The 114115-nt window shown below is 69.8% G+C and carries 95 protein-coding genes and 2 pseudogenes (2 of these 97 running past the window's edge); 42 read left to right on the forward strand and 55 right to left on the reverse strand.

What is annotated here, in order from left to right; all coding sequences use genetic code 11:
* Both ABVN73_RS08900 and ABVN73_RS08905 read right to left on the reverse strand, forming a co-directional pair.
* Positions 1–219, reverse strand: the 5' end (the start) of a protein-coding gene (locus ABVN73_RS08900) for a polysaccharide biosynthesis/export family protein (protein WP_114860736.1). 354 nt of this gene lie to the left of the window's left edge; only the first 219 of its 573 coding nucleotides appear in the window; its start codon is at positions 217–219; its stop codon lies off the left edge, out of view.
* 232 nt (positions 220–451) lie between these two features.
* The gene (locus tag ABVN73_RS08905; protein WP_353857675.1) at positions 452–1756 is read right to left on the reverse strand and encodes an outer membrane beta-barrel protein; all 1305 of its coding nucleotides are present in this window, start codon (positions 1754–1756) and stop codon (positions 452–454) included.
* 866 nt (positions 1757–2622) lie between these two features.
* Between ABVN73_RS08905 and ABVN73_RS08910 the strand changes: the two genes are divergently transcribed.
* The 5 genes from ABVN73_RS08910 (at position 2623) to ABVN73_RS08930 (ending at position 7910) form a co-directional block, all read left to right on the forward strand.
* Positions 2623–3063, forward strand: coding sequence for a MarR family transcriptional regulator (locus ABVN73_RS08910; RefSeq protein WP_353857676.1), 441 nt, complete (start codon positions 2623–2625; stop codon positions 3061–3063).
* Positions 3064–3221: 158 nt separating this feature from the next.
* Entirely contained in the window at positions 3222–4448 is a 1227-nt protein-coding gene (locus ABVN73_RS08915) for an ABC transporter substrate-binding protein (RefSeq protein ID WP_353857677.1), read from the forward strand.
* Positions 4449–4612: 164 nt separating this feature from the next.
* Positions 4613–6454, forward strand: a complete 1842-nt coding sequence (locus ABVN73_RS08920) for an ABC transporter permease (RefSeq protein WP_353857678.1) — start codon at positions 4613–4615, stop codon at positions 6452–6454.
* The gene (locus ABVN73_RS08925; RefSeq protein WP_353857679.1) at positions 6451–7197 is read left to right on the forward strand and encodes an ABC transporter ATP-binding protein; all 747 of its coding nucleotides are present in this window, start codon (positions 6451–6453) and stop codon (positions 7195–7197) included. The genes ABVN73_RS08920 and ABVN73_RS08925 overlap by 4 nt, the downstream gene beginning before the upstream one ends.
* A complete protein-coding gene (locus ABVN73_RS08930; RefSeq protein ID WP_353857680.1) occupies positions 7194–7910 on the forward strand; it encodes an ABC transporter ATP-binding protein in 717 nt (238 codons plus the stop codon). The genes ABVN73_RS08925 and ABVN73_RS08930 overlap by 4 nt, the downstream gene beginning before the upstream one ends.
* A 21-nt stretch (positions 7911–7931) precedes the next feature.
* On the opposite strand, the gene ABVN73_RS08935 is transcribed toward ABVN73_RS08930, so the two are convergent.
* Complete coding sequence (locus ABVN73_RS08935; RefSeq protein ID WP_353857681.1) at positions 7932–8177, reverse strand: hypothetical protein; 246 nt, start codon at positions 8175–8177, stop codon at positions 7932–7934.
* Between the two features lie 170 nt (positions 8178–8347).
* Here ABVN73_RS08935 and ABVN73_RS08940 point away from each other — a divergent pair.
* Positions 8348–9156, forward strand: a pseudogene (locus ABVN73_RS08940) (IS5 family transposase).
* Here the strand turns inward: ABVN73_RS08940 and otsB are convergent.
* Positions 9146–9991, reverse strand: a complete 846-nt coding sequence (gene otsB, locus ABVN73_RS08945; protein ID WP_353857682.1) for a trehalose-phosphatase — start codon at positions 9989–9991, stop codon at positions 9146–9148. The pseudogene ABVN73_RS08940 and the gene otsB sit on opposite strands and share 11 nt — an antisense overlap.
* A gap of 489 nt (positions 9992–10480) precedes the next feature.
* Here otsB and nagA point away from each other — a divergent pair, with 489 nt between their 5' ends.
* A complete protein-coding gene (gene nagA, locus ABVN73_RS08950; RefSeq protein ID WP_353857683.1) occupies positions 10481–11668 on the forward strand; it encodes an N-acetylglucosamine-6-phosphate deacetylase in 1188 nt (395 codons plus the stop codon).
* A 245-nt stretch (positions 11669–11913) separates the two neighbouring features.
* Here the strand turns inward: nagA and ABVN73_RS08955 are convergent, their stop codons facing one another.
* Together ABVN73_RS08955 and ABVN73_RS08960 are read right to left on the reverse strand one after the other, a co-directional pair.
* Positions 11914–12243 (reverse strand): hypothetical protein, encoded by a 330-nt coding sequence (locus ABVN73_RS08955; RefSeq protein ID WP_353857684.1) that lies wholly within the window; start codon positions 12241–12243, stop codon positions 11914–11916.
* A gap of 92 nt (positions 12244–12335) precedes the next feature.
* Positions 12336–13235, reverse strand: a complete 900-nt coding sequence (locus ABVN73_RS08960) for an ROK family protein (protein WP_353859473.1) — start codon at positions 13233–13235, stop codon at positions 12336–12338.
* Between the two features lie 219 nt (positions 13236–13454).
* Between ABVN73_RS08960 and ABVN73_RS08965 the strand changes: the two genes are divergently transcribed.
* On the forward strand, positions 13455–15914 hold the full coding sequence (locus ABVN73_RS08965; RefSeq protein WP_353857685.1) for an ankyrin repeat domain-containing protein: 2460 nt from the start codon (positions 13455–13457) through the stop codon (positions 15912–15914).
* 97 nt (positions 15915–16011) lie between these two features.
* Here ABVN73_RS08965 and ABVN73_RS08970 read toward each other — a convergent pair whose 3' ends face one another.
* The 17 genes from ABVN73_RS08970 to ABVN73_RS09050 form a co-directional block, all read right to left on the reverse strand.
* Positions 16012–17703, reverse strand: coding sequence for a methyl-accepting chemotaxis protein (locus ABVN73_RS08970; protein WP_353857686.1), 1692 nt, complete (start codon positions 17701–17703; stop codon positions 16012–16014).
* Between the two features lie 506 nt (positions 17704–18209).
* Positions 18210–19610: a dipeptidase gene (locus tag ABVN73_RS08975; RefSeq protein WP_353857687.1), complete on the reverse strand. Its 1401-nt coding sequence runs from the start codon at positions 19608–19610 to the stop codon at positions 18210–18212.
* Between the two features lie 196 nt (positions 19611–19806).
* Entirely contained in the window at positions 19807–20502 is a 696-nt protein-coding gene (urtE, locus tag ABVN73_RS08980; protein ID WP_353857688.1) for an urea ABC transporter ATP-binding subunit UrtE, read from the reverse strand.
* 174 nt (positions 20503–20676) lie between these two features.
* Complete coding sequence (urtD, locus tag ABVN73_RS08985; protein WP_035675131.1) at positions 20677–21423, reverse strand: urea ABC transporter ATP-binding protein UrtD; 747 nt, start codon at positions 21421–21423, stop codon at positions 20677–20679.
* A 6-nt stretch (positions 21424–21429) separates the two neighbouring features.
* Positions 21430–22569 carry an urea ABC transporter permease subunit UrtC gene (urtC, locus tag ABVN73_RS08990; protein WP_353857689.1) on the reverse strand — a complete coding sequence of 380 codons (1140 nt, stop codon included), beginning with the start codon at positions 22567–22569 and terminating at the stop codon, positions 21430–21432.
* Between the two features lie 4 nt (positions 22570–22573).
* Positions 22574–24178, reverse strand: coding sequence for an urea ABC transporter permease subunit UrtB (gene urtB, locus ABVN73_RS08995; RefSeq protein ID WP_353857690.1), 1605 nt, complete (start codon positions 24176–24178; stop codon positions 22574–22576).
* Between the two features lie 200 nt (positions 24179–24378).
* Positions 24379–25698: an urea ABC transporter substrate-binding protein gene (urtA, locus tag ABVN73_RS09000; RefSeq protein ID WP_353857691.1), complete on the reverse strand. Its 1320-nt coding sequence runs from the start codon at positions 25696–25698 to the stop codon at positions 24379–24381.
* Positions 25699–25911: 213 nt separating this feature from the next.
* Positions 25912–26790 (reverse strand): sugar phosphate isomerase/epimerase family protein, encoded by an 879-nt coding sequence (locus ABVN73_RS09005; protein WP_353857692.1) that lies wholly within the window; start codon positions 26788–26790, stop codon positions 25912–25914.
* Between the two features lie 162 nt (positions 26791–26952).
* Positions 26953–28125 carry a dihydrodipicolinate synthase family protein gene (locus ABVN73_RS09010; RefSeq protein WP_353857693.1) on the reverse strand — a complete coding sequence of 391 codons (1173 nt, stop codon included), beginning with the start codon at positions 28123–28125 and terminating at the stop codon, positions 26953–26955.
* Between the two features lie 15 nt (positions 28126–28140).
* The gene (locus ABVN73_RS09015) at positions 28141–29292 is read right to left on the reverse strand and encodes a Gfo/Idh/MocA family oxidoreductase (RefSeq protein ID WP_035675142.1); all 1152 of its coding nucleotides are present in this window, start codon (positions 29290–29292) and stop codon (positions 28141–28143) included.
* 20 nt (positions 29293–29312) lie between these two features.
* Positions 29313–30605, reverse strand: a complete 1293-nt coding sequence (locus ABVN73_RS09020; RefSeq protein WP_353857694.1) for a hypothetical protein — start codon at positions 30603–30605, stop codon at positions 29313–29315.
* Between the two features lie 195 nt (positions 30606–30800).
* Entirely contained in the window at positions 30801–31625 is an 825-nt protein-coding gene (locus ABVN73_RS09025) for an ABC transporter ATP-binding protein (RefSeq protein WP_353857695.1), read from the reverse strand.
* Positions 31626–31651: 26 nt separating this feature from the next.
* Positions 31652–32650, reverse strand: a complete 999-nt coding sequence (locus ABVN73_RS09030) for an ABC transporter substrate-binding protein (RefSeq protein ID WP_035675146.1) — start codon at positions 32648–32650, stop codon at positions 31652–31654.
* A 52-nt stretch (positions 32651–32702) separates the two neighbouring features.
* Entirely contained in the window at positions 32703–33575 is an 873-nt protein-coding gene (locus ABVN73_RS09035) for an ABC transporter permease (protein ID WP_353857696.1), read from the reverse strand.
* Positions 33576–33761: 186 nt separating this feature from the next.
* Positions 33762–34439 (reverse strand): TetR/AcrR family transcriptional regulator, encoded by a 678-nt coding sequence (locus ABVN73_RS09040; RefSeq protein WP_353857697.1) that lies wholly within the window; start codon positions 34437–34439, stop codon positions 33762–33764.
* A gap of 92 nt (positions 34440–34531) precedes the next feature.
* Positions 34532–36814: an SH3 domain-containing protein gene (locus tag ABVN73_RS09045; protein WP_353857698.1), complete on the reverse strand. Its 2283-nt coding sequence runs from the start codon at positions 36812–36814 to the stop codon at positions 34532–34534.
* A 242-nt stretch (positions 36815–37056) separates the two neighbouring features.
* On the reverse strand, positions 37057–39816 hold the full coding sequence (locus ABVN73_RS09050; RefSeq protein ID WP_353857699.1) for an SUMF1/EgtB/PvdO family nonheme iron enzyme: 2760 nt from the start codon (positions 39814–39816) through the stop codon (positions 37057–37059).
* 280 nt (positions 39817–40096) lie between these two features.
* Between ABVN73_RS09050 and ABVN73_RS09055 the strand changes: the two genes are divergently transcribed.
* Positions 40097–40357, forward strand: a complete 261-nt coding sequence (locus tag ABVN73_RS09055) for a DUF3126 family protein (RefSeq protein WP_353857700.1) — start codon at positions 40097–40099, stop codon at positions 40355–40357.
* A gap of 130 nt (positions 40358–40487) precedes the next feature.
* On the opposite strand, the gene ABVN73_RS09060 is transcribed toward ABVN73_RS09055, so the two are convergent.
* Positions 40488–41099 carry a hypothetical protein gene (locus tag ABVN73_RS09060; RefSeq protein ID WP_353857701.1) on the reverse strand — a complete coding sequence of 204 codons (612 nt, stop codon included), beginning with the start codon at positions 41097–41099 and terminating at the stop codon, positions 40488–40490.
* A 330-nt stretch (positions 41100–41429) separates the two neighbouring features.
* The gene (locus ABVN73_RS09065; RefSeq protein WP_353857702.1) at positions 41430–41849 is read right to left on the reverse strand and encodes a cupin domain-containing protein; all 420 of its coding nucleotides are present in this window, start codon (positions 41847–41849) and stop codon (positions 41430–41432) included.
* A gap of 175 nt (positions 41850–42024) precedes the next feature.
* On the opposite strand from ABVN73_RS09065, the gene ABVN73_RS09070 reads away from it, so the two are divergent.
* The 4 genes from ABVN73_RS09070 to ABVN73_RS09085 are packed head-to-tail and all read left to right on the forward strand — an operon-like array spanning position 42025 to position 50101.
* Positions 42025–47445, forward strand: coding sequence for an AMP-binding protein (locus ABVN73_RS09070; protein ID WP_353857703.1), 5421 nt, complete (start codon positions 42025–42027; stop codon positions 47443–47445).
* Positions 47442–48215 carry an ABC transporter ATP-binding protein gene (locus ABVN73_RS09075; protein ID WP_353857704.1) on the forward strand — a complete coding sequence of 258 codons (774 nt, stop codon included), beginning with the start codon at positions 47442–47444 and terminating at the stop codon, positions 48213–48215. The genes ABVN73_RS09070 and ABVN73_RS09075 overlap by 4 nt, the downstream gene beginning before the upstream one ends.
* Complete coding sequence (locus ABVN73_RS09080; RefSeq protein ID WP_353857705.1) at positions 48208–49047, forward strand: ABC transporter permease; 840 nt, start codon at positions 48208–48210, stop codon at positions 49045–49047. Before ABVN73_RS09075 ends, ABVN73_RS09080 begins: the two co-directional genes overlap by 8 nt.
* A gap of 31 nt (positions 49048–49078) precedes the next feature.
* Positions 49079–50101, forward strand: coding sequence for an ABC transporter substrate-binding protein (locus tag ABVN73_RS09085; RefSeq protein ID WP_183178029.1), 1023 nt, complete (start codon positions 49079–49081; stop codon positions 50099–50101).
* Positions 50102–50110: 9 nt separating this feature from the next.
* On the opposite strand, the gene ABVN73_RS09090 is transcribed toward ABVN73_RS09085, so the two are convergent.
* Both ABVN73_RS09090 and prfB read right to left on the reverse strand, forming a co-directional pair.
* On the reverse strand, positions 50111–50419 hold the full coding sequence (locus ABVN73_RS09090; RefSeq protein ID WP_035675189.1) for a peptidoglycan-binding domain-containing protein: 309 nt from the start codon (positions 50417–50419) through the stop codon (positions 50111–50113).
* 191 nt (positions 50420–50610) lie between these two features.
* Positions 50611–51733 (reverse strand): peptide chain release factor 2 gene (gene prfB, locus ABVN73_RS09095; protein WP_104675338.1). Its coding sequence is split into 2 segments (ribosomal slippage): positions 50611–51663 and positions 51665–51733, totalling 1122 coding nucleotides; the frame shifts between segments, so codons are not numbered across the junction.
* Positions 51734–52063: 330 nt separating this feature from the next.
* On the opposite strand from prfB, the gene ABVN73_RS09100 reads away from it, so the two are divergent.
* Both ABVN73_RS09100 and ABVN73_RS09105 read left to right on the forward strand, forming a co-directional pair.
* On the forward strand, positions 52064–53503 hold the full coding sequence (locus ABVN73_RS09100; protein WP_353857706.1) for an MBOAT family O-acyltransferase: 1440 nt from the start codon (positions 52064–52066) through the stop codon (positions 53501–53503).
* Between the two features lie 13 nt (positions 53504–53516).
* On the forward strand, positions 53517–54473 hold the full coding sequence (locus ABVN73_RS09105; protein ID WP_353857707.1) for a hypothetical protein: 957 nt from the start codon (positions 53517–53519) through the stop codon (positions 54471–54473).
* A 69-nt stretch (positions 54474–54542) separates the two neighbouring features.
* Here ABVN73_RS09105 and ABVN73_RS09110 read toward each other — a convergent pair whose 3' ends face one another.
* Both ABVN73_RS09110 and ABVN73_RS09115 read right to left on the reverse strand, forming a co-directional pair.
* Positions 54543–57050 carry a penicillin-binding protein 1A gene (locus tag ABVN73_RS09110; protein WP_353857708.1) on the reverse strand — a complete coding sequence of 836 codons (2508 nt, stop codon included), beginning with the start codon at positions 57048–57050 and terminating at the stop codon, positions 54543–54545.
* 240 nt (positions 57051–57290) lie between these two features.
* Positions 57291–58598, reverse strand: coding sequence for an N-acetylmuramoyl-L-alanine amidase (locus ABVN73_RS09115; RefSeq protein ID WP_353857709.1), 1308 nt, complete (start codon positions 58596–58598; stop codon positions 57291–57293).
* A 574-nt stretch (positions 58599–59172) separates the two neighbouring features.
* Between ABVN73_RS09115 and ABVN73_RS09120 the strand changes: the two genes are divergently transcribed.
* Complete coding sequence (locus ABVN73_RS09120; RefSeq protein ID WP_353857710.1) at positions 59173–62328, forward strand: ribonuclease E/G; 3156 nt, start codon at positions 59173–59175, stop codon at positions 62326–62328.
* A gap of 84 nt (positions 62329–62412) precedes the next feature.
* The gene (greB, locus tag ABVN73_RS09125; RefSeq protein ID WP_353857711.1) at positions 62413–62976 is read left to right on the forward strand and encodes a transcription elongation factor GreB; all 564 of its coding nucleotides are present in this window, start codon (positions 62413–62415) and stop codon (positions 62974–62976) included.
* An 11-nt stretch (positions 62977–62987) separates the two neighbouring features.
* On the opposite strand, the gene ABVN73_RS09130 is transcribed toward greB, so the two are convergent.
* From ABVN73_RS09130 to ABVN73_RS09140, 3 genes are all read right to left on the reverse strand, one after another.
* Entirely contained in the window at positions 62988–63599 is a 612-nt protein-coding gene (locus tag ABVN73_RS09130; protein ID WP_353857712.1) for an HAD family phosphatase, read from the reverse strand.
* Between the two features lie 20 nt (positions 63600–63619).
* Positions 63620–64375: a DsbA family protein gene (locus ABVN73_RS09135; RefSeq protein ID WP_353857713.1), complete on the reverse strand. Its 756-nt coding sequence runs from the start codon at positions 64373–64375 to the stop codon at positions 63620–63622.
* Between the two features lie 107 nt (positions 64376–64482).
* A complete protein-coding gene (locus tag ABVN73_RS09140; protein ID WP_353857714.1) occupies positions 64483–65835 on the reverse strand; it encodes a M48 family metalloprotease in 1353 nt (450 codons plus the stop codon).
* Here ABVN73_RS09140 and ABVN73_RS09145 point away from each other — a divergent pair.
* On the forward strand, positions 65804–67225 hold the full coding sequence (locus ABVN73_RS09145) for a gamma-glutamyltransferase (RefSeq protein WP_353857715.1): 1422 nt from the start codon (positions 65804–65806) through the stop codon (positions 67223–67225). The two genes, ABVN73_RS09140 and ABVN73_RS09145, sit on opposite strands and share 32 nt — an antisense overlap.
* 19 nt (positions 67226–67244) lie before the next feature.
* Positions 67245–68399, forward strand: coding sequence for a pyridoxal phosphate-dependent aminotransferase (locus ABVN73_RS09150; RefSeq protein WP_353857716.1), 1155 nt, complete (start codon positions 67245–67247; stop codon positions 68397–68399).
* A gap of 166 nt (positions 68400–68565) precedes the next feature.
* On the opposite strand, the gene ABVN73_RS09155 is transcribed toward ABVN73_RS09150, so the two are convergent.
* The gene (locus ABVN73_RS09155) at positions 68566–69930 is read right to left on the reverse strand and encodes a glutamate--cysteine ligase (RefSeq protein WP_353857717.1); all 1365 of its coding nucleotides are present in this window, start codon (positions 69928–69930) and stop codon (positions 68566–68568) included.
* An 81-nt stretch (positions 69931–70011) separates the two neighbouring features.
* Entirely contained in the window at positions 70012–70806 is a 795-nt protein-coding gene (locus tag ABVN73_RS09160; protein ID WP_353857718.1) for a 16S rRNA (uracil(1498)-N(3))-methyltransferase, read from the reverse strand.
* Positions 70807–70940: 134 nt separating this feature from the next.
* On the opposite strand from ABVN73_RS09160, the gene ubiA reads away from it, so the two are divergent.
* Positions 70941–71867: a 4-hydroxybenzoate octaprenyltransferase gene (gene ubiA / locus ABVN73_RS09165; RefSeq protein ID WP_353857719.1), complete on the forward strand. Its 927-nt coding sequence runs from the start codon at positions 70941–70943 to the stop codon at positions 71865–71867.
* Positions 71868–71903: 36 nt separating this feature from the next.
* On the opposite strand, the gene ABVN73_RS09170 is transcribed toward ubiA, so the two are convergent.
* Complete coding sequence (locus ABVN73_RS09170; RefSeq protein ID WP_353857720.1) at positions 71904–72740, reverse strand: CHAP domain-containing protein; 837 nt, start codon at positions 72738–72740, stop codon at positions 71904–71906.
* A 142-nt stretch (positions 72741–72882) separates the two neighbouring features.
* On the opposite strand from ABVN73_RS09170, the gene ABVN73_RS09175 reads away from it, so the two are divergent.
* The 6 genes from ABVN73_RS09175 to ABVN73_RS09200 all read left to right on the forward strand — a co-directional run bounded on the left by ABVN73_RS09175 (position 72883) and on the right by ABVN73_RS09200 (position 79202).
* Positions 72883–73542, forward strand: a complete 660-nt coding sequence (locus ABVN73_RS09175) for a 50S ribosomal protein L11 methyltransferase (protein ID WP_353857721.1) — start codon at positions 72883–72885, stop codon at positions 73540–73542.
* Between the two features lie 3 nt (positions 73543–73545).
* A complete protein-coding gene (locus tag ABVN73_RS09180; RefSeq protein ID WP_353857722.1) occupies positions 73546–74328 on the forward strand; it encodes a DNA alkylation repair protein in 783 nt (260 codons plus the stop codon).
* A gap of 108 nt (positions 74329–74436) precedes the next feature.
* The gene (locus ABVN73_RS09185) at positions 74437–75948 is read left to right on the forward strand and encodes a UbiD family decarboxylase (RefSeq protein WP_353857723.1); all 1512 of its coding nucleotides are present in this window, start codon (positions 74437–74439) and stop codon (positions 75946–75948) included.
* A 39-nt stretch (positions 75949–75987) separates the two neighbouring features.
* The gene (locus tag ABVN73_RS09190) at positions 75988–77100 is read left to right on the forward strand and encodes a DUF3616 domain-containing protein (RefSeq protein WP_353857724.1); all 1113 of its coding nucleotides are present in this window, start codon (positions 75988–75990) and stop codon (positions 77098–77100) included.
* Between the two features lie 133 nt (positions 77101–77233).
* Positions 77234–77683, forward strand: coding sequence for a DoxX family protein (locus tag ABVN73_RS09195; RefSeq protein WP_353857725.1), 450 nt, complete (start codon positions 77234–77236; stop codon positions 77681–77683).
* A 163-nt stretch (positions 77684–77846) separates the two neighbouring features.
* Entirely contained in the window at positions 77847–79202 is a 1356-nt protein-coding gene (locus ABVN73_RS09200; RefSeq protein WP_353857726.1) for a metallopeptidase TldD-related protein, read from the forward strand.
* 38 nt (positions 79203–79240) lie between these two features.
* On the opposite strand, the gene ABVN73_RS09205 is transcribed toward ABVN73_RS09200, so the two are convergent.
* From ABVN73_RS09205 to ABVN73_RS09215, 3 genes are all read right to left on the reverse strand, one after another.
* On the reverse strand, positions 79241–79729 hold the full coding sequence (locus tag ABVN73_RS09205; protein ID WP_353857727.1) for an anti-virulence regulator CigR family protein: 489 nt from the start codon (positions 79727–79729) through the stop codon (positions 79241–79243).
* Positions 79730–79853: 124 nt separating this feature from the next.
* On the reverse strand, positions 79854–81464 hold the full coding sequence (locus tag ABVN73_RS09210) for a hypothetical protein (RefSeq protein ID WP_353857728.1): 1611 nt from the start codon (positions 81462–81464) through the stop codon (positions 79854–79856).
* A 121-nt stretch (positions 81465–81585) separates the two neighbouring features.
* The gene (locus ABVN73_RS09215; protein ID WP_353857729.1) at positions 81586–82527 is read right to left on the reverse strand and encodes a diacylglycerol kinase family protein; all 942 of its coding nucleotides are present in this window, start codon (positions 82525–82527) and stop codon (positions 81586–81588) included.
* A 194-nt stretch (positions 82528–82721) separates the two neighbouring features.
* Between ABVN73_RS09215 and ABVN73_RS09220 the strand changes: the two genes are divergently transcribed.
* Positions 82722–83582: a UDP-2,3-diacylglucosamine diphosphatase gene (locus ABVN73_RS09220; protein ID WP_353857730.1), complete on the forward strand. Its 861-nt coding sequence runs from the start codon at positions 82722–82724 to the stop codon at positions 83580–83582.
* Complete coding sequence (locus tag ABVN73_RS09225; RefSeq protein ID WP_353857731.1) at positions 83579–84577, forward strand: glycosyltransferase family 1 protein; 999 nt, start codon at positions 83579–83581, stop codon at positions 84575–84577. The genes ABVN73_RS09220 and ABVN73_RS09225 overlap by 4 nt, the downstream gene beginning before the upstream one ends.
* A gap of 43 nt (positions 84578–84620) precedes the next feature.
* On the opposite strand, the gene ABVN73_RS09230 is transcribed toward ABVN73_RS09225, so the two are convergent.
* Positions 84621–85976 carry a globin-coupled sensor protein gene (locus tag ABVN73_RS09230; protein ID WP_353857732.1) on the reverse strand — a complete coding sequence of 452 codons (1356 nt, stop codon included), beginning with the start codon at positions 85974–85976 and terminating at the stop codon, positions 84621–84623.
* A gap of 285 nt (positions 85977–86261) precedes the next feature.
* Between ABVN73_RS09230 and ABVN73_RS09235 the strand changes: the two genes are divergently transcribed.
* The 8 genes from ABVN73_RS09235 (at position 86262) to ABVN73_RS09270 (ending at position 92162) form a co-directional block, all read left to right on the forward strand.
* Entirely contained in the window at positions 86262–87545 is a 1284-nt protein-coding gene (locus ABVN73_RS09235) for a 3-deoxy-D-manno-octulosonic acid transferase (RefSeq protein ID WP_353857733.1), read from the forward strand.
* The gene (lpxK, locus tag ABVN73_RS09240) at positions 87542–88552 is read left to right on the forward strand and encodes a tetraacyldisaccharide 4'-kinase (protein WP_353857734.1); all 1011 of its coding nucleotides are present in this window, start codon (positions 87542–87544) and stop codon (positions 88550–88552) included. Before ABVN73_RS09235 ends, lpxK begins: the two co-directional genes overlap by 4 nt.
* Positions 88545–89453 carry a lipid A biosynthesis lauroyl acyltransferase gene (locus tag ABVN73_RS09245; protein WP_353857735.1) on the forward strand — a complete coding sequence of 303 codons (909 nt, stop codon included), beginning with the start codon at positions 88545–88547 and terminating at the stop codon, positions 89451–89453. The genes lpxK and ABVN73_RS09245 overlap by 8 nt, the downstream gene beginning before the upstream one ends.
* A 13-nt stretch (positions 89454–89466) precedes the next feature.
* Positions 89467–90138: a LysE family transporter gene (locus tag ABVN73_RS09250; protein WP_353857736.1), complete on the forward strand. Its 672-nt coding sequence runs from the start codon at positions 89467–89469 to the stop codon at positions 90136–90138.
* Positions 90139–90267: 129 nt separating this feature from the next.
* Positions 90268–90660: an NADH:ubiquinone oxidoreductase subunit NDUFA12 gene (locus ABVN73_RS09255; protein WP_014241150.1), complete on the forward strand. Its 393-nt coding sequence runs from the start codon at positions 90268–90270 to the stop codon at positions 90658–90660.
* Positions 90661–90690: 30 nt separating this feature from the next.
* Entirely contained in the window at positions 90691–91176 is a 486-nt protein-coding gene (gene mlaD / locus ABVN73_RS09260; RefSeq protein ID WP_014241151.1) for an outer membrane lipid asymmetry maintenance protein MlaD, read from the forward strand.
* Between the two features lie 155 nt (positions 91177–91331).
* Positions 91332–91598, forward strand: coding sequence for a hypothetical protein (locus ABVN73_RS09265; RefSeq protein ID WP_353857737.1), 267 nt, complete (start codon positions 91332–91334; stop codon positions 91596–91598).
* 105 nt (positions 91599–91703) lie between these two features.
* The gene (locus tag ABVN73_RS09270; protein WP_353857738.1) at positions 91704–92162 is read left to right on the forward strand and encodes a DUF2155 domain-containing protein; all 459 of its coding nucleotides are present in this window, start codon (positions 91704–91706) and stop codon (positions 92160–92162) included.
* Positions 92163–92183: 21 nt separating this feature from the next.
* Here ABVN73_RS09270 and aat read toward each other — a convergent pair whose 3' ends face one another.
* Positions 92184–92825 carry a leucyl/phenylalanyl-tRNA--protein transferase gene (gene aat / locus ABVN73_RS09275; RefSeq protein ID WP_353857739.1) on the reverse strand — a complete coding sequence of 214 codons (642 nt, stop codon included), beginning with the start codon at positions 92823–92825 and terminating at the stop codon, positions 92184–92186.
* A 125-nt stretch (positions 92826–92950) separates the two neighbouring features.
* Here aat and ABVN73_RS09280 point away from each other — a divergent pair, with 125 nt between their 5' ends.
* Positions 92951–93604 carry a ribonuclease T2 gene (locus tag ABVN73_RS09280; protein WP_353857740.1) on the forward strand — a complete coding sequence of 218 codons (654 nt, stop codon included), beginning with the start codon at positions 92951–92953 and terminating at the stop codon, positions 93602–93604.
* Between the two features lie 240 nt (positions 93605–93844).
* Here ABVN73_RS09280 and accC read toward each other — a convergent pair whose 3' ends face one another.
* The 5 genes from accC to ABVN73_RS09305 all read right to left on the reverse strand — a co-directional run bounded on the left by accC (position 93845) and on the right by ABVN73_RS09305 (position 98550).
* Entirely contained in the window at positions 93845–95188 is a 1344-nt protein-coding gene (gene accC / locus ABVN73_RS09285) for an acetyl-CoA carboxylase biotin carboxylase subunit (RefSeq protein ID WP_353857741.1), read from the reverse strand.
* 20 nt (positions 95189–95208) lie between these two features.
* The gene (gene accB / locus ABVN73_RS09290; protein WP_137139073.1) at positions 95209–95658 is read right to left on the reverse strand and encodes an acetyl-CoA carboxylase biotin carboxyl carrier protein; all 450 of its coding nucleotides are present in this window, start codon (positions 95656–95658) and stop codon (positions 95209–95211) included.
* Between the two features lie 23 nt (positions 95659–95681).
* On the reverse strand, positions 95682–96131 hold the full coding sequence (aroQ, locus tag ABVN73_RS09295; RefSeq protein WP_014241158.1) for a type II 3-dehydroquinate dehydratase: 450 nt from the start codon (positions 96129–96131) through the stop codon (positions 95682–95684).
* A 125-nt stretch (positions 96132–96256) separates the two neighbouring features.
* Entirely contained in the window at positions 96257–97024 is a 768-nt protein-coding gene (locus tag ABVN73_RS09300) for a transporter substrate-binding domain-containing protein (protein WP_353857742.1), read from the reverse strand.
* A 62-nt stretch (positions 97025–97086) separates the two neighbouring features.
* Positions 97087–98550, reverse strand: coding sequence for a dynamin family protein (locus tag ABVN73_RS09305; protein WP_353857743.1), 1464 nt, complete (start codon positions 98548–98550; stop codon positions 97087–97089).
* 188 nt (positions 98551–98738) lie between these two features.
* Between ABVN73_RS09305 and ABVN73_RS09310 the strand changes: the two genes are divergently transcribed.
* Entirely contained in the window at positions 98739–99716 is a 978-nt protein-coding gene (locus ABVN73_RS09310) for a cation diffusion facilitator family transporter (RefSeq protein ID WP_353857744.1), read from the forward strand.
* An 81-nt stretch (positions 99717–99797) separates the two neighbouring features.
* Entirely contained in the window at positions 99798–100355 is a 558-nt protein-coding gene (locus ABVN73_RS09315; RefSeq protein WP_353857745.1) for a hypothetical protein, read from the forward strand.
* Between the two features lie 307 nt (positions 100356–100662).
* Here ABVN73_RS09315 and ABVN73_RS09320 read toward each other — a convergent pair whose 3' ends face one another.
* The gene (locus tag ABVN73_RS09320) at positions 100663–100992 is read right to left on the reverse strand and encodes a hypothetical protein (RefSeq protein ID WP_353857746.1); all 330 of its coding nucleotides are present in this window, start codon (positions 100990–100992) and stop codon (positions 100663–100665) included.
* A gap of 164 nt (positions 100993–101156) precedes the next feature.
* Positions 101157–103595: a methyl-accepting chemotaxis protein gene (locus ABVN73_RS09325; protein ID WP_353857747.1), complete on the reverse strand. Its 2439-nt coding sequence runs from the start codon at positions 103593–103595 to the stop codon at positions 101157–101159.
* Positions 103596–104080: 485 nt separating this feature from the next.
* On the opposite strand from ABVN73_RS09325, the pseudogene ABVN73_RS09330 reads away from it, so the two are divergent.
* Positions 104081–104332 (forward strand): annotated as a pseudogene (locus tag ABVN73_RS09330) (helix-turn-helix transcriptional regulator); the annotation flags it as partial.
* A gap of 591 nt (positions 104333–104923) precedes the next feature.
* On the opposite strand, the gene ABVN73_RS09335 reads toward ABVN73_RS09330, so the two are convergent.
* Complete coding sequence (locus tag ABVN73_RS09335) at positions 104924–106099, reverse strand: hypothetical protein (RefSeq protein WP_353857748.1); 1176 nt, start codon at positions 106097–106099, stop codon at positions 104924–104926.
* A 217-nt stretch (positions 106100–106316) separates the two neighbouring features.
* Positions 106317–106913 (reverse strand): DUF882 domain-containing protein, encoded by a 597-nt coding sequence (locus tag ABVN73_RS09340; RefSeq protein ID WP_353857749.1) that lies wholly within the window; start codon positions 106911–106913, stop codon positions 106317–106319.
* A 320-nt stretch (positions 106914–107233) separates the two neighbouring features.
* Between ABVN73_RS09340 and ABVN73_RS09345 the strand changes: the two genes are divergently transcribed.
* The gene (locus ABVN73_RS09345; RefSeq protein ID WP_353857750.1) at positions 107234–108460 is read left to right on the forward strand and encodes a L,D-transpeptidase family protein; all 1227 of its coding nucleotides are present in this window, start codon (positions 107234–107236) and stop codon (positions 108458–108460) included.
* Between the two features lie 57 nt (positions 108461–108517).
* Here ABVN73_RS09345 and ABVN73_RS09350 read toward each other — a convergent pair whose 3' ends face one another.
* Together ABVN73_RS09350 and ABVN73_RS09355 are read right to left on the reverse strand one after the other, a co-directional pair.
* Positions 108518–109102: an HPF/RaiA family ribosome-associated protein gene (locus tag ABVN73_RS09350; protein WP_353857751.1), complete on the reverse strand. Its 585-nt coding sequence runs from the start codon at positions 109100–109102 to the stop codon at positions 108518–108520.
* Positions 109103–109155: 53 nt separating this feature from the next.
* A complete protein-coding gene (locus ABVN73_RS09355; RefSeq protein ID WP_094302005.1) occupies positions 109156–109449 on the reverse strand; it encodes a DUF2934 domain-containing protein in 294 nt (97 codons plus the stop codon).
* Between the two features lie 213 nt (positions 109450–109662).
* On the opposite strand from ABVN73_RS09355, the gene ABVN73_RS09360 reads away from it, so the two are divergent.
* Complete coding sequence (locus ABVN73_RS09360; protein WP_353857752.1) at positions 109663–110967, forward strand: polysaccharide deacetylase family protein; 1305 nt, start codon at positions 109663–109665, stop codon at positions 110965–110967.
* 25 nt (positions 110968–110992) lie between these two features.
* Here the strand turns inward: ABVN73_RS09360 and ABVN73_RS09365 are convergent, their stop codons facing one another.
* From ABVN73_RS09365 to ABVN73_RS09380, 4 genes are all read right to left on the reverse strand, one after another.
* Positions 110993–111388, reverse strand: a complete 396-nt coding sequence (locus ABVN73_RS09365; protein WP_353857753.1) for a hypothetical protein — start codon at positions 111386–111388, stop codon at positions 110993–110995.
* A 72-nt stretch (positions 111389–111460) separates the two neighbouring features.
* Complete coding sequence (locus ABVN73_RS09370) at positions 111461–111682, reverse strand: hypothetical protein (RefSeq protein ID WP_353857754.1); 222 nt, start codon at positions 111680–111682, stop codon at positions 111461–111463.
* Between the two features lie 625 nt (positions 111683–112307).
* Complete coding sequence (locus tag ABVN73_RS09375) at positions 112308–113477, reverse strand: HAMP domain-containing sensor histidine kinase (protein WP_353857755.1); 1170 nt, start codon at positions 113475–113477, stop codon at positions 112308–112310.
* Positions 113478–113737: 260 nt separating this feature from the next.
* Positions 113738–114115, reverse strand: the 3' portion of a protein-coding gene (locus ABVN73_RS09380) for an amylo-alpha-1,6-glucosidase (RefSeq protein WP_353857756.1). The gene runs 1683 nt beyond the window's last position; only the last 378 of its 2061 coding nucleotides appear in the window; its start codon lies beyond the right edge, outside the window — the gene reads right to left on this strand; the stop codon is at positions 113738–113740.

Here is a 114115-nt window from a genome sequence, read left to right on the forward strand (position 1 = left end):
CATGGCGACCTTGCCCGAACCGTCGACGCGGAATTCACCGGAGAGCTGCTCCTCACCAAAGACGATGACGCGCAGCGCGTCGCCGGCCCCCAGGCGGTAGTCCGTCATCTGGGCGACGCCCGGCGGTTCGAGAGGGGCATCCTGGCCACCGGCGCAGCCGACCATCGCGGCGGCGACCACGGTCATTCCGAGCGCGCGGAACACGTTACGTCGATTCATCCCTTACCCTTCCATGGCTCGTGAGGACATCGGGTCCGGCCGCCCGCGGATGGAGCGGCCGAACCCTGAGCGGTCACGGAGGGAGACTAGCAACTCGCACGCGCTTGGGAAAAAGTGGAGAGGAAGTAACGCCAACGGAGGAAAAGGATTCGCGTCACCGTATAGGCGGAAATGCAAAAGGGGCGCCCATCGGAAGATGAGCGCCCCTCTGTGCCTGCTCCAGACGAACTGATTACATCTGGGCGCCGACGCGCAGATAGACCAGATTGTCGGAGTAATCGAAGCCACTGAGGTTCGAGTTACGCTTTTCGTAAGTATAACCGCCATTGAGGAAGACATAGCGGCTGAGCTGGTAGCTGGCGCCGGCCCCCAGCGTGTAGACGTCGTCGGTGCGGTCCACGCCGTTGAAGTCGTCCTGGCGCCACTGGACGCGGGCGTTCAGCAGCAGGGTGCGCAGAAGCTCGTGATCCACGCCGACGGCGGCGACGGTGCGGTTGTAGCTCGACGCGATCTGGCTGCCGCGGGCGTAGGTCGATTCGCGGACCTGGCGGCTGAGCGAGCCGGTGACGGAGGTGAGCTGGGTCACCGACCAATTCAGGCGCCCGCCCACGGCCAGACCGCCGAAATCCTTCAGCGTCGGATCGTCGTAGGTCCGGCTCAGATAGCCGGCATAGATCTCGCCGTTGATGAGGCCGGTCAGATCGGTGGAGAGACCGCCGACGACCTCGTAGCCGTCCGAGTCGCGGTTGACGCCGCCGAAATCCCGGCTCAGCCGGTAGCGGGTCCAGTTGTAGGAGCCCTGGACGAAGGCCTCGTAGCCCTGGATGAACTCGTAGCCGACGCGGGCCGCGCCCGTGTAGTTCCAGCGGTCGCGGTCCTCCTGCGACTCGGTCCGGCCGTTGGTCAGCTCGGCGTCCTGGTAGGAGGTGTACTGGGCGCCGCCGGTCAGGCGGACGCGCAGGCGGTTGAAGCGCTGGTTGAAGGACGCCTCGCCGCCATGGGTGAAGTAGTTCACCGGCTCCGCGAAGCGCGGCACCACGGTGCCGGTGCCCAGAGACACGTCGAAGTTCGGGTCGGACCGCCCCTCATGGTCGCGGCGGCTGAACAGCAGGCCGCTGACCGAGGAGTCGCGGGTGATGTCGTAGCGCCCGTCCACCTGCGCCCGGTAATCGGCGTAATTCTCCGACGAGTAGTCGAAGAAGCGGCCGATGTTGCCGGAGGCCGAGAAGTTCAGGGCGTGGTTGTTGAAATCCGAACGCACGTCGACGCGCGGCTGGGTGACCCAGATGAAGTCGTCGCGGGTGTCGTTCTCGGTCGCGAAGACGTTGCTTTCGTAGGTCAGGCCGGTCTCGATGCGCGGCAGGATACGGAACGATCCGGCGCGGATGCCGAGCTGTTCGACCTCCGGACGGCGGCGCTCCAGCACGGATTCACCGCGCTGCAGTTCCTGGGCGCTCACCGGCGTGGCCGCGGGCAGCGCCGTCAGCACGGTGGACGCGAGCGCGAGGGCGAGGAAGGGCAGGGAGCTGGGCTTCATGGGTCACCGCGCTAGGCTGAAATCAGTGGCTCGTATCGGGCGGCCGAATGGCCTCGGAATGTGCATTCGCCGCTCCGGCAGAAGCGGACAGTCGCTGCAAAGACAACTCATAGCGTGATGTCCGTGCAACAGTGAAGCCGTTCGGCCGTGGTTTTTGCCCGCGCCTGTGTTGTCGGCGCAACAAGACTTGCGTCAGACGGGCGCTCTATTGCCATACGCCCGCAACATTAGAGCAAAGGTCATACGACCGCACATCGACGCGTCCGCTTCCGCGGGAACCAGCCAGCGGCGACGGCCGTTCACCCAAGGCGGTCCAGAACCGCGTCAACGGGATTCATCAGGAAGCGCCGAGCATGACCAGACCCCTGACCACGCCCCCGCCGCCCAAGTCGCCCCGCCATCCCGGCGACGATGTCGTGATGCCGCCCTACACACCCGGGAGCGTTCCGCCACCGGACGGCGACCTTCCGAAATCCGACCGCGAAAAGACTCCGCCACCGAACACCTACCCGCCAAAGCAAAGGCCATAATCGAAATGCGGACAAGCGTCTGGTATGACCAAAACACACCCGCATATGCAGATTGCGACCCAGTCCCCCGGCAAGATTTCTGAAACGCGCGCCTCATCTTCGTTCGCGAGTGCTTTGCGTTTCAAATAGTGACAAGGCCTCGACTGTGGCCGTATGCCGCAGCGGCGAGCGTTGCCTATTGCGACATCCACCCCTAGGCTTCAAAGCGAAGCCTGCTGCATTTGGCGCAAGACCGGGAACATTCCCCGGTATGGCCGCCGACCCTGTCGCACGGTGTTTCGCCGACACCCGCCGCAACCGGAAACGGTCCGGCTCCGCAACGCTCGTGTGCGCCCCATGGATCAGATCGCCCATCCTCCGACCGACGATTACCTGCTGACCGGGCAGGTCCACTATCGCCTTCGCCGGGCCCACCAGCGCGCGTCCTCCATCTTCATGGACATGATCGGGGACTCCCAGCTCACCCCCACCCAATGGGGCGCGCTGGTCACGCTGCGGGCCGAAGGGTCGCTGTCGCAGAACCAGCTCGGCCGGCTGACCTTCATGGACCCGGCGACCACCCAGGGGGTGATCCTGCGCCTTGTGGAGCGCAATCTGGTGGAGCGCCAGCCGGACCCGCAGGACCGGCGCCGCACCAGCGTCAGCCTGACCCGCGCCGGGCAGTCGCTGGTCAACACCCTGCTGGAGAACGCCACCCGGGCGCACCACCGCACGCTGGATCCGCTGACCCCGGAGGAGCAGGCGACGTTCCTCCTGCTGCTCTCCCGCCTGATGTGAGGCCGGCGCGTCCGGCACCGGCCGGCGGAAAACCCGGTTGGTGCGGCGCAACGGAACGGTGACTTTTGCGGTGGGTTTGCTATGAACGCAGACATTGCGTTCACGCTGCCGTTCCATGGGTTCGGGCAGCCGCCAACCGCGCCGGGATACCGCCGACCATGAACCGCCGCCATCTCCTGCTCGCGCCGGGCGCTGCCGCCCTCGCCGCCGCCCTTTGCATCGCCGTGCCGTCGGAATCCCACGCCCAAGCGGGAAACCAGCCGATCCGCGTCGGCGAGATCAACAGCTACACGGGCCTGCCGGCCTTCACGATCCCCTACCGCCAGGGCTGGCAGCTCGCGGTGGAGGAGGTGAACGCGGCGGGCGGCCTGCTCGGCGGGCGCAAGCTGGAGGTCGTCTCCCGCGACGACGCCGGCAAGCCGGACGACGCCGTGCGCGTCGCGCAGGAGCTGCTGTCGAACGAGAAGGTGGAGCTGTTGGCCGGCACCTACTTCTCGCACGTCGGTCTGGCCGTGGCGGACTTCGCCGCGCGCAACAAGGTGCCCTTCGTGGCGGCGGAGCCGCTGACCGACGCCATCACTTGGACCAAGGGCAACCGCTACACCTTCCGCCTGCGTCCCAGCACCTACATGCAGGCGGCCATGCTGGTGGAGGAGGCGGCGAAGCTGCCGGCCAAGCGCTGGGCCACCGTCGCCCCCAACTACGAGTACGGCCAGTCGGCGGTGCAGTGGTTCCGCCAGCTCCTGTCGGAGAAGCGTCCGGACGTCGAGTTCGTCGCCGAGCAGTGGCCGGCCCAGGGCAAGCTGGAAGCCGGGCCGACCGTGCAGGCGCTGGCCGCGGCGAAGCCCGACGCCATCTTCAACGTCACCTTCGGCGCCGACCTCGCCAAGTTCGTGCGCGAGGGCGAGGGCCGCGGCCTGTTCCGCAACCGCACCGTCGTCAGCCTGCTGACCGGCGAGCCGGAATATCTCGATCCGATGAAGGACGAGGCGCCGGAGGGCTGGATCGTCACCGGCTACCCACAGGAGCAGATCGACACGCCGGAGCACAAGGCCTTCCGCGAGGCCTACGTGAAGCGCTTCAACGAGCCGCCGCGCCAGGGCTCGGTCGTCGGCTACGCCACCTTCAAGGCCATCGCCGCCGCCGTCGAGAAGGCCGGCTCCACCGATGCGGAGAAGGTCGTGGACGCGCTGTCCGGCCTGGCCCTGCCCAGCCCCTTCGGCCCGATCACCTTCCGCGCGCTCGACCATCAGGCGACCATGGGCGCCTATGTCGGCAAGACCACGGTGAAGGGCGGCCAGGGCGCGATGACCGGCTGGCGCTACGCCGACGGCGCGGACTATCTGCCGTCCGACGAGGCCGTCCGCAAGATGCGTCCGGAGTAAAGGGGCGGCGTTCTTGCCCCCACCCTTCCCACGGCTTCGCCGCGGGCCCCTTCCTTCCCCCGCTCCGCAGGAGAGGGAGACTGATCCTCTCCACCGCGCAGCGGGGGAGGGTTAGGGAGGGGGCAAAAAGGCCACTCCCCCGCCGACCCTGCCGAAAAGAGCCGATGTCCTTCTACCTCGTGCAATTCCTCAGCGGCCTCGCCACGGCGGCGACGCTGTTCCTGGTGTCGTCCGGGCTGACCATCGTGTTCGGCGTGACGCGGATCGTGAATTTCGCCCACGGCTCCTTCTACATGCTGGGCGCCTATCTCGGCTGGACGCTGGTGGAGCGCTGGGGCGGCACGCCGCTGGGCTTCTGGGGCGGCGTCGCCGCGGCCTCGCTGGCGGTCGGGCTGCTCGGCGCGCTGATGGAGATCGGGCTGCTGCGCCGCCTCTACCGCTCGCCGGAGCTGTTCCAGCTTCTCGCCACCTTCGGCGTGGTGCTGGTGGTGCAGGACGCCGCCTCCTGGATCTGGGGATCGGAAGACCTGCTCGGCCGGCGGGCGCCGGGCTTGCGCGGTTCCGTGGACATCCTCGACCAGCCCTTCCCGCTTTATGACCTCGTGCTGATCGGGCTGGGGCCGCTGGTGCTCGGCCTGCTCTGGCTGCTGTTCAACCGCACGCGCTGGGGCACGCTGGTCCGCGCGGCGACGCAGGACCGCGACATGGCCTCGGCGCTCGGCGTCGATCCGGCGCGTCTGTTCACCGGGGTGCTGTTCCTGGGCTCGGCGCTGGCCGGGCTGGGCGGCGCCCTCCAGGTCCCGCGCGAGGCGGTGAACCTGCACATGGACATGGCCATCGTCGTCGAGGCCTTCGTCGTCGTCGTGGTCGGCGGCATGGGCAGCCTGACCGGCGCCTTCGTCGCTTCGCTGCTGATCGGGCAATTGCAGGCCTTCGGCATCCTGGTCTTCCCGCAGATCACGCTCGTCCTGGTCTTCCTGTTCATGGCCGTGGTGCTGGTCATCCGCCCCTACGGGCTGCTCGGCCGGGCGGAGGACGCGCCGCCCACCGCCACCAGCCCCGGCCCGCCGCTGATCGCCACAACCGGCATGGCGCGCTGGGCGCCCGCCCTGCTGCTCGCCCTGCTGGCCGCGGTGCCGCTGGTCGCCGGCGACTACGCGCTGATCGTGCTGACCGAGGTGGTGATCCTGGCACTGCTGGCGGCCAGCCTGCATCTGCTGATCGGGCTGGGCGGACTCGTCTCCTTCGGGCACGCCGCCTATTTCGGGCTGGGCGCCTACGGCGCGGCCCTGCTGGTCAAGCATCTCGCCGCGCCGATGCCGCTGGCTCTGGCCGCCGCACCGCTGGTTGCCGGGCTGGGGGCGCTGGCCGCGGGCTGGTTCTGCGTGCGGCGGTCGGGCCTCTACTTCGCCATGCTCACCCTGGCCTTCGCGCAGATCGTCTGGTCGGTGACCTTCCAGTGGTACGGCGTCACCGGCGGCGACAACGGCATCCTCGGCGTCTGGCCGCCGGACTGGGCGGCGGGCAAGGCGGCCTATTACTGGCTGACCCTGGCGCTGGCCGGCGGCGCGCTGCTGCTGCTGCGCCGCGCCGCCTTCGCGCCCTTCGGCTACACGCTGCGCGCCGGACGCGATTCCGCTCTGCGCGCCGAATCGGTGGGCGTCGACGTGCGCCGCCACCAGTGGCTGAGCTTCGCCCTGGCCGGCTCCGCCGCCGGTCTGGCCGGCGGGCTCTACGCCTTTTCCAAGGGCAGCGTCTTTCCCACGCTGATGGCCGTGCCGGTGTCGGTCGATGCTTTGGTCATGGTGCTGATGGGCGGCATCCAGACGCTGAGCGGCCCGGTGGTGGGTGCTGCCCTGTTCCACCTGCTGGAGACCGAGGCGATGAGCCGGACCGACTGGTGGCGGCTGGTCCTGGGCGCCATCATCCTGGTGCTGGTTCTGGCCTTCCCCAAGGGCGTCGCCGGCTTCGTCCGCGACCTGTGGACCCGCGGGAGGGACTCATGAGCCGCCGCCTCGCCGTGGAGAACCTCCAGCGCGCCTTCGGCGGCGTGCAGGCCGTGCGCGGCGTGTCCTTCGCGCTGGACGCCGGGGAGGTGCTGGCGCTGATCGGGCCGAACGGCGCCGGCAAGACCACCTGCTTCAACCTGCTGAACGGCCAGCTGCGGCCCGACGCGGGGGCGGTGCGGCTCGACGGGGTGGACATCGTCGGCCTGCCGCCGCGCCGCATCTGGAGGCTGGGCGTCGGCCGCACCTTTCAGATCACCGCCACCTTCGCCTCGATGACGGTGCGCGAGAATGTGCAGATGGTCCTGCTGTCCGTCCACAGGCGTCTGTTCGGGCTGTGGACGCCGGCCGCCGCCGGGTTCCGCGACGAGGCGATGGCCCTGCTGGAGCGCGTCGGCATGGGCGCCCAGGCGGAGCGGCCCTGCGGCGTGCTGGCCTATGGCGACCTGAAGCGCGTCGAACTCGCCATGGCGCTGGCCGGAAACCCGAAAATCCTGCTGATGGACGAACCCACCGCCGGCATGGCCCCCGGCGAGCGCCAGGAGCTGATGGCGCTGACCTCCGCCCTCGTCCGCGAGCGCGGGCTCGCCGTTCTGTTCACGGAGCATGACATGGACGTCGTGTTCGGCCACGCCACCCGCATCATCGTCCTCGACCGCGGCCAGCTGATCGCCGAGGGCACCCCCGACGCCGTGCGCGCCGACCCGCGGGTGCAGGCCGTCTATCTGGGAGGTGCGACATGACCGGCCGTCCGCTGCTGAGCGTCCGCGGACTCCAAGCCTGGTACGGACGGGCGCACATCCTGACCGGAGTCGATCTGGCGGTGGAACGGGGCGAGGTCGTCGCCCTGATGGGCCGCAACGGCGCCGGCAAGACCACGACGATGAAGGCGGTCATGGGCCTGCTCGACCGGCGCGCCGGGTCGGTCGCCTTCGACGGGCGGGACGTCTCCGCCCTCCCGCCGCACCGCATCGCGCGGCTCGGCCTCGGCTATGTGCCGGAGGACCGCCGGGTCTTCACCGACCTGACGGTGGAGGAGAACCTGGAGGTCGGCCGCCAGCCGCCCCGCGACGGCGCCCCCCACTGGACGCCGGAGCGGCTCTACGCCCTCTTCCCCAACCTCGCCGAGATGCGGGGCCGCCGCGGCGGGCGGATGAGCGGCGGGGAACAGCAGATGCTGACGCTCGCCCGCACGCTGATGGGCAACCCGTCGCTGCTTCTGCTCGACGAACCGTCGGAGGGGCTGGCCCCGCGCATCGTTCAGCAGATGGCCGACGCCCTGCGCGCGCTGAAGGCGGAGGGGTTGTCGATCCTGGTGTCGGAGCAGAATCTCGCCTTCGCCGCCGCGGTCGCCGACCGGGCGAGCGTCATCGAAAAGGGGCAGATCCGCTTCGAAGGCCCGATGCGGACGCTGCTGGAGGACGAGGCGGTGCGCCGGGCCTATCTGGCGGTGTGAGGGCTGGCGGTATGAGAAGCCTCACACCAGCATGTCGAGGACGCGCTTGGTGTTCTCCTGCGCGGCCTGCATGACCTTGACGTTGGCGGCGAAGTCGGTCTGAGCGGAAGAGAGGCTGACCACCACCGCCGGGTCGAGATTGCCGGCGGCGAGCTGCGCGCCCGCCTCGTCGGCACGGGACTGGGCGCCTTGAAGCCCCGCCAGGGCGGAGGCCTGGGCGTCGGGCAGGGACGGCATCCGCGGTGCGCCGGGCGCGCCGATGTCCATGGTGGTGACCCTCGATTGACCTGCGGCCCACCCTACCCCTTTTTCGTCGGAAAAGCGATGGCGACCGGCCTTCGGGGAGCGGCCTTTGGGAAGCGCGGGAGTCGCTCAGCCTTCCGCTAGGTTCTGTTCTCAAAGGCTGTGAGGGTTTGGCTGTGCCCTGTTGAAGGGGGATGGCACGATCTGAACTGAGCGATGAGCAGCTTGAGCATTTGCTGAAGCTGCTTCCGCCGGAACGCCCGTGGACGGGCCGGCCGGCGCGGGACCTGGAGCGCACCGTGCGGGCGATCCTGTGGGTGAACCGCACCGGCTCGCCCTGGCGCGATCTTCCGGCCGAGTACGGTCCCTGGCAGACGGCGGCCAACCGCTTCTACCGCTGGCGCAAGGCCGGGGTATGGGAGCGCGTGTTGGAACTGGTCCAAGCCGAGGCGGATGAGGCCGGCAAGTTGGACTGGAGCCTGCACCAAGTCGACAGCACGGTGGTCCGCGCCCACCAGCACGCCGCCGGCGCAAAAGGGGGCAGCTGAACCAAGCGCTTGGCCGCTCGCGCGGCGGCTTCTCAACCAAGATCCACCTGCGCGCCGACCGCCACGGCCAACCGCTCGCCTTCGTGCTGAGCCCCGGTCAAGCCGCCGACCAGAGCGCGTTGACGGTGCTGATGGAGGCGGTCGCGGTGCGCCGAGTGGCAGGCGGACGACCGCGGCAAAGACCCGAGCGCGTGGTCGCTGACCGCGCCTACTCCAGCCAAGCCATCCGCCACTACCTGCGTCGGCGCGGGATCGGGGCGGTGATCCCACAGCCCTCCAGCCAGAAGCCCTGTGCTCTGGTGGATTGGGCCGCCTATCGCTCCCGCAACGCCATCGAGCGCCTGATCAACCGCCTCAAACAGTTCCGTCGCATCGCCACCCGATACGAGAAACTCGCCGCCAACTACCTCGCCATGGTCCACATCGCGGCTATCCGGCTATGGCTCAGGGTTTGAGAACAGGGCCTAGCCAGCCGGCCAGGCGGTCGAGGAAGGCGCCGGCCTCCGCCGGGTCCTTGAGGCTCCAGGCGGCGGCGCTGACGGCGGGCGGGTCCATGACGCGGATGCCGACCCCCTTTTCTTCACCCTGCCCCTCGCCGCGCGCCGCCAGGGCGCGGAAGGCGTCCTCGTCCGTCTCGTCGTCGCCGAGATAGAGCGGCAGCGTCTCCGGCCCCGCCAGCCCCAGCCTGTCGAGCAGCGAGAGCACCGCCTTGCCCTTGTCCCAGGGGACGTTGGGCCGCAACTCGTGGATCTCCTTGCCGCCGGTGACGCGCAGTGCCGGAAAGGCCGACGCGACCTCCCGCACCGCGTCGCCGACCGACGCCTTGCGCTCCGCGGCGACCCGCCGCGTGTGGATGGCGATGGCGAAGCGCTTGCGCTCGACCAGCGCGCCCTCCACGCCGCCAAGGCGCCGCAACAGGTCCGCCTCCGCGGCGTCGAGATCGCCCAGATACTCCTCGCCGACCTGGGTGCGCAGGCCGGGGCCGCGGATGTCGAAGCCGTGGCTGCCGGCGTAGATCAGGTCGTCGATCCCGACATGGCGGGCCACGTCGTCGAGGTCGCGCCCGCTGACCACCGCCACCGGGCACAGTCCGGCCAACCGCCGGATCACCGCGCGCACGGAGTCGTCGAGGATGGCCAGATCGGGCCGCTCCACGATGGGCGTCAGGGTCCCGTCATAGTCGAGGAAGACGGCGGGCCGCCGGTCGCCCAGCATCGCCGCGAAGGCGTCGAACCGGACGAGCGCCGACGGCTTGCCTTCGGTGGAAGCGGGGGACGGCTGGTCGGTCACGGGCGGCTCTCCTCATCGTCAGCGGGCATCGGCGGATGCGGTCGCACCGGCGCACGATCGGAACAACGGGAAAGCGCGCCTTAGGGTCCGGATGCGTCACCCAACACTGTTATCGCACCCGATACAATTGTGACTCTCCGGTCACAGCGACCCCGGAAAAAGCAACGGCCCCGCAAGGGGCCATTGCTTCAGGGTTTTCACCCACCTGAGATCTTTGTTAATTTTGCAGCGCAGCAAGAGATTGCTGCTTCGCCCTTCTTGGGCGTTTCCTCCCTAAACTCAGGCCGCTGTTCGTCAGCGGCCTTTTTTCTGCCAGAAACCTGTCCCTTCTGGCAATCCCTAACAAACACCATACCCCAACAATTCCAGCGGCATAATCCTCACGGAGCGAAGGGTTTTGTCCGCGCGACGCCCCCTTGCGCCGCAGGCCCCGCCGGGTTTTTCTGTCGGCCCACCGCCGCTCCCCGCCGCAGCCCATCGGGTGCCGACTTGAATCACGCACACAGCCCCGCCGCCGACCGGCCGCTCAAGGCGCTGGTCAACGCCACGCTCCACACCGGGGACTCGGTGCTGGCGGGCGCCGCCCTGCTGATCGACGGCCCGGCAATCGCCGCCATCATCACGCCCGAGTCGATCCCGCCGGAGGCCGCGGTGACGGATCTGGGCGGCGGCATCCTCGCTGCCGGCTTCATCGACCTCCAGGTGAATGGCGGCGGCGGCGCGCTGTTCAACGACACGCCCGACCTGCCGACGCTGCGCCGCATCGCCGAGGCGCACCGCCGTTTCGGCACCACCGGCCTGCTGCCCACCCTCATCACCGATTCGGCGGAAAAGCGCGCCGTCGCCGTCGCCACGGTGCGCGCCGCCATGGCGGAGGGAATGCCCGGGGTGCTCGGCATCCATCTGGAAGGCCCGCACATCGCGCCGGAGCGCCGCGGCGTCCACGACGCGCTCTTCATCGCGCCCCCCGACGCGGACGACCTCGCCCTGCTCGGCGGCCTCTCCGGCCTGCCGGCCCTGGTCACGCTGGCGCCGGAGGCGGTTCCGCCGGAGCCGATCCGCCGGCTCGCCGCCGCCGGGCTGCGCATCGCCGCCGGCCACAGCGCCGCCACCTGGGCACAGGCCAAGGCCGGCTTCGCCGCCGGCATCACCGGGGTGACCCACCTGTTCAACGCCATGAGTCCCCTCGGCTCGCGCGAGCCCGGCATGGTCGGGGCCGCGCTGGAGAACGACGCGGTGTGGTGCGGAATCATCGTCGACGGGCACCATGTCCACGACGCCTCCGTCCGGCTGGCCTGGAAAGCGAAGGCCCCCGGCCGCCTGTTCCTGGTGACCGACGCCATGCCTCCGGTCGGTGCGCTCGACACGCACCAGGCCGTCGGCTTCCAGCTCTACGGCGAGGACATCCGGGTGGAGGACGGGCGCTGCGTCACCGCCGACGGCACGCTGGCCGGTTCCGCCCTGGACATGGCGACGGCGGTGCGCAACGCCGTGGAGCGGGTCGGCATCCCGCTGGACGAGGCGTTGCGCATGGCCTCCGCCTATCCGGCCGACTTCATGGGCATGACGGGACGGCGTGGCCGCATCCGACCGGGTCTGGCCGCCGATCTCGTGCATCTCGACGAGCGGCTGCGGGTGCGGGCGACCTGGGTCGGCGGCAAAATGGCGCTTTCGTGAAACACCCCCTGCACGCGCGCGCAAAACTGTCGTATAGAGGCGCCAGAATTTCGACCCTCACACGCAGCTTCGAGGAGAGTTACCCATGGACATCGCCCTGATGGTTCTGGCCGTCCTGTTCTTCTTCTGGCAGACCGTTTCCGAGTGATCGGAGTTCGGGTCTCCGGACATGCGAAAGGGCGGCTCCCCGGCGGAGCCGCCCTTTCGCGTTCCGGACCCGCCCGTTCGGCTCCCCACCAATCCCGTCAGTCGGCCAGCGCGCCACCATGGATCTGCGGGTGCTCCAGCCGCGCGTGGGCGGAGGCGACCAGCCTCAACGTCTCCATGATCGTGCCGATCGCCTCGTTCAGGTCGGCCCGGCCGGCCGGCACAGGCATTCCCGACAGGACCGCCTCCAGGTCTTCGGCGGCGTCCTGAAGAAGAACACAGGCTTCCTCCAGCTGACGTTTGGCCAGTACGCCGTTCGCAGGGTGCGACGGCGCCGCCTTCTGCATAGTGCGATAGGCATTTTGATTTGCAGTTTGCAGCGAAGACCCGCGCCGCCCCTTCTGAAATCCCATGATGAAGCCGAACATGGGCCTTCTCCCTTCCGTGTCGGAGGGTATAGAGCAAAAGCTGCGCCATTTTAGAGACATTGCCCTTAGGCATCATGCCGCGGACCAGGGGTTCACCCCTTGGGCCAGAGCCACGCCGCCCCCCTCATACCGCTTTCGGCGCCATGGCGCGCCCGGAGGAAGCGGGTGCGCGGCGCCGGGCTCAGGGCCCAGCGACCCCACAGGGCCGGCACGGCCTCGTACAGCCCCGGCAGGTCCGACAGGCCGCCGCCGACCACCACCGCGTCGGGATCGAGCAGATTGACCACAGCGGCCAGCGCGCGGGCCAGCGCATCGGCATGACGGTCCACCGTCGCCCGGGCCGACGCGTCGCCGGCGCTGGCGCGGGCGGCGATCTCGGGCGGGGCCAGCGTCTCCCCCGTGCGCCAATGGTGCAGGCGGGCCAGCCCGGCGCCGCACAGCATCGTCTCGATGCAGCCCTCCCGCCCGCAGCCGCAGAGCAGCGGCGGGCCGTCCTCCGCCGTCCGCCAGGGCAGCGGGTTGTGCCCCCACTCCCCGGCCAGGGCGTTGGCGCCGGCCAGGATGCGGCGGTCCGCGACGATCCCGCCCCCGACCCCGGTGCCGAGGATGATGCCGAAGACCAGCGTCGCCCCCGCGGCCGCGCCGTCCACCGCCTCCGACAGGACGAAGGCGTTGGCGTCGTTGGCGATCCGCACCGGACGGTCCAGCGCCCGAGCCAAGTCCGCGGCGAAGGGCCGCCCGTCCAGCCAGGGCAGGTTGACCGCGCGCACGGTTCCCGCGGCGGCGTCGACGATTCCGGGCAGGCACAGCCCGACCGTGGCGCCCCGGCACTCCGCCTGTTCCTCCAGCGCGGCCACGGTGCCGGCCAGCGCCTGCAGCGTCTCCGCATAGCCGCGCGGCGTGTCGGCGCGGTGCCGCGCCCGCTCCGTCCCGTCGGGGGCCAGGAGGGTGGCGGCGATCTTGGTGCCGCCCAGATCGACGCCGATTCGCATCGGACCCATGCCCATGTCGGACTCCCAGCGCGGGTGGACAGTGAAGGGGGTGGAAAAGCAGTCCCCCCTATAGCGCAGCGTTCCGCCCGAATCAGCCATCCCGACGCGCGCCTCCTCCATAAGAGGTGGCGGTCCCGTCCCTTTGCACCGTCGCAGGACGGCGGCGGACCACTAGAGTCAGGAGTGTCACATCCCATCAATTGGATTGCGCGCGCCCCCATGGACCGTTCCGCTCCGAAAGCCACGCCATCCTCGAATCGCTCTGCGGCGAAGGCGAAGCCCCAACCCCAGGCCACCGGCCTGCGCCCCGACCAGACGGAGGTCTTCGACGGCCTTCTGCTGGCCCTGCTGGCGCGCAAACGGTTGCTGGTGCTGGTCGGCGAGGCCGGGTCCGGACGGGCCGCGGTCTTCCACCAGCTCGTCGAGCAGGTCGGCTCCGATGGGGCGCTCGTGCTTCCGGTCGCCGCCAGCGCCGGGGCGCAGGTGGAGGATCTGGTGTCCGCCGCCGGTGACGCCGCCCTGCCCTCCGACAGCGACGACCGCGACTTCGACACGCTGATCGAGGAGCTTGAGGAGCGGCTGGACCTCGCCGGGACCGGCCTGCTGGCGGTGGAGAACGCCGGCGTGCTGGCCGCCCCGACGCTCGCCGACCTGATCGACCTCACCCGCTCCGAGACGCCGAGCGGGCGCTTCCTCCAGGTCCTGCTCTGCGGCACGCCGGAGATGGAACGGACCCTGGCGCGCCCCGGGCTGGCCGAAGCGGTGCGCGAGCTTGGCGTGATCTACCGCATGACGCCCGGCGCCGGCCCGTCCGTCACCCCCACCGTCGCCATTCCGTCCGCCGGCCCTTCCGCCGCGCCGTCCGTCGGACCCGCCGCCGGGCCGGCGATCGCTCCGCCGCGCGCCGCTCCCCCGCCGCCGCGCCGGGCGGCGGAACGCGACGCCAACGACTGGCCGGCCAACGACTGGGACGCGCCGGACGGCTGGACGATCCCCGAGGCCGGCGCCCCGGTCGCCGATCTGCCGGTCAAGCGCCCGCGCCGCCGCGCCGCGCTGGCCGGAGCGGCGATCACCACCCTGATCCTGCTCGGCGCCGCCGGCGCCGGCGTGGCCCTGACCGTTCCCGGAGCCACCCCCGAACGGGCGCTCGACTACGCCCGGCAAGGCTGGCACGACCTCCGCGGCTTCGTGACGGAGCGGGTGAACATTCCGTTCGGGCCGTTCGCGGACGAGCCCGGCCTGGGCAGCCGCGGCCCCGACACGCTGGCGGTCGCCCGGCCGCAGAACCCGTACCTCGCGTCCCTCCCCGCCGAGGCGGGCGTGCCGGTCGCCGGCCCGTCGCCGACTCCGGCGCAAGCTCCGACCAGGGCCGACGCTCCGCCGCCCGCCGCTCGGACCGTGTCCACCCCGCCGGCCACGCCCCCTGTGTCGGCCACGCCCCCCACGCCGTCTCCGACCCCGGTCGTGGCGGCGAAGCCGGAGCAGCCGCCCGCCGCCCCGGCGGCCCAGGCGCCGAAGCCTCCGGCGGCCGATCCGCTGGCCGTGGAGAACACCGCGCCGCCCAAGCCGCGGGCGACGGAGTACCGCACGGAGCAGAGCGAAGGCCCCACCGGTTCCGCCACCCTGCCGCCGCTGGTCGACGAGCCGGCGCCGCAGATGGCCGCCCCGGCGATGCCGCAGCCCGCCACCCCCACGGCGTCCACGCCCTTCTCGGCGAGCGACAACGGCCTGAACCCGCGCGTCCGCACCCTGGTCGATCAGGCCCGCCGGCAGATCGCCGCCAAGCTGCTGACCACGCCGCCGAACAACAACGCCTATGAGACGGTGTCGCGGCTGCGCGAGATCGCCCCGGCGACGCCCGAGATCCAGGAACTCCTGACGACCATGGAGGAGACCTACCGCCGCTGGGCGTCGCTGGCCGAGCGCGACGGCAATTGGGACGAGGCCCGGCGCTTCTACGAGCGGGCGCTGATCGTCGCCCCCAACACCGGCGACCTGCGCGACCGCATCAAGGCGGCCGGCGAAGGGCGCGTGCTTCCCGCCGCAACCGCCTCCACGGGAGTCGCCGCGGCGTCCGGCACCCCGCCGGCCAAGGCGGAGGTCCGGCCCGGCCTGGACAGCCGCGACGGCGCCATCGCCCTGATGCAGCGCACCGACGAGCTGAAGCGCGCGCTGGACGGCGGCGCCGATCCGAACAAGCGGGTGGACAACGGCAAGACCCTGCTGATGCTGGCCTCCGAGCAGGGCCTGACCGACGCGGTGCGGCTGCTGATCGACCGCCGGGCCAAGACCGAGCTGCGCACCGCCGACGGCGCCACCGCGGTGATGTACGCCGCCTGGGGCGGGCACGAGGCGGTGATCCACGCGCTGGCCGCCGCCGGGGCCGAACTCGACGCCACCAACGACGACGGCAAGACCGCCCTGATGGCCGCCGCGGCCCGCGGCCATGAAGGGGTGGTGAAGATCCTGGTCGACCGCGGCGTGTCGGTGGACCGGGTGGCCAGCCACGGCTGGTCGGCCCTGATGTACGCGGCCAACAACGGCCACGACCGCGTGGCCCGGATGCTGGTGGAGCGCGGCGCCAACCCGTTCCGCATGGACACCGCCGGCAACTCCGCCCTCACGCTCGGCGCGCTGCAGGGCCACATGCAGGTGGTCGAGGCGCTGAAGCCGCACTGACCGGCGAGCCAAGCACGAAAACGGCGGGCGCCCCCGGGGACGCCCGCCGTTTTCGCATGTCGATCCCGCCGAGCCGCTTCCCCGAAGCGCTGCAGCGTCAGGCGGCTTTGATCTCCGCCAGAAAGCTCTCGATCTCCTTGCGCAGCGTTTCCGACTGGCGGGCCAGTTCGCCCGACGCGCTCATCACCTGACCGGCCGCCGCCCCCGTCTCTCCGGCGGCCATGGTGACCTCCGTGATGCTGCCCGAGACCTGATGGGTGCCCGCCGCGGCCTCCTGGACGTTGCGGGAAATCTCGTTGGTCGCCGCCCCCTGCTCCTCGATGGCGGCGGCGATGGCCGTGGAGATGTCGTTGATCTGTCCGATGATGCCGCCGATGGCCGAGATGTCGCGCACCGCGCCGTCGGTTGCGCTCTGGATGGCGGCGATCTGGGCGGCGATCTCGTCAGTGGCCTTGGCGGTCTGGGCGGCGAGATGCTTCACCTCGCCGGCCACGACGGCGAAGCCCTTGCCGGCCTCGCCCGCCCGCGCCGCCTCGATCGTCGCGTTCAAGGCCAGCAGGTTGGTCTGGCTGGCGATGTTGGTGATGAGGCTGACCACCTCGCCGATCTTCTGGGCGGCCTCGACCAGACCGCGCACGGTCTCGTTGGTGCGGGTCGCCTGCGCCACCGCCTCTCCGGCGATTTCCGAGGAGCGCGCCACCTGCGTCCCGATCTCGCGGATGGAGCTGGCCATCTCCTCGGTGGCGGAGGCGACGGTCTGGACGTTGGCGCTGGTCTGCTCCGCCGCCGCCTGGACGGCGGTGGCCTGGACGTTGGTGCGCTCGGCCATGGAGGTCATGCTGTGGGCGGTCGCGTCCAGCTCCGACGCGGCGGCGGCCACCGTGCGCAGGGACGCCGCCGAGGAGTCCCCGAAGCGGTTCACCAGCCGGTCCACGGCTTCGGCCCGGCGCTGCTTGGTCGCCTGCTCCGCCGCCTGGGCGACGGCCAGCCGGTCCGCCTCGATCAACCCGTCCTTGAAGACCTGGACGGCGCGGGCCATGGCGCCCAGCTCGTCCTTGCGCTCCGCGCCGTTCACGGCGACCGTCAGTTCGCGCCCCGCCAGCCGGTTCATCACCCCGGTGAGCTGCTGGATCGGCTTGGAGACGCCGGCGATGATCGCCAGCCCCATCACGGCGCCGAGGAGGGTCACGACGGCGATCGCGACGATGAGCAGGGTCTTGCTCGATCCGTAGGTCGCCTCGCCCTGGTCGGCGGCGATCCGGCCGTTGCGGACGTTGAACTGGATGAGATCGCGCATGAGCGCCTGGGCCTTGCGGAACTCGACGCGCGATTCGCCCTTGTAGAGCGCGGTCGCCTCGTCGTTGCGATTTTCCCGGGACAGCGGAAGTATCTTCCGCTGGCTGATTTCCTGGTAACGCTCCCAATGGCCCATGAGCTTCTGGAACGTCTCGGTCTCATAGCCGGGCGTCAGCATGGATTGATATTTGCGGGCGGCGTCCCGGAAGTTTTCAAGAGCCACCGCCATGGTCTTCTCCTCCTCCGCCTGCTGGGCCTGCTCAATGGTTAGGATGTGCACGGACTCCAGAATGCGGTAGAACTCGAAATAGTCGGTGAGCCGGGCAATCTCGCCAACGCTCGGCAGCCAGTTGTCGCGGATGTCCTTCCCCGCGTCATTCACCGTCGAAATGCGGTCGATGCTGAAAAGACCCAGGCCGATGATGAACAGGACAAGAATGGAAAACGAAGACACGATCTTCGTCTTTATCGTGATGTTCGACAGAAAAGACATGCGACCTTCCCTCCACGGATTCCAAAGCAATCCAGCGCGCCGCCTTGTGCAGCAGTTCTCTTTTCGTTGATTTTCCACGCGCCGCGGAGGGGCCGCCCGCGATGACACGCGCAATCCTGGCAGGATCGCGGGCCATACAGGAATTGCCTCAACGCGCGAGCACACAGGCCACACGCTCGATCTCGATAACGGCTGAACAGCGCCCCTTTATCCAGGCCACCGGAATCCTGGACATTTGGCGCAGCCTTACCGGCGCCCATCAGCACTGCATTCAGCGCTTCTTTTGTCTCACGGTATAAGTAAATCAGCCCTTAAAACTTAGGGAAAGCTACGATCTTTTTTATTTTTGTTTGTTATATTGGTGTTTTTGCAAAGTTGCTTATTTGAGAAATGTTTTTTCGCGGGAGGGTCGCAGATCTTCTGCCGGTGCCATGGGCACAAAAAAGCCGCGGCCGCGCAAAGCGCGGCCGCGGGCTGAACCACGAAGACGTGCGGATCGGAACGGCTCAGAGAGCCGCGAAGCGGGCCAGCATGGCGGCGTGGGAGCGGATGCCGTTGTGCAGGCACTTCACCTCGAACTTCTCGTTGGGCGAATGGATGCGGTCGTCTTCCAGCCCGAAGCCGACGAAGATCGAGTCGAAGCCCAGCGCCTGCCGGATGTAGCCGCCGACCGGGATCGAGCCGCCGCTGCCGACCAGCGCCGGCTTGTTGGCGAAGACGTCGCCCAGCCCCGCCATGGCGGCGCGCAGATAGGGGCTGTCGGTCGGCACCTGGACGCCCGGCGACTTGCCGAACACCTTGAACTCCCACCGCCCGTCCGCCGGCGTGCGCTCCTCCAGGAAGCTCTTGATCCCGGCCAGGATTTTCTGCGGGTCCTGGGCCGGCACGAGGCGGCAGGACAGCTTGGCCGAGGCCTTGGAGGCGATGACCGTCTTGGACCCCTCCCCGGTGTAGCCGCCCCAGATGCCGTTGATGTCGCAGGTCGGGCGCGACCACAGTCGTTCCAGCGCGCTGCGCCCGGCCTCCCCCGCCGGGGTCTTCAGCCCGACGCCGGCCAGGAAGGCGCTCTCGTCGAAGCCGAGGTCGCGCCACATCGCCTTCTCCTCGTCCGTGGGCTCGGCCACGTCGTCGTAGAAGCCGGGGAAGCGGACGCGCCCGTCCTCGTCGTGGATCTGGCCGAGGATGCGGGTCAGCGCGTTGATCGGGTTCAGCACCGCGCCGCCGAACATGCCGGAATGCAGGTCGTGGCTCGGCCCATGCAGCGTCGCCTCGACGTAGAGCAGGCCGCGCAGCCGGGTGGTGATGGCCGGGGTGTCGATGTTCCAGGCGTTGGTGTCGGTGATGACGCAGACGTCGGCCTTCAGCTCCTCCGCGTTGGCCTTCAGGAAGGGCAGCAGGTTGGGGCTGCCGGTCTCCTCCTCGCCCTCCAGCAGGACGGTCACGCGGATCGGCAAGGTGCCGTGCACGGCGTGCCAGGCGCGGAAGGCCTCGATGAAGGTCATCACCTGGCCCTTGTCGTCCACCGCGCCGCGGGCGACGATGCGGCGGCCATGCTCGGCCTCGACGATGGCCGGCTCGAAGGGCGGGCTGTTCCACAGCTCCAGCGGCTCCGCCGGCTGCACGTCGTAATGGCCGTAATAGAGGATGTGCGGCACATCCTGACCGCCCGGCCCCGGATGGTGGGCGACGACCGCGGGATGGCCCGGCGTCTCGCGCACGGAGGCGTCGAAGCCCAGCCCGCTCAGCTCGCGCGCCAGCCAGTCCGCGGCGCGGCGCACGTCGCCCTTGTAGGCCGGATCGGTGCTGACGCTGGGGATGCGCAGCAGGTCGCAGAGGCGGCCAAGGGACTCTTCGAAACTGCGGTCAACCTGCTGGAGAACGGGGTCGGCTGACAGGACGCTCGACATTCGGAACTGCCTTCGGTGTGAATGACTGGCACCGATGGTAGCGCATCGCGGTCCCGCGCCAAGCTCCACAAAGCGCAAGGGTGCCATCCTCGCGTGCCATCTTCGCGACAGCGGCGTTCCCGGTGCCCGCCACGGGAAGCACAGGATGGCGGAACCGCGGCTCCGCCCTCGCGAGGATGCCCCGGACGCAGGCGGGTCAGACGGTGAGATACCGCCGGACCTCGCTCTCCTCCAGCCCGTCGCGGCTGCCCGCCAGCATGACCTCGCCGCGCTCCATCACCGCCCAGTCGTCGGCCAGATCGCGGGCGAACTCGAAATACTGCTCGACCAGCAGGATCGCCATGGTGCCCTTGTCGCGCAGGTAGGAAATCGCCCGCCCGATGTCCTTGATGATGCTGGGCTGGATGCCCTCGGTCGGCTCGTCCAGCACCAGCAGCCGGGGCCGCGTCACTAGCGCCCGCCCGATGGCGAGCTGCTGCTGCTGCCCGCCCGACAGGTCGCCGCCACGGCGGTCCAGCATGGACTTCAGCACCGGGAACAGCTCGAACACCTCCTCGGGGATCGAGCGGTCGGCGCGCTTCAGCGGCGCGTAGCCGGTCAGCAGGTTCTCCCGCACCGTCAGCAGCGGGAAGATCTCGCGCCCCTGCGGGACATAGGCGATGCCGCGCCGCGCCCGCTCCGACGGGGCGAGCCTGGTGATGTCGCCGCCGTCCCAGGCGATGGTGCCGCCGGTCACCGGCTTCAGCCCGACGATGGCGCGCAGCAGCGAGGATTTGCCGACGCCGTTGCGCCCCAGCAGGCAGGTGACCTTCCCCACCTCCGCCGTCAGCGACACGCCGCGCAGAGCCTGCGCCGCACCGTAATGGAGATCGACAGACCGTACGTCGAGCATGCAACTTCCTCTGATACAAAACCCCTCTCCCGCCCCGGGAGAGGGAGGGACCCATGCGCAGCATGGGAGGGTGAGGGTGCCGGCAAGAAACAGTGCCTTGATCCTTGCACGACCCTCACCCGCCCGCTGCGCGGGCACCCTCTCCCGGGACGGGAGAGGGATTGTCGTTGGCGGTCACCGGCCCAGATAGACGTCGATGACCTGCTTGTTGGCGCTCACCGTGTCGAGCGAGCCTTCGGCCAGCACCGAGCCCTCGTGCAGCACCGTGACCTTCACGCCCAGCTCGCGGACGAACACCATGTCGTGCTCCACGACGATCACCGAATGCTTGCCGGCGATGTCCTTCAGCAGATGGGCGGTCTGTTCGGTCTCGGCGTCGGTCATGCCGGCCACCGGCTCGTCGACCAGCAGCAGCTTCGGGTCCTGGGCCAGCAGCATGCCGATCTCCAGCCACTGCTTCTCGCCGTGCGACAGGCTGCCCGCCGGGCGGTCGCGGCGCGGCGACAAGCGGGTGATGTCGAGGATCTCCTCGATCCGCGCCCGGTCCTCCCGCGTCGCCGAATAGGTCAGCGTCTTCAGCGGGCGGCGCGGCGCCTTCAGCGACAGTTCCAGATTGTCCCAGACCGTGTGCATCTCGAACACCGTGGGGCGCTGGAACTTGCGGCCAATCCCCAGATTGGCGATGGCCGGCTCGCGCAGGCTGGTCAGGTCGGTGCGGCCCTCGAACAGGATGGTGCCGGTGTCAGGGCGGGTCTTGCCGGTGATGACGTCCATCATGGTCGTCTTGCCGGCGCCGTTCGGGCCGATGATCGCCCGCATCTCGCCCGGCTCGATGACCAGCGACAGGCTGTTCAGCGCCCGGAACCCGTCGAAGCTGACCGACACGCCGTCCAGATACAGCAGGGTGTCTTCGGTGCTCATGTCGTCTCAGACTCCCTTCTGGTCCGCCGGCTTGGCGGTGACCGTGGCGCGCGCCGGCAACCGGTCGCGGAGCTGCGCCGCCAGACCGAGGATGCCCTTGGGCAGGAACAGGGTGACCAGGACGAACAGGCCGCCCAGAGCGAACAGCCACAGCTCCGGCAGCGCCGCCGTGAAGTAGCTCTTGCCGAAATTCACCAGCACCGCGCCCAGCACCGGCCCGGCCAGCGTGCCGCGCCCGCCGACGGCGACCCAGATCACCGCCTCGATGCTGCTGGCGGGGGAGAACTCCGACGGGTTGATGATGCCCACCTGCGGCACGTAGAGCGCGCCCGCCACGCCGGCCATGCAGGCCGACAGCGTCCAGGCGAACAGCTTGTAGCGGTCGGTCTCGTAGCCCAGGAAGCGCACCCGGCTCTCGGCGTCGCGCACGGCGATCAGCACCTTGCCCAGCTTGGACGCCACCACCGCGGAGGCGAGAATGTAGCCCGCCGCCAGCGCCACCACCGTCGCCACGAACAGCCCGACGCGGGTCGAGGCGGCCTGGATGTCGAAGCCCAGGATCTCCTTGAAGTCGGTCAGGCCGTTGTTGCCGCCGAAGCCCATGTCGTTGCGGAAGAAGGCCAGCATCAGCGCGAAGGTCAGCGCCTGCGTGATGATCGACAGATAGACGCCGGTGACCCGCGAGCGGAAGGCGAACCAGCCGAAGGCGAAGGCCAGCAGGCCCGGCACCAGCATCACCATGATCGCGGCGAACCAGAACTGGTCGAAGCCGTGCCAGTACCAGGGCAGCTCCGTCCAGTTCAGGAAGACCATGAAGTCCGGCAGGTCGGCGTTGCCGTACATGCCGCGCGAGCCGATCTGCCGCATCAGGTACATGCCCATGGCGTAGCCGCCGAGCGTGAAGAAGGCGGCGTGCCCCAGCGACAGGATGCCGACGAAGCCCCAGACGAGGTCGAGCGACAGCGCCAGCAAGGCGAAGCACAGATACTTGCCGAGCAGCGCCACCGTGTGGGTGGAGAGGTGCCAGGGCGAATCCGGGGCGGTGCCCAGCGCCATGACCGGCACCGCCACGGCCAGCACCGCCAGGACGGTCAGCAGAACGCCGGCCTTCTTGTCCAGGCCCATCAGGAAGAAACGGGTCAGCATCGGATCAGGCCTCCACCGCCCGGCCCTTCAGCGCGAACAGGCCGCGCGGACGCCGTTGGATGAACAGGATGATGAAGATCAGCACGAGGATCTTTCCCAGCACCGCGCCCGCGTAGGGCTCCAGGAACTTGTTGACGCCGCCAAGCGCCAGCGCGCCGACCAGCGTTCCCCACAGGTTGCCCACGCCGCCGAACACCACGACCATGAAGCTGTCGATGATGTAGCCCTGGCCCAGGTTGGGGCTGACGTTGTCGATCTGGCTCAGCGCCACGCCGGCCAGCCCGGCGATGCCGGAGCCGAGCCCGAAGGTCAGCGCGTCCACCCGCGCCGTGCGGATGCCCATGGCGTTGGCCATGCTGCGGTTCTGGGTGACGGCGCGGATGCTCAGCCCGAACCACGTCTTGCGCAGCGCCACCAGCAGCGCGCCGAAGACGAGGAAGGCGAAGACGACGATCCACAGCCGCCCGTAGGTGATGGTCAGGCCGCCCAGCTCGAAGGCGCCGGACATCCAGGAGGGGGCGCCGACCTCGCGGTTCGTCGGCCCGAAGATGGAGCGCACCGCCTGCTGGAGCGCCAGCGACAGGCCCCAGGTCGCCAGCAGCGTTTCCAGCGGACGCCCGTAGAGCCAGCGGATCACGCTGCGCTCGATGGCGACGCCGACCGCGCCGGAGACGAGGAAGGCGACGGGCAGCGCCACCAGGATGGAGAAGTCGAACAGGCCCGGCGCCCACTGGCGGAAGGCCTCCTGCACCAGGAAGGTGGCGTAGGCGCCGATCATCACCATCTCGCCGTGCGCCATGTTGATGACGCCCATGACGCCGAAGGTGACGGCCAGCCCGATCGCCGCCAGCAGCAGCACCGAGCCGAGCGACAGGCCGTACCACAGATTCTGGGCGGCCCCCCACAGGGCGAGCCGCTGCTCGACCGACGCGATGGCCTTCGTCGCGGCGTCCTTCACCGCGTCGCTTCCCGTGTTGGCGGCGCCGTTCAGCAGGGCCCGCGCGTCCTGGTCGCCGCGCTCCTGAAGCACCGCGACGGCCGCGATCTTGTCGGCGTCGGGCGCGTCCCCGGCCAGCAGGACGGAGGCCCGCGCCTGGGTCATCGCGCGGCGGACGCGCTCGTCGGTTTCCTTGGCCAGCGCCGTGTTCAGCGCGTCCAGCGCGTTGGCGTCGCGGCTCTTGAACACCGCCTCGGCGGCCTGCCGGCGCGTGTTGGCGTCGGGGCTCATCAGGGTGAGCGCGCCGAGCGTCGCGCTGATCGTGCGGCGCAGGGCGTTGTTGATGCGGATCTTCTCGACCGCGTTGCGGTCCGCCTCGCCCAGCGCGGCGCCGGTCAACGGGTCGGTCAGGGCGTAGCCGTTGCCGGCGCGCTTGGCGACGACCACGGCGCCGTCCGCCTTGCGGACGTGCAGGTCGCCGGCCTGGAGGGCCTCGATCACCGGCACGACGGCGGGATCGCCCGTCTCGGCCAGCCCGGCGATGGCCTTTTCGGTCTCGGCGTAGCTGCCGGCGCCCAGGCCGCGGACCAGCGGAGTCAGATCGGCGGCGAAGGAGGCAGGAGCGGCCAGCGCCAGAAACGCGGCCAGCAGCCAGCAGAATGCGCGGTGCATCGCGGTTCCTGTGATGTGTCGGAAGTCGTTTTTGGAAAAGGGCGTTGCCCCCACCCTTCCCACGGCTACGCCGCGAGCCCCTTCCCTCCCCCGCTGTCGCAGGAGAGGGAGCAATCCCCTCCCCTGCGAAGCGGGGGAGGGTTAGGGAGGGGGCATCACGCAGACAGTTACCAAGAGGCGTTCAGATGCTCAGGCGGTCCTCACGACCCCTTGCCGCCGCACTTGCCGGTCTTCACGTTGAAGTTGCCGCAGGACATCGGGGCGCGCCAATCGGAGATCAGGTCCTTGCTGTCCGGCAGGAAGTCCGACCACTCGTCGCCGGCCACGAGGCCCGGCGTCTTGGAGACGGTCTCGAACTGGCCGTTCTCCTGCACCTCGCCGATCAGCACCGGCTTGGTGATGTGGTGGTTCGGCAGCATGGCCGAATAGCCGCCGGTCAGGTTCGGCACGGCGACGCCGACGAGGCTGTCGATCACCGCGTTGCTGTCGATGGTGCCGGCCTTCTCGACCGCCTTCACCCACATATTGAAGCCGATGTAATGGGCCTCCATCGGGTCGTTGGTGACGCGCTTGTCGTTCTTGGTGAAGGCCTGCCACTTCTTGATAAAGTCGCTGTTCTCCGCCGTGTCCACCGACATGAAGTAGTTCCAGGCGGCGAGATGGCCGACCAGCGGCTTGGTGTCGATGCCGGCCAACTCCTCCTCACCCACGGAGAAGGCGACCACCGGAATGTCCTGCGCCTTGACGCCCTGGTTGCCCAGCTCCTTGTAGAAGGGGACGTTGGCGTCGCCGTTGATGGTCGAGACGACGGCGGTCTTCTTGCCGGCGGAGCCGAACTTCTTGATGTCGGCGACGATGTTCTGCCAGTCGGCGTGGCCGAACGGGGTGTAGTTGATCATGATGTCCTCGGACTTCACGCCCTTGGACTTCAGGTAGGTTTCCAGGATCTTGTTGGTCGTGCGCGGATAGACGTAGTCGGTGCCGGCCAGAACCCAGCGCTGCACGCCTTCCTTTTCCGCCAGATAGTCGACGGCGGGGATCGCCTGCTGGTTCGGGGCGGCGCCGGTGTAGAAGACGTTGCGCGAGGACTCCTCGCCCTCATACTGCACCGGGTAGAACAGGATGCTGTTCAGCTCCTCGAAGACCGGCAGGACGGACTTGCGGCTGACCGAGGTCCAGCAGCCGAACACCGCGGCCACCTTGTCCTTGCTGATCAGCTCGCGCGCCTTCTCGGCGAACAGGGGCCAGTTGGAGGCGGGATCGACGACGACCGGCTCCAGCTTCTTGCCGAGAACGCCGCCCTTCTTGTTCTGCTCTTCGATGAGCATCAACATGACGTCCTTCAGCGTGGTCTCGCTGATCGCCATGGTGCCCGACAGGGAATGGAGGATGCCGACCTTGATGGTGTCCTGGGCCGACGCCGGGGCGGCGAAGCCCGCCGCGAACGTGACGGCAAGGCCGGCGGCCGCCGCAAGGGTGCGACCGGTCTTGAAGCCCGACTGGAACCCCGTCTTGAACATTGTGAATACCCCCCGTTCTTTGGTCTGACGCCCGCCTCAGGCGTCACGGGGGTGTCCTTCGCAAATGTGATGCCACGACGTGCCGGCCAGCGGCCGGCTCAGGGATTCCGCGGCGCCTTGCGGCCCAGTATTCGCTTACGAATTATGCATGGCTCCGTTTAATGATCAAATTTTGCTCACTTGCGCCGGATTGACTGATTTTTAGGCGGCACTTCACACCGAAGACCGATGCCGTTCGGCACAGACACCCAGCACCTCATCCAAAGGTCGTGCCCACCACCGGCGCGAGAATATTTCGACCTCGGAATAGCCTTGGAATCCAGCGGCTTCCACCCAGCGGCGGATCATTGGTATGTCAATCATTCCATCGCCCATCATGCCGCGGTCCTCCAGCAAATCGGCGGTCGGCACCAGCCAATCGCACACATGGAAGGCACACAGGCGATCCCGGCCGGCCCGGCGGATTTGCGCCTCCAGCTCGGGGTCCCACCAGACATGGTAGACGTCCACCGCGACGCCCAGCGCGCCGGTGCCCTGCGGATCCAGCCGGTCGCAGAGGTCGAGCGCCTGGCCCATCGTGTTCACGCAGGCGCGGTCGGCGGCGTACATCGGGTGCAGCGGCTCGATGGCGAGCGGCATCCCCGCGCCGCGGGCGTGCTCCAGCAGTTCGGCGATGCCGTCCTCCACCTGGGCGCGGGCCAGCGCGATGTCCTTGGACGGCGGCGAGCCGGGGCGGGAGAACTGCGGCAGCCCGCCGACCACCAGCACGAGGCAGGGCGCGCCCAGCGCCACCGCCTCGTCCACCGCGCGGCGGTTGTCGTCGCGCACCTCGGCCCGGCGGTCGGGATCGGCGGGGAACATGCCGCCGCGGCAATAGCCGGACAGCTCCAGGCCCAGTTCCTTCACCACCCGCACGGCGCGGTCCAGCCCCACCGCGGCTACCTGATCCCGCCAGGGGGAGACGGCGCGGATGCCATGGCGGGCGCAGGCGTCGAGGATTTGCAGCAGGTCGCCCTGTTTGCGCACCGTGGCCGTGTTGATGGACAGCCAGCGATGATCGCCGGAGAAGTCGCGCATGATCGTGGTCCTCATTTCGAAATGCCCTCTCCCGCCCCGGGAGAGGGTGCCCGCGCAGCGGGCGGGTGAGGGTAGCGCGAGGATCGAGGCGCTGATCCTTGGCGGCACCCTCACCCTTCCCGCGCATCGCGCGGGCCCCTTCCCTCTCCCGAGACGGGAGAGGGAATTACCCTTACCTCACACCGCCTCGATGCCGCGGACGGCCAGGACGTCGGCCATGCGCCACACCGCCTCCTCCGGGTCGCGCAGCAGTCCGGCCTTGTCGGCCAGCCGGAAGATCTCGGCCAGATGCAGGGTGGAGCGCGTGCCCTCCTGCCCGCCGATCATCGTGAAATGGTCCTGGTGGCCGTTCAGGTAGGCCATGAAGACCACCCCGGTCTTGTAGAAGCGGGTCGGCGCCTTGAAGATGTGGCGGGACAGCGGGACGGTCGGCTCCAAAATCGCGTGGAAGCGCCCCTCCTCGCCCGCCGCCAGCTCGGCCAAGGCCGCCGCCGCCGCCGGGGCGATGGCGTCGAAGATGCCCAGAAGCGCGTCGGAATGGCCCTCCGCGTCGCCGGCGATCAGCTCCGCGTAGTTGAAGTCGTCGCCCGTGTACATGCGCACGCCGGGGGCCAGCCGGCGGCGCATGACGATCTCCTTGTCCTTGTCGAGCAGGGAGATCTTCACCCCGTCGACCTTGGCCGCGAAGTCGTTGATGATGCCGACCGCCGTGTCGAGCGCCACCGGGAATTCGTTGGTTCCCCAGTAACCGGCCAGCGCCGGGTCGAACATGTCGCCCAGCCAGTGGAGGATCACCGGCTGACGCACCTGGGAGAGGATGCGGGTGTAGACGCGGACATAATCGTCCGGCCCCCTGGCCACGCGGGCGAGCGCGCGCGACGCCATCAGGATCACCCGCCCGCCAAGGTCCTCTACCGCGGCGACCTGCGTCTCGTAGGCGCGGATCACGTCGTCGAGCGAGCGGGCGTCCTCCGGCGCCAGATGGTCGGTGCCCGCCCCGCAGGCGATCAGCGCGTTGCCGCGCGCCTTCGCCGCGGTCAGGGAGCGCCGGATCAGCTCCAGCGAGGCGTTCCAGTCCAGCCCCATGCCGCGCTGCGCGGTGTCCATCGACTCGGCCACGCCGAAGCCGAGGTCCCACAGATGCTCGCGGAAGGCTATGCTGCGGTCCCAGTCGATGGCCGGGGTCAGCCACGGGTCGTTGTCGGCCAGCGGGTCGGCCACCATGTGCGCGGCGGCGTAGGCCACGCGGTTCAGGGGCCGGTCGGTGCGGGCGGGGAAGCCCCGCGCCGGGGCGACCTCGTAGGCCTCCAACGACCGGTCGGCGCGCGGCAGCTTGATGGTCAATGCCATGGACGGAATCTCCGGTCAGGCGGTCAGGGAGGGAACGTCGACCCAGCGGCGCTCCTTCCAGCTCTTCAGCGCGGCCTCGACGAGCTGCACGCCCTTGGCGCCCTCGATCAGCCCGTGGTTGAAGGGGGCGTCCTCGACGACGTGGCGAATGAAGGATTCCCACTGCGTCTTGAAGCCGTTGTCGGTCGGCTGGTTGTCGGGCACCGGCTGCCACGTCGCGTAGAAGTCCATGGTCTGCTTCTGGTCCGGGTTCCACACCGGGCGCGGCGTGCCCTGGCGCGGCTGGATCACGCAGTCGCTCAGGCCCGCGACCGCCGAGCCGTGGGTGCCGTCCACCTGGAAGGTCACCAGATCGTCGCGGTACACCCGCGTCGCCCAGGAGGAGTTGATGTGGGCGATGACGCCGCCCTCCAGCTCGAAGGTGGCGTAGGCCGCGTCGTCGGCGGTGGCCTGATAGCGCTTGCCCTGCTCGTCCCAGCGTTCCGGGATGTGGATGGCGCCCAGGCAGGAGACGCTCTTCACCTGCCCGAACAGGTTGTCGAGCACGTAGCGCCAGTGGCAGACCATGTCGAGGATGATGCCGCCGCCGTCCTCCTCCCGGTAGTTCCAGGAGGGGCGCTGCGCCGGCTGCCAGTCGCCCTCGAACACCCAATAGCCGAACTCGCCGCGCACCGAGAGGATCTTCCCGAAGAAGCCGCTGTCGCGCAGCATCTTCAGCTTCTGCAGGCCGGGCAGGAACAGCTTGTCCTGCACGGTGCCGTTCTTCACCCCGGCTTCCTCGGCCAGCCGGACGACGCGCAGCGCCTCCTCCAGGTTGGTGGCGATGGGCTTCTCGCAATAGACGTGCTTGCCGGCGCGGATCGCCGCCTCCAGCAGCGTCGGGCGCATCTGCGTGGTGCCGGCGTCGAAGAAGATCGTGTCGTCGGGGTTCGCCAGGGCCGCGTCCAGATTGTCGGTCCAGCGCTCCACGCCGTGGCGCTGGGCCAGTTCGCGGATCTTCTCGGCGTTGCGCCCGACCAGGATGGGGTCCGGCATGACGCGGGACCCGTCGGACAGCGTGACGCCGCCTTGCGCCCGGATGGCGAGGATCGACCGGATCAGGTGCTGGTTCATGCCCATGCGGCCGGTCACGCCATGCATGATGATACCAAGGCGCTTCGTGCTCATGTCGGGGACTCCCTAGGGGATTATTCGTTTTGCAGAGGGGACAGGCGGTCCCACAAGGGCTGCGCCGCGCTGGCGAAGCCGGGGACGGCCAGGGTTTCGGTCGGCAGGCTGCCGCCCGCCGTGGCGAGGCGGACGGTGCCGTCTTGCCGGGTGTAGAAGCCGGGATGCGCGTCGAGGAAGGCGTCGGCCTCCGGCGCTCCGTCGAAGCCGTTTCCGTACTGGTGACCGTTGCGCTCCGCGTCGGCGATGCCGAGCAGCGCGACCAGCGCCGTGTCCTGCTGCACCGCCAGCCCGGCCTGACAGGTCAGGTCCTCCGCGGCGATGAAGTGCGGCGCCCCCCAGGCGGCGCAGCGCGCCCGGTTCAGGACGGCCTTGTAGAGCCCCTTGCAGGACTTGGACGACACGCCGCTATAGCCGGCGGCGCGGGCGCGCGGGAAGGCGTCGTAGCCGTCGTCGGACTCGTCGATGATGAAGGGGATGCGTTCCGCCACGGCGCCCAGCGGCGCCTCCAGCGCGCGCTCCCGCGCCACCGGCTGCTCAATGTAGAGCAGGCGCCCGCGGAACCCGGCCAGCGCCGGCTCGCGCTCCAGCCCGTCCACGAAGGCGGCGAGGGCCGCGACGTCCGCGTATTGCTCGTTGCCGTCCAGCGTGGCGCGGTAGTCGCCCGCCGCCGCGTCCAGCACACCGGCGATCTCGGTCAGCCGCGCGAGGTCGGCGGACGGATCGCCGCCCAGCTTGATCTTGAAGCGGACCAGCCGCTCCCGCGCCAGCAGGGCGCGCAGGGCCTCCGGATCGTCAAGCAGCCCGACGGTGTGGCGGAGCGCCACGGAGGTTCGCGGCTCCAGCCCGGCGAGGAAGCCGTCCAGGTCGAAGCCCGCCAGATCCGGCGTCAGCCGCGCGTCGATCCCGGCGCGGTTCGCCCGCATGCCGGTGAAGAAATCCGTGTTCAGAACCCGCAGCAGCCCGTCCAGCACCGCCTTGTCGATCAGCGCCGGCCCGTAGGCGGCGGTCAGGTCGGGCAGCCCGGCGGCGCGGCAGGCCGTCCGCTGCGTCCCGTAGGCCGCCGCGTGATGGCCGAAGGCGCTGTCCGCCCGGTCCGTCCCGTAGGCGTCGCGGGCGAGGCGCAGGGAGCGGCGCAGGCCGTCCACCGTCTCGTCCGGGCTGCGGTCCGGGCGTTTGTCGAACCATTTCGGCATCATCATCTCGGCGGTACCGCCCCACGCCTCGCCGACGCCGTCCACATGGACCAAGGCGCGGACGAAGGCCTGGGGAGCCGCCTCCACCGTCACGCTGCCGAAGCGGAAGGGCTTCACGAAGCGGACGGGGCGTTCATAGAGGTCGATGGCACGGATGGTGATGAGGGGGGCGGGGCCCCCACCCTTCCCACGGCTTTGCCGCGGGCCCCTTCCCTCCCCCGCTTCGCGGGAGAGGGTGTCAATCCCCTCCCTCGCCAAAGGCGGGGGAGGGTCAGGGAGGGGGCAAGGCTCATCCATCACCACACGTCCCCTTCAATCCAGATGCCCTTGGGCGTTGAAATGCGCCCGGATGCGCTGGGTCAACTCGATGAAGACCGGGTGCCCCATGACGTCCAGCGAGCGCGGGCGGGGCAGCGGCACCTCATAGGTCGCGGCGATGGCGCCGGGACGCTCCGACATCACCATCACCCGGTCGGCCAGGAACACCGCCTCGGGGATCGAGTGGGTGATCAGCAGCACCGTCTTGCCCGTCTCGTGCTGGATGCGCTGCAGCTCGACGTTCATCTTCTCCCGCGTCATGGCGTCGAGCGCGCCGAACGGCTCGTCCATCAGCAGGATCTTCGGGTCGTGGACCAGCGCCCGGCACAGCGAGGCGCGCTGCTGCATGCCGCCGGAGAGCTGCCAGGGGTACTTGTTCTCGAACCCCTCCAGCCCGGTCATGCGGATCAGCGCGCGGGCGCACTCCAGATATTTGTCGCGCGGCAGGCCGCGGACCTCCACCGGCATCATGATGTTGCGCAGCACCGTCCGCCAGGCGAGCAGCACCGGGCTCTGGAACACGATGCCCACGTCGTCGTGCGGCTCGGTCACCGTGGTGCCTTCGATGGTGATGGCGCCCTCGCTGACCGGCAGCAGGCCGGCGACCAGCTTCAGCAGCGTGGACTTGCCGCAGCCGGACGGGCCGACCACCACCAGGAACTCCCCGTCCCGCACGTCGAAGGTGATCGGGCGCAGGGACGGCACCTCCCCGTCGCGGGTGCGGTAGGTCTTGGTCACGCCGTCGATCTGGATCAGGGTCTTTTGCGACAGGCGGGCCGTTTCGGCCGAGCCGACGACTTTCAACTGGGGCTGAGCCATGTCCCTGCTCTCCTGTCCGTCCGGCCTCACTGGCCCGCCGCGGCGGGATCGGGGAGGAAGTCGCGGGTGTAGAAGGCCTTCGGGTTCTTCTTCGCCGCGGCGTCCAGGCCGCCGTACTCGACCAGCAGGTCCACGGTCTCGGCCATGTTGGCGTCGGTGACGCGGAAGGGCCGCTGCCCCTTGGTCTCCGCCGTGCGGTAGAGCGGCGTGGTCAGCTCGAAGCCCTCCAGCAGGGTGGCTTCCTGGCCGCCCTTGGGGTTGGCCTTGAGGATGGCGGCCACGGCTTCCTTCGGGTTCTTCTCCGCCCCTTCGACCGCCTTGGTCGTGGCGGCCATGAAGCGCTTCACGAGGTCGGGCTTGTCCTTCAGCGTCTCGGTGTGGGCGATGATGCCGGAGGAGACCATGTTGACGCCGTAGTCGGCGAAGCGGATCGGCGTCACCGACTTGCCGGTGGCGTCCTTGATCTTCATGCTCTGGTCCATGACGTAGCCCAGCAGCAGGTCGGCCTGCCCGTTGATGACGGCGTTCAGCTTGGTCTGGGCGTCGCCGGACACGACGCGGAAGTCGCTGTCCTTCAGGCCGGTCTTCTTCAGGAACAGCGGCCAGATCTGGGACATGCTGTCGCCCGGCGTCATGGCGACGGTCTTGCCCTTGATGTCCTCGGGCTTGCGGATGTTCTTGTCGGTGAAGCCCATGGCCGACATCGGGCTGGTCTGGAGCAGCACGCCGGGTGAGGTCACCGGGGCGCCCTTCACCGCCGCCTTCATCATGGTCGGCACGTCGACGTAGCCGAAATCGACGGTCTTCGCGGCCACCGCTTGGGTCGTCACCGCCGACCCGCGGCCCTCCTGGATCTCCAGGTCGATGCCCTCGGCCTCGTACAGGCCCTTGTCCTTGCCGTAGTAGAAGGGGGCGTGCTCGCCATACACGTACCAGTTCAGCATCAGCACGACCTTGTCCGCGGCCTGGGCCGGAAGCGTCGTGGCGGTGAGGGCGCAGAGCGCCGCGAAGAGCGTCCGTTTCATCTCGTCTCCTCCCGAAAGGTGTCCGGCGTCGCTGTTGGTTTTGTGGTCGGCGTTACGACGTCGGGATGTAGTTGTGGCGTTGGCTCGCGTGCCAGGGGATGGCGAGCCGCTCGATCACGTCGATGACCCAGAAAAGCACCACCCCGATCAGCGCCAGCACCACCAGGGCGGCGAACATCAGGGGAAGTTCGAAATTGCCGATCGAGCGCTGCAGGACGAAGCCGATGCCGGAATTCGCCCCGACGAACTCGCCCACCACGGCGCCCACCACGGCCAGCGTGATCGACACCTTCAGGCCGGCGAAGATGGCCGGCAGGGCGTGCGGCAGGCTGACCATGCGGAAGGTCTGAAGGCGCGTCGCCTTCATGGATTTGGCGAGGTCCATCATGTCGCCGTCCACCGACTTGAAGCCCTGCACCGCCGACACGACGATGGGGAAGAAAGCCAGCAGGAAGGCGGAAATCACCTTGGGCAGCAGCCCGAAGCCGAACCACACCACGAACAGCGGCGCGATGGCGACCTTGGGGATCGACTGCGAGAAGACCAGCAGCGGGTAGACGTAGGATTCCACCGTCTTCGACCCGGCGATCAGCATGGCGATGGGAATGCCGAACAGCACCGACAGGGCGAAGCCGCCCAAGGTCGCCAGCGTGGTCGGCACCGACGCCGCCAGAAGCTGGTCCCAGTCCGCGGCCAGCGCCAAGGCCACGTCGCCCGGTTTCGGTATCAGATAGGGCGGGATCGCGAAGATCCGCACCGACAGGTCCCACAGGACGGTCAGGACCACCAGGAACAGCACCGGCCGGAACCAGCCGGAATTGAGCAGACGCAGCAGCGTGGCACCCGCCCCGCCCCGTCGCGCCGCCGTTCCCGAAGCGGAACCGCCACGGGACGCAGTCCCGTGAGCCGCCGCATCGACAGCCATCGCTCCTCCTCCCCCGGTCGTTGCGGCGCCGACGCGAGGCGCTCTTTTAACCGGCTGGTTAAAAGTAAGCCCGGCACGGCAAAGCGGTCAACCCTGCCAAATGGGTAGGACGGATGGTCAGGTATGCGGATTATTCATGATGAAACCACCGGCCCGGAACGGCCGGCATGGAAGCCGCCAGCGGGCTCACGCCCGAAGCGACGACAGGATCAGCTCCACCATATGGTCCAGCCGCTCCGCCTTGGCCTCCTCGGCCAGCAGGTCGCGGCCGAAGATGACCGACAGCGTGTGAACGTTGGACAGGTAGAAATAGGACTGCCCGGCGATGGAGATGTAGAGCTGCACCGGGTCCACCCCCGCCCGGAAGATCCCGGTGGCGACACCGCGTTCCAGCACGTCGGCGATCATCTGCACGAAGGGCGAATGCATGGCGTGCACCTTGTCGGAGGTCTTCAGCAGCTCCGCCCGGTGCAGGTTCTCGATGTTCAGCAGCGCCATGAACTCGGGATGGTCGAGGAAATACTGCCAGGTGAAGTGGATCAGCCGGGCGATGGCGGCGGGCGGGTCCAGCGTCTCCAGGCTCAGCGTGCGTTCGGTGGCGCGGATGTGCTCGTAGGCGCCCTCCAGCACCGTCAGATACAGGCTCTCCTTGTTGCCGACATGGTAGTAGAGCATGCGCTTGTTGGTGCCGGCGACCTCGGCGATCCGCTCCACGCGGGCGCCGCCCAGCCCATGGCGCGCGAACTCCTCCGTCGCGGCGGCAAGGATGCGCGCGCGGGTGCCCTCCGGGTCGCGGGTGACCTTCGCGGGCTTGGCCGGCTTGGAGGTGGAAAGGCTCTTCTTCGGGTCGGTCAGCGTGTCCATCCAGGCCGGTCCTCGCATGGCGCGGCCGGAGGGCAAGCCGCAATCCGTTCCAATGTGGAGCATATCAGCCGAAACGGAAAGACGAAGCGGCGTTACCGGCTCAAGAGCGTCGCGCCGCGCCAGATGCCGGGCTGCATGGCACCGGCGGCGTCGATGGCCGCCCCCGGACCGTCCTGGATGCCGCCGCGGAACTGCCCGACATGGCGGGTGCCGCCGCGCATCGACAGCTCGCCCGGCCCCGCCGGGAGCCGGTCCACCACCACGCCGTTGAACCGCTCGCCGTTGGTGAAGGCCAGCTCGCCATGGCCGTCCACCCGGCCCTGGCGGACCTCGCCCGTGTAGGAATCGCCGTTGGCGAAGCGGTAGACGCCCGGCCCGTTCGGCACGGCGTTCACGAAGGTCCCCTCGAAGCGGTCGCCGGACGGGAAGCCCAGGACGCCGTAGCCGGACATCTGGTCGTCCTTCCACTCCCCCTCATAGACCTGCCCGTTGGCGAAGCGGTAGACGCCGACGCCGTTGCGGCTGATCGTGCCCTGAAGGGAGAAGTTGCCCAGCCCGCGGTTCCAAGCCCCCTCGTAGACGTCGCCGTTGGGGAAGCGGTGCACCCCGTAGCCCGACTCCCCGCCGCGGGCCTGACCGGCGGCGCGGCGGGCGGCGGCCTGGGCCTCGCGCGCCTTCGCCTCCGCCCCGCGCCCGGCGGTGGCGGAGCGCGCGGCACGGGCGGCGGCGTTGCGGCCCGCCTGCACGGCATCGCGGTACGGTTCGGCCAGCCCGGCGACGACCGGGTCCGCGCCGGTCGTCGAGCGCCCGGCGGCGCTGTCCCCGCCACCATCGGGAAGGGCGGCCAGCCGCGTCGGGCCGGTCGTGCCGGACAGCGCGCCGGCCGCCGGGTCGACATCGTTGCGAACCACCGTGGGCGGCGGGTAGGCGTTGGGCGCCGCACCGCCCATGGACACCGCTTCGCCCGACCGGCCCGCCAATGTCCCGGTGGTGACGTAGCCCTCCTGCCCCGACGAATCCCGCACCAGCACCCAGCCGGAGTCGGGCGCCGCCTGGAGCAGCGTCACCCGTTGCCCCTGCTCCAGGTCGCGCAGGCTGCGGGCGCCCAGCACCGGGCGGGCGAACAGGTTGGCGTCGCGCGCCACCGTGTAGACGCCGGGAGCCAGCATCGCCGGCTGGGGCGGTTGCTGGGGCGTCGTGGGTTGGGCGGAGGCGACCGGCACCTCCTCCGGCCTGGCGAGGTTGCTGGAGAAGGCGAAGCCGGTCTTGCCGTCCTGCTCGACGCGCAGCCAGCCGCCGTTGCGCCGGGTCCGCCCGGTGACCGTGACCTCGCTGTCGTGGCGCAGCGTGCCGACGACCGCCGCCTTGGTGTCGGGACCGGCGCGCAGGTTGGTGTCGCGCGTCACCACCCGCTTCTCGTTCAGCGGGTCCACCTCGACCTCGGCGACTGCCGGGGCGGCGGGCTTTTCCTCCGCCTTCTGCGGCAGCGGCTTGGGTTCGATTGCCTTGGGTTCAGGAGTCGTCGCCGCCACGGCGGATGGCGCCTCCTCCGTCCGGGCGACGGCGGGGGCGGACGGCGCGCGCGGGCCGGGCACCAGCACGAGGTCCGCGCCCAGCCGGTCCTGGAGCCAGGGATGCTGCGTCCCCCGCGTGCGTCCGACGACGGTGCGGGCGACCTCGGCCAGCGCGTCGCGCAGCGGCACGCCCGGCTTGACCATCTCCTGCGCCAGGGCGGTTGAGAAGGCGTCCGCCCCCTTGCCGGCCGCCGTCGCGGGCGGCGTGCCGGGCCGGTGCGAGTAGACGACGAACAGGTTGTCGAGCGCCGCCGGGGCCGCCAGCGCCGGCTTGACCGACCGCCCCTCCTCGCCCATCGCCGATGCCAGCCGGTCGGCCAGCGGGTGGGCGGGCACCGGGTCGAACACGGCGACGGCCTTGCGCCCGCTGCGCTGGATCTCCTTCAGCGCGTAATCCAGCTCGATGGTGTCGAAGATCACGTCGTATTCGGAGCCGGGCTTGGCGTCCACCGGCACCAGGAAGCCCTTGGCCGACAGGCTCAGCGCCACGCCGGAGTAGTAGAGGAAGCCCAGGTCGGCCTGCCCCAGCGCGTCCTGGAACCGGCTCAGCGCCGCGACCATGCCGCGGTGGTCGAGGTTCTCGGCGGCGGTGACGGTGAAGCCGGCGCGGCGCAGCGCGTCGGCGACGACCGCGGCGTTGGCGCCCACCCCGGCGGCCGGGCCGCCCTCCTGGTACTGCGCGTTGCCGATCACCAGCGCCACGCGCTTGTCGTCGGCGAGCGCCTGGGGGGCAAAGGCGGTGTTCGCCGTCACCAGGACCAGCGCAACGGTCCAAACGGCGCTCCGGGGCCAGCGCAACACGTCGATACCCTCCACTTCAAACCTTCTTTGACCACCCCTTTAGGGAGTCACGGGCCGCGGCGGCTGTAACGAATTTGGTCGAAGCCGCCAGCGGCCTCCTGTTTTCGGGCCGTCCGCTCCGCAGATCGCCATGCCTTGAACGGCCAAGTCTAGCGCATTGGCCCAACACCGATTTCTGCAATTTCGGGGGCGCCGGGGTCCCATCCGCAGACGGTGCGTCCCACCAACGAACGCGCGCGGAGTCAGTTGAGGTCGCGGGCCACCCGCAACCCGTCGGCGAAGTAGCGCACGTCGGCGTCGTAGCCGATGCGGGCGGTGACGGCGATGGCGTCCTGCCCGTCCCGCCAGGAGCCGCCGCGCAGCACCCGCTTGCGGCAATCCCCCTCCGTCCAGGCGCTGCCGTCCGTCGGGGCGCCCTTGTAGCCGGGGTTCCAGCAGTCGGCGACCCATTCCGCCACGCCGCCGCTGGTGTCGTAGAGGCCGAAGGCGTTGGGCTGGAAGCTGCCGACCGGCGCCGGCAGGGCGCGGTCGGCGGCCCCGCCGCAGTCGCGGCAGTTGGCCAGCCGCGCCCCCGGCGTCAGGCTGTCCCCCCAGGCGAAACGCGCGGCGCTGCCGCCGCGCGCCGCATACTCCCACTCGGCCTCGCTGGGCAGGCGGTAGCGCTGCCCGGTCTTGCGGCTGAGCCACTCGGTGTAGGCCAGCGCGTCCTCGACGTGGATGTTGTGGACCGGCGTGTCGTCGGAGGGGTTGCGCATCCGCGGCATGGCGGCGCAGCCACCGCCCTCCACGCAGGCCCGCCAGTTGGCGACCGTCACCTCGTAGACCCCGATGGCGAAGGGACGGGCGAAGGTGACGCGGTGGGGCGGGCGCTGGCTGGCGTCGCCGCGCTCGCTGCCCATGACGAAGCTGCCGGCGGGGATGCGCATCATCGGCGGGCAGGCGGGGCAGTCCTGGAAGCTGCTGCCGTTGCCCTGCGCCCGCCCCTGCGACCCTCCCGGCTGGGCCGGCGCGGCGAGCGCGAGCCGCTGGCGGTCCTCCGGCCCGGCGGGGCGCAGCGCGGGGCCGCGGACGAAGCCCTGCACGCCGCCCTGGGTGCCGTCATCCAGGGCCACCCGGTACCAGTCGGCGTCGGCCACCCGGCCCAGCACCCGCACCGCGCCGTCCTTGGCGAGGGCGCCGACCCGCTCCGACCGCGCGTCCGGCCCGGCGCGCAGCTCCGCGTCGGCGACGGCCACGTACACCCCCTCCCCGGTGGTGTCGAGCTGGAGTTCCGGCGGCGGCGTGGCCTTGCCGCCGGGCGCCCCGCTGCCCGCGCCGTTGCCGGCACCATTGCCGGAGGGCCCGCTGCTCCCCGCCCCGCCCGCCGCGGTGGCTGCGGCGACCTTGGCCGATTCGGCGCGCAGCCGGTTCAGCCGGTCCCGCGCCGGGGCGGCGAAGGGGCCGGTGCCGAAGAGCCGCAGGAAGGCGTCCAGCGCGTCGGCGTCGCGGCTGTCGCGCACGCGGCGCCACAGCGACTCCTCCAGATCGGCCTGCGGCGGCGCGGCGCCGGCCTCCTCCACCTCCAGCAGTGCGCTCATCGTCGTGCGCCCGCCGCGCCCGTCCTCGACCAGCACGCTGAACACCCCGGCGCGGCCCGCCGGCGCCCGTTCCGGGTCGAAGGTCAGGGCGGTCAGCCGCTCCGGCGCCAGCTTGTCGCCGGGCTTCAGCGTTGTGGTGCCGTCGTGGACCTTGCCGCGCTCCGGCACGGCGCTGACGGTGAAGGTCAGCGGATCGCCGTCCGGGTCGGTCGGCACCTCCAGCCGCAGGCTGTTGACGACGGCGCGCACGCTGCGCTCGGCGACGGCGACCGGCGGGCGGTTGCTCGGTTTGATGAGGATCGGCACGGCGCCCCGCGCCACCCCGCCGCGCCCGTCCATCACCGCGAACTCGAAGCTGCCGGCGTCGCCGAGGTGGGTGGCGTCGGCCCGGAAGGTCGCGGCGGTGAGCTGGTCCAGCGTCAGGTAGTCGCCGATCAGCACCACCCGGTCGCCGATGCGCACCCCGCCGCCGCGCGGCAGGCCGGTGACCTGGGCGAAGAGCTGGTCGTTGTCGGGATCGCTGGGCCGCGCGATGCCGAGCCCCTCCGTCCCGCCGCGGTCGAACACCTCCAGCGTCTTGAAGGCGGCGAGCTGCGGCGGCCGGTTCTCGGGCAGCGGGTTGAAGTAGAAGGGGGCGGCGCCGAGCGAGCCATAGAGGAAGGGCTCCTGCCGGCCCTGGGTGATCTGCATGACGTCGTCGCGCACGCGGCGGAAGAACAGGCTCAGCTCCAGCCCCGGCACGTCGAAGTTCTTCAACAGCGACGCGGTGTAGGGGCTGTGGTCGCCCTGCCCGTCCTCGGCCACCGCGTCGGCGCGGGTGGCCATGGCGACCAGCGTGTCGGTCGGCGTGTCGTCGACGCGGGCGAAGCCGGAATGCACCTCCGTCTTCTTGGTGCCGGACCGCACCAGACGGTCGGCGAAGGGGTTGTTGCGGCAGGCGTCCAGGATCAAGATGCCCAGCTTGCGCGCCTGGGCCAGCTCGCCCATCGGCAGGTTCAGCGGCAGCGCCTCGTAGACCAGATCGCGCTCGCGCTCCAGCCGGGCGTCGGCGGGGATCAGGAAATTGGTGCCGCCCACCTGCATGCCGTGGCCGGCGAAATAGAGCAGCGCCACGTCGGCCTGGGCCGCCTGGATGCCGAAGCCGCGCAACGCCTCGGCCATGCCGCGGTTGTCGAGGTCGTAGCGCTCCTCCACCGCGAAGCCCAGCTTGCGCAAGGCCGCCGCCATGGCGCGGGCGTCGTTGCGCGGGTTGGGCAGTTCGGTGGCGTGACGGTAGGCGCCGACACCGATGACCAGGGCGATGCGCTGCTCCGGCGCGGTGGCCGCCGGAGCGGGCACGGTCCACGCCGCCACGGCCAGCAGAAGGCCGGCGGTCAGCGCCAGCAGGAGGCGGCACGAGACGAAACGGTGAAGGCGCGCAGCCATGGTCACCCCATGCCATGGGTCACCGGACGGTGGGGCGGCAACGCCCCGCGTTCCGATCCATCCAGTATTCGACCGCACCCCGCGGAACCAGAGCACAAAACCGGCGAAGGCCTCTCCACAGGCGGGGGCATGGCCACCCGCAAGAAAGACGGGGGCCGGCGGCGGACGGCGCGGCGAATGCGCGGTCCGCCGCATTCCGGGGCGATCCAGGGCGAGGTTGTGCTTTCCCTTTGCCCGAAAGGTTTCTATATGACCCCTTCGACAACACAGGGATCATGCCATGCCGCCCGCCAAGCCGACGGTCGCCAAGATGACCGAAACCGAAATCGCCCGTGTGCAGACCTATCTGCGCAAGACTCTCGGCAACGACAAGATCATCATCCAGCCGCCCGAGAAGGCCGGCCAGTCCGCGGAGGTCATGCTGGGCGACGAGTTCGTCGGCACCCTGCACCGCGACGTGGACGAGGGTGAGGTCTCCTACGCCCTGCACGTCGTCATTCTGGAAGAAGACCTGCCGGCCGCCCCGACAACCCGTCGCTGAGCCTGCCTTTTCCAGCGCGGTCCTCTCCCGCCGCCCGGCGGGAGGGGCGCTTGCCCGCGGGCCAATCAAACCCGGGCCATATAGACTCTGGGCGCATAAAATTCAGGCCCGATGAAACTCGGGCCCGATGTCAGCTTGGCCGGCTGTGGCGGCGCAGTTCGGCGGCCAGCCCGGCCATCAGCGTCTCACCGCCCGACAGAGTAAGGCCGCGCACCAGGATAAGCGCCGGCAGATGGTTCCGGCGCAGAAGAAGCAGCCGGTAGCCGGCACGCGGACGCCGTCCCCTTCCCGGCTTCTCCTCCTCCATGTCCACGTCGCCGCCGGCCAGCGCCAGCTCCCGTTCGTGCTGCTGCGGGGTCATCGTCTGGATGCGCGCCACGAACAGCGGGCGCTTGCCCTGCGGCGGGTAGAGCGCCACGCCGCGGATGGTGTTGTGCGGGATCAGCTGCCCATGGGCGGTCAGCCCATCCGGCGCCACCACGAGCCGCACGGCGCTGCGCCTTGCCGCCCGCAGCAGCGTGATCACCCACATCAGCAGAAGCGGGATCGCGCACAGGATGCCCAGCCAGCGCAGCATCGAGGCTGTCGGCTCCAGCGTCAGTTCGGCGACCACGACGAAGCCGGCGAGCAACAGGGCGGCGTAGAGCAGATGGGCGTAGCGCTGGGGCGGCACGCTGGACGGCGACGCCTCGAACACCGCCGCCTGCCCCGTGTCCTCGCGGGAGATCTCGACCTCGGGCATCCCGTCCGCATCCTCATCACGCCGCCGTACGCCGTCCTAATACCTCCGGCGCGCGCAACTTGCCAGCGGGGCGGCGTCCGGCATTCCAGGCACCTGTCCGGACATCCGGACAGCCGGGGCGCGGGGAGGCTCCGCAAAACCGCGGAAATCCGCCGCTCCGCGCCCCGGCCAAGCTCTGGCACGGGCATTGCTTTCCTTTGCAACGAAGCGTCCCGTGGCCGCGTCGTTCCCTGTGGCCATGGCGGCGATTCCTCCAAAGCATCTGGCCGGCCGCACCGTCGCTTTCCGCGTCGGGTGCGACCGGCACTTTTTTCGGAGGAAACGGGGATGTCAGTTCCCGGCGGGGGGCTCGGCCCCTTCGGTCGGGAAATCGGCGGGAAGCGTGATCTCCAGCATCTCCAGATCGTCGGAATGCGCGATCTCGACGTGCCGGATGCCCGGCGGCTGGTGCACGCAGGACCCGGCCTGCAGGTGCACCTCCCCCACGCCTTCGTAGGCGAACTTCACCCAGCCCTTCAGCACATAGACCATCTGGAAATCCAGCGCGTGGCGGTGCCAGCCACCGTGCGACGCCTCGCCGGGGCGGGCGCGGATGACGTGGGCGTTCGCCTTGCCCGCCGTGGCGGCGCGGATGCCCAGGTCCCGGTACTCGAAGAAGGGCCGCAGACCGTCGCGTTTGAAATCCGCCGGATCGGCATGGCTGACCGCGAAGGTCACCGAATCGTTCGCAGGCGCGTCGTTCTGGGACATGCCGTTTCCTCCCGTCGTCATTGATTGCACCGAGTATGACCGAAAGCCGCGTATACGGCATACCCCCGCCGCGCACGGCGCCATTGCGGCGGATGCAGCGCGCCGCGCTATAGTGATGCCCGCCGCGCAGAACACGCGGCCACCAATGAAAAAGAGCCCGACCGGGAGGAAACCCATGGACCACGCCGTCGCGGAGTCCGCCGGACAGCCGCCGCTGCCGCAGGACGTCGCCGTCAATCCCATCCGCTCCGCCGCGGATTGGCAGAGCCAACGCGCCGCCTGCGCGGCCGATCCCGGCGCCTTCCACGGCGCCATCGCCGCGGAGACGATCCACTGGTTCGACGGCGCGCACTGGCTGATGCGCGACGCCGACGGTGTGTGGCGCGGTTGGAACGCCGCCACGGGCGAACCGGCGGACCAGGCCACGGCACGCGCGGACTGGACGCCCTGGACGCAGGCCTTCGACGGATCGGAGGCGCCCTTCTACCGCTGGTTCGCGGGCGGGCTGACCAACGCCGCCTTCAACGAGGTGGACCGCCACGTCCTGTCCGGCCATGGCTCGGAGCCGGCCTACTGGTACGAGGGCGACCGCTGGGACGCCGCGGCCAACGGCGGGCGCGGCGGCCCGGTCCATCACGTCACGCTGACCCGGCGCGAGCTGCTGATCCGCTCGGCGCTCGCCGCGCTGGCGCTGCGCGGGCTGGGGTTGAGACAAGGCGACCGCATCGCGCTGAACATGCCCAACATCCTCGACCAGATCGTCTGGACGGAGGGGGCGAAGCGCCTCGGCATCATCTACACCGCCGTCTTCGGCGGCTTCTCCGACAAGACCCTGTCCGACCGCATCGAGAACGCCGGCGCCCGCGTCGTCATCACCGCCGACGGCGCCAGCCGCAACGCCGAGATGGCTCCCTTCAAGGAAGCCTACAGCGACCCGGCGCTCGACCGCTTCGTCGCCCTGCCCACGGCGCTGCGCATCACCGAGGAGGTCCTGCGCGCCAAGCTGGGCGACACCGCCCTGATGGAGCCGGTGCGCCGCGGGCTGGAGGGCGAGATCACCGTCGCCCCCGCCGACGTGATGCGCGAACTGGGCCGGGCGCTGGACCGCGCCGGGACGCTCGACGCCGCCACCGTGGCCGACCTGCGCGCCAGCGTCGCCGAGGCGCTGACCGCTGCCCCGCCGCGCGTCGAGGCGGTGATCGTCGTCCGCCACGCCGGTCTGCCCGACATCCCCTGGACCGAGGGCCGCGACGTCTGGGCGCACGACCTGCTGGCGAAGGCCGAGGCGGAGCTGTGCGCCGCCGCTGGTTTGGCCGGCATGGAGGCGTTGCGCGCGCTGGACGACCGGGCGCTCTACGCCGCCGTGGCGAAGGCGGTTCCCTGCGTTCCGGTGGACGCGGAGTATCCGCTGTTCATCATCTACACCTCCGGCTCCACCGGAAAGCCGAAGGGGGTGGTGCATGTCCATGGCGGCTACGTCGCCGGGCTCGCCCACACCATGAAGGTCAGCTTCGACGCCCTGCCGGGCCGCGACGTCATCTACGTCGTCGCCGATCCCGGCTGGATCACCGGGCAGAGCTACCTTATCACCGCCAGCCTCGCCGCCCGCATCCCCGGCATCGTGACGGAGGGAGCGCCGGTCTTCCCCAACGCCGGCCGCTTCGCCTCCATCATCGAGCGGCACAAGGTGACCATCTTCAAGGCGGGCGTAACCTTCCTGAAGACGGTCATGACCCATCCGGAGAACCGCGCCGACGTCGAGCGCTACGACCGCGGCAGCCTGCGCGTCGCCACCTTCTGCGCCGAGCCGACCAGCCCCGCCGTCCAGGCCTTCGGGATGGCGGTGATGACTCCGCAATACATCAACAGCTATTGGGCGACGGAGCATGGCGGCATCGTCTGGACTCATCCCTACGGCAACCCCGACCAGCCGCTGCGCGCCGACGCCCACACCTATCCCCTGCCCTGGGTTCTCGGCGACGTCTGGGTCCCCGAGAGCGAGCCGGACGCCGCCGGCCGCGTCGCCTTCCGCCCCGCCGAACCGGAGGAGAAGGGCGAGATCGTCGTCACCGCCCCCTATCCCTATCTGACCCGCACCATCTGGGGCGACGCGGAGAATGTCGGGAAGCCGGGCTGGAAGGGCGACTTCGACCGTTTCGTGACGACCTATTTCGGGCGCTTCCGCGACGCCGACGGCAAGCCGGTCTGGGCCTACCTGCAGGGCGACTTCGCGCGGCGCTACGAGGACGGCAGCTTCAGCCTGCACGGGAGGTCCGACGACGTCATCAACGTGTCCGGCCACCGCATGGGGACGGAGGAGATCGAGGGGGCGATCCTGCGCGACAAGCAGATCAACCCCGACAGCCCGGTCGGCAACGTCATCGTGGTCGGCGCCCCCCACCGCGAGAAGGGCCTGACCCCCGTCGCCTTCGTCCTGCCCGCCAAGGGCCGCGACATCACCGCCGACGACGAGCGCCGGCTGAAGGATCTGGTGCGGCAGGAGAAGGGCGCGGTCGCCGTCCCCTCCGACATCCTCGCCGTCCCGGCCTTTCCCGAGACGCGCTCCGGCAAGTACATGCGCCGCTTCCTGACGGCGATGATGAACGGGGAGCCGCTGGGCGACACCTCCACCCTGCGCAACCCGGAATGCCTGACCGACCTTGAGGCGCGCATCGCCGCCTGGAAACGCGGCCAGCAGCGGGCGGAGGAACAGACCCTCATCGAACGGCAGCGCTTCCTGTCCGTCCAGTACGACCGTCTGGCCGACGGCGTGCGCCTGGCGACGGTGACCATCGACAACCCGCCGGTCAACGCGCTCTCCGACCGCCTGCTCGACGAGCTGGACACGCTGGTCGCCCATCTCGCCCGGCGGGCGGACGTGCGGGCCGTGGTGATCACCGGCACGGGCCGGACCTTCGTGGCCGGCGCCGACATCCGCCAGCTTCTCGACGAGGTGCGGGACGAGGGCGAGGCCCGCGCCCTGCCCGCCAAGGCCCACGCCGTCTTCCGCGCCATCGCGGCGCTGGACAAGCCGGTGTTCGCCGCGATCCGCGGCGTGGCGCTGGGCGGCGGCTGCGAGCTGGCGATGGCCTGCCATGTCCGGGTGGCCGATCCCCGCGCCCGATTGGGCCAGCCGGAGATCAACCTGTTCCTGCCGCCGGGCTATGGCGGCACGCAGCGCCTGCCGCGCCTGCTGCTTCGGAAAGACCCGGAGCGGGGGTACGGGCGAGCGCTGGAGATCCTGCTGTCCGGGCGCCAGATCGACGCCGGGACGGCGCTGGAGTATGGGCTGGTGGATGTGGTGGCGCGGGGGGCGGACGATGCGCTGACGCTGGCGAAGACAATGGCGCGGGAGGCCGCACTTGCCCCCTCCACTTCTCATGCCCCCTCCCCAGCCCTCCCCCGCTTCGCGGGAGAGGGGGCCTGTTCCCCTCCACCGCCAAAGGCGGGGGAGGGTGCCCGCGAAGCGGGCGGGAGGGGGCCGGAGGTGATGCGCCTCCTCCGCCAAGCCCACAGCGTCGGCCGCGGTCCGGTCGCCGACACCATCGTCCAGCTCGTCGACACCGGCCTGCGCGACGGCTTCGAGGCCGGCTCAGCCGCCGAGATCGATGCCTTCGCCCGCTTCCTCCTCGACGCCGAGAACGGCGCCAAGAAGGGCATCGCCCTGTTCCTGGAGAAGAAATCGCCGCCCCTGCCCGCCCGTCCGCGGCGCGGCAGCCGCGACGGCGTGCTGCCCATCGGGAGCCCCTTCATCCCCGGCGCCACGCCCCTGCCCCGCTGGCAGCTCGCCCAGGCCGTCGTGCGCGACCTGGAAACGGGAGCGGCCGTCCATGGCGACCCGGCGCGGGCCGAGACGGAGGTCGTCATCCCCGTCCCCGAGCCCGGCCCCAACCAGGCGCTCGTCTACGTCCTCGCCTCCGAGGTCAACTACAACGACGTCTGGGCGCTGACCGGCATCCCCATCTCGCTGTTCGACGAGCATGACGAAGACGTGCACGTCACCGGCTCCGGCGGCGTCGGCATGGTCGTGCGGATGGGCGAGGCGTTGCAGGCGCAGGGGCGCCTGGCCGTCGGCGATCTGGTCGCCGTCTATTCCGGAGTCTCCGACCTGCTGGACCCGGAGGCCGGGGCCGACCCGATGTTCACCGACTTCCACATCCAGGGCTACCAGTCGCCGGACGGCAGCCACCAGCAATTCATGCTGGCCGACGGGCCGCAGCTCTTCCCCCTGCCGCCCGGCCTCGCGCTGGAGGAGGCGGGGAGCTACATGCTCGCCGCCGGCACCGGCTACCGCGCGCTGTTCACGGCCCTCGACGTCCAGCCCGGCAAGCGCCTGCTGGTGGAAGGCGCGGCGGGCGGCACCGGCGCCTGGACGGTCGAACTGGCGCTGGCCCGGCGCATGAGGGTGACCGGCATGGTGTCGTCGGAACGCCGCGCCGCCGCGATCCGCGCCCGCGGGGCGGAGGCGGTGGACCGCTCCGTCGCCGAGGCCGCCTTCACCCGCATCCCCGCCGACCCGGCACGGTGGGCCGCGTGGGAGGAGGCCGGACGCCCCTACCTCGACGCACTGCGCGCCGCCAACGGCGGCCAGCTCGTCGACTACGCGGTCAGCCACGCCGGCGAGACGACCTTCCCGCGCACCTTCCAATCGCTGGCCGAGGGCGGCGCGCTGACCTTCTTCGGCGCGTCCAGCGGCTACCACATGACCTTCCTCGGCAAGCCCGGCGCCGCCGAGCCGGCCACGATGCTGCGCCGCGCCCGCCTGCGCCCCGGCGAGGCCGTGCTGGTCTTCTACGGCGCCGGGGCGGTGGGTCTGCGCGACGACATGGCGCTGTCGGCCATCGAGGCGGCGCGCGAGTCCGGCGCCCGCGTCTGCGTCGTCACCGACCGGGATTCCGAGCGCGACTTCGTGCTGTCGCTGGGCTATGGCGAGGCGCTGGCCGGCGCCGTATCGCTGGCCGAGATCAAGCGCCGCGTGCCGCATTTCGACTGGCCCGACACCATGCCGGACCTGCCCGACCCGCAGCGCGAGACGGCCGCCTTCAAGGAGGCCGTGCGCCTGTTCACCGAGGACACCTTCAAGCCGCTGGGCCAAGCGGTGGGCCGCATCCTGCGCGCCGCCGACAACCCGCGCGGCATGCCGGACGTGGTGGTGGAGCGGGCGCGGCGCGACACGCTGGCCGTCTCCACCATGCTGGTGAAGCCGCACACGGGGCGCGTCGTCTATTGCGGCGACATGGCCCCCGACGGTAGTGGTCGGCGCTACAGCTTTTACGCGCCCCAGGTGTGGATGCGCCAGCGCCGCATCCTGATGCCATCCGCGACCATCGTCGGCACGCATCTTTCGAACGCTGCGGAAATCGCAGGGCTGAACCGCGTCATTGCGTCGGGGGCGGTCCGTGTGCCAACGACATACCTCGGTAACTGGGACGAGCTGCCCACGCTCCATCAGGCCATGTGGGAGAACCGCCTGCCGGAAGCGACCGGCGGCGCCGCCAAGGCCGTCGTGAACCACGCGCTGCCGGAAGCGGGCCTGACCTCGCGGGACGAACTGCTGATCGCCTGGGCGGGGTCGGCAACAGGAAAGGGACAATGAGGCTTATCATCAAGGACCTGTGCCACCGCTACGACGACCTCGTCGTGCTGGACGGCATCGACCTGACGGTGCAGGAGGGCGAGGTTCTGGCCGTCATCGGCCCGTCGGGCTGCGGCAAGTCCACCCTGCTCGGCATCGCCGGCGGCATCGTGGCCCCCACCTCCGGCACCATCGCGGTGGCGGGCGAGGTGCCGGACGGCTGCCTGAACCCGATCACCTTCATCTTCCAGGACTTCGCCCTGCTGCCCTGGCGCAGCGTCGAGGACAACCTGTCGCTCGTTCTCGAACACCATCCGCTGTCGGCGGCGGAGCGGCGGGAGCGCATCGAGTCCGGCCTGCGCCGCATGGGGCTGTGGGACTTCCGCCAGGCGCTGCCCAAGCAATTGTCGGGCGGCATGCGCCAGCGCGTCGGCATCGCCCGCGCGCTGGCGGTGCGCCCGGCCATGCTGCTGCTGGACGAGCCGCTGTCGGCGCTCGACGCCCAGACGCGCGAGCTGCTGATGGAGGACTTCCTGTCGCTCTGGCAGCGCGAGCGGACGACCGCCCTCTACGTCACCCACAATCTGGACGAGGCGCTGCGGCTGGCCGACCGGGTCGTCGTGCTCAGCCGCCGTCCGGGCCGGCTGCGCGAGATCGTGACCATCGAGGAGCCGCGCGACCAGCGGCTGGAGCCCTCCGCCCAGGCCCATCTGGCGGAGGTGCGCAACCGGCTGTGGCACCTGATCCGGGCCGAGGCCCAACTGGCCGACCGTGAGATCGCCGATGCCTGACACCCCTTTGACCAGCAACAGTCTCCCCATCACCGAACGCTCCGCCGCTCCGTCGCAACCCGTCCGCTTCCGCGGCGGCGGCTTCACGGTCAAGGCGCACCGCTGGGCGGCGCTGCTCGCCTTCGTGGTCCTGATCGCGGTGTGGGAGTCCACCAACCGCTTCGGCCTCGTCAGCGAGCTGTTCCTGCCGCCGCCGAGCGCGGTCGCCTCGGCGCTGGCCGCCATGGCGCAGGACGGGTCGCTGTGGCAGCACCTGAAGGCGTCGCTGATGCGCATCGGCGTCGGCTGGGTCATGGGCACGGTGGCCGGCATGGCCGTGGGCTTCGCCATGGGCATCGGCTCGGTCGCGCGGGCGGTCGGCGTGCCGCTGGTCTCGGCCTTCTTCCCGATCCCGAAGATCGCGCTGCTGCCGCTGTTCATCCTGTGGTTCGGCATCGGCGAACCGTCGAAGTTCGCCACCATCGGCTTCGGCGTCTTCTTCCCCACCGTGATCGCCACCTACAGCGCCATCGATTCGGTGCCGCGCAACCTGATCCGCATGGCGCAGAGCTTCGGCCTGCCCTGGGCGTCGATCCTGCGCAAGATCGTGCTTCCCGGCGCCCTGCCCGGCATCCTCGCCGGTTTCCGCATCACCGCCTCCATCGCGCTGATCCTGGTGGTCGCTGCGGAGATGATCGGGGCGGAATACGGCATCGGCGCCTTCGTCCTGACCGCCGGCAACCTGATGCTGACCGACCAGCTCCTGGCCGGCGTGCTGGTTCTGTCGCTGCTCGGCCTGAGCATCGGGACCGTGCTGTCCATCCTGGAACGCCGCCTGCTGAAATGGCGGTGAGACAATGAATATCGAGAAAGGGAGACTGAGAATGACCGTCGTGCGTTGGAGCCGCCGTTTGGTTCTGGGTGCAATGGGTGCTGCGGCCCTGGCGCTGGCCGGGACGCCCGCCGCCGAGGCGCAGGGATTGGAGAAGACCTCCATCGGCGTGCTGGCGCTGGCCTCCTCCGGCCCGATCTTCATCGCCAAGTCCAAGGGCTATTTCGAGAAGGAGGGGCTGGACGTCGATCTGAAGATGTTCACCTCGGCCCAGCAGGTGCCGGTGGCGGTGGCCTCCGGCGACGTGGATTTCGGCGTCACGGGCCTGACCGCGGGCTTCTACAACCTCGCCGCCAAGGGCGCCGTCACCATGATCGCGGCGCAGAGCCGCGACGAGCCGGGATTCCAGCTCAGCGCCTATGTGGCGACCAAGGCGGCGCATGACGCCGGGCTGACCAAGCCGGCCGACCTCAAGGGCAAGCGCATCGCCATCACCACGGTCGGCTCGACCTTCCATTACATGGTCGGCCTGCTCGGCCAGAAGCACGGCTTCACGGTCAAGGACGTGACCATGGTGGCGATGCAGGACGTGCCGAAGATGGTCGCCGCCTTCAAGGGCGGTCAGGTGGACGCGGTGATCGCCCCGGTGACGGTCGCCCGCCAGCTCGCCGCCGAAGGCTCCGGCACCATCCTGGGCTGGGTCGGCGACGAGACGCCGTGGCAGCTCGGCGCCCTGTTCACCAGCCCGAAGACCGTCGCCCAGCGCCGCCCGCTGGCCGAGAAGTTCGTCAGCGCCTACCTGACCGCGCTGGCCGAGTACCACGCCGCCTTCAACGCCAAGGACGCGTCGGGCGCCGTGGTCAAGGGTCCGGGCTACGACGAGCTTCTGGCGATCATCGCCGAGGCGACCAAGCAGAAGCCCGAGGTCGTCGCCGCCGGCCTGCCCTATGTCGAGCCGAAGGGCAAGCTGCTGGTCGACGACGTGGTCAATCAGGTAAAGTTCTGGCAGTCCGAAGGCCAAGTGGACAAGGCGCTGGACGCCAAGTCCGTCATGGACCTGACCTTCGTGAAGTAAAGGCGGATTTTACCGCTTGCCCGGCCCGTAGACCTTCGGCTGGGAGAAGTTGATGTGGTCGAGAAGCTCCTGCGTCGGACAGCCGTCCACCGGGAGCTTCGCGGCCTTCTGGTAGGCGCGGATGGCGGAGCGGGTGTTGGGACCGATCTTCCCGTCGATCACGCCGGGACGGAAGCCCTGCTCGGTCAGGGTCTTCTGGATGCCTTCCACATAGGCGAAGTACATGTCCGGCGTCATGCTGTCCGTCGGACAGGCGGCGTAGGCCGGGGACGCGAAGGCCGTGGCGGCCAGGAAGGCGGCGAACAGGCTGCGGTTCATGGTCTCTCTCCGTTTCTTGTTGCGGAGATCAACAACGCAGAGGCCGCGTTTCTTCCCAAGGGATAAAAATGGGAGGACACCTTGCCCCCTCCCCGGCCCTCCCCCGCTGTCGCGGGGGAGGGAGGATCCAGTCCCCTCCCCTGCGCCAGCGGGGGAGGGTTAGGGTGGGGGCAAGGATCTACCCCCCGCACTCACGCAGCCGCGTCGTCGCTCTGCCCCTTGAGCCGCGCGGCCAGAGCGGCTTCCAGGAACATGTCCAGGTCGCCGTCCAGCACCGCCTGGCTCTGCGAGGTCTCCACCTCGGTCCGCAGGTCCTTCACCATCTGGTAGGGGTGCAGGACGTAGGAGCGGATTTGGTGGCCCCAGCCGATGTCGCTCTTGGTGGCCTCGAGCGCGGCGGCGGCGTCCTCGCGGATCTTCAACTCCCGCTCGTACAGGCGGGCGCGCAGCATGTCCCACGCCTTGGCGCGGTTCTTGTGCTGCGAGCGCTCCTGCTGGCAGGCCACCACGATGCCCGTGGGCAGGTGGGTGATGCGGATCGCCGAGTCCGTCTTGTTGACGTGCTGGCCACCGGCGCCCGACGCCCGGAAGGTGTCGATGCGGCAGTCCTTCTCGTTGATCTCGATGTTGATCTTGTCGTCGATCACCGGAGACACCGAGACGGCGGCGAAGCTGGTCTGGCGGCGCGCCTGGCTGTCGAACGGGCTGATGCGCACCAGACGGTGCACGCCGGCCTCGGTCTTCAGCCAGCCATAGGCGTTGTGGCCGCTGATCTGCGCGGTGGCGGATTTGATGCCGGCCTCTTCGCCGGGGCTTTCCTCAAGCCACTGCGTCTTGTAGCCGTGCTGTTCCGCCCAGCGGAGGTACATGCGCATCAGCATCAGCGCCCAGTCCTGGGCCTCCGTGCCGCCGGCGCCGGCGTTCACCTCGATGAAGCAGTCGTTGGCGTCCGCCTCGCCCGAGAGCAGGCTCTCGATCTGGAGCTTGGCGGCGCGGTCGCGCAGGGCGTAGAGCTGGGCCTCGGCATCGGCGACCACGGTCGCGTCGCCCTCGGCCTCGCCCATCTCGATCAGTTCCAGGCTGTCGGACAGGTCGCGCTCAAGGGCGCGGTAGCCGTTCACCGAGGTTTCGAGCTGGGTGCGCTCGCGCATGATGGTCTGCGCGCGGGACGGGTCGTCCCACAGCTTGGGGTCTTCGGCGTGGGCGTTCAGTTCGTCGAGACGACGCAGCGCGTTATCCCAGTCAAAGATGCCTCCTCAGCAGCGCCAGCGATTCTCTAATCTCGCCGGCGGCCGCTTCGATCTCGGCCCGCATCGCAGTGCCTCCTCGTCAGCCAGAGTTGAACCAGTGTCTTGGCCCTTATGTAGCGGGTTGGGAGCGGCGTTGCACCCTCTTATTCCACAGCCCCACCGGCTTCCGCGACGCTGGACCAGACCGGAACGGTAACCCGCCGGAGCGTCGCCCCGTCACCGGGGAAACCGGACAACCCACTCGGATGAAACCGTTTTTGCACCGCAAAACCACTTTCGCGGCGCGAATAGGTGGCAGTTCCCCATGATAGCGTCACCAACGATCGTGCCCGTCGTCCGGCGGGCGCGGGCTGTCGGCGCCCCCGTTTTCCAACAACAAGAGCGTGGCCCCCCGATGAACTTCACCAGCCTGGGGTTCCTGCTGTTCATCACGGCCTTCACGGCGGGCTTCATGATGCTCGCCAGGACGCGGCTGTTCACGCCGCTGCTGCTGGTGTCCAGCTACATCTTCTACGGCTTCTGGGATTACCGCTTCTGTCTGCTGCTCGCCGGCACGACGCTGCTCGACTTCTATTGCGGCCTGCGCATCGCCGACGCGCCGAACCGGGCCACCGCGCGCATCTTCATGCAGCTCAGCCTCGCCACCAACCTGGCGATCCTGTTCTTTTTCAAATACTTCAACTTCTTCATCGACAGCGCGCAGGTGGCGCTGGCCTCGCTCGGCCTCGACGTCGGGCACCGCACGCTGTCCATCATCCTGCCGGTCGGCATTTCCTTCTACACCTTCCAGAATCTCAGCTACACGCTGGACCTCTATCTCGGCCATCTGGAGAAGCCGGAACGGTCCCTGCTGCGCTACGCGACCTTCGTCGCCTTCTTCCCGCAGCTCGTCGCCGGGCCGATCGTCCGGGCGCGCGACCTGCTGCCCCAGATCCAGAACGGCCCGCGCCACGACGTCAGCTTCGCCGTCCGCTTCGCCGGGCTGGAGAAGATCATCTGGGGCTATTTCCTCAAGCTCGGTCTGGCCGACAACGCCGCCGCCGTGGTCGACGCGCGCTTCGCCCAGCCGGAGTTCTTCAACGCGCTGAACCACGTCATCGGGCTGATCTGCTTCTCGCTCCAGATCTATGGCGACTTCGCCGGCTACTCGCTGATCGCCATCGGTCTGGCGCAGATCTTCGGCTACACGCTTTGCCAGAACTTCGCCCGCCCCTACTTCGCGATGGGCATGAAGGACTTCTGGCGGCGCTGGCACATCTCGCTGTCCACATGGTTCCGCGACTACGTCTACATCCCGATGGGCGGGGGGCGCACCCACTGGCTGCGCATCCGCAACCTGACCATCGTGATGCTGGTGTCCGGCCTGTGGCACGGCGCCGCCTGGACCTTCGTCCTGTGGGGCGCCATGCACGCCACCCTGATGGCGGCGGAGGATGGCGTGCGCTGGCTGGCCAGGCGCAGCCCGCTGCGGCTGAGCGGCGCGCCGCTGGTCGTGGGCAAGCTGCTGACGGTCGGGCTGGTCTTCCTTCTGATCACCCTGACCTGGCTGCCCTTCCGCGCCGACGACATGCACACGGTGCGGACCATCCTGGGCATCATCGCCGAGGGCGACTTCAGCCTGCCGCGCGGGATGCAGCAGATGAGCTACCTGGTCCGCGTCGCCCTGTTCGGCCTCGTGGTCCTGATGATCGACGCGATGATCGAGTTCGGGGCCGGGCGCCGCTACGCCGGGGTCAACGTCGTGGTCCGCTCCGCCGGCTGCGCCACGCTGATCCTGATGCTGCTGCTCTTCGGCAACTTCGCCAACCGATCCTTCATCTATTTCCAGTTCTGAGGGAGCCCGAACCATGATCCGCCTTTTGGCCGCCGTCGGACTGATCCTGGGCATGGTGGTCGCCATGGACCGCGCGGTGGCGTCCTGGATGGGCGACACGCTCCTCCAGTCGTCGGACCGCTTCATGACCGTCTACCGCAAGGGACCGCCCGCCGACGTGGTGATCCTGGGCAACTCCCGCGCCGACAACCACTTCCCGGTGGAGGAGGTGCAGGCGCTGACCTGCGGCCGGGTGCTGAACCTGGGCATGGGCGGCGCCCCCACCACGGTCGGCGACCTGCTGTGGGAGGATTATCTGGACCGGCACGGCGCCCCCCGCCTGCTGCTGGTCGAGCCGACGAGCGTGGTCGACGATCCCAAGGCGCTCGCCGACCTGCCGCTGCTGGCCTACTACTCGGAGCGGGTGGACGGCTTCATCCGGCAGGTCGACGCCACCATGTGGGCCTCCAACAAGCTGTTCAACACGCTGATCTTCAACAACAACCAGACGATCCGGCTGGCCTTCGACGGGCTGCACCCGACCGGCGACCGGACGCTGAGCGGCACCATGTCGCCCTTCCTCAAGGCCCAGCTCGAAAAGGCCCCGGCGGAGCGGATGGAGGGCTTCCAGCCGAACTGGGACGCGCTGGACCGCATCATCGGAACGGCGCGCGAGAAGGGCACGCGGGTCGCCGTGGTCATCACGCCCTTCTTCCCCGGCTACATCGAGAAGGTGACCAACTTCGACGCCTTCTTCGAGGATCTGAAGGCCCGCCTGCCGCCCGACGTGCCGGTGATCGACACCCGCCGCGAGGTCGAGGACGAGGCCCATTTCGTGGACGCCCTGCACATCAACCAGGACGGCGTCCGCGTGATGCTGGCGCGGATGGAGGACCGGCTGCGCCCGCTCGCCGACTGCCCCGCCGACACGGCCCCGGCCGAGGCCATCGCCCAGATCCGCACGGACACCCACACCGCCGCGCGGCCCTGAAACCCCGCATAAAGAAAAGCCCCGCCTCCCGAACCGGGAAGCGGGGCTTTTTCTTGGTCGAAGGCCCGGTCAGTAGAGGCCGCCGGTGCCCACCGTCGCCGCCGAGGGCGGTGCCGCCGGGGCGCCCCAGCCGCCCGGCTGCTGGGCCGCCGGATCGCCGCCGGGCACTCCGCCGGTCCAGCCGCCGTCCGCGGCGTGGGCCGAGCCGTCCAGCACCATCTGCGGCTGGTCGGGGTTCGGCTCGGTGCCGGGGATGAAGGCCTCCCAGATCGCCTTGCGCTCGCCGGGCTGGGCAAGGCGCCCGTTCTCCGGGTTGACGCGGACGAGGCGCAGGCCGCGCGGCACGCGGAACGGCGTGGCCGGCTGGTCCTTCAGCGCCACCTCCATCACGTCCTTGAACACCGGCACCGCCGCCGAGCCGCCGGTCTCGCGGGCGCCCAGCGAGCGCGGCTGGTCGAAGCCGATGTAGGTGCCGACGACGAGGTCGGGCGAGAAGCCCATGAACCACGCGTCGTGGCTGTCGTTGGTCGTGCCGGTCTTGCCGGCCAGCGGCTTGCCCAGCGACAGCAGCTTCGTCGCCGTGCCGCGCTGCACGACGCCCTCCAGCATGGAGACCATCTGGTAGACCGTGCGCGGGTCGTTCACCTGCTCCCGCGTGTCGGCGACGGCGGGAACGGCCAGCCCGTCGCTCCAGGCCACCTGGTTGCAGGAAGCGCAGGGGCGCGTGTCGTGGCGGAAGATGGTCTTGCCGTTGCGGTCCTGCACCCGGTCGATGAAGGTCGGGCCGACCCGCTTGCCGCCGTTGGCCAGCATGGCGTAGGCGGTGGCGAGGCGCAGCACCGTCGTCTCGCCCGCGCCGAGCGACATCGGCAGATAGGGCTGGAGGTTGTCGGTGATGCCAAAATTCTCGGCCACCGCCTTCACCTTGTCCATGCCGACGGCCTGGGCCAGACGGACGGTCATGACGTTCCGCGACTTCTCGATGCCGGCGCGCAGCGGCGTCGGGCCATAGAACTCGTGGCTGTAGTTCTCCGGCCGCCAGATCGGCTGGCCATGGCCGGGGTCGTATTCGAACGGCGCGTCCATCACCAGCGAGGACGGGGTGAAGCCCTGGTTCAGCGCCGCCAGATAGACGAAGGGCTTGAAGGAGGAGCCCGGCTGCCGCATCGCCTGGGTGGCGCGGTTGAAGGAACTCATGTGCGGGGAGAATCCGCCGACCATGGCGAGCACGCGGCCGGTGTGCGGGTCGAGCGCGACCAGACCGCCCTGCACCGCCGGGACCTGCCGCAGCGCGTAGGTGCCGGCGGGCGGCTCCTTGCCCTTCTCGTCCTTGCCGGCGGCCTCGACCAGGATCAGGTCGCCCAGCTTGGCGACGTCGGAGGGGCGGCGGATCTCCGGGCCCAGCCGGTTGTCGTCGCGCTGCGCCCGCGCCCAGCGCAGCTCGGCCAGCGGCACCCGGCCGCGCGAGCCGTCTGGCAGGCCGATGTCGAGCGCCCCCGCCTCGTCGTCCTTCAGCACGACCGCCAGATGCCAGCCCTCGGAACCGGGAGGCGGCGCCATGGAGGCGAGCTTCTTCGCCCAGTTGTCGAAATTCTCCATCTTGCCGACCGGACCGCGGTAGCCGTGGCGGCGGTCGTACTGGATCAGCCCGGTGCGCAGCGCCTTGGTCGCCGCCTGCTGGAGCACCGGGTCCATGGAGGCGCGGACCGACAGGCCGCCCTCATAGAGCGCCTGCTCGCCATAGAGTTTCACCAGCTCGCGCCGGACCTCCTCGGCGAAATACTCCGACGTCACATACTCCTGCTCGTCGCGCTTGCGCACGACCAGGGGCTTGGACTGGGCGATCTTGGCTTCCTCGGGGGTGATGTGCCCGTCCTCGGCCATGCGCCCGATCACCCAGTTGCGCCGCGCCATGGCGGCGTCGCGCTGGCGCTCCGGGTGGTAGTTGCTGGGCGCCTTGGGCAGGGCCGCCAGATAGGCCGCCTCCTCGATGTCCAGCTCGTCCAGCGCCTTGTTGAAGTAGTTCAGCGCCGCCGCCGCCACGCCGTAGGAGCGGTAGCCCAGGAAGATCTCGTTCAGGTACAGCTCAAGGATGCGGTCCTTGCTGAAGGCCCGCTCGATGCGGACCGCCAGGATCGCCTCCTTGATCTTGCGCGAGAAGGACACCTCGTTGGTCAGCAGCATGTTCTTGGCGACTTGCTGCGTGATCGTCGAGGCGCCCATCGGCCGGCGGTCGCGGCCGAGATTCTCCACGTTGGTCAGGATGGCGCGGGCGATGCCGACGGGATCGATGCCCTTGTGGTCGTAGAAGTTCTTGTCCTCGGCGGACAGGAAGGCGTTGGTCACGCGCTTCGGCATGGCGTCGATGGGGACGAACACGCGCTTTTCCGACGCGAACTCCGCCAGCAGGCGTCCGTCGCCCGCATGGACGCGGGTGGTCACCGGCGGTTCGTAGTTGGCGAGCTTGGTGTAGTCCGGCAGTTCGTGATCGTAATGGTCCAGCATGTAGACCAGCCCTCCCGCCCCGGCCAGGGCGAGGATCACGACGGCCATCAGGGCGGACAGAATAAAGCGCATGACGGTTCCCAGACAGGCATGGCGGCGGTCCCGCCGACTTCGTCCGGGACAGAGACCGGGAAGACGCGGAACCATCCGATGGGCGGCATCCTACACCGCGAGGGGCGGCAGTCCGACTCCCTCGCAGCCATGTCAGGAAAATGTGACGGCCACAAGGCGCATGCAAGAAAGTGGTGAACGGGTAAGGCGTATGCCCGCCCGCCTCCGGCCGCATGGCTGCGGTTTAGATTCGACCGGGTCTCAGCTCTTCTGCGCGCCGGTCAGCCATTTGAAATAGGCGTCGATGGTGCGGACCATGCCGCGGCCCAGCTTCTCGCGGTGCGCCGACTTGCTCAGCAGGCTGACGTCCTGGGGGCTCGACAGATAGCCCATCTCGACCAGCGCGGACGGCATGTCCGGCGCGGTCAGCACGGCGAAGCCGGCCTGACGGTGCGGCTTGTTGGGGATCAGCTTGACCTCGCGGCCAAGATGCTCCAGCGCCATGTTGGCGAACCGCTTGGAGTGGTTCATCGTGTCGCGCTGGGCGAGGTCGATCAGGATCGAGGCCACCAGATCGTTCTCGGAGGACAGGTCCATGCCGGCCAGGGCGTCGGCCCGGTTCTCCTTGGCGGCCAGCATCTCCGCCTCGCGGTCGGACGCCCGGTCGGACAGGGTGTAGATGGACAGGCCGCGCATGTTGGCGGACCCGATGCTGTCGGCGTGCAGCGACAGGAACAGGTCGGCGTTGGACTCCCGCGCGATGGCGACGCGGTCGCGCAGGCGGATGAACACGTCCTTGTCGCGGGTCAGCCGCACCCGGTAGCGGCCGCTTCCTTCGAGCTGGCGCTTCAGCTCGCGCGCCATCGCCAGCGTGATGTCCTTCTCGTACACCCCGCCGACGCCGACCGCGCCGGGATCGACGCCGCCATGGCCGGGATCGACGACGATCATCGGCTTCTCCGGCACCGGCGCCGCCCGCGGCGGGACCGGCGGCGGCAGGGCCGCGGCAACCGGCACGATGGGGTCCCGCTTGGCCGGCGGGCGCGCCGCCTCGCGGCTCACCGACGCGGTGCTGGTGGTGGCGGCGACCGGGGCGGAGGCGGCGAACTGCGCCGGGGTGGTGCGGGCGATGTCGAGGACGAAGCGCGGCTTGAAGCCGTCGCGCGGCGGGATGAGGTAGGACTCGACCACCCGCGCCGGCCCGTCGGTCTCCACCACGAGGCGGGAGGCGCCGCCGTCGCGCCCCTCGAAGCGGTAGCGGGCGACCAGCCCCTTGCCCGCCATCACCGTGTTGCCGCCCGGCCAGCTCACGTCGGGCAGATCGACCACGACGCGGTAGGGCGAGCCGTGCACCGACACGGTGAAGGGCACCGAGTCGGTGAGTTCCAGAACCAGCCGCGTCTTGTCGGGATGCAGGCCCAGCCGCGCGTTCAGTACGGACACCCGCTCCTGCACCGGCGGCGGAAAGGGCAGCGCCGCGGTGGTCTGGGCCCGCGCCGGAGCGCACGGCAGGGCGACCGCCCCCAGAAGGGCGCCCAGCGCAGCGACAATCGCGAGCAATCGGGGCATCCGTTCCACCAAAAACCACAAACCGGCAAAGCCAGCGCCCAGCTATAGCGCAGCGAAATCAAGGCGCTCAACCGTGGTGTCCGGGCGCGTGGCGGAATTGTCGGCGAGGGTGCCGTTCGTGCAACAGTGCCCCGCTCCGCCCCCACCCCGGCGGAATGCCGCCGAACCGGATGCGGCGGACCGCAACTTTCGCCGAATTCCACGTTGTGCATGGTTTCGTGCTTGTCTATGGTAGCTCTGCGACATACCGCGACCCACCAGCCCACTCTTCCGAGAGGTTTCTCTTTGGAGTGGCTGTGGGCGTCGCCCGCGGACCCCCACGGCCGAAATTTACATCATCGGGCGCGGTCCGGGGCGTGACGCTTATGGGTTGCCGGTGGATTGGGACGAAACCTCGAAGCTGGTGCCGGCCGCAAGGCCGTAACCCGGAGGCCGAAGCCCGACCCGTCCTGGCTGCTTCGTCAGCGCCGTTCGACGGGTTAGGGGCCGGTTCCGCAGGCTTCGCTCACAACGATGACGCGCCCTGGCGGCTTGTCCGTCGCGCGGGCGGCCTGGGGCGTCATGGGGATCTTGTATGGCCAAGCGCATGCTGGTGGACGCCACGCACCCGGAGGAAACCCGGGTCGCCGTGGTCAATGGGAACAGACTCGAAGACCTCGACTTCGAAATCGCCACCCGGAAGCAACTCAAGGGCAACATCTACCTTGCCAAGGTGACCCGGGTCGAGCCGTCGCTGCAGGCGGCCTTCGTGGAATATGGCGGGAACCGCCACGGCTTCCTCGCCTTCTCGGAAATCCATCCCGACTATTACCGCATCCCGATCGCCGACCGTGAGGCCCTGCTGGCCGAGGAGCGCCGGCTGGAGGAGCAGGCCGAGGCCCGCGCCGAGGCCGCCGCCGACGGCGCCGTGATGGCCGAGCCGATCCGCCCGGACGTGGTGGTCGAGGAAAACTCCCCGATGCCCGGCTCCTACGCCGAGGCCGAGGGCGACGGCTTCGAGGGCGATGTCCCGGCCTTCGCCACGGACGCCGGTTCGGACGGTGGTTCGGACGAGGCCGCGGACTCGGACGAGGCTCCGGAAGGCGCCGCTCCGGCCGAAAGCCCGGACGTCATCGGCGGGGACGAGGTCGAGGAGGCCCACCGCCGCCGCGCCCGCCCGCTGCGCAGCTACAAGATCCAGGAGGTCATCAAGCGCCGGCAGGTCATGCTGGTCCAGGTGACCAAGGAGGAGCGCGGCAACAAGGGCGCGGCTCTGACCACCTACCTGTCGCTGCCCGGCCGCTACTGCGTGCTGATGCCCAACACGGGCCGCGGCGGCGGGATTTCCCGCAAGATCACCAACCCGGCCGACCGCAAGCGCCTGAAGGAGATCCTGTCCGATCTCGACATTCCGGAAGGCATGGCGGTCATCCTGCGCACCGCGGGGCTGGAGCGCTCCAAGCAGGAAATCAAGCGCGATCTCGAATATCTGCTGCGCCTGTGGGACGACATCCGCGTCCAGACGCTGAAGTCCTCCGCGCCCTGCCTCATCTATGAGGAGGCGAACCTCATCAAGCGCTCGATCCGCGATCTCTACACCGACGACATCGACGAGATCTGGGTGGAGGGCAGCGCCGGCTTCAACACCGCGCGCGACTTCATGCGCATGATGATGCCGAGCCACAGCAAGCGCGTCATGCAGTACCAGGACGACACGATCCCGCTGTTCCACCGCTATCAGGTGGAAACGCAGATCGACGCGATCCACAGCCCGGTCGTGCAGCTCCGCTCCGGCGGCTACATCGTCATCAACCCGACCGAGGCGCTGGTCTCCATCGACGTCAACTCGGGCAAGTCGACGCGCGAGCGCAACATCGAGGAAACGGCCTACAAGACCAACCTCGAAGCCGCCGACGAGGTGGCGCGCCAGCTCCGCCTGCGCGACCTCGCGGGCCTCATCGTGATCGATTTCATCGACATGGAGGAGCCCCGCAACAACGCCGCGGTGGAGCGCCGCCTGAAGGAGGCGATGAAGAACGACCGGGCGCGCATCCAGCTCGGCCGCATCTCCGCCTTCGGCCTGCTCGAGCTGTCGCGCCAGCGCCTGCGCCCGTCGCTGCTGGAGACCAACTTCGAACGCTGCCCGCACTGCTCCGGCACCGGCGTCATCCGCTCGGTGGAGTCCGCCTCGCTGCACGTTCTGCGCGCCATCGAGGAGGAGGGCATCCGCAAGCGGTCGTCGGAGATCACCGTCTTCGTGCCGACCCGCATCGCGCTCTACATCCTCAACCAGAAGCGCGGCGAGCTGACCAAGATCGAGGACCGCTACCGGTTCCGCGTCATGGTCCAGGCCGACGACACGCTAATCGCGCCGGACCTGCGGCTTGAGCGCGTCAAGGCCCGCACGCCGGAAGACGACGTGCCGCTGGTCAGCGCCGAGCGCGTCCTGGCCGAGACCGACCGCTTCCTGGCCGCCGAGGCCGAGGAGGCCGAGGAGGAGGCGTCCGTCGCCGAGGCCGTCGAGGCCGCCGGCGCCGCCGGGGCCGAGGTTGCGGACCGCGCCGACGCCGCCGGGGAGAGCGAGGGCGACCGCCGCCGCCGCCGCCGCCGCCGCCGTGGCCGCGGGCGCGACCGCGAGGATGGCCGCGCGCCGTTCGGCGAGTCCGCCGAAGCCTCCGACGAGGCGACCGAGGGTGACGAGATCGAAGCCGAGGCCGCCGCCGACGCCGACATCGATGAGACGGCGGTCGACGAGGAAGCGATCGAGCGCGCCCAGATCGACGCGCCGGAATTCGTCATCAACGACGTCGATGTCGGTCCCGCCCACCTCGAGGACGACGAGGACGAGGACACCGATCTGGCCGCCTCCGAGGCGGAAGACGGCGCCGATGCCTTCGAGGCCAACGGTGACGGGAATGGCGAGCGCAAGAAGCGCCGCCGCGGCAAGCGCGGTGGTCGCCGGCGGTCCCGCCAGCGCGAGGGCCTGGAGGCCGGCGAGGGTCTGCCCGCCGACGGCGCCGAAGGCGAGGCGGAAGGCGAGTCCTTCCCGACCGCCGTCGAGGCCGGCCGCGCCGTCAATCCGCCGGAACTGCCGGCGGACATGGAGCCGGTCGAGTTCGACTGGGTGCTGACCAGCGCGGTGGCCGCCGAGGACGCTCCGGAAACCACGGCGGACACCGCCGCGGAACCGGCCGTCGAGGAGGCCGTCCCGGTGGCGGAGGAGGCTCCGGCCCGCAAGCCGCGCCGTGGCCGCGCCAAGGCGACCGCCGCCGAGGCTGCCGAAGCGGTGACGGCGGAGCCGGAAGCGGCCCCCGCCAAGCCGAAGCGCGCCGCGAAGGGCGCCGCCAAGGGTGGCAAGGCCGCTCCCAAGGCCGCCGCTCCGGAGGAAACCGCTCCGCCGCCGGCCAAGCCGTCGCGCAGCCGCAAGGCGAAGACCGTGGCCGCCGAGGCCGCCCCTGCCCCGGCGCCGGTTGCGGCCCCGGTCGCCGAGGAGGCGAAGAAGCGCCCGGCGCGCAAGCGCAAGACCGCGGCGGACGCTCCCGCCGAGGCCGCGCCCGCTCCGGCCCCGGTTGCGGCTCCGGTCGCCGAGGAGGCGAAGAAGCGTCCGGCGCGCAAGCGCAAGACCGCGGCGGACGCTCCCGCCGAGGCCGCGCCCGCTCCGGCGGTCAGCGAGACGCCGGCGACCCCGGCCGACGAGCCGGCCGGCGCCGCTCCGGAGGCCAAGCCGCGCCGGGGTTGGTGGAGCCGCTAAAAGCGCGCTTCATCACCGTAAAGACTGGAAAAGGCGCCTCGCGGCGCCTTTTCCTTTTCCTGAGAACCGCGAAGGGTCCCGACCATGAGCAAGGCCTTCACCCGGGAGAACGACTCCGCCGGCGACGACGACGAGGCCGACGATCCCAAACCCTTGCCCAAGGGTGTGAAGAACTACATGACGCCCGAAGGCTTCCAGCGCATGCAGGAGGAGCTGCGCTCGCTGCTGCGCGTCGAACGCCCGAAGGTGGTCGAGGTGGTGTCCTGGGCGGCCGGCAACGGCGACCGCTCGGAAAACGGCGACTACATCTACGGCAAGAAGCGCCTGCGCGAGATCGACCGGCGCATCCGCTTCCTGACCAAGCGTCTGGAATCGGCGGAGGTGGTCGATCCCACCCTCCAGAAGAACCGCGACCGCGTGTTCTTCGGCGCCACCGTCACCTACGCGCGGGAGGACGGGACGGAGAACACCATCACCATCGTCGGCGCCGACGAGGTGGACATGGACCGCGCCCATGTGAGCTGGATTTCGCCCATCGCCCGCGCCCTGCTGAAGGCGCAGGAGGGCGACGTGGTGGATCTGCGCACCCCCGCCGGGCTGGAGCAGATCGAGGTCATCGCCATCCGCTATCCGGGCGACGGGGAGTAAAAAAGCTGGGGCTAGAGAAGCCCCAGCTCCTCCAGTTCGGCGCGCAGTCCGGCGGCGCCGGAGAAACGGTGCGCCGTCATGCCGATGGTGCGGGCAGCCTCGACGTTGGCGGGGCTGTCGTCGATGAAGACGCAGTCCGCGGCCCGCAGGCCGTAGCGATCCAGCAGGAGCTGGAAGATCGCCGGGTCCGGCTTCACCAGCCGCTCGTCGCCGGACACGACGATCCCGTCGAAGACGTTCAGGAAATCGAAGCGCCTGCGGGTCAGCGCCAGCTTCTCCGACGAGAAGTTGGTGATGGAGTAGAGCGGCGTCCCGCGCTGCTTCAGCTCCATCAGGATCTCCGGAGTCCCGGCCATCGGGCCGGGCACCATCTCCTCCCACCGCTCGTGATAGGCGCGGATCAGCTCGCGGCAGTCGGGAAACTCGGCGGTCAGGAGGGCGACCGCCTCGTCCCACGGGCGGCCGCGATCCTGTTCCAGGTTCCAGGCGGGGGTGCAGACATTGTCGAGGAAGTCCTCCATCAGGTCCTCGTACCCGTCGAACAGCTCGCGGTAGAGATGCCGCGGGTCCCATTCGATGAGCACCTGACCGATGTCGAAGACGACGGTGGTCGGCTTGGTCATCGTCAATTCCCGTCCCGGCCTCAGCCCTTGCGGGCCGCGGCGACAAGGTCCTTCATCTGGTCCAGCTTGATGGCGCCGGGGACCAGCTCGTCGCCGATGATGAAGGCCGGGGTGCCGCGTATGCCCAGCTCCTCGGCCAGCGCCTGGTTGGCAGCGATGACCTTCAGCACCTCGGGGCTGTTCATGTCCTTCTTCAGCCTGTCGGTGTCCAGCCCGACCGACTTGGCCAGCCGCTGGATCACGTCGTCGTCGAGCTGGCCGCGGTGGGCCATCAGCGCGTTGTGGAATTCCAGATACTTGCCCTGCCCGCGCGACGCCAGGGCCGCCTTGGCCGCGGTCAGCGAGGCCGGGCTGAGGATCGGGAACTCCTTGAAGACGAAGCGCAGCTTGCCGTCGTCCTTGATCAGGCGCTCGGTGTCGGCCTGCACGGCCTTGCAATAGCCGCACTGGTAGTCGAAGAACTCGACCACCGTCACGTCGCCCTTGGGGTTGCCGGCGACCGGATCGGCGGGGTTCTGGAACAGCGCCGCCTTGTTCTCGGCCAGCGCCGTCTTGGCCTTCTGCTCCTCGGCCATCTTCTGGCGCTTCTGGAGCGAATCCACGGCCTCCAGGATGATCTCGGGGTTCTTCAGGATGTAATCGCGCACGACCTCCTCGACGGCCTTGCGCTGCGCGTCGTCCATCGGGCTCTGGGCCTGGAGGGCGGGGGCCAGCAGACCCGTCGGAAGGGCCAGCGCGGCGGCGAGCGCCAGGGCGGCGGGGCGGAAGCGGGTCATGTCGAACTCTCTCGTGGGGAGCCAATACGGCGCGAATCGGGGCGATACTGTGGACCGGGACGGCGGGGTCAGGCAAGACGGCTGTGCGCCGCCCAAAGGGAGGAGCCTCACTTGCCGCCCGCCTGGCCGCGGATGTCCTGGGCGCGCAGCCAGCCGGGGGAGCCGGCGGGCAGCAGCTTCTCCGCCCGCTCCGCCTGGAAGCGGGCCATCGGCTTGTCGCCGCGGGCGAAGGCCTCCTCGGCGGTGGCGTAGGCGACCATGCCGGCGTTGCCCTTCATGCTCCAGGCCTGGGCCATCAGCCGCCACAGGAAGGCGGACTGCGCCTGCGTCTTGGAGGCCACCTGAAGGTTGCGCAGCGCCTCGTCGGCCAGCCGGCTGTCGTTCTGCTCCATCAGCGAATGGGCCAGCGAGACGCGGATGCTGCCGGCGTCCGGCTCCAGCTCGATCGCCTTGCGGTAGGGGGCGGCGGCGTCCACCGCCCGCCCGTTCTGAAGCATCAGGTCGCCCTTCATCTCGTAGAGGAAGGCGTTCTTCGGCTCCTGGGCGATCAGACCGTCGACCAACGGCAGGGCCTGCCGGACCTCGCCGCGCCGGAAATAGGCGTAGGCCCGGCCGTAGCGCGCGACGAAGGACGGATCGTCCGCCTTGTAGCGGCGCAGCGCCCCGTTGGGGTCCAGATAGGCGTAGAGCTTGGCCTGGATGCGGTGGAACTCCTCGTTCCACTGCGCCGGAACCGGCTTCTTGCCGGCGCGCGACCGCTCCACGAAATTGCGCACCGTCTCGATGCGCTCGCGGGTCAGCGGGTGGGTGCGGCGGTAGCCGGCGTCGCGGTCCACCAGCAGCGGATCGTCGGCGGCGCCCAGCTTCTCCAGGAAGGTGACCAGACCCTCCGCCGAGATGCCGGACTGCTCCATGTAGGACAGGCCGGCCTGGTCGGCCGAGGATTCCTGGCTGCGCGAGAAGGACAGGAAGTTACGCTCCGCCAGATGCTGACCCAGCATGACGCCCGCCGCACCGGCCCCGGCGTTGCCCGCGGCGATGCCGCCGACGATGCCGATGCCCATGCCGATCAGCGAGGAGAGGAAGGCGTTCTCCATCGCCTCCGACCCGCGGACCAGATGGCCGCCGGCGATGTGGCCGGTTTCGTGGGCGATCACGCCGATGAGCTGCCCGGCGTCCTCCAGCCCCAGCAGCAGGCCGGTGTGCAGGAAGATGTTCTGCCCGCCGGCGACGAAGGCGTTCATGGTGTTGTCGTTGACCAGGACGATGTTCACCGCGTCCGGATCGATGCCGGCGGCCTGGAAGATTGGCCGCGCCATGTCGCGGATGATATGTTCCGTCTCGGCGTCGCTCAGGAATTGCATCTCCTGGCGCCGCTGCGCGCCCGCGGGCGGCGACCACGACAGAACCATCACGGCAACCATGGCGATGACCGAAACCAGCCTGCTGGGCTTGCGCACCGTTTCTTCCTCCGCACACCGGGGCACCGGGCAGCCGGTCAAGATGCCGGTCCGGGCGCCCCATTCCACCCGCCGAATCTGGCAAGGGTTGGGCGCGATTGCCATAGCCGCATCGCTGGTGGGCGGCTGCGTCAACACGAAATACCGCACCGGGGCCCCCGCCCAGAACTACATCGCGGCGGACGAGCCGCGCGCGGCGGAGATCGGGCGCGACATCATCGCCCAGGGCGGCAAGGCCGGCGACGCCGCCGCCGCCATGGCGATGGCGATGACGGTCACCCTGCCGTCGCGCGTCGGGATGACCGGCGGCGGGGTCTGCGTGGTGTTCGACGCCGCGAAGAAGGAAACCCGCACGCTCGACTTCCTGCCCCGCCCGGCAAACTCCACCGCCGGCGCCGGCGGGGCCGCCCTGCCCGGCTTCCTGCGCGGCGTCTACGCGCTCCAGGCCTCCACCGGGGCGATGCGCTGGGAGCAGGCGGTGGTCCCGGCCGAACAGCTCGCCCGCTCCACCCCGGTCAGCCGGGCGCTGGCCCGCGACCTCGCCGACTCCGCGTCCCGCCTGTCCGCGGATCCGGAGGCGCGCCGCGTCTTCCTGCCCACCGGCGCGCCGCTGGCCGAAGGCGCGCCGCTGAGCCAGCCGGAGCTGGCTGCCAGCCTGTCGCAGGTGCGGCGCAGCGGCATCGCCGCCATGTATGGCGGGCCGCTGGGTGGCGCGGTGGCACAGGCCGCCGCCATCGACCCCGCCGCGGTCCGCGGGTTCCAGCCGCGCTGGACCGGCACCGCGGCGATTCCGCTTGGCATCGTCTCCATGCATTTCGCCCAGCTTCCCGAGACCGGCAACGGCGCGGCCCTGACCGCCGCCTGGAACGACGCCGCCGACCTGCCGTCCGACCAGCGCGCCGCCCGCGTGGCCCAGGCGCTGGGCGCCACGGGCAGCGGCGCTTCCGCTCCCGGCGCCGGCCTCGTCGTGATCGACCATGAGGAGAACGGGGTCGCCTGCTCCTTCACCATGGGCGCGCCCTTCGGCAGCGGCCGCATGGTGCCGGGCACCGGCCTGCTGGCCGCCCGCGCGGTGGACGGCGCCGGCTTCGGCGCGCCCGCCCTGCTGACCAACGCCATCGTCGGGCGCACCCAGTTCGCCGGGGCGGCCAGCGCCGCCGGCAACGACGGCCCCGCCGCCGCGCCCGCCGCCCTGCTGACCGCCGCCCTGCCCGCCGCGCTCGACAAAGAGCCGGGAGCCGCCATCCGCGTCAGCCGCGCCGCGAACGGCCCGGGCCGCGCCACCTTCGTCACCTGCCAGACCTCCATGGAGAGCGGCTGGAAGGAATGCCAGATCGCCGCCGACCCGCGCGCCCACGCCCTGGGCATGCTGGTCGAAACCGAGCGTTGATGTTCAAAAGTCTGGAATCATGAGCAAAGCACCCAAAGTCTCCAAACGGGGCGCCATCCCGCCCTTCTTCGTCATGGAAGTGATGCGCGCCGCCGCCGAGCGCGAAGCCGCCGGCCTGGAAGTCCTGCACATGGAGGTTGGGCAGCCCTCGACCGGCGCGCCGAAGGGCGTGCTGGAGGCCGCCCACCGCATGCTCGACGCCGACGTGCTGGGCTACACCGGGGCGCTGGGCATCCCGGCGCTGCGCGCGGCCATCGCCGGCTGGTACCGCGACCGCTACGGGATCGACGTGCCGGAGCGGCGCGTGGTGGTCACCACCGGCTCCTCGGGCGCCTTCCAGCTCGGCTTCCTGGCGGCCTTCGATCCGGGCGACCGGGTGGCCATGGCCTCGCCCAGCTACCCGGCCTACCGCCACACGCTGACCGCCATCGGGGTCGAGCCGGTGGAGCTGCCGACCGGGCCGGAGCACCGCTTCCAGCCGACCATCGAGCTTCTGGAACAGCTTGACCCGCCCATCCAGGGGTTGATCGTCGCCAGCCCGGCCAACCCGACCGGCACGATGCTGAGCCGCGAGGAGCTGACCGCGCTCGCCGCCTGGTGCGACGCCAAGGGCGTGCGCCTTGTCTCCGACGAGATCTACCACGGCCTGACCTACGGGCCGGAGGCCGTCACCGCCGCCGAGGTCAGCGAGAGCGCGCTGGTGGTGAACAGCTTCTCCAAGTACTTCTCGATGACCGGCTGGCGACTCGGCTGGATGATCGTTCCGGACGACCTGATCCGCTCGGTCGAATGCCTCGCTCAGAACCTGTTCATCTCGGCCCCCAGCCTGTCGCAGGCCGCCGCGGTCGCCGCCTTCAGCTGCACCGAGGAGCTGGACGGCCATGTCGCCCGCTACGCCCACAACCGCGAGCTTCTGCTGAGGGAGCTGCCGAAGGCCGGGTTCGACAAGCTGGCTCCGGCGGACGGCGCCTTCTACATCTACGCCGACGTGACGGAGATGACCGACGACAGCGAAGCCTTCTGCAAGCGCATCCTGGCCGAGACGGGCATCGCCTGCACCCCCGGCGTCGACTTCGATCCGGCCCGCGGCCACCGCTTCGTGCGCTTCAGCTTCGCGGGCTCGGAGGCGACCATCGCCGAGGCGGCGCGGCGGCTGATCGCCTGGAAGAGGTAGGATAGCCCTTCGGCTCTCGCGCCGACCGCCACCCCGACCCTCCCCCGCTGCGCAAGGGAGGGCGCCTTCTGCGATGCGGCGTCCGTCCCCTCCCCTGCGAAAGCGGGGGAGGGTTAGGTGGGGGGCTCTACGCGACCACTTTGTTAAGCAGCCACCAGGGCGGAACTCAGTAGGCGTATTCCTTGAACACCGGATCGACGCTGCCGCCCCAGGCACCGTTGAACTTCGCCAGAAGCTCGTCGGCGGGCGTCTGGCCGGACTCGGCGATGTCGAGGAGGGTGTTCAGGAAATGCGCCTCGTCGTCGCCCCAGTTGTCGTTGCGGGCGCGGCGGGCCAGACCGCCGCGGGCGATCTCCAGCACCTCAAGCGCGACCTCCCGCACCGTGCGGCCGCGGAAGGAGGTGCGCAGTGCGTGGCGCGGCACCTCGGCGCGCAGGTGGGCGCGTTCCTCCGTCGTCCAGCCCTTCACGAGGTCCCAGGCGGCGTCGAGCGCCTGGGTGTCGTAGAGCAGCCCGACCCACAGGGCCGGCAGGGCGCACAGGCGGCGCCACGGGCCGCCGTCGGCGCCGCGCATCTCCAGATACTTCTTCAGACGCACCTCGGGGAAGGAGGTGGTCATGTGGTCGGCCCAGTCGGTGATCAGCGGGACCTCGCCCGGCAACGCCGGCAGGCGGCCCTGCATGAAGTCGCGGAAGGACTGGCCGGAAGCGTCGATGTAGGTGCCGTCGCGGTAGACGAAGTACATCGGCACGTCGAGCAGATAGTCCACGTACCGCTCGAACCCGAAGCCGTCCTCGAACACGAAGGGCAGGTCGCCGGTGCGGTCGGGATCGGTGTCGGTCCAGATGTGGCTGCGGAAGCTCTGGAAGCCGTTCGGCTTGCCCTCGGTGAAGGGCGAGTTGGCGAACAGCGCCGTGGCGATGGGCTGAAGCGCCAGGCTGACCCGGAACTTCTTCACCATGTCGGCTTCCGACGCGAAGTCCAGGTTCACCTGCACGGTGCAGGTGCGCGTCATCATGTCGACGCCGAGGTTGCCGCGCTTGGGCATGTAGTCGCCCATGATCTTGTAGCGGCCCTTGGGCATCCAGGGGATCTCGTCGCGCCGCCATTTCGGCTGGAAGCCCAGGCCCATCATGGCGATGCCCAGCTCGCCCCCGATCTCCTTCACCTGATCGAGGTGGCGGTGCACCTCGGCGCAGGTCTGGTGCAGGGTCTCCAGCGGGGCGCCGGACAGCTCCACCTGCCCGCCCGGCTCCAGCGTGATGTTCGCCATGCCCTGGGTCAGGGCGATCAGGTTGCCCTTCTCCTCCACCGGCTCCCAGCCGAAGCGCTGCAGGCGGGTCAGCAGTTCGCCGATCCCGTCCGGCCCCTCGTAGGGCAGCGGCCGGTGGTCGGAGACGCGGTAGGCGAATTTCTCGTGTTCGGTCCCGATGCGCCACTGGTCGGCCGGCTTGTTGCCGGATTCCAGATAGGCCGCCAGTTGGCGGCGGTCGGTGATCGGTTCACCACGCGTCTGCGGAGGTGCGGACATGGAAGCTCCCGCTTTCAAAAAGTCTAAACTGGCCAACGAGTCAAACGGCCCGCCTCGGAACAGCGGCGCGTCGAGCGGCCCTTACTCCCCGACGGTGGGGTCGGCCGGCGCGCGGAAGGGCGGTCGGGTGTCGCCGCCGTCCGCCGTCCAGTCCCCCGCAAGGGCCTGCCAGCAGGCGAGCGCTGCGACCACCGCCGTGTCGGCCCGGAGAATGCGGGGCCCCAGACCGACGGGAACAACAAAGGGGAGTTTGCAAATTTCGTCAAGTTCGGACTGCGCAAAGCCGCCCTCCGGTCCGATCAGGAAGGCGGCGGGGCCGCGCGGACGGTCGCGGACGGCCTCCGCGATGGGGCGTACGTTCCCGGCTTCGGCGCACAGGTACAGCGTACGTTCCACCGGCCAGCCGGCCAGCGCCTTGTCCAGCGGCAGCGGGTCGGCCATCTCCGGCACGGTCAGCCGCTCCGACTGCTCGGCGGCCTCGATGGCGTTGGCGCGCAGCCGGTCGGTGTTGACTCGGTTGGGGTCGGTGCGGCGGGTGAAGACCGGCCACAGGCGCGACACGCCCAGCTCGCTGGCCTTCTCCGCGACGAAGTCGATGCGCCCGCGCTTGATCGGGGCGAACAGCAGCCAGAGGTCCGGCCCGGCCGCCTGGAGACGCCGCTGCGCCGTCACGGTGAGCGAGCACCAGCCCTTGCCGAAGCCGTCGATGGCGGCCAACCATTCGCCGTCCCGCCCGTTGAAGACGGCCACGACGTCGCCCTTGTCGAGCCGCAGGACATGGCGCAGGAAATGCGCCCGCTCGGGGTCGAGCCCCACCGCCTGCCCCTCGCCGAGGGGGCTGTCCACATAGAGGCGGGTCTTCGGTTGGTTTGCCATGGCGCGAGGTCTCCGGTGTGCGGCGCCGACTATAGCGATAACGCTCGGGGGCGGAAACGGCCCAGCCTTGCGGGGACCCACCCCCGCCGCTACCTTGCCCCCGGCTTCCTCCACTTCCTTTCCCCGAGTCCGCCATGACCAGCCCCGCCTCCCCCGCCCCCGGCGACTTCACCGACATCCGGCGCGGCGACTGGATCGACCGCTTCGCCCCGGCGGCGGTCCGTCCCTATCTGCGGCTGGCGCGTCTGGACCGGCCCATCGGCACTTGGCTGCTGCTGTTCCCCGGCTGGTGGAGCATCGCGCTGGCCGGCTCCGGGCCGCTGCCCGACCTCTGGCTGATGGCTTTGTTCGCGGTCGGCGCCGTGGTGATGCGCGGGGCCGGCTGCACGGTGAACGACATCCTCGACCGCGACTTCGACGCGATGGTCGAGCGCACGCGGACGCGCCCGATCCCCTCCGGGCAGGTGTCGGTCAAACAGGCGCTGGCCTTCCTCGTCCTCCAGCTTCTGGTCGGGCTGGCGGTGCTGGTGCAGTTCAATCCGCTGACCATCGGGCTGGGGGTTCTGTCGCTGGTCCTGGTCTTCACCTACCCGCTGATGAAGCGCATCACCTGGTGGCCGCAGGCCTTCCTGGGGCTGACCTTCAACTGGGGCGCCCTGATGGGCTGGACCGCGGTGCGCGGCGAGCTGGAATGGCCGGCGCTGGCGCTGTACGCCGCGGGCATCGTCTGGACGCTGGGCTACGACACCATCTACGCCCACCAGGACAAGGAGGATGACGCGCGAATCGGCGTGAAGTCCACCGCCCTGCGGCTGGGCGACCAGAGCAAGATCTGGATCTACGGCTTCTACACGCTGACCTTCGTGGGGATCGGCATCGCCGGGCGTCTGGCCGGATTGGGTGGGCTGTTCCTGCCGCTGCTCTCGCTGGCCGCGCTGCAGCTGTCCTGGCAGGTCGCGACCTGGAACCCCGACGATCAGACGGACTGCCTGAAGACGTTCAAGTCGAACCGCTGGTTCGGCTGGCTGGTGCTGGTGGCCTTCCTGGCCGGGAAGATCTGAGGCGGCCGAGGGGCTTGGAGGGGACTTGCAGGGGGCTTAGCGCGTCAGCTCGGCGACGGTGCTGTCGCCGGAGCCCGGCTTGCGCGCCGGCAGGACCGCGCGGACGCCCTCGGTGGAGGCCACCATCTCGACGCCGTTCCGGGAGGCCGGCAGGGTCGGCTTGCGCGCCGGCAGCACGGCGACCGTCATCACCGGCTGCGCCGTCTTCGCGGCCGTTCCCTTCCCGGAGAGGGTGAGCGAGGCGGTCAGCACCTGCGGCTTGCGCCCCGGAACGGCGACGGCGTGGCCCTTCACGGAGGCTTCCATCAGGCGCGGCCCGGCGGCCGGCTTGGGCGTGGAGCGGCCCTGCGGGGCGACGGCGAAGGTGCTGCCGATGCCGGCGCCGCGGGAATCGGCCTGACGGACATCCGCCTCCTCGCCCTCCGGCAGGATGAAGCCGTAGGTGGTGTAGACGCGCAGGCCGAGCTGGTCCGACGGCTCGTGCCAGACGCGGACGGCCGACCAGTCGTTGCGCGGCGAGACGTCGACCACGCGCATGTTGCGGCGCAGGCCGCGGCCGTCGAGCCAGGAGTGGTCCACCTCGATGGTGCGGCGGTCGATGATGTGGCTGACCAGGGAGACGTGGCCGCGGCCCAGCCGCTGCGACCGCTTGAAGACGAGGACGGAGCCGAGCGCCGGGCGCTGGTCGCGCTCATATTGGCTGGCGGCGGTGTTCCACCACGTCCAGGCGTCGCCCCGGATCTCGAAATCCGATATGGAACGCAGCGTGCGGACGCAATCCCCGTCCTGGGCCTGGGCTTGGGATATGGTGAACGGGCAGAGAGTGATGAACGCCGCGAACGATGCGCAGAGTGCAATCCCTTTCGACCTCATATCAGCCCCATGCCCTTTGTTTTTCTCCTTTCGAACGGGTAACACGGGACAGCAGGTGTGTCTACTCCGTTTGAATTATGTAACCAAAACCGGTTGTGGATAGATCATCCACGCCCGCGCAGCCCCCGCCGGGAGTCCAGTTATGAGCAACTTTACTCAAATCGACTTCATCCGCGCCAACACGGTCGTAACTCGGACTCCTTTGCTGCCTGAGATTGCCTTGCATCTGGCGACGGAAATCACGCCGCTGTGGGAAGCCACCGAGGATTCTTTGAAGGAGTCCAATGTACCGCCGCCCTATTGGGCCTTTGCTTGGCCGGGCGGTCAGGCGGTGGCGCGGCTCGTCCTCGACCGGCCGGAGCTGGTGGCGGGCAAGTCGGTGCTGGATTTCGCCGCCGGCACCGGGCTGGTCGGCATCGCCGCGATGATGGCCGGGGCGGCGCGCGTGCAGTCCTGCGACATCGACCGCTTCGCCCTGGCCGCCATCGCCCTGAACGCCGAATCCAACGGGGTCGACGTGAAGGCGGTCAGCGCCGATCTGGTGGACCGTCCCCTGCCCGGCATCGACGTCGTTCTGGCGGGCGACGTCTGCTACGAGAAGCCGATGGCCGACCGGGTGACCGCCTGGCTGCGCGCAATCGCCGCAACCGGCACGCTGGTCCTGCTGGGCGATCCGGGCCGCGCCTATGTCCCGCTCAGCGGAATCGAGCGGGTCGCGCAGTACAGCGTCCCGACCTCCCTGGAGCTGGAGGACCGCGAGATGCGCGAAACGACGATCTGGCGCCTGCTGCCGGAGGCCTGAGCCATGACCGTCGCGACGACCGCCCCGCGCAAGGGCGCGACCCGGATGGCCGACATCCCGCCGGAGGTGCTGGCCGACCTGAACGCGGGCCGGCGCGAGACCGCCACTCTGGCCGAATCGCTCGCCATCGACTTCGCCGCGCTGCTGGCCGCCGCCGTTCCGGAGGCCGCGGGCGCCGTGTCTTTCGACCCGAAGGAGGGCGTCACCCGGCGCATGGCGGCGGCGGGACGCGCGGTGGTCGAGCGCCTCGGTCCGGGTGCCGTGGAGCGGCTGGCCGCCCACCCCTCGGACACGGTGCGCGGCTGGGCCTGCTACGCGTTGGCGGCGGCCCCCGGCCTGACTCTGGCGGAACGGCTGGAGCGCGTCCGCCCGCTGGCCGACGATCCGCATTTCGGCGTGCGCGAATGGGCGTGGCTGGCGCTGCGCCCCCACATCGCCGCCGCCATCGACGAGGCGCTGATGCTCCTCACGCCCTGGACCGCCGAGCCGTCGGAGCGGCTGCGCCGCTTCGCCAGCGAGGCCACCCGCCCCCGCGGCGTCTGGTGCGGCCACATCGGCGCGCTGAAGACCGACCCGGCCCGCGGCTTGCCGGTGCTCGACCCGCTGCGGGCGGACGGCGCGCGCTACGTCCAGGATTCGGTCGCCAACTGGCTGAACGACGCGGCGAAGAGCCGGCCCGGCTGGGTGCAGGCCCTCTGCGCCCGCTGGGAGGTTGACAGCCCCGACCCGGACGCCACCCGCCGCATCGTCCGCCGCGCCCTGCGCAGCGTGCCCTGCGCAGTGTGAAGGAACCCGCGTGAGGCGGCACCTCACCCCTTGACGCGGCGCCCTCCAGGCCGATGCTAAGCGCCCTCTCCTGACCCGACCCCATCGCACCCGAACGGACCTTCGACCATGCCCTACACCTCGTTGCGCGACTTCATCGACCGGCTGGAGAAGGCCGGACGGCTGGTGGTGGTCCGGGAGCCGGTGTCCACGGCGCTGGAGATGACCGAGATCCAGACCCGCCTGCTTGCCGAAGGCGGCCCGGCGGTGCTGTTCGAGAACGTCATCAAGGCCGACGGCACGCGCTCGGAGATGCCGGTGCTGGTCAACCTGTTCGGCACGGTGGAGCGCGTCGCCTGGGGCATGGACCGCGAGCCGCACGAGCTGCGCGGCGTCGGCGAGACGCTGGCCTTCCTCAAGCAGCCGGAGCCGCCGGGCGGCTTCCGCGAGGCGATGGAACTGATCCCGCTGGCCAAGACCGTGCTGTCGATGAAGCCGAAGACGGTCGGTTCCGCCCCCTGCCAGGAGGTGGTTCTGACCGGCGACCAGATCGACCTCGGCCGCCTGCCGGTGCAGAGCTGCTGGCCGGGCGAGCCGGCGCCGCTGATCACCTGGCCGCTGGTCGTCACCAAGGGACCGACCGGCAAGCGCGAGGACGACTTCAACCTCGGCATCTACCGGATGCAGGTGCTGGGGAAGAACAAGACGATCATGCGCTGGCTGAAGCACCGCGGCGGCGCGCAGCACCATCACCGCTGGGCCTCCAGCGGCAAGCGCGAGCCGCTGCCCTGCGCGGTGGTCCTCGGCGCCGATCCCGGCACCATCCTGGCCGCCGTCACGCCGGTGCCGGACACGCTGTCGGAATACCAGTTCGCCGGGCTGCTGCGGGGCAAGAAGGTCGAGCTGGTGGACTGCAAGACCGTGCCGCTGAAGGTGCCCGCCCAGGCCGAGATCATCCTGGAAGGCCATGTCAGCCTGGACGAATACGCCGACGAGGGCCCCTACGGCGACCACACCGGCTATTACAACTCGGTCGAGCCCTTCCCGGTCTTCACCGTCACGGCGATGACCATGCGGCGCAACCCGATCTATCTGTCCACCTTCACCGGCCGCCCGCCTGACGAGCCGTCGGTGCTGGGCGAGGCGCTGAACGAGGTCTTCATCCCCCTGCTGATCCAGCAGTTCCCGGAGATCGTCGATTTCTGGCTGCCGCCGGAAGGCTGCTCCTACCGGATCGCCGTGGTCAGCATGAAGAAGGCCTATCCCGGCCACGCCAAGCGCGTGATGATGGGCGTCTGGTCCTTCCTGCGCCAGTTCATGTACACGAAATGGGTGATCGTCGTGGACGACGACATCGACGCGCGGAACTGGAAGGACGTGATGTGGGCGATGAGCACCCGCATGGACCCGGCCCGCGACATCACGGTGATCGAGGGCACCCCCATCGACTATCTGGACTTCGCCAGCCCCGAGTCGGGACTGGGCGGCAAGGTCGGGCTGGACGCCACCAACAAGTGGCCGCCGGAGACCAAGCGCGAGTGGGGCCAGAAGATCCGCATGGACCAGGGCGTGGTCGACGAGGTGTCGCGCAAATGGGCGTCCTACGGACTTCCGGGCAGCGGGACCCCGATCTGGAAGTGAGGCGTTAAGGGACGTCCCGCCTCTGCCAAGGAGTCCGTCATGCCCAACGACATCGCCCATCCAATCGCCACCGTCCCCCTGCACTTCCGCGACGGCGGCGAGACCGCCGGAGACCTCTCGGTGGCGGAGCGGTCGGGAGACACCCTGTTCGTGGCGTCGGACGAGGGGGCGCGGGTCGTCCGCATGATGGCCGGGGAGGGCGGCACCCTCTACCGGCAGGACGCCGTCTTTCCCCTGGCGGACTTCTTCACCCTGCCGGTGACGGAACCGGGCGAGGACGAGGCGGACATCGAGGGCATGGCCATCGCCGGCGGCTGGCTGTGGGTCACCGGCTCGCACGCGCTGGCCCGCAAGAAGCCGGAGCGCGAGGAGAACGGCACCGAGACGGCGCTGGAACGGCTGACCGAGGTGCGCTGCGATCCCAACCGCTTCCTGCTCGGCCGCATCCCGCTGGTTACCGAGGCGGACGGGCGCCTGACCCCGGTCCGCCGCGACGGGGCGCGGGCGGCCGCCTGCCTGAAGTTCCGCAAGGGCGGCAACGCGCTGACCAGGGCGCTGGCGGAGGACGAGCATCTGGCCCGCTTCGTCGCGGTGCCCGCCAAGGAGAACGGCTTCGACGTGGAGGGCATGGCCGCCCACGGCGACCGGGTGTGGCTGGGGCTGCGCGGCCCGGTGCTGCGCGGCTGGGCCTGCATCCTGGAACTGGCGGTGGAGGATCACCCGGACGTCGCTGAGCGCCTGCGGTTGCGCCCGATCGGGCCGAACGGCGAGAAGTACCGCAAGCATTTCGTCGATCTCGACGGGCTCGGCATCCGCGAACTGACCTTCGACGGGGAGGATCTGGTGATCCTGGCCGGGCCGACCATGGACCTCGACGGTCCGGTCACGCTGTGGCGCTGGACCGACGCCCTGTCGGTCACCCACGAGACCGTCATCCCGCGCGACCGGCTGGTTCCTCTGCTGAACCTCCCCTACGGCAAGGGCGACGACCACGCGGAGGGCATCGCCTGCGTCCGCCGCGACGGCGCTCCGCCCGCCGTCCTCGTGGTCTATGACAGCCCGTCCAAGGCCCGCCGCCACGGCGCCGGCACCACCGCCGACCTGTTCGCCCTGCCCTCCCGCTACGATCCGGCCAACGCCTTCCGGGCCTGAGGATTCGTTCTCGCCAAAGCAACAATCAGTGCATGAAATAGCGGATTATCCCGCTGATGGACGTCGCTATTCTTGGCCTCAGACGACAACAGCCCCGAGGCGGGGCACCACGCTGAGACAAGGAGACCACGCCATGAACGCCAACACCGCCGCCGTCGACACCCGCACCGCCCCTTACGCCGCCTTCCTGCTGCGCGTCAGCCTGGGCCTTCTCTTCATCGCCCACGGCCTGATCCTGAAGGTCTTCACCTTCGGCATCGCCGGCACGGTCGGCTATTTCGAGAGCCTCGGCTACCCCGGCCTCTTCGCCTATCTGGTCATCCTCGGCGAGATCGGCGGCGGCCTGCTGCTGGTGGCCGGCGTCTTCACCCGGTGGATTTCGCTGGCCCTGCTGCCGATCCTGATCGGCGCGACGCTCCAGCACACCGGCAACGGCTGGGTCTTCTCGGCCCAGGGCGGCGGCTGGGAATTCCCGGTGCTCTGGACGGTGCTGCTCGGCGTGCAGGCCCTGCTCGGCGACGGCGCCTTCGCCCTGAAGCTGCCGACCGCCGGCCGCGACGCCCTGCAGAGCCGGCTGGCCTGACGCCGGGACCGAGCATCGGGAAGCGGCGCGCGGACGGGCATCAGCCCCCCGCGCGCCGCCGCGTTCGCACCGGGACCGCGCCCGACCTGAGGCGATATGCCCCTTCCTCTTCTTCTCCGCGCTCCCATTTGCTAGACAAGCCGGAGACCTAGCGGAGACCGTAATGCCCGTTTCGACCACCTCGCAATCCGACGTGCTGACCCTGCTGGACGACCTGATCCGCAAGGCGAAGGGCGCCGGGGCCGACTCCGCCGACGCCGTGCTGTTCGACAGCGCTTCCCTGTCGCTGAGCCAGCGCTTCGGCAAGACGGAGAAGCTGGAGCGGTCCGAGTCGGGCGATCTGGGGCTGCGCGTCTTCATCGGCAAGCGGCAGGCCATCGTCTCCTCCACCGACCGCAGCGCCAAGGCGCTGGACGAGCTGGTGGAGCGCGCCGTCGCCATGGCCCGCGTGGTGCCGGAGGACCCCTTCTGCGGCCTCGCCGACCCGGAGCAGATCTACACCACCCTCCCCGACCTCGACGTGTGCGACCCGTCGGAGCCGTCGGCGGAGCAGCTGATCGAGCGCGCCCGCATCGCCGAGGAGGCCGCGCTGGCCGTCGAGGGCGTCACCAACTCCGAAGGCGCCGACGCCGGCTGGAGCCGCTCCACCATCGCCATCGCCGCGTCCAACGGCTTCACCGGCCGCTACGGCGTGTCGCGGCAGTCGCTGTCGGCCTCGGTGCTCGCCGGGACGGGCACGGGGATGGAGCGCGACTACGATTACGACAGCAAGGTCTACGGCTCCGATCTCCGCGATCCGGCGTCGATCGGGCGCGAGGCCGGCGAGCGGGCCGTCCGCCGCCTGAACCCGCGCCGGGTCAAGAGCTGCAAGGTGCCGGTGGTGTTCGACCCGCGCGTCTCCCGCGGGCTGCTCGGCCATCTGACCGGCTCGATCAGCGGGCCGAGCATCGCGCGCGGCACCAGCTTCCTCAAGGACAAGATGGGCCAGCGCATCTTCGCCGCCGGCATCACCATCGTCGACGACCCGCATGTGAAGCGCGGCCTGCGCTCCCGCCCCTTCGACGCGGAGGGCATCGCCACCACCCGCCGCAACCTGATCGAGGACGGGCATCTGACCACCTGGCTGCTCGACCTGCGCTCGGCCCGCCAGCTCGGCCTGTCGACGACCGGCCACGCGGCGCGCGGCACCTCCGGCCCGCCGGGTCCGGCCCCGGCCAACGTCTACATGGCCCCGGGCGCCAAGAGCCGCGACGAGCTGCTGGCCGAGATCCCCGACGGCTTCTACGTGACGGAGCTGATGGGAACGGGCGTCAACGGGGTGACCGGCGACTACAGCCGGGGCGCGGCCGGCTACTGGATCGAGAACGGGCGGATCGCCTACCCGGTCACCGAGCTGACCATCGCCGGCAACCTGAAGGAGATGTTCCTGAACCTGGAGCCGGCCAGCGACCTGGAACTGCGCTTCGGCATGGACGCCCCGACCGTCCGCATCGACGGCCTGACCATCGCCGGCCTCTGACCGCAACGGGAGGCGCCGCAAGGCGCCTCCACTCCCCGTCAGCGGACCACGCCGCGGACGATGTCGGCGATGGTGCCGTGCACCGCATCCAGGATCAGCATGTCCGCGCCGGCCAGGATGCACTCCCAGCCGTTCATGCACACCGGCACCCTCTGGCGCAACGCGACGGGCGCCACCTTTTTGGCGATGCCGGGCGGCAGCGGCCGGCCGCGCTCCAGCTTCCTGGCGATCCCCGGCGGCAGGGCGGTCGCCCCGACCGGATGGGCGACGAAATAGTCCCGGATGATCGTCGCCTCGCCACGGGACACCGATCCCCTGGAGTCGTTTCCTTTGGAATCGCGCCCTTTGGAGTCGTATGACGGCCCACCCTGCGGCTTGCCATGCCCTCCACCGGGACCTCCGCCCTGACTTCCGTCATGACCTCCGCCCTGGCCGCCGGCCCAGTCGGGCTTGTCCGCCAGCGCCGGGCCGGTGATGGACAGCACCGCCAGAAGCGCCAGCGCGGCGCGCCCGTTCCGGCGCCGCATCCGATCCCCATTCATGATCCGCATTACCTTGCTGGCCGAAGGTGAGCCGCAGGCGCGTCCCGCGACTCTACCCCCATCGGATTAGCCGCAAGCGTGACCGCCGGCCCGTGGCAAGGGCGGGATATCAGACCGTCACGCTCATCGGGCCGCCGGCGCCGCGCACCGACAGGTTGGGCAGGAAGTCCCGGAACAGCGACAGGCTCTTCAGGTCCGACACATAGCCGGTGCCCTCCCCTCCCATGGTCTTCCCGCCGACGCTCTTCATCACGTCGGCGGCCTTCGCCTCCTGGGCCTCCAGCGCGTCCTTCAGCACGGAGGCGAGCGCGCTGCCATAGCCAAGCCGCTCCATCTTCCCGCCCGTCTCCTGGACCGTCTTCTCGTAGCTGTACTGGAGCGCGGCGCGCTGCACCGACCAGTTGACCGACTCCTTCTCCTCCTGACTCACCCCGTCGAGGAACTTCACCCCGGCGCGGTAGGCCGCCGCCTTGTCGGTGCCGAGAGGATCGGCGCCGTCCATCGCCTCCTTCTGCTGGCGGGCCATGATGGACTGCGCCGCCTCCTGCTCGTTCCTGGAGAACGTCCCGTCCTTGTTGCTGGCGATGGCGTAAAGGCTGCGCCGGTCGAAGCCGCCGAACAGCCGGTCCACGTCCTTCCCGGTGGGGTCGGAGTAGTTCACCCCCTTGCCTTCCTTCGCCATGGCCGTGTAGGTGGCGTCCAGGGAGTCGCGGGCGTCCTGGACGACCTTCGCGAAGCCCTGGAGTCCCGGCGTCTGGCCGGTGGTCAGGACCGTGGCGGGCGGCGGCGGCAGGCCGGCGGCCTCCGCCTCCTCCTTGGCGGACGGCTCATACCCTTCGGGAAGCGGCTGGCTCTTATCGACCTTGCCACGCCCGACACCGGGAATGTTCACGTCCGCGGCGTATTCCGCGAGTCCCTTTGCGTAGAGCTGCCCCTTGAAACCCAGGTCGGACATGAGCTTGGCGGCGGCCTTGCCCTTCTCGTTGTCCGGCCCCAGCAGACCGCCCTCGCCGCCTTCCACTTCGCCCGCGAAATCGAGCTTCTCGAACTCGTCCTCGCCCTTGTCCCGCATGTTCACAAAGGTCTTGCCCTCGACCTTGAGCAGGTCGCCGCCCATGGCTTCCTTCATCTCCCGCTCGATGTCCGCCGTCTCCGCCTTGAAGCGTTCGTTGGCGGGAGCCATCGCCGCCTGGAACGCCGCGGCGTCTTGGTCCTTCTCGAAGGCGGTGTAAGCGGCGGTCCGCACCTCGTTGAAGGCCGACAGCGCCTTGTCCATCCGCTCCGTCTTGGTCTTGAAGGCGTTGCTGGCCAACGCCGACTTCTCCGCCCAGGCCTTGTCCTCCTCGTCCTGGGGCCGCTCCTTCACGTAGCGCTCCTTCACGGCGTTGGTCGCCATTTGGCGCAGCCCCAGCGCCACGTCCTTCTCGGTCATCTTGCCGGTCTTGACGAAGTCTTCCAGCATCGCGCGGCCCTTGGAGCCGATGGACGCGAAGACCTTTCCCGCAACGCCGGTCAGCGACTTGGCCAACCCGCTGAGTTCCACGCTGTCCCCGCCTTTCAAGGCGGCCAGGGCGGAAGCGCCCGCCGAGGACCCGGCGTCGGAGGCCGCCTTCCAGGTCCCCTCCGCCTCGGCGGCGCCCCCGGCGGGCGTCCATTTGGCGGCGGTCGCGGTGGCGCTGGCCGCCGTGGCCGAGAACAGGGCGTTGATCGACGCGGACATGGCTTCCCCCTTTCGGCCCCGCCTGGGCGGCGGGCCTTAAATCCTTAGATGTCTAAGTAATTATTGAATGTTCCCAAGTAATTTTCCCCAGAGACCCCTTAATGGACTCTTAAAACACTCTTCAGCCCGCCAGCACCGGCAGGATCCACGGCGCCAGCGCGATCTCCACCGGCAGACGGGCGATCACGTCGCCGTCGCCCTGCACGGGCTCCCCCGCCGGTCCCTCGACCACCACCCGGCGGGCGGGCAGGATGCGGTAGTCGGGAAAGCGCGGCAGTCGCCCGGCGGTCACGCCCCAGAGGTAGCGCAAGGCGTTCCCCCGCCCCATCCGCGGGAACAGGCAGACGTGCAGCCGCGGATCGGTCAGCCGCGCGCCGGGCGCGCAAACGAACCGCCCCCCGTAGAAGTGCCCCTTGGCGACGATGACGGAGGCGACCTCCACCGGCTCCGCGCCGTCCACCGCCACACGGTAGGGGCCTCCACCGCCCGCGGCGATCCGGGCCAGCGTTTCCACCGCGTAGGCCCCCTTGCCGATCAGCCGCTTCAGCCGCGGGTCCACCCGCTCGACCACGCGGGCGTCGAGGCCGGCGCCGGCCATCATGGCGAAGGCGCGGCCATTCGCCACACCCAGATGCACCGGCAGCGGCCGCCCCTCCGCCAGCACCCGCGCCGTGCCCTCCGCGTCCAGGGGGAGGCCCAGCTCATGAGCCAGCACGTTGGCGGTGCCCAGCGGCACGACGCCCAAGGGAATCGCCGCACTCCCGCCACCGCGCGCGCCCAGCCCGTTGACCACCTCGTTGATGGTGCCGTCGCCACCCGCGGCGACCACCGCGTCGAAGGCGCCGGGCGCCACCGCGCGGGCCATCGCCTCCGCGTCGCCCCGCCCGCCGGTGGCCTGAAGCGTCACCACCGCTCCGTGGCGCTGCTCCAGCAGTTCCAGCACCGCACCCAGACGGCGCGCCCGACGGGCGCCGGCCACCGGGTTGTGGATGACCAGAAGACGCCGCCGAGGCGCCGCGGCCGGCCCGGACGCCTCAGGCACCGATTCGGCCGCGTCAGCCACACCAGCCCCAATATGACCATCCTGTTTCAGTTTTGATAAAGTCATTTTTCGCCTTTGTTTCAATGAAAAGAAGTCTGATCAAAATCACCTAATTGAAGAGATGCGAACATCCGAAATCATTGTCAAGGCAATGGCGCGCCGATATACGGGAAACGTTTCAACAAACCCTTGCCAAAACGGCGATGGAGCGGGGCATGAGCGCATCACGCGACGTCAAGCAGTACCGCAGCATCTGGATCTCCGACGTCCACCTGGGAACGCGGGGATGCAAGGCGGAGTATCTTCTCGATTTCCTGAAGCACAACGAGTCCGACCATCTCTATCTCGTCGGCGACATCGTGGACGGCTGGCGGCTGCGCAAGACTTGGTACTGGCCGCAGGCGCACAACGACGTGGTGCAGAAGATCCTGCGCCGGGCGCGCAAGGGCGTGCAGGTCTATTACATTCCCGGCAACCACGACGAGGCCGCCCGCGACTACACCGGCCTGCAGTTCGGCGGCGTCCAGGTGGTCGAGGAGATGATCCACGTCACCGCCGACGGCCGGCGGCTCCTGGTCACCCACGGGGACCGCTTCGACGTGGTCGTGAAGTACGCGCGCTGGCTGGCCTTCGTCGGCGACAACGCCTACGTGGTCCTGCTCCAGGCCAACACGCTGTTCAACTGGGTCCGCCGCAAGCTGGGCTTCCCCTACTGGTCGCTGTCCGCCTTCCTCAAGCACAAGACGAAGACGGCGGTCGAGTTCATCGGCAACTACGAGACCGCGCTGGGCGACGAGGCCCGGCGCCGCAAGGTGGACGGGGTCGTCTGCGGCCACATCCACACCGCGGAAATCCGCGACATGGAAGGAATCCTCTATTGCAACGACGGCGACTGGGTCGAGTCCTGCACCGCCTTGGTCGAGCACCCCTGCGGCCGGCTGGAGATCATCGATTGGGCGGCGGACATCCGCCGGCGCACCGCGACGACGCTGCCCGCCCGCATCCCGGCCAAGGAGAAGGAGCCGACCAAGGAAAAGGTGAAGGAGAAGGCGTCCAAGGAATCGGTTGCGGCGTGAACATCCTGATCGTCTCCGACGCCTGGCTGCCCCAGGTCAACGGCGTGGTGCGCACGATCGGCACCGTCCGCGCGGAGTTGGAGGTCATGGGCCACCGGGTGGAGGTGATCGGCCCCGACCGCTTCCGCACCGTGCCCATGCCCACCTATCCGGAAATCCGGCTGGCGCTGGGCGCGGGGCGGCGGCTGGCCGCGATGATCGACGCGCTGCGCCCCGATTGCATCCACATCGCGACCGAAGGGCCGCTGGGCTTCGCCGCCCGGCGCTATTGCCTCGGCCGCGGCAGGCCCTTCACCACCGCCTACCACACCCGCTTCCCGGAATACCTGCGCGACCGGGCGCCCGTGCCGCTGGCGCTCAGCTACGCGGTGGTGCGCCGCTTCCACAGGCCGTCCGCGGCGGTGATGGTGGCGACGCCGTCGATCGAGAGAGACCTCGCCGCCCGCGGATTCACCAACATAAGACGCTGGACCCGCGGCGTGGACACCGCGCTGTTCCGCCCGCGCGCCAAGGGCTTCCTGGCGCTGCCCCGGCCCATCGCCCTGTATGTCGGGCGCGTGGCGGTGGAGAAAAACCTGGAGGACTTCCTCCGGCTTGACCTGCCGGGGAGCAAGGTGGTGGTCGGCGACGGCCCGGCCCGCGCGGAGCTTCAGCAGAGATACCCGGAGGTCCATTGGGCCGGCGCCCGTCATGGCGAGGAGCTGGCCCGGCATTACGCGGCGGCGGACGTCTTCGTCTTCCCGTCGCGCACCGACACCTTCGGTCTGGTCCTGCTGGAGGCGCTGGCCTCGGGGCTGCCGGTTGCGGCCTACCCGGTGCCCGGCCCCCTGGACGTGGTCGACGGCTCCGGCGCCGGTTGCCTCGACGAGGACCTGAAGGCGGCCGTCGAACGCGCCCTGACCATCCCGCCGGAGCGGTGCCGGGATTACGCCCTGAACTTTTCCTGGCGGCGCTCCGCCGAGCAGTTCCTGGCGAACCTGCGCCCCTTCGCCTGAACCGGACTCCGAACCGGCGCGCGGCCGGTCCGGTCCCATCCGATCACGCCGCGCGGATGCGCTGCATGAACAGGTCGACGCTCTCGCGCAGGCGGTCGGACTCGCGGTGGAGGTTGCCGGCGGCTCCCAGGACCTCCTCGGCCAGGCTGCCGGTCTCGGCGGCCCCGCTGGTCACCGCCTTGATGGTGTCGGTCACGCTGCGGGTTCCGCGGGCGGCCTCCTGGACGTTGCGGACGATCTCCTGGGTGGCGGCGGTCTGCTGCTCCACCGCGGCGGAGACGGTGATGACGATGTCGTTGATGCTGCCGATGGTGGCCCCGATGCCGCTCAGCGCTTCGGCGGAGCCCCGCGCCACCTCCTGGATGCTGGCGATCTGGGCGGAGATGTCCTCGGTCGCCTTGGCCGTCTGGTTGGCTAGGTTCTTGACCTCCTGCGCCACCACGGCGAAGCCCTTTCCGGCCTCGCCGGCGCGGGCCGCCTCGATGGTGGCGTTCAGCGCCAGCAGGTTGGTCTGGCCGGCGATGCTGTTGATGAGTTGGAGCACCGCGCCGATCTTCTGCGCGGCGTCGACCAGCCCGTTGACCGTGGTGTTGGTCCGCTCCGCCTCGGCCACCGCGCCACGGGCGATCTGCGACGACTGGGCAACCTGCCGGCTGATCTCGGCGATCGAGCTGGTGAGCTGTTCCGACGCGGCGGCGACCGTCTGCACGTTGGCGGACGCCTGCTCGGCGGCGGCGGCGACGGCGAGCGACTGCCGGTTGGTGGAGGAGGCGATCTGCGCCATCCGCTGGGCGTTGCCCTTCATCTCGTCCGACGCGGCCACCGTGTTGTCGGCGATGCCGCGGACGCTGCCTTCCAGGCTGTCGGCGACCTGGCTCAGGATGGCGCGCTTGCTCTCCTGCTCCGCCGCCGCGTAGGTCTCCAGCAGGACCTCCAGATCGAGCCAAGCGACGCGCCCCAGCGTGTCGCGCAGGGCCGCCCGCTCCGCCGCCTTTCTCGATCCGAACAGCGATCCGCGCCCGTCCGCCGCGTCGAGACCCAGTTCGCGGACGATGCCGCTGGACACGGTGTGATGGCAGATGGCGACCGCATAGCCCGGCACACCGTGGTCGTAGAAGGCCTTGGCCAGACGATGGGCGGATTCCAGGAAGCCCGGCCCGAGGTCGCCGGAGACCACGCGGGTCCAATGGGCCACACGCGCGGCGTGCACGTCCGGCAGGGTCAGGGCGTCACGGATTTCCGGCCAAGCCGCGAAGGCGCTGTGCCATTGTTCCAACAGCACGGGCAGACGGTGCTGCGCGAAGTCCCGGTTGGCGCGCAGACGCGCGATGTCCGCTTCGGTGATGTTGAAGGCCCGGAGCCGGTTTTCCTGGCCGTCACGTTCCTGTACGCCCGCCATGATGTTATCACCCTGAAATGTTGGAGGCCGGCGCATTGCCCGCCATCCTTGAAGCTTCCAACGTTTCTACGCCATGAGGATGGCATCGGATTGCTTCAAAATTATCATAACAGGTCGTAAAATCGTCATACCCTGGTATGCGAACAAACCCCATCCGGTCATCAGCCTTCCGGTCGGCGCCAACGCAAAGCCTTACCTCTGCCACAGGCCCCCATGCTAAAGTGGTGGGGACCGCGGCCGGGACACCTGGCCGCGTTGGTTTTGTCGGATGGCGCTTCGACCCGCATGCTTCAGTCACTCTACCGCGGCCTGACGACCCTCGCCGGGCCGGCGGTTCGTCTGTATCTCGACCGGCGGCTGGCCGCCGGCAAGGAGGACTCCGCCCGCCGGGGGGAGCGGTTCGGCACGGCCGCGCGGCCGCGGCCTCCCGGACGGCTCGCCTGGATTCACGCGGCCAGCGTGGGCGAGGCCAACTCCGTCCTCGTCCTCATCGACCGGCTGCTCGCCGAGGCGCCGGACCTGACGGTCCTGATGACCACCGGCACGGTCACCTCGGCGGAGCTGATGGCCCGCCGCCTGCCGGAGCGCGCCTTTCACCAGTATGTGCCGGTGGACCTGCCCGCGGCGGTGGACCGTTTCCTCGACCATTGGCGCCCCGATCTGGTGCTGTGGACGGAATCGGAGATCTGGCCGAACCTGCTCGGCGCCGTTCGGGCGCGCGGCATTCCGGCCGCACTGGTCAACGCCCGCATGTCGGAACGCTCCTTCAACCGTTGGCGCTGCGCGTCGGGCCTGATCACACCGCTGCTCTCCACCTTCCAAGTCACGCTGGCCCAGTCGGAGGAGGATGCCGACCGGCTGCGCCGTCTCGGCGCCCGGGGCGTCGTCAGCGTCGGCAACCTGAAATTCTCCGCCGAGCCGCCGCCCGCCGATCCCTCGGCCCTGGCGGCCCTGCGCGCGGCCTGCGCCGGGCGGCCCGTCTGGCTGCTCGCCAGCACCCATCCCGGCGAAGACGAGCTGGCCGCCGCGGTGCATGACGCGCTGGCCGAGCGCCTGCCCGGCCTGCTGACCCTGCTCATCCCCCGCCACGCCCACCGCGGCCCCGACATCGCGGCGTCGCTGCGCGGGCGCGGCCTGAGCGTCTCGCGCCGCGGCGAGGGCGCCCTGCCCGCCGCCGCCGACGCCGTTCACATCGCCGACACGATGGGCGAGACGGGGCTGTTCTACCGGCTGGCCCCGGTGGTCTGCATGGGCGGTTCCTTCGTGCCGCACGGCGGCCAGAATCCGGTGGAGCCGGCCCTGCTCGGCTGCGCGGTCCTCTATGGCCCGCACATGTGGAACTTCGCGGAGATCACCCGCCAGCTGGAAGCCGCCGGGGGCGCCCTGCCGGTGGCCGGGGCGGAGGCTCTGCCCGACGCGGTCGGGCGCCTGCTGGCCGACGACGCGGCGCGCGCCCGCATCGCCGCCGCCGCGACGGCGGTGACCGAGGGCAACCGGCGGATCGTCGACCGCGCGCTGGCCGCGCTCACCCCTGTCCTGGGCGTCGGCAGCGTCCGGCCCGCGGCATGAGGACTCCCGGCTTCTGGTACGGGTCCGGCGGGGTGGCCGGCGCGGCGCTGGGCTGGTCGCTCGCCCCGCTGGGAGCGCTCTACGGGTTGGCCGGGCGGCTGCGCATGGCGGCGGGGCAGCCGGAGCGGGCCGGGCGCCCGGTCCTCTGCATCGGCAATCTGGTGGCGGGCGGCGCCGGCAAGACGCCGGTCTGCATCGCCGTGGCCGAGGCCCTGCGCGCCCGCGGCGTCGCCCCCGCCTTCCTCACCCGCGGCCACGGCGGGCGCGAGCGTGGCCCGCTGGCCGTCGATCTCGGCATCCACGACTCGGCCGCGGTGGGCGACGAGGCGCTGCTGCTGGCCGCCCATGGCCCCTGCTGGGTGGCGCGCGACCGCGCCGCCGGGGCGCGGGCGGCGGTCGCCGCCGGCGCCGGCGTTCTGGTGATGGACGACGGCTTCCAGAATCCCGGCCTCGCCAAGGACCTGTCGCTGATCGTGGTCGACGGGGGGGTGGGCTTCGGCAACGGCCACCTCGTCCCCGCCGGCCCCCTGCGCGAACCGGTGGAGCGCGGCCTGGCCCGCGCCGACGCCGTCGTGCTGCTGGGCGAGGACCGCGCCGGGGTGGAGCGCCGGGTGGCCGGCGCCCTGCCCGTCCTGCACGCCCGGCTGGAGCCGGTGGAGAGCGCCCGTGCGCTGGCCGGACAGACGGTCCTCGCCTTCGCCGGCATCGGGCGGCCCGAGAAATTCTTCGCGACGCTGGAGGCGCTGGGCGCCCGCGTGGTGGAGCGCACCGCCTTCGCCGACCACCATCCCTACCGCCCCGAGGAGGTGATGGCCCTGGTCGACCGCGCCAACGCGTTGGGCGCCCTGCCGGTCACCACGGTGAAGGACGCCGTCCGCCTGCCGGAGCCCCTGCGCGCCCTGGTCCGGGCGGTGCCGGTGCGCGCCGTCTGGCGGGACCCCGCCGCCCTCGACCGCCTGCTCGCCCCCCTTCTGACCGCGCTTCCGACTGGAGTTCCCAATGGCTAAGCCGCGCGGCCCCCTGGCGTCCTGGCTGACCCGCCGGGTCGCCTACCCGCTGGAGGCCGTCCTCGTCCATGGCGTCTGCGGCCTGTTCCGCGCCCTTCCGGTGGACCGCGCCTCGGCGCTCGGCGGCTGGATCGGGCGGACCGTCGGCCCGCGCCTGCGCGGCACCCGCACCGCCCGCCGCAACCTGGAGCGCGCCTTTCCCGAGAAGTCCCGCGCCGAGATCGACGCGATCATCCTCGGCATGTGGGACAATCTGGGCCGCGTCATCGCCGAGTACCCGCACCTCGACGCCATCGGCGAACACGGACCCGGCGGGCGCACCGAAGTGATCGGGGCGGGGCACATCGACGCGCTGCGCGAGGACGGCAAGGCCGGCATCCTCGTCTCCGGCCATTTCGCCAACTGGGAGGTGCAGTCCGTCACCTCGCGAAAGATGGGGGTTGAGCTGGCGCTGGTCTACCGCGCCCCCAACAACCCCTATGTCGGCGCCCTGCTGACCGAGCTGCGCGGCGCCGCCTCCGGCACGCACATCCCCAAGGGGTCGGACGGCGCCCGCACGCTGATCCGCGTGCTGACCAAGGGCGGCCATGTCGGCATGCTGATCGACCAGAAGCTGAACGACGGCATGCCCGTCCCCTTCTTCGGGCGTGACGCCATGACCGCCCCGGCGGCGGCGCAGCTCGCCCTGCGGCTGGGCATTCCGCTGGTGCCGGCGCGGACCGAGCGCCTGGACGGCGCACGCTTCCGCGTCACCGTCCTGCCGCCGGTGGAGCCGCCGAACACCGGCGACCGCAACGCTGATGTGCGGATTTTGATGGAGCGCCTGAACGCCCTGTTGGAGCAATGGATTCGCGAGCGCCCCGCCGAATGGCTCTGGCTGCACCGGCGCTGGCCCGACTGACGGAGAAAGTCCCATGGCCCTGCCGCTCGACCCGCATCTGCTTCAGCTCTACCTCGTCGCGGCGCTGGTCCTGACGCTGGCGCCGGGACCGGATTCCCTGCTCGTCCTGTCGCGCAGCGTGATGGACGGGCGCAACGCCGGGGTGGTCGCCACCGCCGGCATCACGCTGGGCAACCTGATCCACGCGCTGCTCGCCGCCGCCGGCATCTCGGCGCTGGTCGCCGCCTCGCCGGCCCTGTTCGACGTGCTGCGCTACGCCGGCGGCGCCTATCTGGGCTGGATCGGCGGGCGCGCGCTGTGGAGCGCCCTGCGCAGCGGCTTCGGCCGCCGCGGCGAGGCGACGGAGGCCGCGGCCAAGCCCGAGTCGGCTCCGGCGCACCGCGTCTTCCTCCAGGCGCTGCTGACCAACCTGCTGAACCCGAAGGTCATCCTGTTCTACCTCGCCTTCGTGCCGCAATTCGTCGCACCGTCGCTCGGGCACGTGGCGCTGCAGATCTTCCTGCTCGGCGCGATCCTCGGCGTCATCGGCGGCCTCTACCTGCTGGGGGTTGCGGCGCTCAGCGCCGGGGCCGCGCGGCGCGCGCTGTCGAGCGCGCGGGTGCGGGCGGTGCTGGACGGTGTGGCGGGGGTGCTGTTCCTGGGCTTCGCGCTGCGCCTGCTGCTGACCGACCGGCGCATCGCCTGACGGCAAATCCGTCAGGCGGGAAAAGACGTTGCGGAGTCAGTGGACGTGCGTGGCCGGGGGTGTCATAGTGCCGCCCGCGTTTAACCGGCCAGCCCGTCCGGCCGAATGGCTTACCGACCGCGAGCGACGATGAGCGAGAAGATCTCCCTGATCACCTGGATGGCGAACATCCACATCCGGTTTGTCACCTGGCGCCGGGGCAACAAGGTCGGCACCGACCGCTTCGGCAACACCTATTACCGCGCCCCGAGCGCGATCGCCGGCGTCAAGGAACGCCGCTGGGTGATCTATGCCGGCGAGCCGGATGCCTCCAAGGTGCCGCCGGAATGGCATTCCTGGCTCCACCACACCACCAAGGAGCCGCTGCCGGAAGGCAACAGCGCCTTCCACAAGCCGTGGCAGAAGGAGCATCTGCCGAACCTGTCCGGCTCGCTCCAGGCCTACCGGCCGCCCGGGCACCAGTATGCGGGCGGGCAGCGCGTACGCGCCACCGGCGACTACGAACCCTGGACTCCGGGCTGAGACGCCCGCGCGGTCCCTTAGGAATCCCTCATGCGCCGCAATGTTATTGAAACCGTGCTCGGCGGGGTCGTCCTCGCCGTGGCCGGCTTTTTTCTGGCTTTCGCCTACACCAGCGCCGATTTGCGCAAGGTGAACGGCTACGCCCTCACCGCCAATTTCACCAGCATCTCCGGCCTGCAGAGCGGGGCGGACGTGCGGATCAGCGGCGTGAAGGTGGGGTCGGTCACCGAACTGACGCTCGACCCCAAGAGCTATCAGGCGGTCGTGCACATGTCGATCCACCCGGACATCAAGCTGCCCAAGGACACCGCGGCGGTCATCGCCTCGGAAAGCCTGCTGGGCGGCAAGTTCCTGTCGCTGGAGCCGGGCGGCGAGGAGGACATGCTCAAGCCGGACGGCCGCGTCGAATACACGCAGAGCACCCCCGGCATCGAGCAGCTCCTGGGCCAGGTCATCTTCTCGCTGCAGAACATGAGCAAGCCCGGCCAGGAGGGCGGCGAGCCGCCCAAGCTGTAGGCGCCACGCACCGGTACGACGAACGAAGGGGCCTCACGGCCCCTTTTTTTCGTTTGCGCACCCACTTTTTCCCGCCCTCCTTCGGAACAGCCGCGGCCACGCTGGCGTTTCCTTCCGCAGATCCGACACGGCACACTCATCAAAGGAGTTCAGCGATGAAAGCCCGTTTCCTGGTTCTCGGCCTCGCCCTGCTCGCCGCCGCCTGCGGCGTGAACACCGAGGAGAAGGCCGCCAGCGGCGCTCTGGGCGGGGCTGCGGCGGGCGCCGTCGTCGGTGGGCCGGTCGGCGCGGTTGTCGGGGGCGCCGCGGGCGCCGCGGGCGGCACCGCCACCCAGAAGGTCGAGGAGAAGGAGGGCACCGCCGGTCCGTCGACCAACGCCCCCTACGGCGGCACCCGCCCGAGCGGCAGCATCACCCAGTGAAGCGCGCCCGGCAAAGCCGGCACGGAGTAGACGGGGAGACGCTTCCGGGCTAGAAGGCTGTCGGGTTTCGGCCCACGCCGTTCGACATCACGGAAGCGATCCCCAGTGACGACGATCCAAGTGACGACGACTCCGAAAAGCCTCATCGGCCCGATCATTGGCAAACACGTTCGCGGCGCGGCCCTGGCGGCCGCGCTGCTCTGCCTTCCGGTCCTGGGCCCGGCCGGCCCGGCCGGCGCCGCCCCGGTGCCGGAGGAGATGGTCAGCCGCCCCGCCGCCAAGCTCCAGGGGCTGGACAAGATCACCGCCCGCACCTCCACCTTCACCATCGCGGTCGGCGAGACCAAGGCGCTCGGCAGCCTGCGCATCACCCTGCGGGCCTGCAAGGAGAACCCGCCGATCGAGCCGCCGGAAACCGCGGCCTTCCTCGAAGTGATCGAGAACAAGCCCGGCGAGCAGGCCGAGCCGGTGTTCAGCGGCTGGATGTTCGCCTCCAGCCCCGCCCTGTCGGCGATGGAACACCCCATCTACGACGTCTGGGTGCTGTCCTGCGAGGGAGACTGACGCAAGCGCAGCGCCTCGCCCTCACCCCTCCGCGCCGAACAACGCCGTGACGGCCGCGTCCTGGTCGACACCGTCGAAGTCCGTCGGCACCGCCAGGGCGGCGGCCAGCCGGCGGCGGTACTCGGAGCGCGGGATCTCCACGGCGCCGAACTGGCTCAGATGCTCCGTCACGAACTGCGCGTCCAGCAGCGTGTAGCCCGCCGCCCGCAGCCGGGCGACCAGATGCACCAGCGCCACCTTGCTGGCGTCGGTGACGCGGCTGAACATGCTTTCCCCGAAGAAGGCGCCGCCCAGCGCGACGCCGTACAGGCCGCCGACGAGGCTGCCGCCGCTCCAGCACTCCACGCTGTGGGCGCAGCCGCGTTCGTGCAGTTCGGTGTAGAGCCGCAGGATGTCGCTATTGATCCAGGTCTTGGGCCGGTCCGGCGTCGGCTCCGCGCAGGCCTCGATCACCGCGCGGAAGGCCGTGTCGAAGCGCAGTTCGAACGGGCCGCGCCGCACCGTCTTGCGCAGCTTGCGCGGGACGTGGAAGCCCTCCAGCGGCAGAACGCCGCGCCGCTCCGGATCGAACCAGTACAGCTCCTCGGAGTCGGCGTTCTCCGCCATCGGAAAGATGCCGGCGGCGTAGGCGCGCAGAAGCAGCGATGCGGACAGTTCGATCATCGCCGGCACTATAGCCGCTCGCCCCCTCACCCCCGCAACGTTATCTCAGCGCACCACTTCCGCGCGACAGGTGGCTCCCACCATGGTATGCAACGTGAGAGCGCTTCCCCAGGAGGAATTCCACAATGAAGACGGTTCTGTCAGCCATCATCGCATCGATGGTTGCGTTTCTCTCGATGACCGGCGCGTCATGGGCGCAGCGCAAGGCGGAGCCCGGCACCTTCGATTACTATGTGCTCAGCCTGTCCTGGTCGCCCACCCATTGCGCCAAGAATCAGGGCGACGCCGACCCTGACCAGTGCGGGGTGGAGCGCAAGTTCGGCTTCATCGTCCATGGCCTGTGGCCGCAATACAGCAACGGCGGCTATCCGGCCACCTGCACCCGCGACCGCACGGTTCCCCGGGCCGTGGTGGACGCCACCATGCCGGTGATGCCCAGCGTCGGGCTGATCGTTCATCAATGGACGAAGCACGGCACCTGCAGCGGCCTGTCCGTCACCGACTATTTCGCGCAAGTCCGCAAGGCCTTCGGCAAGGTGAAGATTCCCGAGGCGCTTCAGGCCCCGAAGTCCGACCTGTCGATCCCGGCGACCCAGGTGGAGCGCCTGTTCGTCCAGGCCAACCCGGGGTTGGAGCCGGAGTCGGTGGCGCTGGTCTGCTCCAAGCGCGACGTGGCCGAGGTGCGGCTGTGCCTGAACAAGGACCTGACCTTCATGCCCTGCGGCGCCAAGGTGGTCGACCGCTGCCGCCGCGATGCCCTGCTGACCGCGACGCCGTGACGGGGTATCGGATTCTCGCGGACAACAGGTGCTTCACGGATTTCGTTGGGCTTGCTCAGCGCGTGTTGATCGAACAGGCCCGCACTGGGCACGGATATAAAAATCCGTGCCAACGTCCGTGAAATCCATGAAGACCTTGTCATCCGAGATTCCGGCGCCCGCACGAACGAAAGAGCCCTTCCTCCCCGCCAGGGAAGAAGGGCTCTTTTTGTTGACCCGCTCGGCGAACCGTTCGACGGTTTACTTCTTCATGCCCATCAGCTGTTCGAGCCAGTGGATGTCGTAGTTGCCGTCGATAAAGGCCTGCTGCGCGATGATGCGCTGGTGCAGGGGAAGCGTGGTGTCGACGCCGCCGATCACATACTCCTCGATCGTCCGGCGCAGCCGCATCAGGCACTCGTTGCGGGTGGTGCCGTGGACGACCAGCTTGGCGATCAGGCTGTCGTAGTGCGGCGGGATGCGGTAGCCGTCGTAGAGCGCCGAGTCGACGCGCACGCCCAGACCGCCCGGCGCGTGGTAGCCGTCGATCTTCCCCGGCGACGGGATGAAGGTCTCCGGATGCTCCGCGTTCACGCGGCACTCGATCGAATGGCCCTGGAAGCGGATGTCCGCCTGGCCGTAGCCGAGCGGGGCGCCGGTCGCCACGCGAATCTGCTCCCGCACCAGATCGATGCCGGTGATCATCTCGGTGATCGTGTGCTCGACCTGCAGGCGGGTGTTCATCTCGATGAAGTAGAACTGCCCGTCCTCGAACAGGAACTCCATCGTGCCGACGCCGCGGTAGCCGATGGCCGCCGCCGTCTTGGCCGCCAGATCGCCGATGAAGGCGCGCTGCTCGGCGTTCAGCGCCGGCGACGGGGCTTCCTCGATGACCTTCTGGTGGCGGCGCTGCACGGAGCAGTCGCGCTCGCCGAAATGCACGCAGTTGCCGTGCTCGTCGCCGAGAAGCTGGATCTCGATGTGCCGGGGCTTGCCGAGATACTTCTCGATGTAGACCTCGTCGTTGCCGAAGGCGGCGCGCGCCTCGCCCCGGGCGAGCTGGTAGGCTTCCTTGAGCTGGTCGGGGTTGCGGGCGACCTTCATGCCCTTGCCGCCGCCACCCGCCGCCGCCTTGATGAGGATCGGATAGCCGGTCTCGCGGCCGATCCTCTCCGCCTCCTCCAGCGTCGGCACCGGGCCGTCGGAGCCGGGGACCACGGGCAGCCCCTGCTCCATCACCGTCTTCTTGGCGGTGACCTTGTCGCCCATGATGCGGATGTGCTCCGCGGTCGGGCCGATGAAGGTGAAGCCGTGCTCCTCCACCATCTCCGCGAACTGGGCGTTTTCCGACAGGAAGCCGATGCCGGGATGGATCGCGTCCGCCCCGGTGATCGACGCCGCCGACAGGATCGCCGGAATGTTCAGGTAGCTTTCGCGGGCCGACGCGGGGCCGATGCACACGCTCTCGTCCGCGAGGCGGACGTGCATGGCGTCGGCATCGGCGGTGGAATGCACCGCCACGGTCTGGATTCCCATCTCACGGCAGGCGCGGTGGATGCGCAGAGCAATCTCACCGCGGTTCGCGATCAGGACCTTCTCGAACATCGCCAAGGGATGATCCCCGCTCACTCGATGATCATAAGGACTTCGCCGAACTCCACCGGCTGGCTGTCGGAGACCAGGACCTCGACAACCGTGCCGCCCCGCGGGGCCTTGATGGGGTTCATGACCTTCATCGCCTCGATGATGAGGACGGTCTGGCCGGCCTTCACCGTGTCGCCGACGCGCACGAAGGGCGTGCCGCCCGGTTCGGCCGCGGCGTAGGCCGTGCCGACCATCGGCGAGGTGACCGCGCCGGGATGGCTGGCGGGCTTGCCCGCCGGGGCGGCGGCCGGAGCCGCAACGGGAGCGGGAGCGGCGACCGGAGCGTGCACGGCCACCGCCTGGGCGGCCGTCGGGCGGGTGACGCGGATCCGCTTCTCGCCCTCGGCAAACTCGATCTCGCTCAAGCCCGTCTCACGCAGGAGATCCGCGAGCTTGCGGACCAGATCGCCGTCGATGTCGAAGCTTGCCATGGTGTTCGTTTTTCCCGTGTTCCTTAGTCGCGCTCGAGGATATTCGCCATGGCGTCCAGCGCCAGCAGATACCCGTGCGGGCCGAAGCCGCAGATCATCCCCTTGGCCACCGCGGAAATGTGCGAGTGGTGGCGGATGGCCTCACGCTTGTAGATGTTGGAGAGATGCACCTCGACGATCGGCAGCTCGGACAGGATCAGCGCGTCCATGATGGCGACGGAGGTGTGGCTGTAGGCGCCGGCGTTGATGACGATGCCGTCATGCTCCGTCCGCGCCTGCTGAATCCAGGAAACGAGTTCGCCCTCGTGGTTCGACTGCCGGAAGTCGATGGCCAGCCCGAGCTGTTCAGCGCGTTCCTGGCACGCGCCTTCCAGGTCGTCGAGCGTCATGGAGCCATAAATGTGCGGTTCGCGCACGCCCAGCATGTTCAGGTTCGGTCCGTTCAGGACCAGAACGGAAGCGTCGATGGCCACGGGCCACGCCCCTTTTCCAAGATCGAGTCCGCGCGTTTATAGCACTTTGCGTCGCGCTGGCAATGCCGCATGGCGCAAACGTTACGCCCATTCGGCGTGTTCTGCCTCCTTCGGCGCCAAACGCCTCACGGCGCGGCGGACAGATGGCGGCGCAGCATCTCCTCGAAGGCGCCGCCGTCCTTCAGCTTCTTCAATCCCGCGTTGAAGGCGGCCAGGATCGCCGCCGCCTCCGGCAAGGAGCGGGAGAGAATCAGGTGCTGCCCGGCGCGGGCGTAGGGCAAGGAAGCGACACGGATCTCCTCCCCGGCCGCCGCCTTCGCCACCGCGCTGCGCCCGGTGAACTCGTCGATGACGAAGGCGTCCACCCGGCCCGAGGCGACCATGCGCACGCAGGCCGGCAGGTCCGCCGGGCTTTCGCGCGTAAGGGCTCCCGCCGCGGCCAGCTCCGCCAGTTCCGGCGGCAGGGCGTAGCCGACCGGCGCGCAGACCCTGCGGCCCCGGAAATCCTCCGGACCGTTGAACGCCATACCGCTGTGGACGGACAGGTAGACGAGCTGGCGCACTTCCAGCAGCGGGTCGGAGAACAGCATCTCCATGGCGCGGTCCGGCGTGCGGACATAGGGGAAGGTGCCGAGGAACCTGCCCGCCAGCACGCCGTCGTAGCCGCGGCGCCAGGGCATGAAGCGCACCTCGTAGCGCAGCCCGACCTCGCCGAAGGCGCGGCGCACGATGTCGGTTAGCAGGCCGCCCTCCGGCAGGTCCTCCCCGGTGAAGGGCGCGAAGTCGTTGCCGGTGACCAAGTCCAGAGCCGTGCCGCGGGGGGCCGGGCCGAGGGGCGCCGAATCGATCGGGGCGGCCCGGACGGGGCCGACGGCCGCCAGCAGCAAGAGCATGGCCAGGAGACACCGCCGCCCCGCCATCGCCCCGTCCCCGCCCCTCGTCCGCGGCCGCCCACTCACTCCGCCGGGGCGCGGTTGCGCCGCCCGGCGGGGTCGGTGAACAGGTCGTTGATGCGCTGGACATGCTCCGCCACCGCCTCGCGGATGGAGAAGATGCGCTTCTCGGCGCCGCCGCTCCAGCCAACCGGCTTCTTGCGGAAGATCGAACGGAAGAAGCGGGTGTTGCGCAGGAAGCCCTGCTGGAGGTTCAGGTCGACGTCGCCGTAGCGCTCCGGCAGGCTGCGGGCGACCCGCTTGGCCATGAAGGAGCGCAGCCAGAAATGGCCGGCGCCGAACAGGCCGCCCAGCACCACCAGCGCCGCCAGCACCCCGACCGGCAGGCCGCCGGCCCAGGCCGGCTGCGACTGGGTCAGCCAGCTCAGGAAGGCCGACACCGTGTCGCCGCCGGCGAGGCTGGCGATCCCGCCGAACAGCAGCGCCAGCAGGGCCAGCCACACCGCGTCGCCGATCAGCACCAGCTTGCGCCAGCGCTTCATCGCCGCGGCGAGCTGCGGGACGATCTCGCCCTTCAGCTCCTTCACGAGGCTGTCGATCATGCCGACGATGCGGTAGGCGCGGGCGACCTCCACCTCGTTGATGCGCACCTGGAGTTCGGCGAGGTCGGAGTCGCGCCGCGCCTCGTAGCGGGCGCGCACGGCGTCGTCGGCGATGGCGACCGCCGACTTGCTGTCATAGAGCGCGTAGAAGCGGCCCGACACCAGACCGGCCTGGGCGATGGCGCGCTGCCAGGCGCCGAACACCGCCTCCAGATTGTCCTCCTTCGCCGTCGTGTCGATCTGGTTGAGGATGTAGCAAACCTTGCGCGCGTCGGCGCGGTCCACCGTCTTCGCCACCAGATGCTTCAGCGTGTCCTGCATCGCCCCCGGCTCCGGGTGGCGTCCGTCGAAGAAGACCAGCACGAGGTCGGACAGCTCGACGATGTGATCGACCAGCCGCAGCACCGAGCGGCGCTGGTCGTCGGCGTCGAAGCCCGGCGAGTCGATGAAGATCTTGCCGCGCGCCCGGTCGCCGGACAGCGTCTTGAGCTGCAGATAGTTGTCGATGCGCTTGCCCTCGCCCGCCGCGACCTTCTCGATCTCGTCGGCGATCCGGTAGAAGGGGAAGCGCGGATCGGCGTTCAGCGCGGTGCCCGGCAGGGCCTCCCGCCGGGTGTCCGGCCCGTGGCAGATCACCGTGAACTTGTCGTCCACCGCCTGGTTGCCGGTGTTCTGCAGCGGCGCGCCGAGATAGCCGTTCAGGAAGGTGGACTTGCCCGCGGAGAAGGTGCCCAGCACCGCGATCATCGGCCACCAGGGAATGCGCGTGGTCAGCGACTCGTGCGGCCCCAGCAGGCCCAGCCGGACCAGCACCCGGTCGAAATTGCGGAAGGTCGGAATGACCGGGAGGAGGTTCGGGTTTTCCGCGCGGAGATGCGCGTCCAGGGCGGCGAGGCGCTGCTGGAGGGCTTGCCTGGGGGTCATGGCCGGCCGGGTCCCGTTCTGCTGTGAAATGGGGTGACGTGTCGTGTCGGAGGCATTCTCTAGCACGAGGCGCCGTTGCGATGGGCAGCGAAATTGCCGTGACCGGAAACGCCGTGACGGCGGCGCAGCATCGGCCCTATCCTGATGTTGTCGTCCCATTCCAAGCATGACCGCGAGGAGGCAGGCCAGTGACTCAGGGACCGCGGGGCCACGGCGCCCATCACCACGATCACGAGGATCATGGGCATGGGCATGACCACGGCCACGGGCATTCCCACACGGCGACGGTGACGGCCGACAGCGAGCGGCGGATCCTGTTGGTCCTGCTGATGACCGCCAGCCTGATGGTGGTGGAGGTGGTGGGCGGCGTGCTGTCCGGGTCGCTCGCCCTGCTGGCCGACGCCGGGCACATGCTGACCGACGCGGCGGCGCTGGCGCTCGCCTGGCTGGCCTTCCGGCTGGGGAGGCGCCCATCGGACCGGCGGCGCAGCTTCGGCTACCACCGGCTCCAGGTCCTCGCCGCCTTCGTCAACGGCCTCAGCCTGTTCCTGCTCTCCGCCTGGATCCTGTGGGAGGCGGCGCAGCGGCTGATGGAACCCCAGCCGGTGCTGGGCGGGACCATGATGGCGGTGGCGGTGCTGGGCGGGCTGGGCAACCTCGCCGGCTTCTATATCCTGCACCGCGGCGACCGCGGGAACCTGAACGTCCGCGGCGCCGCCCTGCATGTGCTGGGCGACCTGCTCGGCTCGGTCGCGGCGGTCGTGGCGGCGGGCATCATCCTGTGGACCGGCTGGACGCCCATCGACCCCATCCTCTCAGTGCTGGTCGCCCTGCTGATCCTGCGCGGCGCCTGGGAGGTGGTGCGGCAGAGCGCCCACATCCTGGTGGAGGGCACGCCGGTCGGCATCGACGTGGACGAGTTGCGCAGCGCCCTGCACGAGGCGGTTCCAGCGGTCACCGACATCCATCACGTCCATGTCTGGTCGCTCACGGCGGAACGGCCACTGCTGACCATGCACGCCGTGGTGGCGCCGGAAACCGACCGCGACGCGGTGCTGCGTGACCTCGTCGAGACCCTGCGCGGACGCTTCGGCATCGGCCACGCCACGGTCCAGGTGGAAACCGGTCCCTGCCCCGACGGCCGGGAGATGCACCACGCGGCCTGACGCGGCCCGTCCGTGCCCTTCTTTCTGTGACCTTCTTTGGTGGCATGGATCGGAAACGGGGCCTGAAACGTTGCTTTCGGCATGACTGCCGAAAACGACGCCGATCCCCACGCCGACTCCCTGCGCCTGACCGCGGAGGAGCTGGCCTTTCTTCTCAGCGATCCGCAGAGCCACGCGGACCGGGAGGAGCGCAACGCCCGCGCCAACCGGGCCCGCACCGAGCGACGGCGCAGCGACCCCGCCTATGCGGAACGGCTGCGCAACGAGGACCGGCTGCGCCAGCGGCGGCACCGCGCCAAGGCGGCCATCGGCCGGCCCGAGCCGGAACCGGAGCCACCCGTTCCCCTGCCCGCCCTGTCGGCGGCGGACGCCCTGCACCGCCTGGAAGCCCATCTGGAGGCCGCCGCCACACCGCAGGCGGCCCAGCTGCGCCGCCGCCCGGACGCGTTGCGGCGCTACGCCGCGGCGTTCGAGCTGTACCGCAGCCTGTCGGCGCAGGGGGAGCGCCCGACGCGCGGCGCCCTCGCCGCCGCCTTCGCCGCACGGCTCGGCCTTGCCCTCACCCCGTCGCAAATCCAGAAGCTGCGCGATCAGGTCGAGGGTTTCGCCCGTCCGGGCGGTCCCTGGCACGCCGGCTGAGCGGCGCCCCGCGAAGGCCGATACAGGGCGTCACGCAGCCCGGCCCCCGTGGCCTCTGTTTGGCCCGCAAACGGTCGTTAACGCGCTATTAACTATGAATTAAGGAAGCGTTAAGGCTGTTCGGGGGCTCCGCGACGCTAGGCAATCCGCGCCGGAGCGCTGCGTGACGGGCTGTATCGGCCTTCGCGGCCCCTCTAAAGCGAATGTTCATTCCCTTTAGACTCACATGGTCTCATTTGCCGATCGGGCTTCGGCCGCATGCGCGGCCGGGACCGCCGTCGCGATCCGAAGCGGACTGCATTCCGCTTTAAAGGTCGGTCGGGGCGTTCGGCACCGGCGGTTCGGACCTCGGCGGCGCCGGCTCGGCCGGTGATGGGTTGGGGGGTGCCGGACGGGAACGGTCGAGCCGCCGGATGACGATGTCGCCCTCCGGCGTGACTTCGGGGGGAGCGAACATCGGCACCTGCCGCACCCACCCCTCCAGCGCCTTCATCAGCAGTTCGACCCCCTGCCGGGCCTGCTCGCCCGGCGTGCTGGGCGCGCCGGGAGCCGGTGGGGCGGCGCCGGGCGGGGGCGGCGTGTCGGCGGCGCCTGCCGGCACCGTCCACAGGGCACCGGCAAGAAACAGAGGCGCCATGAGACTTACGGGGATGGGGCGGCGCGCGGTCATGGGTTCGTCACTCCCGGTTGGTGAACACGGCCGGTGTGATGGCCTACCCTGACAAACGTTCGCGCCGCCCATTCCATCGCACGCTTTTTTTCAGCGCGCGGCCAATCGGCACCCCGTGCCGTAACTCCCCGTCAGAACTCCTTCCAATCGTCCTCGTCGGCGGAGGCGCGCTGCAGGGTCGCCGAGGCTCCCTTGCCCGCCGCCACTGGACGAGCCGGGGCCGCCACCTTGCGTGCCGCGGCCTTGGCCGGCGCCGGCTTGGTCGGAGCGATGCTGCGGCGCAGGGACTGGGCACCTCCGCCGTGAGGAACGGCGGATCCCGCCGCGAAAGCCGCGGCGTCCAGCTTGAAGAAGCTGACCAGGGAGCGCAGGTCCGTCGCCTGGTTGGCGAGCGATTGCGCCGCGGCGGTGGTTTCCTCGACGAGCGCGGCGTTCTTCTGGGTCATCTCGTCCATCTGCGAGACGGTGGCGTTGATCTCGTCGAGCGCCGCCGCCTGCTCCGAGGAGGCCGAGGCCATCTCGGCGATCAGCCCGGCGACCTGCTGGACGCCCGACACGATGCCCTCCAGCGCGTCGCCGGCCTTCTTGACCAGCTCCACCCCGTCCTTCACCTGGCTGTCGCTGTCGAGGATCAGCCCCTTGATCTCCTTGGACGCCTGGGCGGAGCGCTGGGCGAGGTTGCGCACCTCCTGCGCCACCACGGCGAAGCCGCGCCCGGCGTCGCCGGCCCGCGCCGCCTCCACCGCCGCGTTCAGCGCCAGCAGGTTGGTCTGGAAGGCGATCTCGTCGATCACCCCGATGATGTCGGTGATCTTGCGGCTCGACGCCTCGATGCGCTTCATCGCGTCGATGGCCGAGTCCGCCACCGTGCCGCCGGATTCCGCGGCGGTGCGGGCGTCGGCGGCCATGCCGTTGGCGCGCTGGGCGTTGTCGGCGTTGGAGCGCACGGTCGCCCCCAGCTCCTCCATGCTCGCCGCCGTCTCCTCCAGGGAGGACGCCTGCTGCTCCGTCCGCTCCGCGAGGTCGCTCGACCCCAGCGAGACCTCGGAGGCCGCGCCGGAAATCGCGTCGGTGGCGCGCAGGATCTGGCCGACGATCTCGCCGAGCTTGGCGGATGTGGCGTTGACGTCGGTCTTCAGCGTCTGGAACGCGCCTTGATAGTCGCGCTCGACGCGCTTGTTGAGGTCGCCCTGGGCGAGCGCGCTGAGCACCGCACCGAGGTCGGCGATGACCGCCTCGACCGTGTCGGTCAGCCGGTTGATGCCTTCCGACATGGTCCGGTAGAAGCCGTCCTTGCCGGCCAGCTCCAGGCGGCGCGACAGGTCGCCCTTGGACACGCCGTCGATCAGCGCGGCGATCTCCTCGCCGATGGCCTTCTCGCGGGCGCGCTGCGCCTCGTCGGCGCGGCGCTCGGCCTCCAGGCGCTCGCGCTCGGCCTCGTCCATCGCCTTCTTCTGGATGGCGTTGTCCTTGAACACCTGCACCGCCTGGGCCATCCGCCCGATCTCGTCGCGGTTGGCCAGCGCCGGGATGGTCACCGTCAGGTCGCCGCCGGCGAGGTTGGTCATCGTCTCGGTCATCGACACGACCGGCTTCACGATGGACCGCGCCACCGCCCAGGCCAGCAGCAGGCCGAACAGGAAGGCGCCGGCCGCGATCGTCATGTTGGCCGACAGGGTGCGGTCCATGCTGCCGGTGGTTTCGGCCAGGACGCCGTCGCGGTCCTTGCCCTCGATCGCGACGGTGCGGTCGGAGAGGTCGGCGAACTCGACGCCGCGGGCGCCCATGACGTCGATCAGCCGGGTGTTCTCCAGCACGACGGCGGCGGTTTCGCGGAACAGCGAGACGTAGCGGTCGGAGAGCTGGTCGGCGGCCAGCGCCGCGGCCCGGCGCGCCGGGTTGCTCAGCCGCTCGGTCGCCCGGCGGATGGCCTCGCCGAAGGCGTCGTCGCGGGCCGACACCTCCGCGATGATCGACTCGTTCGGGCTGGTGAAGAAGCGCGACGCGGCCAGCCGCGCCATCAGCAGCTGCTCCTGCGCGAGGGCGGCGTTGGCCGCCGCCTCGTGCTCGCCGTCGGCGATCAAGGTGGAGACGAGCTGCGACACGGTCTCCCGCGCCTTCTCGCCCGCCGGGACGAGCTGCTCGGCGTAGAGGCGGTCGCGGCGGACACGAAGCTCCGCCAGCGTGTTGAAGTCGGCGACGTAATTGGCGAAGACCTGGTTCATCCGTTCCAGCAGGGCGCGGCGCTCTCCGGTCGTGCCGTCGAGCGCGCTGCGCAGGTCCTTGACGAGGGTCGCCTGGACGGCGCGCACCTGATCGGCCACCTTCGGGTCGCCGAACGTGTTGAAGCTCAGGGCGAGGCGGCGCATCTGGGCGACCTGCGCGTCGATGGAGCTGACCTGGATCGAGTGGTTGCTCACCGCCGCGTAGGACTCGAAGCCGTCCCGCGCCACGCCGAGACCCCGCACGCCGATGGCGACCACCACCGCGAGCAGCAGCAACACCACAAGGAAACCAAAGTAAATGCGGGTCCCGACCTTGAAGCGCCCCGCCAGACTGCTTGTCTGCATCGACCTGATCCTTTGATTGCGACCCGGCAGCACCGGCGAGCGTTGCCGCCCATGGCCGCCGTCCGTCCGTGCCGGCCCGATGCTTCGGACGCGGCGCAGACCGTGGCGCGAACTCTATCCCCTCCGACCTATCCGAATTTGATTATCAAAATGTTTCCACACCATGCCGATCGGTCGAAATCTCCTTAATTTGAAACATTATCCCCCTCGGGATGCTTTTGGGGTTCAATCGTTTCCATTTGACCGCGGCGCGGACGAGCGCAACCGCCACGCGCGACCCGGTCGAGGCGCCGCAATCAGTGCCTTCAACAGACCGGGCCGCAAGGGAGCGGGAGAGTCCACACGCCTTCATATCTGCACAAATCATAACCATCGCGCAGTAATTTCAGAGATTCCGCTTGCGCGTCGAAAAGGCCTGTGTGAACAATCCTGTCGACATTCTCAAATCCTACATATTTATTCGCAAGCATTGGAGTTCCGGGTCCATGAGCGAACCTGCGGTGCGCAAAAGGGGGCGGCGCGGATCGCCCGAATCCTGGTCGGTCGATGCACATGTCGGACAGCGCGTGCGCATGCGCCGGACCATGCTGGGCATGAGCCAAGAAAAATTGGGCGAGGCCATTGGCCTGACGTTTCAACAGGTCCAGAAATACGAGCGCGGATCCAACCGCATTTCGGCCGGTACGTTGTATCGCCTCGGGCTGGTACTTGACGTTCCGGTCAGCTTCTTCTTCGATTGCTACGACGATACGCAGGGGCCCGCCGGGCAATCGGCCACGGCGGACGAGTCCCGGATCAGCGACAGCTCGATCAGCCGCCGCGAAGCGCGGATGCTCCGGCTGTGGCGGGCCGCCCCGGACAGCGTGGGCGACGAACTCCTCTCGCTTTTGGGCTCCCTGTCGCCCCATCTGCGCGACGCGCGGGACGACGAGGATGGCCGGCCGGCGCCCGCCGCATCACCGGACGCCCCGCTGCGGCAACGCGTCGCGGCCGAGGGGATCGCGCTGACGGTCCCGTCATCCGCGAAGGCCGGCCCCGCGGTGCCCGCCGGCAAATTGGCCCTGAAGGTCGCGGCCGCTCCCCGCATCAAAGCCGATGCGGCACCGGGCGGAAAGCGGCGGCGTCACGGGGCGGTTTGGGATCCGGCGGACATCTACCGCGCCGGAAAGACGCCCATCGGCAAGGCGAGCAAGGCGCCCACCTGACAGCGGATCGCCGGCCCGGCCACGAAACGCTGGCGGGGCGGCGCCGTCGGGCACCGCCCCGCCTCGCGGACAGGATCGGAATGTCGGAGTCGGGAACGCCGAAACGTCAGAAGCGCTGAAAGGTCAGAAGCGCAGGATCGCTGCGGTCGAGGCGCCGGACGGCAGCTCGTCCTTGGTCACCACATGCACCTCGCCACCGCGCAGGAGCGTCTCGGTGGCCGCTTCCTCGACGAGGTCGATGGCGCCGTCCGTCTCGTGGTGCAGCGGAAAGGCCCGGTGATAGTCCTCCCGGAAATGACCCCAGACCTTGTCGTTTTCGGCCACCAGAAGAACGCCGACCCGTCCCTCGCGCGCCGCCACCATCACGTCCTCGGCCCGCGTCGTCGTCCGCTCCGCGGTGCTGAGGTCGCCGTTGAGGGCGTTGAACCGCTCCACCGCCGCCCGCCGCGTCGACTCGAACATCGGCCGGACCACCGCGTAGGCGCGGCGGTGCAGTTCATCGATGTCCAGCGCGTCGGGGTTGGTCACGACCCCTGGCTCCTGAAGCCCCTGAAGATGGACGTCCTTGCGCAGATGCCCCTGGATCTCCTCGTCGGCGACCAGGACGAGCGGGCCGCGGAAAGGCTTCAGATGATCCCGCACGCGGCCGGCGACCCGCCCGAGATACTCGATGAGGTGGGCCTTGCGCAGTTCCTCGGGGTCTTCGCCGAAGTTGTGCGTCTTGACCATGGACACGCCGCCGCGGTCCGTGCGGTCGGCGTGGCGGGCCGGCGGGGCCGAATGCAGGTTGTTCTCGTAATTGGTTTCGGCATGGATTTCCGCCACGCCCTGCGGCAGCCCGGCGTCCTCCTCCGCAATGCCGTGGCGGGTCGCGCAAAACAGGCGGGCCCGGCCGGCGGTCACCGCCAGGATCATGAAGGCCCCGTCGTCGGCCAGCAGCGGCAGCAGGGGCCGCAGCGTGAAGCGGGAATTGACGACCACCTCCTCGGGAAGCTCGATGGGCACGCGGTGGATGGCCGACACGCCCTTGGCCAGGAAAATCGCCAGCCCACGGTCCATGTGGCGCCAGAACTCGTTCTGCTCCAGCAGGTCGGAAGCCGGCTTGAGGAACGTCTCGGCGTCGGGCCGGCGCAGGCCGTGCTTCTCGCACAGCTGGTCCTGGGCCTTGCCAAGCAGGTTGCGCAGCCGGATCACGTCTTGGCGGATGTCGCGCCCGGCGATGTGGGTGGGCAGGAAGATGGACACCGCCGGGGCGGCATCGACGGTCAGGAGTCGTTCCAGATCGTGTTTGCAGAACATCGCCTTCGTCGCCCTCCGTGTTGCTCGTTCGGGGAATTCCGATTGGAGCAACCGGCGCGTCGGGGCATGGTTCCGGGATGCCTACCGACTGGGCAGGCGCCCGGACCAGGGCGTACGGCAAGTCCGCCTATGACGCCGGCGGCAAGGGTCCCGGTCCGGGATGACTCGGCCCAGGACAACTCGACGCAGGACAACTCGGCTCAGGACCGGGCCGACGTCACCAGGTGCGGACCGGCCCGGTGTCGATGTGCACGAAGCCGCTGCGCGGGTAGTAGCCGACACCGCCGGCCTCCATGCCGCGGGCGGCGGTGGCGATGGCGTTCAGCTCGACATCGGGCAGCATCACGTCGATGGCCATGCCGCGGGTGTGGTAGCTTTCCTTCGCCACCCCGCGCGAGCGGCGGCGGGCCATGGCGTTGGTGCGGCGCGACCGGTAGCCGCAGATGACCCGGAAGGGCTCGTCGCTGTCCAGCGTCTGGTGCAGGCGGGCCAGCACATCGAACAGGCGCGGGTCGTAGCGGCCGACCTGCTTGGCCCGGTGGTCGCGCAGCAACACGTCCAACTTCTTCAGCGCGTCCGGTCGATAGGACCCATCGGCCCAGTAGACGCCGCTGAAATGTTCGTTGGTGTTGATGTTGTGCAGGGACAGGCGGCGGACACCGCCGGCCAGGGGAGCCGCAAGGGCCAGTGCGGCGGGCACCAGGGCCGGAACGGCAAAGGCGGTCAGGGCGGCGGCGGCGAAGGTCAGAAACCCACGGCGGCCGGTCTCGCGCCCATTCATCGGCGCGGCACGGTCGTCATTCCCCAAAAGCATCACTCCCTATGCATTTTGGTGATCGGGCCGCGCCGTTCCAGCGCCGGACGGCCCCCTATGGATTGTTCGAATAAGACCAAAATATTGTGGTCATAGCGAACGACTATTTCCTATAGGCTAGGGCTTGACCGGGATCAACCCGAAAATGGCCCGAATCGGTCACAGATCGGCCTCCGATGCCGGTGCGCGCAGCGGTTGCCCCCTGGCCGGAGGCCGTACGCCGATTTCCCGACCCCAGGGACGCGCCTCCGCGCCTCGCCGGACGGGAGCGCGCGTACTACATTCGATAGAAAGAGTCTTCTGCCAGCCGGGGTTCCATCATGCACGCATCCCTGACGCCCAACGACCATCGACTCCGGCCCGCCCTGGCCGCGCTGACGCTGGCGCTGTGCGTGATCGCCGGCACGGCCGCCACCCCGACCGCCGCCGAGGCGGCCCCCTACCGGGACACGCTGACCGGCTGGGCCGACCGGCTCGACGCCGCCGCGACGGTGCTGGAGGCCGAGCCGGAGCGCCCCGTCATCCGCATCGGGTCCGGGCCGCTCCTGAAAAAGGGCGGCAGCGGCGAACGGGTCGAACGGCTGACCCAAAGGCTGGCGGAGCTGGGATTCCTCGACGCGGCTCGGCGCGGCGACCTGTTCGACGAGGAGGTGGACACCGCGGTGCGCGCCTTCCAATTCAGCCAGCGCATGAAGGTGGACGGGCTGGTCGGCGGCGGCACGCGGGTGGCGCTGGACCGCAGCCCGCAGGAGGCGGCCGCGCAGATGCGGCGCAGCGCGCTGTCCATGCGGGCCTTCCGCGACACGGCCCCGGACACCGTGATCCTGGTCAACCTGCCCAGCCAGACCACCACGCTGGTCCGCGACGGGGAGGAGGCGCTGAGCATGCGCTCCATCGTCGGGCGTCCGTCGCGCGAGACGCCGCTGCTCCAGGACCAGATCACGCATGTGATCGTCAATCCGACCTGGACCGTGCCGCCCACCGTCCTGAAGGAGGACAAGCTGCCCCTGCTGCGGGCCAAGGGCACGCCGGGCATCGCCAACGCGGTGGTCTATCTGGACGGCGCCCCGGTGGAGCCCGCCGTCGTGGACTGGAGCAACGTCTCGCCGCGCCGCGTGCGGATCGTCCAGCAACCGGGCGACCACAACGCGCTGGGCCGCTACCGGTTCAACATGACCAACCCGTACAACATCTATCTGCACGGCACCAACGAGCCGCGGCTGTTCGACCGCGAGATCCGCACCGTCAGCTCCGGCTGCGTGCGCCTGGAGGACGCGCGCGGCATGGCCGAGGCGCTTCTGGCGACCGAGCATGTCTCGACGGCGCGGCTCGACCGCATGCTGGACCGGCAGGAGCCGCAATGGATCAAGCTGTCCCAGCCGGTGCCGGTGCGCTTCGTCTACTGGACCGCCACGGTGGACGACCGCGACGCCGTGCGCCTGCATCCGGACATCTATGACCTGAACGAGGACATGGCTCCAGCCGCGGCGCCGGAGCCGATCGGCCCCGGCACGGCCAGCCCGATGGCCCCGGCCCAGGGAGCCTGAAGCCCAGAAAAGCCGTCCATGGAGAAAGCCCCCCGCCGACCGGCGGGGGCTTTCTTGTCAGGTGGCCCGCAATTCGGTGTCGGACCCGGATGCCCGCCACACCTTCGAGGCGGTCGGGCCGGTGTCGCCCGTGGTCTCCACATACTTCACCGGGTCGCCGGTCTTGAGCTGGTCCATGTCCACGTTCAGGCAGCTGTTCCGGTGGAAATAGAGCTGCGTCCCGGTGTTGGTGGTGATGAAGCCGTGGTCCTCGTTCGGGTTGAGCTGCGAGACGCGGCCCGGCTGCTCCGGATCGTGGACCTTCACGTCGCGGCGCATCTTGTCCTTGTACTCCTTCAACTGCCGCTCCGCGGCTTCGAAGGCGTCGCGGATCGAGGTCCGGGCGTCGGGGTTGGCGTAGCGCTCCTTCGCCTTGTTCGGCTTGCGGCTGACCACGATGTCCTGGCCCGGCACCATCAGCTCGATGTGGACGTCGAAGACGTTGCCGGTCTTGTGCTGGCGGTGCTGGGCTTCCACGGCGACGCGCATGCCGACCAGCCGGTCGAACAGCTTTTCCGTCTTCTCCGCCCGTTCGCGGATGTAGGCCTCCAGCTCCGGCTGGGAGTCCATGTTGTGGAAGGCGATTTCCAGGTTCGTGTCCATGGGAAGTCCTCTTCAAGCACGACGTGAGCAAAGCGGCGCGGCACCGACCGCGTTCAGGAATCGCGGGCCTGGCCGGGGATGCGGAACTCCTCGCCCTGGTCGGCGATGCCCGGCATCTCGCCCTGGTTTTCCATGCTCAGCACCGGTTCCACCGGCTCGGTCCGCTCGGCGGTGTCGTCGGGGCCGCGGGCCGGGTTCGGGCGCAGGGTGTCCCGGTAATTGTCCTCGATGGCGATTTCCTCGCTGGCCAGCGTCCAATGATCCGCGGCTCGGTCCTCCGGACGGCCCTCGCGCTCCCAGATCTGGTGAGCGCGCGCTCTGATCCGGCTTTCCAAATCATCCGCCATCCGGGTTGCCTCCTTTCGATTCTCGTTCCGCGCTTCCCGTGCCCTCCCGTGGGAGGGGTTTTCGGCCGGGGCGCTTCCGGACAACCGCGCCGGAATGCGGAAGGTTCCTCCCCAAGGGAGCGTCGGAACCGGGAAACCATCGGAAAGCACGCCGTTTGAGTTAATCCCGAAGGGGTGTTATTCGACGATGGCGACGATCCGGAGGACAAACGCGTGAACCGGCCTGAACACGGACGCCTCTTCACGTCCTCCCCCCTCACGGTCATGCGCCGCTTCCGCTCCTTCCTGTTCGCCCTGCCGCTGGCCGCGGGGATGCTGCCCGCCCTCCCGGACGGTGCCGTCCGCGCCGCGGAAGGGGCATCGCTGCTGCAGCTCGGCCTTTTCCAGCGGGAGGGCGATGCCTGGTGGGCGTGGGACAGCCTGCGCCGCCGCTCCCCCGATCTGACGGACGGACTCAGTCCGGCGGTCGTCCCGCTCGACGCGCGGCGCCAGGGAGAGGGAGTCGCCCTGCGGGCCACCGCTCCCCAGGGTCTGGACGTGACGGCGCTGTGCCGCCGCATGCTCGGCGCCGGGTTCGGCTGCCTCGTCCTCGACGCGGTCCCTGCGCCGGCGCCGGCCCAAGCGCCCGCTCGGCCCCCGGACGGCGCGCCGCTCGCGACGCCGCGCCCCGCCGGGGGTAGCGCCGGGGACGGCCCTGGAAATGGCAAGGCCGACGTGGCGATCACCTACCCGCCCGAAGCCGCCCGCACCATGGCCGCCATCGAGAAGTCGGGGCGCCGCAAGGGCCGGCTGGGCGCGGTGATCCCCGACACGGCGCTCGACGTCATGCCGGCAACGCTGAAGGAGGAGGGCTGGAACCTCTGCGCCCTCACCTTCGACGACGGGCCGCACCGGGTGGTCACCCGCCAGATCCTGGACGTGCTGAATCGCGAGAAGATCCCGGCGACCTATTTCCCGGTCGCCAGCGTCGCCGAGAACCAGGGCGAGGTGATCCGCGACTTCATCGCCGCCGGGCACGAGATCGGCAACCACAGCCTGACCCACGCCGACCTGCGCGCCATGGACCCCGAGACGCAGCGGCACGAAATCGCCGAGGCCAACCGTATTCTGCGCGGGTTCGGCGCCAACCCGGTGCTGTTCCGCCCGCCCTACGGACGCTACACGCCGGAACTGCTGGCCATCGCCCGCGAGGAGAGCATGAGCCCGGTGCTGTGGACCGTGGACACCCGCGACTGGCAGGTCCGCGACCCCGACCGCATCGTGCAGCATGTGAAGACCGAGGCGGGGACCGGCAGCGTTCTGCTGCTGCACTCCACCTACCCGTCCACCCTCAACGCCCTGCCCCGCGTGATCGCCGCGATGCGCGCGAAGGGCTGCGAGTTCGTCACCCTGTCGGAATGGATCAAGCGGATGCACCGCATCGCCACGCCGGCCCCGGCGATGGCGCCGACCCTGGTCAATGCCGGGGCGAGGGCTGGGGAAAAGGCCGGCGGCGCGCCGTTCCGCACCGCCAACTGAGCGGGGGCGACGCCGGGCCGCCCGGTTACTTGCCGGTCTTCTGCTTGCGGATCTGCAGGTATTTGCGGATGGTCGCCTCGACCTCCGGCGGCAGCATGTTCCAGGCGCCGGACACCGACCCGCCCTTGACCTCCTCGATGGTCACGGCGGCGGCGAAGGTGAATTTCCCGCAGGCGTCGTCGATCCGCACGGTGATCCTTGCGGTCTGGCTGGGGATCAGGGAGCCGTCGAAACCGGTCGCCACGAAGCCCTTGTGGCTGACCCCCGCCAAGGGAAAGCTCTTGCCGTCGAACTCGATGACGCTGGACGGGCCGCTGGGCGCGTTGGGCCGGCGTGGCGCCGCCCTCTTCTCGTCCTTGACGGTCACCTTCAGAAAATCGAACAGCCCCATGCACAGCCCCCGCCGAACAGCGCCGTCCATCGCCACGGCGTCATCACTTTATGCGCGGACTTACAAAAGGGGGCAACCCGGATTTCCCCGGAGGGCGGCACTTCAACCCTGGGGCGAGGCCATCCCCCTCCCCCGCTCCCGCCCGGCGGACAGGGCGTCCAGCGCCCGCCGGATGCTCAACAGGGCGAAGGGCAGCAGAATCGCCAGGACCATGGCCATGCCCGCCGCCACCGTCAGCGCCCCCGCCATGTCGGCCCCGCCCAAATGGGCGCCGAGGGTCAGCAGCAGATGCAGGATCAACGCGGACAGGGTCGCCGCCGCCAAAGCCGGAGCGACAAATCCCGGCGCGCGCCGGCCGCATGTTTCACCGGTCGTCGCGCGCCATGACCACCGTGGACGCGCCTCCGGGCAAGACGTCCCATAGACATCCAGCATGGGCACTCCTCCCGTCATTGCTCATCCGGTGCCGGTTGGATTGGGGCAACACGGTGGGATGAGGCGCGACCACTATAGCGGCAAAAATGCGCGGCGCCTAAAATCTGAAGTACTTATTCAGATTGGCCGGCCCTCCCGCCAAAGGTTAGGGGCCGCGGACGGCTTCCCTCACCTCCCGCGTAGGCTCTCCACAGAGTCTGTGGATAACTGTGTTGACAAGGCCCGGCTTTCGCCGATTCGAGTCAAGCGGGACAAGGCCATAGCGCAATTTGCCCATATTTTGGGCATGTCACACAAACCATTGAAATGCATTGTGTTTCCCGATTCCGGAAGGTGTTGCAGCGCTCACGCCTGTCAATTGGATTCTGCTGCCACACAACCCGCGCGGCGATTTCGCGCGGGCCTGTGCCCTGTTGACAACTGAATGTCCGGATTCCCCGCTTGGGGCACCCCGATCCCGCGACGCCTCCCCCCACCGGCGGGAATTGTTCGCCCCACCATCCGTTCGCCGGGGTTACAGTCCGGTGCGAACTCCCTGATTCAGGGTCACGGTGACGGCGGTTCCACCGCCCGGCTTGCTGAAGACGCGGATCCCGCCCCCCATCCGATCGACCAGGGCCTTGCAGATCAGCAAGCCGAGTCCGCTCCCCACCTCGCCATCGGCACCGGGCGCGGCGTGGTGCGGGTCGATGCGGAACAGATGGGCCTGCCGCTCCTCCGGAATACCCAGCCCGTTGTCCTGGACCCGCACAACCACCCGTCCGTCCGCCGGGGCGGCCGACAGCATGACCATGCTTCCCGAGGGCGAGAAGCGCACGGCGTTCTCGACCAGATGCTTCAGCACGGTGCTCAGCGCGGACAGGTCGCCCAGCACCGGGGTGGCGACGATGCGGTTGACGATCAGGATGTCGCGGGCGCGGGCGCGCGGTTCCAGCTCCTCCAGCACATCCTGGAGCAGGCCGCCCAACTCGTAGCTCCGCAGATCGAACGGCACCTGATTCAATTGCAGGCGCGACCACAGCGACAGATTCTCGATGGTCCTCATCATCTGCCGGCCGGCGTCGCTGCACAGCGCCGCGTAGGCGCCGAGCTGGGCGGTCCCGTGGCCGGGCGCGCCATCCGCCGCCGAGCCGGGGGAGGCCACATCGGAGGAGATCATCTGCGTGGCGCCGAGGATGGCGCTCAGTGGGTCCTTCAACTCCTGGCAGATCTGCCCCAGGAAGCGGTTCATCCGCGCGACCGCGTCCGCCAGCTGGTCCACCCGCAGGGCGCGCTGGGCCTCCTCCTCGACGTGGCGGGTGATGTCGGTGACGAAGATGCAGAACCCCGGCGCCGTCCCGCCGTCCTCGCCGTCCAGCCGCGAGTCGTTGAAGATCGCGCGGAGCGGCGTCCCGTCGGAGCGGATCAGGGTGACCTCGTAGCTGCGGTGGGGGGTCAGGCCGCGGATGGCCGCCTGCCGCTCCAGAACGCTCCGGCTGTCCTCGGCCACATAGGCCAGCAGGTGGGTTCCGACCAGATCGCCGGTCCGGTAGCCGAGCAGCGCGCACAGCGCCGGATTGGCTCCGACGATGACCAGCTCGCGATCCAACACCCAGCAGGCCTGCGCGCTCTCGTCCAGAATCCGCCGGCTCAGGCGGTCCCAATCGACCGCCGGCCGCGTGGGCTTCGACAGCAGTGCCAGCATGCCCCCTCCCGTCATCATCCTGTGCGGGTCGGTCACACGGTCGTGTGTTGGTGCGTTTTGTTTTCGACCCGCCACCAATGATAGGCACGGGCCGTAGAAACCTTCAACAAAATGTGGGTTTCTTCGGTGTTATCGGGCTGTCATCGATCCGCGCTTTTTCGGCGTCCTCGCTTTCTGTTCAGTAACCGGGGAAAAATCGACGCCCTCTCTCCTTATGTTCTTATAACGCTTTTCATAGGCTCCGGGAGAGACGGCCGAACTCACCGATCCTCTTCCGTCGCCGCCCAGCAGCGCAGCACCTCCGCCACGCTCCAGGCCTGGGAGATGCAGCCGCGCGGGCTGAAGGGCGGCTCGGCGTCGAAGATCTCGGAAATGGTGCCGATCCCCGCCTGGTCGAGGTGCGGCAGGAAGCCCTGGAGCAGCTCCCGCGCCCCCGCCTTGTCGTCCGGATGCAGCTTCAGCCACGCGTCGACGTAGGGTCCGATCAGCCACCCCCAGACCGTGCCCTGGTGATAGGCGGCGTCGCGGGCGCGCAGATCGCCGAAATACTTCGGCTTGTAGTCGCGCTGTCCCGGCGCCAGCGAGCGCAGCCCGACCGGGGTCAGCAGCCGTTGCCGCACCGTCTCCACCACCGGTTC

The sequence above is a fragment of the Azospirillum formosense genome, from assembly GCF_040500525.1.
Taxonomy (GTDB): Bacteria; Pseudomonadota; Alphaproteobacteria; order Azospirillales; family Azospirillaceae; genus Azospirillum; species Azospirillum formosense_A.

Coding starts and splice junctions, on each gene's coding strand:
- ABVN73_RS08915 (WP_353857677.1), top strand. CDS start 3,222: ATGAACCGCCGCCATCTCCTGCTCGCGCCGGGCGCTGCCGCCCTCGCC.
- ABVN73_RS09135 (WP_353857713.1), bottom strand. CDS start 64,375: ATGACCCGCTTCCGCCCCGCCGCCCTGGCGCTCGCCGCCGCGCTGGCC.
- ABVN73_RS09265 (WP_353857737.1), top strand. CDS start 91,332: ATGAAAGCCCGTTTCCTGGTTCTCGGCCTCGCCCTGCTCGCCGCCGCC.
- ABVN73_RS09205 (WP_353857727.1), bottom strand. CDS start 79,729: ATGCGGCGCCGGAACGGGCGCGCCGCGCTGGCGCTTCTGGCGGTGCTG.
- ABVN73_RS08955 (WP_353857684.1), bottom strand. CDS start 12,243: ATGTTCGGCTTCATCATGGGATTTCAGAAGGGGCGGCGCGGGTCTTCG.
- ABVN73_RS09350 (WP_353857751.1), bottom strand. CDS start 109,102: ATGGACACGAACCTGGAAATCGCCTTCCACAACATGGACTCCCAGCCG.
- ABVN73_RS08905 (WP_353857675.1), bottom strand. CDS start 1,756: ATGAAGCCCAGCTCCCTGCCCTTCCTCGCCCTCGCGCTCGCGTCCACC.
- aat (WP_353857739.1), bottom strand. CDS start 92,825: ATGATCGAACTGTCCGCATCGCTGCTTCTGCGCGCCTACGCCGCCGGC.
- ABVN73_RS09110 (WP_353857708.1), bottom strand. CDS start 57,050: ATGCGCTTTATTCTGTCCGCCCTGATGGCCGTCGTGATCCTCGCCCTG.
- mlaD (WP_014241151.1), top strand. CDS start 90,691: ATGCGCCGCAATGTTATTGAAACCGTGCTCGGCGGGGTCGTCCTCGCC.
- urtA (WP_353857691.1), bottom strand. CDS start 25,698: ATGTTCAAGACGGGGTTCCAGTCGGGCTTCAAGACCGGTCGCACCCTT.
- ABVN73_RS09030 (WP_035675146.1), bottom strand. CDS start 32,650: ATGAAACGGACGCTCTTCGCGGCGCTCTGCGCCCTCACCGCCACGACG.
- ABVN73_RS09175 (WP_353857721.1), top strand. CDS start 72,883: ATGAGCAACTTTACTCAAATCGACTTCATCCGCGCCAACACGGTCGTA.
- ABVN73_RS09005 (WP_353857692.1), bottom strand. CDS start 26,790: ATGAGGACCACGATCATGCGCGACTTCTCCGGCGATCATCGCTGGCTG.
- ubiA (WP_353857719.1), top strand. CDS start 70,941: ATGACCAGCCCCGCCTCCCCCGCCCCCGGCGACTTCACCGACATCCGG.
- ABVN73_RS09305 (WP_353857743.1), bottom strand. CDS start 98,550: ATGACCCCCAGGCAAGCCCTCCAGCAGCGCCTCGCCGCCCTGGACGCG.
- accC (WP_353857741.1), bottom strand. CDS start 95,188: ATGTTCGAGAAGGTCCTGATCGCGAACCGCGGTGAGATTGCTCTGCGC.
- ABVN73_RS09050 (WP_353857699.1), bottom strand. CDS start 39,816: ATGGCTGCGCGCCTTCACCGTTTCGTCTCGTGCCGCCTCCTGCTGGCG.
- ABVN73_RS09015 (WP_035675142.1), bottom strand. CDS start 29,292: ATGAGCACGAAGCGCCTTGGTATCATCATGCATGGCGTGACCGGCCGC.
- lpxK (WP_353857734.1), top strand. CDS start 87,542: ATGAGGACTCCCGGCTTCTGGTACGGGTCCGGCGGGGTGGCCGGCGCG.
- ABVN73_RS09340 (WP_353857749.1), bottom strand. CDS start 106,913: ATGCTTTTGGGGAATGACGACCGTGCCGCGCCGATGAATGGGCGCGAG.
- ABVN73_RS09185 (WP_353857723.1), top strand. CDS start 74,437: ATGCCCTACACCTCGTTGCGCGACTTCATCGACCGGCTGGAGAAGGCC.
- urtB (WP_353857690.1), bottom strand. CDS start 24,178: ATGCACCGCGCATTCTGCTGGCTGCTGGCCGCGTTTCTGGCGCTGGCC.
- greB (WP_353857711.1), top strand. CDS start 62,413: ATGAGCAAGGCCTTCACCCGGGAGAACGACTCCGCCGGCGACGACGAC.
- ABVN73_RS09365 (WP_353857753.1), bottom strand. CDS start 111,388: ATGGACGGCGCTGTTCGGCGGGGGCTGTGCATGGGGCTGTTCGATTTT.
- ABVN73_RS09010 (WP_353857693.1), bottom strand. CDS start 28,125: ATGGCATTGACCATCAAGCTGCCGCGCGCCGACCGGTCGTTGGAGGCC.
- ABVN73_RS09300 (WP_353857742.1), bottom strand. CDS start 97,024: ATGCTCTTGCTGCTGGCGGCCGTCGGCCCCGTCCGGGCCGCCCCGATC.
- ABVN73_RS09335 (WP_353857748.1), bottom strand. CDS start 106,099: ATGTTCTGCAAACACGATCTGGAACGACTCCTGACCGTCGATGCCGCC.
- ABVN73_RS09075 (WP_353857704.1), top strand. CDS start 47,442: ATGAGGCTTATCATCAAGGACCTGTGCCACCGCTACGACGACCTCGTC.
- ABVN73_RS09155 (WP_353857717.1), bottom strand. CDS start 69,930: ATGTCCGCACCTCCGCAGACGCGTGGTGAACCGATCACCGACCGCCGC.
- ABVN73_RS09150 (WP_353857716.1), top strand. CDS start 67,245: ATGAGCAAAGCACCCAAAGTCTCCAAACGGGGCGCCATCCCGCCCTTC.
- ABVN73_RS09100 (WP_353857706.1), top strand. CDS start 52,064: ATGAACTTCACCAGCCTGGGGTTCCTGCTGTTCATCACGGCCTTCACG.
- urtE (WP_353857688.1), bottom strand. CDS start 20,502: ATGCTCGACGTACGGTCTGTCGATCTCCATTACGGTGCGGCGCAGGCT.
- ABVN73_RS09180 (WP_353857722.1), top strand. CDS start 73,546: ATGACCGTCGCGACGACCGCCCCGCGCAAGGGCGCGACCCGGATGGCC.
- ABVN73_RS09080 (WP_353857705.1), top strand. CDS start 48,208: ATGCCTGACACCCCTTTGACCAGCAACAGTCTCCCCATCACCGAACGC.
- ABVN73_RS09325 (WP_353857747.1), bottom strand. CDS start 103,595: ATGCAGACAAGCAGTCTGGCGGGGCGCTTCAAGGTCGGGACCCGCATT.
- ABVN73_RS09040 (WP_353857697.1), bottom strand. CDS start 34,439: ATGGACACGCTGACCGACCCGAAGAAGAGCCTTTCCACCTCCAAGCCG.
- ABVN73_RS08970 (WP_353857686.1), bottom strand. CDS start 17,703: ATGTCTTTTCTGTCGAACATCACGATAAAGACGAAGATCGTGTCTTCG.
- ABVN73_RS09170 (WP_353857720.1), bottom strand. CDS start 72,740: ATGAGGTCGAAAGGGATTGCACTCTGCGCATCGTTCGCGGCGTTCATC.
- ABVN73_RS09255 (WP_014241150.1), top strand. CDS start 90,268: ATGAGCGAGAAGATCTCCCTGATCACCTGGATGGCGAACATCCACATC.
- ABVN73_RS09060 (WP_353857701.1), bottom strand. CDS start 41,099: ATGCCCGAGGTCGAGATCTCCCGCGAGGACACGGGGCAGGCGGCGGTG.
- ABVN73_RS09130 (WP_353857712.1), bottom strand. CDS start 63,599: ATGACCAAGCCGACCACCGTCGTCTTCGACATCGGTCAGGTGCTCATC.
- ABVN73_RS08910 (WP_353857676.1), top strand. CDS start 2,623: ATGGATCAGATCGCCCATCCTCCGACCGACGATTACCTGCTGACCGGG.
- ABVN73_RS08935 (WP_353857681.1), bottom strand. CDS start 8,177: ATGGACATCGGCGCGCCCGGCGCACCGCGGATGCCGTCCCTGCCCGAC.
- ABVN73_RS09235 (WP_353857733.1), top strand. CDS start 86,262: ATGCTTCAGTCACTCTACCGCGGCCTGACGACCCTCGCCGGGCCGGCG.
- ABVN73_RS09190 (WP_353857724.1), top strand. CDS start 75,988: ATGCCCAACGACATCGCCCATCCAATCGCCACCGTCCCCCTGCACTTC.
- ABVN73_RS09145 (WP_353857715.1), top strand. CDS start 65,804: ATGACCGAAACCAGCCTGCTGGGCTTGCGCACCGTTTCTTCCTCCGCA.
- ABVN73_RS09315 (WP_353857745.1), top strand. CDS start 99,798: ATGACTGCCGAAAACGACGCCGATCCCCACGCCGACTCCCTGCGCCTG.
- ABVN73_RS08930 (WP_353857680.1), top strand. CDS start 7,194: ATGACCGGCCGTCCGCTGCTGAGCGTCCGCGGACTCCAAGCCTGGTAC.
- ABVN73_RS09025 (WP_353857695.1), bottom strand. CDS start 31,625: ATGGCTCAGCCCCAGTTGAAAGTCGTCGGCTCGGCCGAAACGGCCCGC.
- ABVN73_RS09230 (WP_353857732.1), bottom strand. CDS start 85,976: ATGGCGGGCGTACAGGAACGTGACGGCCAGGAAAACCGGCTCCGGGCC.
- ABVN73_RS08960 (WP_353859473.1), bottom strand. CDS start 13,235: ATGCGAATCGGCGTCGATCTGGGCGGCACCAAGATCGCCGCCACCCTC.
- ABVN73_RS09090 (WP_035675189.1), bottom strand. CDS start 50,419: ATGAACCGCAGCCTGTTCGCCGCCTTCCTGGCCGCCACGGCCTTCGCG.
- ABVN73_RS09355 (WP_094302005.1), bottom strand. CDS start 109,449: ATGGCGGATGATTTGGAAAGCCGGATCAGAGCGCGCGCTCACCAGATC.
- ABVN73_RS09160 (WP_353857718.1), bottom strand. CDS start 70,806: ATGGCAAACCAACCGAAGACCCGCCTCTATGTGGACAGCCCCCTCGGC.
- ABVN73_RS08920 (WP_353857678.1), top strand. CDS start 4,613: ATGTCCTTCTACCTCGTGCAATTCCTCAGCGGCCTCGCCACGGCGGCG.
- ABVN73_RS09200 (WP_353857726.1), top strand. CDS start 77,847: ATGCCCGTTTCGACCACCTCGCAATCCGACGTGCTGACCCTGCTGGAC.
- ABVN73_RS09055 (WP_353857700.1), top strand. CDS start 40,097: ATGCCGCCCGCCAAGCCGACGGTCGCCAAGATGACCGAAACCGAAATC.
- ABVN73_RS09065 (WP_353857702.1), bottom strand. CDS start 41,849: ATGTCCCAGAACGACGCGCCTGCGAACGATTCGGTGACCTTCGCGGTC.
- ABVN73_RS09250 (WP_353857736.1), top strand. CDS start 89,467: ATGGCCCTGCCGCTCGACCCGCATCTGCTTCAGCTCTACCTCGTCGCG.
- ABVN73_RS09210 (WP_353857728.1), bottom strand. CDS start 81,464: ATGTCCGCGTCGATCAACGCCCTGTTCTCGGCCACGGCGGCCAGCGCC.
- ABVN73_RS09085 (WP_183178029.1), top strand. CDS start 49,079: ATGACCGTCGTGCGTTGGAGCCGCCGTTTGGTTCTGGGTGCAATGGGT.
- ABVN73_RS09035 (WP_353857696.1), bottom strand. CDS start 33,575: ATGGCTGTCGATGCGGCGGCTCACGGGACTGCGTCCCGTGGCGGTTCC.
- ABVN73_RS09220 (WP_353857730.1), top strand. CDS start 82,722: ATGAGCGCATCACGCGACGTCAAGCAGTACCGCAGCATCTGGATCTCC.
- ABVN73_RS09345 (WP_353857750.1), top strand. CDS start 107,234: ATGCACGCATCCCTGACGCCCAACGACCATCGACTCCGGCCCGCCCTG.
- accB (WP_137139073.1), bottom strand. CDS start 95,658: ATGGCAAGCTTCGACATCGACGGCGATCTGGTCCGCAAGCTCGCGGAT.
- ABVN73_RS08965 (WP_353857685.1), top strand. CDS start 13,455: ATGGACCGTTCCGCTCCGAAAGCCACGCCATCCTCGAATCGCTCTGCG.
- ABVN73_RS09120 (WP_353857710.1), top strand. CDS start 59,173: ATGGCCAAGCGCATGCTGGTGGACGCCACGCACCCGGAGGAAACCCGG.
- ABVN73_RS09320 (WP_353857746.1), bottom strand. CDS start 100,992: ATGGCGCCTCTGTTTCTTGCCGGTGCCCTGTGGACGGTGCCGGCAGGC.
- urtD (WP_035675131.1), bottom strand. CDS start 21,423: ATGAGCACCGAAGACACCCTGCTGTATCTGGACGGCGTGTCGGTCAGC.
- ABVN73_RS08925 (WP_353857679.1), top strand. CDS start 6,451: ATGAGCCGCCGCCTCGCCGTGGAGAACCTCCAGCGCGCCTTCGGCGGC.
- ABVN73_RS09280 (WP_353857740.1), top strand. CDS start 92,951: ATGAAGACGGTTCTGTCAGCCATCATCGCATCGATGGTTGCGTTTCTC.
- ABVN73_RS09195 (WP_353857725.1), top strand. CDS start 77,234: ATGAACGCCAACACCGCCGCCGTCGACACCCGCACCGCCCCTTACGCC.
- ABVN73_RS08975 (WP_353857687.1), bottom strand. CDS start 19,610: ATGTCGAGCGTCCTGTCAGCCGACCCCGTTCTCCAGCAGGTTGACCGC.
- ABVN73_RS09070 (WP_353857703.1), top strand. CDS start 42,025: ATGGACCACGCCGTCGCGGAGTCCGCCGGACAGCCGCCGCTGCCGCAG.
- urtC (WP_353857689.1), bottom strand. CDS start 22,569: ATGCTGACCCGTTTCTTCCTGATGGGCCTGGACAAGAAGGCCGGCGTT.
- ABVN73_RS09105 (WP_353857707.1), top strand. CDS start 53,517: ATGATCCGCCTTTTGGCCGCCGTCGGACTGATCCTGGGCATGGTGGTC.
- ABVN73_RS09115 (WP_353857709.1), bottom strand. CDS start 58,598: ATGCCCCGATTGCTCGCGATTGTCGCTGCGCTGGGCGCCCTTCTGGGG.
- ABVN73_RS09375 (WP_353857755.1), bottom strand. CDS start 113,477: ATGCTGGCACTGCTGTCGAAGCCCACGCGGCCGGCGGTCGATTGGGAC.
- ABVN73_RS09245 (WP_353857735.1), top strand. CDS start 88,545: ATGGCTAAGCCGCGCGGCCCCCTGGCGTCCTGGCTGACCCGCCGGGTC.